The organism is Nonomuraea monospora, from assembly GCF_039531895.1.
GTDB classification, from domain to species: domain Bacteria; phylum Actinomycetota; class Actinomycetes; order Streptosporangiales; family Streptosporangiaceae; genus Nonomuraea; species Nonomuraea monospora.
Window position 1 is genome coordinate 1 of the sequence record NZ_BAAAQX010000051.1, and the last position, 98,382, is coordinate 98,382.

At 68.8% G+C, this 98,382-nt stretch carries 89 protein-coding genes, 4 tRNA genes, 1 rRNA gene, 2 pseudogenes and 1 riboswitch; of the genes and pseudogenes, 50 read left to right on the forward strand and 46 right to left on the reverse strand.

Annotated elements, in window-relative coordinates; genetic code table 11:
• Window positions 1-118 (reverse strand): 16S ribosomal RNA (locus ABD331_RS54170); the annotation flags it as partial.
• A gap of 500 nt (window positions 119-618) precedes the next feature.
• Here ABD331_RS54170 and ABD331_RS54175 point away from each other — a divergent pair.
• Together ABD331_RS54175 and mgrA are read left to right on the forward strand one after the other, a co-directional pair.
• The gene (locus tag ABD331_RS54175; RefSeq protein ID WP_344494252.1) at window positions 619-2,712 is read left to right on the forward strand and encodes a S9 family peptidase; all 2,094 of its coding nucleotides are present in this window, start codon (window positions 619-621) and stop codon (window positions 2,710-2,712) included.
• A complete protein-coding gene (mgrA, locus tag ABD331_RS54180; RefSeq protein WP_344494254.1) occupies window positions 2,709-3,707 on the forward strand; it encodes an L-glyceraldehyde 3-phosphate reductase in 999 nt (332 codons plus the stop codon). The genes ABD331_RS54175 and mgrA overlap by 4 nt, the downstream gene beginning before the upstream one ends.
• Here the strand turns inward: mgrA and ABD331_RS54185 are convergent.
• Complete coding sequence (locus ABD331_RS54185) at window positions 3,676-6,090, reverse strand: flippase-like domain-containing protein (RefSeq protein WP_344494256.1); 2,415 nt, start codon at window positions 6,088-6,090, stop codon at window positions 3,676-3,678. The two genes, mgrA and ABD331_RS54185, sit on opposite strands and share 32 nt — an antisense overlap.
• Window positions 6,091-6,303: 213 nt before the next feature.
• Here ABD331_RS54185 and ABD331_RS54190 point away from each other — a divergent pair, with 213 nt between their 5' ends.
• Window positions 6,304-8,310 carry a molybdopterin-containing oxidoreductase family protein gene (locus tag ABD331_RS54190; RefSeq protein ID WP_344494258.1) on the forward strand — a complete coding sequence of 669 codons (2,007 nt, stop codon included), beginning with the start codon at window positions 6,304-6,306 and terminating at the stop codon, window positions 8,308-8,310.
• On the opposite strand, the gene ABD331_RS54195 is transcribed toward ABD331_RS54190, so the two are convergent.
• A complete protein-coding gene (locus ABD331_RS54195; protein ID WP_262380308.1) occupies window positions 8,297-8,767 on the reverse strand; it encodes a GNAT family N-acetyltransferase in 471 nt (156 codons plus the stop codon). The genes ABD331_RS54190 and ABD331_RS54195 overlap by 14 nt on opposite strands.
• 42 nt (window positions 8,768-8,809) lie before the next feature.
• Window positions 8,810-9,298, reverse strand: a pseudogene (locus ABD331_RS54200) (GNAT family N-acetyltransferase); the annotation flags it as partial.
• Window positions 9,299-9,304: 6 nt separating this feature from the next.
• Between ABD331_RS54200 and ABD331_RS54205 the strand changes: the two are divergent.
• Window positions 9,305-9,754 carry a hypothetical protein gene (locus ABD331_RS54205; protein WP_344494260.1) on the forward strand — a complete coding sequence of 150 codons (450 nt, stop codon included), beginning with the start codon at window positions 9,305-9,307 and terminating at the stop codon, window positions 9,752-9,754.
• A 17-nt stretch (window positions 9,755-9,771) separates the two neighbouring features.
• Here the strand turns inward: ABD331_RS54205 and ABD331_RS54210 are convergent, their stop codons facing one another.
• The 3 genes from ABD331_RS54210 to ABD331_RS54220 form a co-directional block, all read right to left on the reverse strand.
• Window positions 9,772-10,152 carry a VOC family protein gene (locus ABD331_RS54210; RefSeq protein WP_344494262.1) on the reverse strand — a complete coding sequence of 127 codons (381 nt, stop codon included), beginning with the start codon at window positions 10,150-10,152 and terminating at the stop codon, window positions 9,772-9,774.
• Window positions 10,153-10,170: 18 nt separating this feature from the next.
• The gene (locus tag ABD331_RS54215) at window positions 10,171-10,485 is read right to left on the reverse strand and encodes a DMT family transporter (protein WP_344494264.1); all 315 of its coding nucleotides are present in this window, start codon (window positions 10,483-10,485) and stop codon (window positions 10,171-10,173) included.
• A gap of 33 nt (window positions 10,486-10,518) precedes the next feature.
• Window positions 10,519-10,581: riboswitch (guanidine-III (ykkC-III) riboswitch) on the reverse strand.
• 25 nt (window positions 10,582-10,606) lie between these two features.
• Window positions 10,607-11,404, reverse strand: a complete 798-nt coding sequence (locus tag ABD331_RS54220) for a class I SAM-dependent methyltransferase (RefSeq protein ID WP_344494266.1) — start codon at window positions 11,402-11,404, stop codon at window positions 10,607-10,609.
• Window positions 11,405-11,506: 102 nt separating this feature from the next.
• Between ABD331_RS54220 and ABD331_RS54225 the strand changes: the two genes are divergently transcribed.
• From ABD331_RS54225 to ABD331_RS54235, 3 genes are all read left to right on the forward strand, one after another.
• Window positions 11,507-13,312 carry an acyl-CoA dehydrogenase gene (locus ABD331_RS54225; protein WP_344494268.1) on the forward strand — a complete coding sequence of 602 codons (1,806 nt, stop codon included), beginning with the start codon at window positions 11,507-11,509 and terminating at the stop codon, window positions 13,310-13,312.
• 90 nt (window positions 13,313-13,402) lie between these two features.
• Window positions 13,403-14,341, forward strand: coding sequence for an MBL fold metallo-hydrolase (locus tag ABD331_RS54230; RefSeq protein ID WP_344494270.1), 939 nt, complete (start codon window positions 13,403-13,405; stop codon window positions 14,339-14,341).
• A gap of 59 nt (window positions 14,342-14,400) precedes the next feature.
• The gene (locus ABD331_RS54235; RefSeq protein ID WP_148441311.1) at window positions 14,401-14,625 is read left to right on the forward strand and encodes a hypothetical protein; all 225 of its coding nucleotides are present in this window, start codon (window positions 14,401-14,403) and stop codon (window positions 14,623-14,625) included.
• A 16-nt stretch (window positions 14,626-14,641) separates the two neighbouring features.
• On the opposite strand, the gene ABD331_RS54240 is transcribed toward ABD331_RS54235, so the two are convergent.
• The 4 genes from ABD331_RS54240 to pdhA form a co-directional block, all read right to left on the reverse strand.
• The gene (locus ABD331_RS54240; RefSeq protein WP_344494273.1) at window positions 14,642-14,935 is read right to left on the reverse strand and encodes a Dabb family protein; all 294 of its coding nucleotides are present in this window, start codon (window positions 14,933-14,935) and stop codon (window positions 14,642-14,644) included.
• Between the two features lie 120 nt (window positions 14,936-15,055).
• Complete coding sequence (locus ABD331_RS54245) at window positions 15,056-16,450, reverse strand: dihydrolipoamide acetyltransferase family protein (protein ID WP_344494274.1); 1,395 nt, start codon at window positions 16,448-16,450, stop codon at window positions 15,056-15,058.
• A 12-nt stretch (window positions 16,451-16,462) separates the two neighbouring features.
• On the reverse strand, window positions 16,463-17,443 hold the full coding sequence (locus tag ABD331_RS54250) for an alpha-ketoacid dehydrogenase subunit beta (RefSeq protein WP_344494276.1): 981 nt from the start codon (window positions 17,441-17,443) through the stop codon (window positions 16,463-16,465).
• On the reverse strand, window positions 17,440-18,525 hold the full coding sequence (pdhA, locus tag ABD331_RS54255; protein ID WP_344494278.1) for a pyruvate dehydrogenase (acetyl-transferring) E1 component subunit alpha: 1,086 nt from the start codon (window positions 18,523-18,525) through the stop codon (window positions 17,440-17,442). The genes ABD331_RS54250 and pdhA overlap by 4 nt, the downstream gene beginning before the upstream one ends.
• A gap of 231 nt (window positions 18,526-18,756) precedes the next feature.
• Between pdhA and purS the strand changes: the two genes are divergently transcribed.
• The 4 genes from purS to purL all read left to right on the forward strand — a co-directional run bounded on the left by purS (window position 18,757) and on the right by purL (window position 22,722).
• Entirely contained in the window at window positions 18,757-19,002 is a 246-nt protein-coding gene (gene purS, locus ABD331_RS54260; RefSeq protein ID WP_148441306.1) for a phosphoribosylformylglycinamidine synthase subunit PurS, read from the forward strand.
• A 219-nt stretch (window positions 19,003-19,221) separates the two neighbouring features.
• Window positions 19,222-19,608 carry an ATP-binding protein gene (locus tag ABD331_RS54265; protein ID WP_344494281.1) on the forward strand — a complete coding sequence of 129 codons (387 nt, stop codon included), beginning with the start codon at window positions 19,222-19,224 and terminating at the stop codon, window positions 19,606-19,608.
• Between the two features lie 187 nt (window positions 19,609-19,795).
• Complete coding sequence (gene purQ / locus ABD331_RS54270) at window positions 19,796-20,476, forward strand: phosphoribosylformylglycinamidine synthase subunit PurQ (RefSeq protein ID WP_148441304.1); 681 nt, start codon at window positions 19,796-19,798, stop codon at window positions 20,474-20,476.
• A complete protein-coding gene (gene purL / locus ABD331_RS54275) occupies window positions 20,473-22,722 on the forward strand; it encodes a phosphoribosylformylglycinamidine synthase subunit PurL (protein WP_344494283.1) in 2,250 nt (749 codons plus the stop codon). Before purQ ends, purL begins: the two co-directional genes overlap by 4 nt.
• Before the next feature lie 54 nt (window positions 22,723-22,776).
• Here the strand turns inward: purL and ABD331_RS54280 are convergent, their stop codons facing one another.
• Window positions 22,777-23,727: a collagen-like domain-containing protein gene (locus tag ABD331_RS54280; protein WP_344494285.1), complete on the reverse strand. Its 951-nt coding sequence runs from the start codon at window positions 23,725-23,727 to the stop codon at window positions 22,777-22,779.
• Between the two features lie 198 nt (window positions 23,728-23,925).
• Here ABD331_RS54280 and ABD331_RS54285 point away from each other — a divergent pair, with 198 nt between their 5' ends.
• The 4 genes from ABD331_RS54285 (at window position 23,926) to ABD331_RS54300 (ending at window position 28,602) form a co-directional block, all read left to right on the forward strand.
• Complete coding sequence (locus ABD331_RS54285; RefSeq protein WP_344494287.1) at window positions 23,926-25,947, forward strand: adenylate/guanylate cyclase domain-containing protein; 2,022 nt, start codon at window positions 23,926-23,928, stop codon at window positions 25,945-25,947.
• Between the two features lie 33 nt (window positions 25,948-25,980).
• A complete protein-coding gene (locus tag ABD331_RS54290) occupies window positions 25,981-26,643 on the forward strand; it encodes a Crp/Fnr family transcriptional regulator (protein ID WP_344494288.1) in 663 nt (220 codons plus the stop codon).
• A 45-nt stretch (window positions 26,644-26,688) separates the two neighbouring features.
• Entirely contained in the window at window positions 26,689-28,131 is a 1,443-nt protein-coding gene (locus tag ABD331_RS54295) for an MFS transporter (RefSeq protein WP_344494290.1), read from the forward strand.
• 150 nt (window positions 28,132-28,281) lie between these two features.
• Window positions 28,282-28,602 (forward strand): type II toxin-antitoxin system PemK/MazF family toxin, encoded by a 321-nt coding sequence (locus tag ABD331_RS54300; RefSeq protein ID WP_344494292.1) that lies wholly within the window; start codon window positions 28,282-28,284, stop codon window positions 28,600-28,602.
• Here the strand turns inward: ABD331_RS54300 and ABD331_RS54305 are convergent.
• Entirely contained in the window at window positions 28,595-29,344 is a 750-nt protein-coding gene (locus tag ABD331_RS54305; protein WP_344494294.1) for a methylenetetrahydrofolate reductase, read from the reverse strand. The two genes, ABD331_RS54300 and ABD331_RS54305, sit on opposite strands and share 8 nt — an antisense overlap.
• Before the next feature lie 10 nt (window positions 29,345-29,354).
• Window positions 29,355-29,999, reverse strand: coding sequence for a TetR/AcrR family transcriptional regulator (locus ABD331_RS54310; protein ID WP_344494409.1), 645 nt, complete (start codon window positions 29,997-29,999; stop codon window positions 29,355-29,357).
• 96 nt (window positions 30,000-30,095) lie between these two features.
• Between ABD331_RS54310 and ABD331_RS54315 the strand changes: the two genes are divergently transcribed.
• The gene (locus ABD331_RS54315) at window positions 30,096-31,487 is read left to right on the forward strand and encodes an MFS transporter (protein ID WP_344494296.1); all 1,392 of its coding nucleotides are present in this window, start codon (window positions 30,096-30,098) and stop codon (window positions 31,485-31,487) included.
• On the opposite strand, the gene ABD331_RS54320 is transcribed toward ABD331_RS54315, so the two are convergent.
• Together ABD331_RS54320 and ABD331_RS54325 are read right to left on the reverse strand one after the other, a co-directional pair.
• Window positions 31,445-33,328 carry an ABC transporter ATP-binding protein gene (locus ABD331_RS54320; protein ID WP_344494298.1) on the reverse strand — a complete coding sequence of 628 codons (1,884 nt, stop codon included), beginning with the start codon at window positions 33,326-33,328 and terminating at the stop codon, window positions 31,445-31,447. The genes ABD331_RS54315 and ABD331_RS54320 overlap by 43 nt on opposite strands.
• Window positions 33,329-33,362: 34 nt before the next feature.
• Window positions 33,363-35,393: a PhoX family protein gene (locus ABD331_RS54325; protein ID WP_425566267.1), complete on the reverse strand. Its 2,031-nt coding sequence runs from the start codon at window positions 35,391-35,393 to the stop codon at window positions 33,363-33,365.
• Window positions 35,394-35,594: 201 nt separating this feature from the next.
• On the opposite strand from ABD331_RS54325, the gene ABD331_RS54330 reads away from it, so the two are divergent.
• Window positions 35,595-36,017: a sterol carrier family protein gene (locus ABD331_RS54330; RefSeq protein WP_344494302.1), complete on the forward strand. Its 423-nt coding sequence runs from the start codon at window positions 35,595-35,597 to the stop codon at window positions 36,015-36,017.
• On the opposite strand, the gene ABD331_RS54335 is transcribed toward ABD331_RS54330, so the two are convergent.
• Entirely contained in the window at window positions 36,014-37,426 is a 1,413-nt protein-coding gene (locus tag ABD331_RS54335) for a hypothetical protein (RefSeq protein WP_344494304.1), read from the reverse strand. The two genes, ABD331_RS54330 and ABD331_RS54335, sit on opposite strands and share 4 nt — an antisense overlap.
• A gap of 141 nt (window positions 37,427-37,567) precedes the next feature.
• On the opposite strand from ABD331_RS54335, the gene ABD331_RS54340 reads away from it, so the two are divergent.
• The 4 genes from ABD331_RS54340 (at window position 37,568) to purM (ending at window position 41,382) form a co-directional block, all read left to right on the forward strand.
• Window positions 37,568-37,990, forward strand: coding sequence for a MarR family winged helix-turn-helix transcriptional regulator (locus tag ABD331_RS54340; protein ID WP_344494307.1), 423 nt, complete (start codon window positions 37,568-37,570; stop codon window positions 37,988-37,990).
• A gap of 82 nt (window positions 37,991-38,072) precedes the next feature.
• The gene (locus ABD331_RS54345) at window positions 38,073-38,816 is read left to right on the forward strand and encodes an SDR family NAD(P)-dependent oxidoreductase (RefSeq protein ID WP_344494309.1); all 744 of its coding nucleotides are present in this window, start codon (window positions 38,073-38,075) and stop codon (window positions 38,814-38,816) included.
• A 51-nt stretch (window positions 38,817-38,867) separates the two neighbouring features.
• A complete protein-coding gene (gene purF / locus ABD331_RS54350; protein WP_344494311.1) occupies window positions 38,868-40,304 on the forward strand; it encodes an amidophosphoribosyltransferase in 1,437 nt (478 codons plus the stop codon).
• 52 nt (window positions 40,305-40,356) lie between these two features.
• Entirely contained in the window at window positions 40,357-41,382 is a 1,026-nt protein-coding gene (gene purM / locus ABD331_RS54355) for a phosphoribosylformylglycinamidine cyclo-ligase (RefSeq protein ID WP_344494313.1), read from the forward strand.
• Between the two features lie 214 nt (window positions 41,383-41,596).
• Here purM and ABD331_RS54360 read toward each other — a convergent pair whose 3' ends face one another.
• The 8 genes from ABD331_RS54360 to ABD331_RS54395 all read right to left on the reverse strand — a co-directional run bounded on the left by ABD331_RS54360 (window position 41,597) and on the right by ABD331_RS54395 (window position 46,095).
• Complete coding sequence (locus tag ABD331_RS54360) at window positions 41,597-42,751, reverse strand: methyltransferase domain-containing protein (RefSeq protein WP_344494315.1); 1,155 nt, start codon at window positions 42,749-42,751, stop codon at window positions 41,597-41,599.
• A complete protein-coding gene (locus ABD331_RS54365) occupies window positions 42,751-42,885 on the reverse strand; it encodes a hypothetical protein (protein ID WP_344494317.1) in 135 nt (44 codons plus the stop codon). The genes ABD331_RS54360 and ABD331_RS54365 overlap by 1 nt, the downstream gene beginning before the upstream one ends.
• Window positions 42,886-43,184: 299 nt before the next feature.
• Window positions 43,185-43,409 carry a DUF397 domain-containing protein gene (locus ABD331_RS54370; RefSeq protein ID WP_344494319.1) on the reverse strand — a complete coding sequence of 75 codons (225 nt, stop codon included), beginning with the start codon at window positions 43,407-43,409 and terminating at the stop codon, window positions 43,185-43,187.
• Between the two features lie 190 nt (window positions 43,410-43,599).
• The gene (locus ABD331_RS54375) at window positions 43,600-43,803 is read right to left on the reverse strand and encodes a DUF397 domain-containing protein (RefSeq protein ID WP_344494321.1); all 204 of its coding nucleotides are present in this window, start codon (window positions 43,801-43,803) and stop codon (window positions 43,600-43,602) included.
• A 22-nt stretch (window positions 43,804-43,825) separates the two neighbouring features.
• Entirely contained in the window at window positions 43,826-44,158 is a 333-nt protein-coding gene (locus tag ABD331_RS54380; RefSeq protein ID WP_344494411.1) for a Scr1 family TA system antitoxin-like transcriptional regulator, read from the reverse strand.
• A gap of 117 nt (window positions 44,159-44,275) precedes the next feature.
• Window positions 44,276-45,436, reverse strand: a complete 1,161-nt coding sequence (locus ABD331_RS54385; RefSeq protein WP_344494323.1) for a methyltransferase domain-containing protein — start codon at window positions 45,434-45,436, stop codon at window positions 44,276-44,278.
• Window positions 45,433-45,558, reverse strand: coding sequence for a hypothetical protein (locus ABD331_RS54390; RefSeq protein ID WP_344494325.1), 126 nt, complete (start codon window positions 45,556-45,558; stop codon window positions 45,433-45,435). The genes ABD331_RS54385 and ABD331_RS54390 overlap by 4 nt, the downstream gene beginning before the upstream one ends.
• 57 nt (window positions 45,559-45,615) lie before the next feature.
• Window positions 45,616-46,095, reverse strand: a complete 480-nt coding sequence (locus ABD331_RS54395; RefSeq protein WP_344494327.1) for a hypothetical protein — start codon at window positions 46,093-46,095, stop codon at window positions 45,616-45,618.
• A gap of 330 nt (window positions 46,096-46,425) precedes the next feature.
• On the opposite strand from ABD331_RS54395, the gene ABD331_RS54400 reads away from it, so the two are divergent.
• The 4 genes and pseudogenes from ABD331_RS54400 (at window position 46,426) to ABD331_RS54415 (ending at window position 48,035) form a co-directional block, all read left to right on the forward strand.
• A complete protein-coding gene (locus tag ABD331_RS54400; protein WP_344494329.1) occupies window positions 46,426-46,638 on the forward strand; it encodes a hypothetical protein in 213 nt (70 codons plus the stop codon).
• Complete coding sequence (locus tag ABD331_RS54405) at window positions 46,635-47,153, forward strand: DUF6879 family protein (RefSeq protein WP_344494331.1); 519 nt, start codon at window positions 46,635-46,637, stop codon at window positions 47,151-47,153. Before ABD331_RS54400 ends, ABD331_RS54405 begins: the two co-directional genes overlap by 4 nt.
• Window positions 47,154-47,204: 51 nt before the next feature.
• Window positions 47,205-47,366: pseudogene (locus tag ABD331_RS54410) on the forward strand (helix-turn-helix domain-containing protein); the annotation flags it as partial.
• A gap of 21 nt (window positions 47,367-47,387) precedes the next feature.
• A complete protein-coding gene (locus tag ABD331_RS54415) occupies window positions 47,388-48,035 on the forward strand; it encodes a DUF5753 domain-containing protein (RefSeq protein WP_344494413.1) in 648 nt (215 codons plus the stop codon).
• 606 nt (window positions 48,036-48,641) lie between these two features.
• On the opposite strand, the gene ABD331_RS54420 is transcribed toward ABD331_RS54415, so the two are convergent.
• Window positions 48,642-48,872 (reverse strand): DUF3073 domain-containing protein, encoded by a 231-nt coding sequence (locus tag ABD331_RS54420; protein WP_080047438.1) that lies wholly within the window; start codon window positions 48,870-48,872, stop codon window positions 48,642-48,644.
• Between the two features lie 151 nt (window positions 48,873-49,023).
• Complete coding sequence (locus ABD331_RS54425; protein ID WP_344494333.1) at window positions 49,024-50,103, reverse strand: Glu/Leu/Phe/Val family dehydrogenase; 1,080 nt, start codon at window positions 50,101-50,103, stop codon at window positions 49,024-49,026.
• A 107-nt stretch (window positions 50,104-50,210) separates the two neighbouring features.
• On the opposite strand from ABD331_RS54425, the gene ABD331_RS54430 reads away from it, so the two are divergent.
• Entirely contained in the window at window positions 50,211-51,074 is an 864-nt protein-coding gene (locus tag ABD331_RS54430; protein WP_344494335.1) for a DUF8083 family protein, read from the forward strand.
• Between the two features lie 322 nt (window positions 51,075-51,396).
• Window positions 51,397-51,600: a developmental transcriptional regulator BldC gene (gene bldC, locus ABD331_RS54435; protein WP_013133571.1), complete on the forward strand. Its 204-nt coding sequence runs from the start codon at window positions 51,397-51,399 to the stop codon at window positions 51,598-51,600.
• A gap of 144 nt (window positions 51,601-51,744) precedes the next feature.
• Here the strand turns inward: bldC and ABD331_RS54440 are convergent, their stop codons facing one another.
• A complete protein-coding gene (locus ABD331_RS54440) occupies window positions 51,745-52,395 on the reverse strand; it encodes a TetR/AcrR family transcriptional regulator (RefSeq protein ID WP_262380296.1) in 651 nt (216 codons plus the stop codon).
• A gap of 167 nt (window positions 52,396-52,562) precedes the next feature.
• Here ABD331_RS54440 and ABD331_RS54445 point away from each other — a divergent pair, with 167 nt between their 5' ends.
• The 4 genes from ABD331_RS54445 to ABD331_RS54460 all read left to right on the forward strand — a co-directional run bounded on the left by ABD331_RS54445 (window position 52,563) and on the right by ABD331_RS54460 (window position 56,508).
• Complete coding sequence (locus tag ABD331_RS54445) at window positions 52,563-53,612, forward strand: LacI family DNA-binding transcriptional regulator (protein ID WP_411268432.1); 1,050 nt, start codon at window positions 52,563-52,565, stop codon at window positions 53,610-53,612.
• 120 nt (window positions 53,613-53,732) lie between these two features.
• Window positions 53,733-53,981 carry a hypothetical protein gene (locus tag ABD331_RS54450; RefSeq protein ID WP_106241771.1) on the forward strand — a complete coding sequence of 83 codons (249 nt, stop codon included), beginning with the start codon at window positions 53,733-53,735 and terminating at the stop codon, window positions 53,979-53,981.
• Between the two features lie 110 nt (window positions 53,982-54,091).
• A complete protein-coding gene (locus tag ABD331_RS54455; protein ID WP_344494340.1) occupies window positions 54,092-54,919 on the forward strand; it encodes an N-acetylmuramoyl-L-alanine amidase in 828 nt (275 codons plus the stop codon).
• Entirely contained in the window at window positions 54,916-56,508 is a 1,593-nt protein-coding gene (locus ABD331_RS54460) for a beta-N-acetylhexosaminidase (RefSeq protein WP_344494342.1), read from the forward strand. The genes ABD331_RS54455 and ABD331_RS54460 overlap by 4 nt, the downstream gene beginning before the upstream one ends.
• Window positions 56,509-56,543: 35 nt before the next feature.
• On the opposite strand, the gene ABD331_RS54465 is transcribed toward ABD331_RS54460, so the two are convergent.
• From ABD331_RS54465 to ABD331_RS54475, 3 genes are read right to left on the reverse strand one after another with little or no spacing between them, the layout of a single operon-like run.
• Window positions 56,544-57,098 carry a GNAT family N-acetyltransferase gene (locus ABD331_RS54465; protein WP_344494344.1) on the reverse strand — a complete coding sequence of 185 codons (555 nt, stop codon included), beginning with the start codon at window positions 57,096-57,098 and terminating at the stop codon, window positions 56,544-56,546.
• A gap of 19 nt (window positions 57,099-57,117) precedes the next feature.
• A complete protein-coding gene (locus ABD331_RS54470) occupies window positions 57,118-58,170 on the reverse strand; it encodes a quinone-dependent dihydroorotate dehydrogenase (RefSeq protein ID WP_344494346.1) in 1,053 nt (350 codons plus the stop codon).
• Window positions 58,171-58,176: 6 nt separating this feature from the next.
• Window positions 58,177-58,827, reverse strand: a complete 651-nt coding sequence (locus ABD331_RS54475; protein ID WP_344494348.1) for a response regulator — start codon at window positions 58,825-58,827, stop codon at window positions 58,177-58,179.
• 19 nt (window positions 58,828-58,846) lie between these two features.
• Between ABD331_RS54475 and ABD331_RS54480 the strand changes: the two genes are divergently transcribed.
• Window positions 58,847-59,221, forward strand: a complete 375-nt coding sequence (locus tag ABD331_RS54480; protein ID WP_344494350.1) for a tautomerase family protein — start codon at window positions 58,847-58,849, stop codon at window positions 59,219-59,221.
• Between the two features lie 39 nt (window positions 59,222-59,260).
• Complete coding sequence (gene lpdA / locus ABD331_RS54485; RefSeq protein ID WP_344494352.1) at window positions 59,261-60,640, forward strand: dihydrolipoyl dehydrogenase; 1,380 nt, start codon at window positions 59,261-59,263, stop codon at window positions 60,638-60,640.
• 40 nt (window positions 60,641-60,680) lie between these two features.
• On the opposite strand, the gene ABD331_RS54490 is transcribed toward lpdA, so the two are convergent.
• Window positions 60,681-61,517, reverse strand: a complete 837-nt coding sequence (locus ABD331_RS54490) for a hypothetical protein (RefSeq protein WP_344494354.1) — start codon at window positions 61,515-61,517, stop codon at window positions 60,681-60,683.
• Between the two features lie 110 nt (window positions 61,518-61,627).
• Between ABD331_RS54490 and ABD331_RS54495 the strand changes: the two genes are divergently transcribed.
• The 3 genes from ABD331_RS54495 (at window position 61,628) to ABD331_RS54505 (ending at window position 63,744) form a co-directional block, all read left to right on the forward strand.
• On the forward strand, window positions 61,628-62,182 hold the full coding sequence (locus ABD331_RS54495; RefSeq protein ID WP_344494356.1) for an exonuclease: 555 nt from the start codon (window positions 61,628-61,630) through the stop codon (window positions 62,180-62,182).
• A 104-nt stretch (window positions 62,183-62,286) separates the two neighbouring features.
• Window positions 62,287-62,775 carry a hypothetical protein gene (locus ABD331_RS54500; RefSeq protein ID WP_344494358.1) on the forward strand — a complete coding sequence of 163 codons (489 nt, stop codon included), beginning with the start codon at window positions 62,287-62,289 and terminating at the stop codon, window positions 62,773-62,775.
• 144 nt (window positions 62,776-62,919) lie between these two features.
• Entirely contained in the window at window positions 62,920-63,744 is an 825-nt protein-coding gene (locus tag ABD331_RS54505) for a hypothetical protein (RefSeq protein WP_344494360.1), read from the forward strand.
• Here the strand turns inward: ABD331_RS54505 and ABD331_RS54510 are convergent.
• Window positions 63,729-64,589, reverse strand: coding sequence for a fructosamine kinase family protein (locus tag ABD331_RS54510; protein ID WP_344494362.1), 861 nt, complete (start codon window positions 64,587-64,589; stop codon window positions 63,729-63,731). The genes ABD331_RS54505 and ABD331_RS54510 overlap by 16 nt on opposite strands.
• A gap of 165 nt (window positions 64,590-64,754) precedes the next feature.
• On the opposite strand from ABD331_RS54510, the gene ABD331_RS54515 reads away from it, so the two are divergent.
• Window positions 64,755-66,797, forward strand: coding sequence for a cellulose binding domain-containing protein (locus ABD331_RS54515; RefSeq protein ID WP_344494364.1), 2,043 nt, complete (start codon window positions 64,755-64,757; stop codon window positions 66,795-66,797).
• Window positions 66,798-66,820: 23 nt separating this feature from the next.
• Here ABD331_RS54515 and ABD331_RS54520 read toward each other — a convergent pair whose 3' ends face one another.
• The 10 genes from ABD331_RS54520 to ABD331_RS54565 all read right to left on the reverse strand — a co-directional run bounded on the left by ABD331_RS54520 (window position 66,821) and on the right by ABD331_RS54565 (window position 73,863).
• Window positions 66,821-67,498, reverse strand: a complete 678-nt coding sequence (locus tag ABD331_RS54520; protein WP_344494366.1) for a response regulator — start codon at window positions 67,496-67,498, stop codon at window positions 66,821-66,823.
• On the reverse strand, window positions 67,491-68,639 hold the full coding sequence (locus ABD331_RS54525; protein ID WP_344494368.1) for a sensor histidine kinase: 1,149 nt from the start codon (window positions 68,637-68,639) through the stop codon (window positions 67,491-67,493). Before ABD331_RS54525 ends, ABD331_RS54520 begins: the two co-directional genes overlap by 8 nt.
• A gap of 4 nt (window positions 68,640-68,643) precedes the next feature.
• Window positions 68,644-69,339 (reverse strand): ABC transporter permease, encoded by a 696-nt coding sequence (locus ABD331_RS54530; RefSeq protein ID WP_344494370.1) that lies wholly within the window; start codon window positions 69,337-69,339, stop codon window positions 68,644-68,646.
• Between the two features lie 15 nt (window positions 69,340-69,354).
• A complete protein-coding gene (locus ABD331_RS54535; protein WP_344494372.1) occupies window positions 69,355-70,245 on the reverse strand; it encodes an ABC transporter ATP-binding protein in 891 nt (296 codons plus the stop codon).
• Window positions 70,246-70,348: 103 nt separating this feature from the next.
• Complete coding sequence (locus ABD331_RS54540) at window positions 70,349-71,182, reverse strand: SDR family NAD(P)-dependent oxidoreductase (RefSeq protein ID WP_344494374.1); 834 nt, start codon at window positions 71,180-71,182, stop codon at window positions 70,349-70,351.
• Window positions 71,183-71,216: 34 nt separating this feature from the next.
• Entirely contained in the window at window positions 71,217-71,966 is a 750-nt protein-coding gene (locus ABD331_RS54545) for a barstar family protein (protein ID WP_344494376.1), read from the reverse strand.
• A gap of 67 nt (window positions 71,967-72,033) precedes the next feature.
• Window positions 72,034-72,110 (reverse strand) — tRNA-Phe (locus ABD331_RS54550).
• 5 nt (window positions 72,111-72,115) lie between these two features.
• Window positions 72,116-72,190, reverse strand: a tRNA-Asp gene (locus tag ABD331_RS54555).
• Between the two features lie 97 nt (window positions 72,191-72,287).
• Window positions 72,288-72,360, reverse strand: a tRNA-Glu gene (locus ABD331_RS54560).
• Entirely contained in the window at window positions 72,361-73,863 is a 1,503-nt protein-coding gene (locus ABD331_RS54565; protein WP_344494379.1) for a metallophosphoesterase family protein, read from the reverse strand.
• Between the two features lie 93 nt (window positions 73,864-73,956).
• On the opposite strand from ABD331_RS54565, the gene ABD331_RS54570 reads away from it, so the two are divergent.
• Window positions 73,957-74,307 carry a metallopeptidase family protein gene (locus tag ABD331_RS54570; protein ID WP_411268431.1) on the forward strand — a complete coding sequence of 117 codons (351 nt, stop codon included), beginning with the start codon at window positions 73,957-73,959 and terminating at the stop codon, window positions 74,305-74,307.
• 110 nt (window positions 74,308-74,417) lie between these two features.
• Entirely contained in the window at window positions 74,418-75,698 is a 1,281-nt protein-coding gene (locus ABD331_RS54575) for an MFS transporter (RefSeq protein ID WP_344494382.1), read from the forward strand.
• On the opposite strand, the gene ABD331_RS54580 is transcribed toward ABD331_RS54575, so the two are convergent.
• Window positions 75,699-75,986 (reverse strand): PspC domain-containing protein, encoded by a 288-nt coding sequence (locus ABD331_RS54580; protein WP_148441257.1) that lies wholly within the window; start codon window positions 75,984-75,986, stop codon window positions 75,699-75,701.
• A 90-nt stretch (window positions 75,987-76,076) separates the two neighbouring features.
• Here ABD331_RS54580 and ABD331_RS54585 point away from each other — a divergent pair, with 90 nt between their 5' ends.
• From ABD331_RS54585 to ABD331_RS54610, 6 genes are all read left to right on the forward strand, one after another.
• A complete protein-coding gene (locus ABD331_RS54585) occupies window positions 76,077-77,231 on the forward strand; it encodes an acyl-CoA dehydrogenase family protein (RefSeq protein WP_344494385.1) in 1,155 nt (384 codons plus the stop codon).
• Between the two features lie 49 nt (window positions 77,232-77,280).
• A tRNA-Lys gene (locus ABD331_RS54590) sits at window positions 77,281-77,356 on the forward strand.
• 192 nt (window positions 77,357-77,548) lie between these two features.
• Entirely contained in the window at window positions 77,549-78,961 is a 1,413-nt protein-coding gene (locus ABD331_RS54595; RefSeq protein WP_344494387.1) for a tyrosine-type recombinase/integrase, read from the forward strand.
• 505 nt (window positions 78,962-79,466) lie between these two features.
• On the forward strand, window positions 79,467-80,558 hold the full coding sequence (locus tag ABD331_RS54600; protein ID WP_344494389.1) for a Fic family protein: 1,092 nt from the start codon (window positions 79,467-79,469) through the stop codon (window positions 80,556-80,558).
• Window positions 80,559-80,673: 115 nt separating this feature from the next.
• The gene (locus tag ABD331_RS54605) at window positions 80,674-81,066 is read left to right on the forward strand and encodes a transposase (protein WP_344494391.1); all 393 of its coding nucleotides are present in this window, start codon (window positions 80,674-80,676) and stop codon (window positions 81,064-81,066) included.
• A gap of 455 nt (window positions 81,067-81,521) precedes the next feature.
• Complete coding sequence (locus ABD331_RS54610; protein ID WP_344494393.1) at window positions 81,522-84,173, forward strand: ATP-binding protein; 2,652 nt, start codon at window positions 81,522-81,524, stop codon at window positions 84,171-84,173.
• 177 nt (window positions 84,174-84,350) lie between these two features.
• On the opposite strand, the gene ABD331_RS54615 is transcribed toward ABD331_RS54610, so the two are convergent.
• Complete coding sequence (locus tag ABD331_RS54615) at window positions 84,351-85,664, reverse strand: serine/threonine-protein kinase (RefSeq protein WP_344494395.1); 1,314 nt, start codon at window positions 85,662-85,664, stop codon at window positions 84,351-84,353.
• 108 nt (window positions 85,665-85,772) lie between these two features.
• Here ABD331_RS54615 and ABD331_RS54620 point away from each other — a divergent pair, with 108 nt between their 5' ends.
• From ABD331_RS54620 to ABD331_RS54635, 4 genes are read left to right on the forward strand one after another with little or no spacing between them, the layout of a single operon-like run.
• A complete protein-coding gene (locus ABD331_RS54620; RefSeq protein WP_344494397.1) occupies window positions 85,773-87,500 on the forward strand; it encodes a PD-(D/E)XK nuclease family protein in 1,728 nt (575 codons plus the stop codon).
• Window positions 87,497-88,423, forward strand: coding sequence for a pPIWI_RE_Y domain-containing protein (locus ABD331_RS54625; protein ID WP_344494399.1), 927 nt, complete (start codon window positions 87,497-87,499; stop codon window positions 88,421-88,423). Before ABD331_RS54620 ends, ABD331_RS54625 begins: the two co-directional genes overlap by 4 nt.
• A gap of 9 nt (window positions 88,424-88,432) precedes the next feature.
• Window positions 88,433-92,158 carry a pPIWI_RE_Z domain-containing protein gene (locus ABD331_RS54630; protein WP_344494401.1) on the forward strand — a complete coding sequence of 1,242 codons (3,726 nt, stop codon included), beginning with the start codon at window positions 88,433-88,435 and terminating at the stop codon, window positions 92,156-92,158.
• Window positions 92,155-94,878 carry a pPIWI_RE module domain-containing protein gene (locus tag ABD331_RS54635; protein ID WP_344494403.1) on the forward strand — a complete coding sequence of 908 codons (2,724 nt, stop codon included), beginning with the start codon at window positions 92,155-92,157 and terminating at the stop codon, window positions 94,876-94,878. Before ABD331_RS54630 ends, ABD331_RS54635 begins: the two co-directional genes overlap by 4 nt.
• A gap of 643 nt (window positions 94,879-95,521) precedes the next feature.
• Here ABD331_RS54635 and ABD331_RS54640 read toward each other — a convergent pair.
• Window positions 95,522-97,243, reverse strand: a complete 1,722-nt coding sequence (locus tag ABD331_RS54640) for a hypothetical protein (RefSeq protein ID WP_344494405.1) — start codon at window positions 97,241-97,243, stop codon at window positions 95,522-95,524.
• Window positions 97,244-97,466: 223 nt separating this feature from the next.
• Between ABD331_RS54640 and ABD331_RS54645 the strand changes: the two genes are divergently transcribed.
• A partial coding sequence (locus ABD331_RS54645; RefSeq protein WP_425566272.1) for a TOTE conflict system archaeo-eukaryotic primase domain-containing protein occupies window positions 97,467-98,382 on the forward strand: 916 nt, incomplete at its 3' end.

The following is a 98,382-nucleotide window of genomic DNA, read 5'->3' on the forward strand; positions in this document are numbered from 1 at the left end:
CTCACGTGTTACTCACCCGTTCGCCGCTCGAGTACCCCGAAGGGCCTTTCCGCTCGACTTGCATGTGTTAAGCACGCCGCCAGCGTTCGTCCTGAGCCAGGATCAAACTCTCCAAACAATGTCTGGATTATTCATCCGAGCAAAATCCATCAAGAAACATGTCTTGACGAGGTGTTGCATGAAAAATCATGCACTGGCTTTTGACACACTGTTGAGTTCTCAAGAAACGGACGCGTACTTCCTCACCAGGCCCGCTCCCGCGGCCCCCGCTCGGAGGCGTTCATTTCGTCGTTGTGGTCTTAATTCTTTCAGCCGTTCAAGTTCCTGTCAAATTGACCGGACTTGCTCGACCTGCGGGAATTAATTCCTGCCCCCTTTCGGAGACAACCCCTCTAACTTACCAGCCCTTCGACCGATCTGCGAATCGATCTCTGAACCGGCGCGCCACGAGGGATTACCGACATGCGTGACACAACACACCAAAGTCACCGGAGTGAAGGAGGAGGGTTGCGCCGCACCGCGTCGGCTCCTAAAGATTAGCAGCGCTTCCCGATGCTCGGGCCGGTTCGCTCGCTTCTCCGGCAACAGAACGATCACGACCGAACATAGACTCCCCACGTGAGCAGCAACACGCCGCCAGTGGCGAAGAAGGTCCCCACGGAGCGCACCCATCACGGCGACACCGTCATCGACGAGTACGCCTGGCTGAGCAACAAGGAAGATCCAGACACGACCGCATATCTGGAGGCGGAGAACGACTTTCTCAAGCAGCAGACCGCTCATCTGGCCGACCTCCAGGAGCAGGTGTTCCAGGAGATCAAGGGCCGCACGCAGGAGACCGACCTGTCCGTGCCCAGCCGCAAGGGCCGGTGGTGGTACTTCACCCGCACCGAGGAGGGCAAGCAGTACGCCGTCTCCTGCCGCGTCCCCGCCGACAGCGACGCGCCCCCGGAGATCACCCCCGGCGCCAGGCTCGACCGCGAGCAGGTGATCCTCGACGGCAACGAGCTGGCCGGCGACAGCGCGTTCTTCTCGGTCGGCACCAGCTCCGTCACCCCCGACGGCACGATGCTGGCGTTCTCGACCGACTACAAGGGCGACGAGCGGTTCACGCTCCGGTTCAAGAACCTGGAGACGGGCGAGCTGCTCCCCGACGAGATCACCGACATCTTCTACGGCGGCGCCTGGGCGGCCGACGGGTCGGCGTTCTTCTACACGCGCGTGGACGACGCCTGGCGCCCCTACCAGGTCTACCGGCACACCCTGGGCACCCAGGAGGACGTGCTGGTCTACGAGGAGAACGACGAGCGTTACTGGGTTGGCATCGGGCTGACCCGCAGCGAGAAGTACCTCGTGCTGGGCGCGGGCAGCAAGATCACCAGTGAGGTCCGGATCCTCGACGCCGCCGACCCCTCCGGCGAGTTTCAGGTCGTCCGCCCCAGGAAGACCGGCGTCGAGTACGGCATCGAGCACGCGGGCGACTTCTTCTACGTGCTGCACAACGAGAACGCCGAGAACTTCGAGCTGGCCACCGCCCCCCTCGACGACCCGGGCACGTGGACCCCGCTGATCGCGCACCGCGACGACACCAGGCTCCTGGAGATCGACGCGTTCTCCGACCACGCCGTGGTGCACTTCCGCCGCGACGGCCTGACGGGGCTGCGCGTGCTGCCCTACAGCGGCGCGGGCGACACCTGGCGCGACCGGGTGGAGGCGTCCGAGCGGAACGCGTACGAGATCGACTTCCCCGAGCCCCTGTACGACGTCGGCCCCGCAGGCAACCCCGAGTTCACCACCACCCGGCTGCGGCTGGCGTACACGAGCATGGTCACCCCGCCCAGCGTGTACGACTACGAGCTGGACAGCCACGAGCTGATCCTGCTCAAGCAGCGCCCGGTGCTCGGCGGCTACGATCCCGCCGACTACGAGCAGTTCCGCGAGTGGGCGACGGCCGAGGACGGCACGAAGATCCCCGTGTCGATCGTCAAGCGCAAGGACTCCGCCAAGCCGGCGCCGACCGTGCTGTACGGGTACGGCAGCTACGAGACCTCCATCGACCCCGGCTTCTCCGTGCCGCGGCTGTCGCTGCTCGACCGCGGGTTCGTCTTCGCGGTCGCGCACGTGCGGGGCGGCGGCGAGATGGGCCGCCGCTGGTACGAGGACGGCAAGCTGACCAGGAAGCGCAACACGTTCACCGACTTCGTGGTCGTGGCCAGGCACCTGAAGGCGTCCGGCTGGAGCGACAGGATCGTGGCGCGGGGCGGCTCCGCGGGCGGCCTGCTGATGGGCGCGGTGACGAACCTGGCGCCTGACGTGTTCGCGGGCGTGGTGGCCGAGGTGCCGTTCGTGGACGCGCTGAACACCATCCTCGACCCGTCGCTGCCGCTGACCGTGATCGAGTGGGACGAGTGGGGCGACCCGCTGCACGACCCCGAGGTGTACGCCTACATGAAGGGGTACTCGCCCTACGAGAACGTGGACGGCAGGCCGTACCCGCCGATCCTGGCGATCACGAGCCTCAACGACACGCGCGTGCTCTACCACGAGCCGGCGAAGTGGATCGCGAGGCTGCGCGCCACGGCGCAGGGCGGGCCGTTCCTGCTGAAGACGGAGATGGGCGCGGGGCACGGCGGCCGCAGCGGGCGTTACGACGCGTGGCGGGAAGAGGCCTTCGCGCTGTCGTGGATCATCGAAAGGGGCACGTCATCATGACCTACCAGGCCGACGAGCGGCGTTACGAGCGCCAGCCGTACAACCGCAGCGGGCGCAGCGGGCTGAAGCTGCCGGCGGTCTCGCTGGGCCTGTGGCACAACTTCGGCGACAACCGGCCGATCGAGAACTCGCGGGCGATCCTGCGCCGGGCGTTCGACCTCGGGGTGACGCACTTCGACCTGGCCAACAACTACGGCGTGCCGTACGGCTCGGCGGAGCGCAACTTCGGCCGGATCCTGCGCGAGGACTTCCTCCCGTACCGGGACGAGCTGATCATCTCCACCAAGGCCGGGTACGACATGTGGCCAGGCCCGTACGGCGAGTGGGGTTCGCGCAAGTACGTGCTGGCCAGCCTCGACCAGTCGTTGCGGCGCATGGGCCTGGAGTACGTGGACGTCTTCTACAGCCACCGTCCCGACCCTGAGACGCCGCTGGAGGAGACGATGGGCGCGCTGGACCGGGCGGTGCGCTCGGGCAAGGCGCTGTACGCGGGCGTCTCCAACTACTCGCCGGAGCAGACCGCGCAGGCCGCGCGGATCATGCGGGAGCTGGGCACGCCGCTGCTCATCCAACAGCCGTCCTACTCGATGATCAACCGCTGGATCGAGGACGGGCTGCTGGACACCCTGGAGGAGGCGGGGATGGGCTGCATCGTGTTCTCGCCGCTGGCGCAGGGGCTGCTGACCGACCGGTACCTGGACGGGGTGCCGGACGACTCGCGGGCGGCGACCAGCCGGTTCCTGAGCGCCGACCGGATCGACCGGGATCTGGCGCGCGACCTCAACGAGATCGCGAAGACCAGGGGGCAGAGTCTGGCTCAGATGGCGCTGTCGTGGGCGATGCGGGACCCGAGGGTGACGAGCGTGCTGATCGGCGCCAGCAGCGTCGAGCAGCTTGAGGCCAACGTGGCGTGCGTGGACGGCCCGGCCTTCACGGAGGACGAGCTGGCCGCCATTGACAAGGTCACAGAGCCTCGTTCCGCTGCAGGTAGGTGAAGGCGGCCCAGCCCGGCAGTACCGGCAGCCAGAACGTGAGCAGCCGGTACAGCAGCACGGCCGAGGTGGCCAGCTCGGGCCGCACGCCCGCGACCGTCAGGCCGCCCACGAGTGCGACTTCGACCGCGCCCAGACCACCGGGTGTGGGCGCGGCGGAGCCGATCGCGTTGGCCGTGAGGAAGACGACCGCGACGGCGGTGAAGCTGAGCGTGCCGCCGAACGCGGCCACGCAGGCGTCGAGGCAGACGATGAAGGCCAGCGTGATCGAGAGCGTCCCCGCGCACGCCTCGACCATCTTGCGCGGCGACTGGAGCACGTCGAGCAGGCGCGGCAGCACGTTCGAGAAGAGCTTGCGCAGCCGTGAGGTGACCAGCCTGCGCAGCGGCGGCACGCCGAGCACGGCGACGACCAGCACCGCGACCCCGAGCAGCACGAGGACGAGCCCGCGCGACGGGGTGAACGAGGTGGCCGTGGTCGAGCCGGTGATGTAGGCGAACAGCGCCAGCAGCAGGATGTGGAAGACCAGCATGATGAGCTGGGAGGCGCCGACGCTGGCGACCGCGCTGGCCGGGTGGATCCCGCGTTTTTGCAGGTAGCGGGTGTTGATGGCGACGCCGCCCACGGCGGCGGGCGCGACGAGCTTGACGAACGAGCCCGCGAACTGCGCCAGCACGGTGCGCCAGAGCGGCAGGCGTTCGGGCACGAAGCCGCGCAGCATGAACGCCGCGGCCACGTAGCTGGCGAACGAGGCCAGCAGCGCCAGCCCCGACCAGGCCCAGTTGGCCGTGGTGATCACGTGGTAGACGTCCACCTGGCTGAGCTGGTAGAGCACGACGTAGGCGGCGAAGGCGCTGGCGATGATGGTGATCAGGGTGCGGGGGCGGAAGCGTTCGAGGCGTACCTCGTCGACCTTGCTCTGTGGCTTGAGTGCGACGATGTGCTCGCGGATGCCCGGCAGCACGTTCTTGGCCTTGGCCACCGCGGAGCGGGTCTCCCTGGTCAGCGCGATCTGCTGGAGCAGCGGCATGGCGGCGGCCAGCGCGTCGGGGCCCATGACGTCGGCGGCGGCGCGGACCGAGCGCTCGGGGCCGACGCGCAGCGCCAGGTAGGTGAGGAGCTGGGCGACGTCGAGCCGGAGCAGCAGGTCTCCGGCGGCGACCTCGCCGCTGCGCGCGTCGGTGAGCACGACGCGGCCCGCCCCGTCGAGGTGGATGCTGTCGCCGGTGAGCCGCCGGTGTGCCAGCCGCTGGATCTGCAGCAGCTCGACCTGCTCCCAGATCTGGGCGAGCAGCTCGTCGTCGATCTCGGCGTCGGGCACCTCGTCGAGGGGGCGGGTCTCGATGTGCTCGTAGGCGAGCAGCGCGGCCTCGGTGCCGATCTCGCTGGTGCCGAGCAGGCGCGGGGTGCTGGCGCCGGCGGCCTGGGCCGCGTACGCCATGAGGGCCTCGCGTTCGAGCTCGGCGCGCAGCGATCTGATGGCGCGGCGCCTGGTCTCGGAGTTGAGCCTGATGCGCCGCCACAGCCGGTACGGCAGGCCGGCCACCTGCCGGTCGCGGTCGAGCACGGTGACGTCGAGGCTGGAGCCGTCCTTGAGGCCGATGGCGTAGCGGCGGCTGCCCTGGTGGTCGTCCTCGACGCGGCGGGCGGAGACGGGCGCGAACGACAGCTTGCGCAGGGCCGCGACGACGGCGTTGCCCGGGGGGCGGGTGTTGGGGCTGCCGACGCCGTACAGGGTGGCGTAGCCGATGGCCATGCCGACCAGGACGGTGACGATGGCGCTGGGGATGGTGATCTGGCGGCCGGAGAAGAGGGCCAGGATGTAGAGCGCGATGGTGGTCCACATCAGCATCCGCCAGGTGGGGCGGCGGGAGATGCGGACTGCGGTGGAGTAGGCGATGACGGAGGTGAGCAGCGTGTTGAGCGGCTCGATGGTGCGGTCGCCGGTGAGCAGGACGCGCAGGTCGTCGACGTTGCCCGCGACGAGCCACTGCCCGAGCAGGAACGAGCCGGCCATGCCGACGATGGCGGCGATCAGCCCTTCTGCGACGCGCAGGCCGTCGCGGTGGAAGACGCGTTCGACGGCGAAGGCGGTCGGCACGATGAGTACGGCGGCGCCGCCGAGGAAGGCGGCGATCCTGCTCAGCAGGGGGACGAGCTCAGCGCCCTCCTTGACGTCGGCCTCCAGGCCGATGAGGGTCTGCTTGGCGACCAGGGCGAGCAGGATGACCGCGCCGAGCACGATGAGCGTGGCGAAGAAGCGCAGCAGGTCGGAGGGGCGGCGCAGGCGGTGGGGCAGCAGCGGCTCGACGACGTAGACGTCGTCGTTGCCTGTGCTGTTCCCCGTGCTCTGCTCCGCGCTGTCGCCTGCGCGCGACTCGGCCACGGCCGGCTCCCCTTCCGCGAGGCCCTCCGTGTCTTCTCGTTCCCTGATTTCGGCCACCGCCAGCGATTCCACACCTTCCTGCGCCGGACCGTAGGATCTCTGACTTCCAGTGTGCTCAATCGTCCCCGCAGTGTCGCACGGGGCAGGCTACACGGTGCACTTCCCACTGTTCACCTCTGAATTCCCGGTGGTGGGGGACGTAAGCTGTGTCGCATGTCGGGTGAATTGAGGGTTTTGGGGGCATGTCCGCTGGACTGCCCGGATACCTGCTCCTGGGTGGTGACCGTCGAGAACGGCCGGGCCGTCAAGATGCGCGGCAACCCCGACCAGCCCTACACCCGGGGCGCGCTCTGCGTGAAGGTCAACCGTTACCTGGAACACACCCAGGCCCAGGACCGCATCCTGTACCCGCTGCGCCGCACCGGCCCTAAGGGCTCCGGCCAGTTCGAGCGGATCACCTGGGAAGAGGCGCTCGACGAGATCTCCGTACGGCTGCGCGGCATCGTCGAGGAGCACGGCGGCGAGGCCATCTGGCCCTACCTGGGCACCGGCACCCTCGGCTACCTCCAGGGCTGCGAGGGCGTGGCGGGCCGCCGGTTCTGGAACCTGCTGGGCGCCTCCAGGCACTGGCTCAACATCTGCTCCGCCGCCGGCAACGCCGGGCTGCGCCGCACGCTCGGCACCGCCGCCGGCATGGACCCGGAGAACTTCGCGCTGTCCAAGCTGATCCTGCTCTGGGGCACGAACACGCTGACCAGCGGCCACCACCTGTGGAAGTTCATCCAGGACGCGCGGGCGGACGGCGCGCACGTCGTCGCCATCGACCCCATCCGCACCAGGACGGCCGACCAGGCGGACGAGCACCTGGCGATCAGGCCGGGCACCGACGGGGCGCTCGCGCTGGGCCTGCTCAACGTGGTGCTGTCCGAGAACGCCCAGGACGAGGAGTTCCTCGCCGAGCACACCGAGGGCTGGGACGACTTCCGCGAGGAGATCCTGCGCCACCCGGTCGAGCGAGTGGCGGAGATCACCGGGATTCCCGCCGAGGCCGTCCACAGGCTGGGGATGCGGCTCGCGCACACCCGCCCGACCGCGCTGCGCGCCACGCACGGCCTGCAGCGGCACGCGGGCGGCGGCGCCGCGCTGCGGGTGATCTCGGCCATCCCCGGCGTCACCGGCGACTGGCGCCACCCCGGCGGCGGCATCGCCTTCTCCACCAGCGACCACGTGCACCTGAACGTGGACCGCCGCGACGACCTGCTGGCCGCGCCCGTGCGCACGCTGACCATGACGAAGGCGGCCTCGCAGCTGGAGTCGGTGAAGTGCTTCTGGGTGTACGCGGCCAACCCGGTCGGCTCCTCCCCCGATTCCAACGCCATCAGGCGGCAGCTCGAGCGCGAGGACCTGTTCACGGTCGTCATGGAGCACTTCCCGACCGACACCGTCGACTACGCCGACATCGTGCTGCCCGCGACCATGCAGACCGAGCACCACGACCTGCACGCCGGCTACGGGCACCTGTACCTGCTGTGGAACGAGCAGGCCGTGCGGCCGCCCGGCGAGTGCCTGTCCACGACGGAGACGTTCCGCCGGCTGGCCGCCCACATGGGGATGACCGAGCCGTCGCTGTACGACTCGGACCTGGAACTGGCCGAGCAGCTCCTGACCAGCGGCCACCCCTCCCTGGAGGGCATCACCCTGGACAGGCTGCGCAAGGAGGGCTGGGTGCGGATGAACTACCCGCGGCCCTTCACGCCGTTCGCCGAGGGCTTCCCGACGCCGTCCGGGCGGCTGCGTTTCCCGCCCGCGGGGAAGGCGTTCGTGCCGTCGTACACGGCGGCCTCGGCGGGCGGCTCGCCGTACCCGCTGACGCTGGTCACGCCCGCCTCGCACACGTTCCTCAACACCACGTTCGGCAACAACCCCGAGCTGCTGCGGCGCGCCAAGGAGCCGACGGTGCTGGTCAACCCGGCCGACGCGGCGGCGCGCGGGCTGGAGGACGGCCGGCGGGTGCGCGTGCACAACGACGGCGGCGAGTTCCTGGCGGACGTGGAGATCAGCGACCGGGTGGCGGCCGGGGTGGTGGCCACGCCGAAGGGCCGCTGGCCCAAGCTCAGCCCCGGCGGCGCCAACCCGAACGCGGTCGTGGCCGAGCGGGACGCCGACATGGGCAGGGGGCCCGGCTTCCACGACAACTTCGTGGAGATCAGTCCAGTTTGAGCTTGTAGCCGACGTGGGAGTCGGTGAAGCCGAGGCCGTCGTAGAAGCGGTGCGCGTCCGTACGTGACTTGTCGGAGGTGAGCTGCACCATCGCGCAGCCGCGCGCCCGCGCCCTGTCGATCGCCCACGCGATCATCTTGCGGCCCAGGCCCTGTCCCCTGGTCGAGGCGGCGACCCTGACGGCCTCGATCTGGCACCGCTCCGCTCCCAGCCGCGACAGCCCCGCCAGGTAGGTGAGCTGCATCGTGCCCACCACCTTGCCGTCGCGCTCGGCGACGATCAGCTCGTCGTACGGGTCGGCGTCGATCCGCTCGAACGCCGCCAGGTAACGCGCGTCGTTCGGGTCGCCCTCGCGCTGGGCGCCGAGCGGGTCGTCGGCCAGCATCGCCACGATGGCCGGCACGTCCCCGGCGCGCGCCTGCCTGAAGACCAGGGACAGCACGTAGTGGGACTCCATGAGGTCCGGGTTGGACGGCAGAGCCATCACCTTGCCGCTGCGCGTGAAGCCCTTGCGCGTGTACAGGGCGCGGGCGGCGTGGTTGCGGTCCACCGCCCACAGGCCGATCTCCTCGGCCCCGGTCGTCCTGGCCCACTCGACGGCCGCGTCCACCAGCCGCGAGCCGACCCGCTCCTTCCTGGCCTCGGGCGCCACCCACATGGACAGCAGGTGGGCCGCGCCCTCCTCCAGGAGCACGCACACCAGCCCCAGGTCGGCGCCGTCGCGGGTGGCGACCCACCAGCGCCCCTCGGGGTTCGCCAGCCGTTCCGCCCACTTCTCCGGGGGGAACTCGACCTCGCGGCCGTAGGAGGAGCCGAACGCGTCCGGATCCTCCCGCAGGGCGCGCAGCCGCACGTCCCGCAGTCGCTCGCCGTCACCCGCACCAAGCCGCACGATCTCGATTTCCCGCATGGGGCGAATCATGCCAGTTTCCCAGGGACAGCTCAGGGTCGGACCCCGATGCCCGCGGGGGAGGCCGGAAGGCAGCATGAAGGCATGAACGAAATCAGTAGACGCGACGAGGTATCGCTGTCCGGCGCCGCTCTGCGCGGCGCCCCTTGGAAGACCGCCGCCGTCAGCGGCGGCGTCGCGACCGCCGTCAGCTACGGGGTGGGCCTGCTCACGGGCGGCGCCGGCCTGGTGTGGTCGCTCGGCCTGGGCATCAGCCTGTTCGCCCTGGTGGCCGCCATCGGCGCGGTGTCCAAGCCGAACGAGGGCGACCGGGTGACCCGGCAGGCGCGCCTGTGGGCGCTCAAGCATCCGTTCAAGTTCGCGCTGCTGCCCGCCGGCATCGTGGCGCTGCTGGACTATCCGGTGCAGCTCGTGCTCGACAGCGAGGGGGTGTTCGGGTCGGCCTGGGACGCCCTGTGGCACGGCGCGCTCGTCTACCTGATCGCCGGCGTGCTGACGCTGACGCAGCAGGGACGAGCGCGCTCCGCCCGGTGACCCTACTGACCCTCCCGTTACTGGCCCTCCCGTTCCGCCTGGCTCCTGCACACGCAGAACTCGTTGCCCTCCGGGTCGCGCAGGGTGACCCAGCCGGTGCCGTCGGGCCGGCGATGATCCTCGAAGACGGTCGCGCCGAGCCCGACGAGCCGCTCGACCTCCTCGTCACGGGTGCGGCCCTCGGTGCCGTTGACGTCGAGGTGCACCCGGTTCTTGCCGGACTTGCCCTCCGGGACGCGGATGAACAGCAGGAACGGGTCCTGGTGGGTGCGCAGCATCACCTCGTCGTCGCCCGGCTTGTCCCCCTCTCCGAGAGGAAGCCCGGTGGCCTCGCTCCACCAGCTCGCGATGGCGTACGGGTCTGCGGCGTCGATGGTGACGGCGTGGATTTCGATCATCTGTCCCACAATAGACACTCAGGCCAGGGTCTTGAGCCCGATGACCCCGGCCAGGATCAGCGCGATGGAGATGAGCCGCGCCGGTGACACCTGGTCGCCCATGGCGATCATGCCGAGCAGCGCGGTGCCCGCCGCGCCGACGCCGGTCCAGACGGCGTAGGCGGTGCCGACCTCCAGCGACTTGAGCGCGTACGCGAGCAGGCCGAAGCTGAGCACGGCCGTGGCCAGGAACGACAGCGTCCACCCCAAATGGGTGAAGCCGTTGCTGAGCTTGAGCGACAGTGCCATGGTGACCTCGAAGAGGCCGGCCAGCACGAGGACGATCCACGCCATGTGAAGCACTCCCTGAAAGACGAGACTGACTGGAGTGCGTCGTCTTGGCGTTCCGGGTACGGCGCGTCTCGTCCGGGAGCTGCTCATGCGCTCATCTGGGTGAACGTGCGGAATGCAGCGGTCATTCCCACCAGATGGTGACCCACCGGTCGCGTGGCACCGGCCACATGCCGAGCTCCGCCGCCGTCGCCGCCACCTCGTCCGCGCGCGAGGGGTCGAGGCACACCCTGCGCACCGCGCTGGCGGCCAGCTCCTCGAGTGACATGAAACGTTCCAGCGGGGCTTCCCTCTCCTCCACCTGGACGTTGAAGCCGAGCGCCGCCGCGAGGGCCACGCAGTCCTCGGCGATGGGGCGCACCGGCCGGTCGACGCCGTGGAAGTGCTGCCACAGCGGCGTCATCCAGCTCATCGGGTGGCGGTGCGGCAGCTCCAGCACCACCCGCCCCTGCGTGCGGGAGTCGAGCGCGAGCAGGAAGTCGGCCAGGTCGGGCACGTTGTAGACGACGTGCGCCGCCACCGCCGCGTCGGCCATCGGCACCTGGTCGCTGACGTCGGGCCAGCGGCCCTCCACCGTCGTGACGGGCACGCCCAGCTTCTCCGCCCTGGCCGTCAGCCCTTCGAGCATGGAGGTGGAGGTGTCGACCGCGTAGAGGTGGCCGATGCGCTCGTGCAGCGGCAGGGAGGCGGCTCCGGGGCCCGAGCCGACGTCGAGCAGCGTGCCCTTCTCTGGCAGCGCCTCGGACAGCCGGGTCATGGTGGGGCCGTCGTCCGGCTCGGCCAGCGCCCTGTCCGTACGGGTGCCGAACCTCTCCGGCGAGTGGCTCCACGGATCCAGGGGTGCCTTGGCCAGGATCTCGTCCGGAATCGCCCAGGATTCCAGGCGTTCCCGCCACCGGGCGGCGAGTTCTGCGGCGTCCATGGAGATGAGCATGCCACGCATATGACGGGTTACCCGCGGGTAGCATTTCAGAGTAAGGTTACTCACCAGTAGAAATGCCTCGGTTCAAGGAGATCGACGCCCATGGGCCACTACAAGAGCAACGTGCGTGACCTGGAATTCAACCTCTTCGAGGTCTTCGGCAGAGGCGAGATCCTCGGCACCGGGCCCTTCGCGGAAGTGGACGAGGACGTCGCACGCAGCGTGCTGGACGAGGTGAACCGCCTCTCGACCGGCGTGCTCGCGGACTCTTTCGAAGAGGGTGACAGGCACCCGCCCGTGTTCGACGCGGCCACCTCGACCGTGAAGGTGCCCGAGGGCTTCAAGAAGTCGTACCAGGCGCTGGTGGACGGCGGCTGGGCGCACCTCGACCTGCCCGCCGACCTGGGCGGCCCCGGCATCCCGCGCAGCCTGGCCTGGGCCACGGCCGAGATGGTGCTGGGCGCCAACCCCGCCCTGTACATGTACGCGGCCGGCCCCAACTTCGCCTACACGCTGTGGAAGGTCGGCACGCCCGAGCAGAAGCGCTTCGCCGAGCTGGCCATCGAGCGCAACTGGGGCGCCACCATGGTGCTCACCGAGCCCGACGCGGGCTCCGACGTCGGCGCCGGCCGGACGAAGGCGGTGCGCCAGCCCGACGGGACCTGGCACATCGAGGGCGTCAAGCGCTTCATCACCAGCGCCGAGCACGACATGACCGAGAACATCTTCCACCTCGTGCTGGCCCGCCCCGAGGGCCACGGCCCCGGCACCAAGGGCCTGTCGATGTTCCTCGTGCCGAAGTACCACGTGGACCTGGAGACCGGCGAGCTCGGCGAGCGCAACGGCGCCTACGTCACCAACGTCGAGAAGAAGATGGGCCTGAAGGTCTCCACGACCTGCGAGCTGACCTTCGGCGACCAGCACCCCGCGATCGGCTGGCTGGTCGGCGAGGTGCACGAGGGCATCAAGCAGATGTTCATGGTGATCGAGCACGCCCGCATGATGGTCGGCACCAAGGCCATCGCCACGCTCTCCACCGGCTACCTCAACGCCCTGGAGTTCGCCAAGTCCCGCGTCCAGGGCGCCGACCTGGCCAGGATGGCCGACAAGGCCGCGCCCCGCGTCACCGTCACCCACCACCCCGACGTGCGGCGCGAGCTGATGCTGCAGAAGTCGTACGCCGAGGGCATGCGGGCGCTGGTGCTCTACACGGCCACCTTCCAGGACACCCTGCTCGCCGACCCGGACGACCGGCACGCCGCCGCCATGAACGACCTGCTGCTGCCCGTCGTCAAGGGCGTCGGGTCCGAGCGGTCGTACGAGCTGCTCTCCCGCTCCCTGCAGACCCTCGGCGGCTCCGGCTACCTCCAGGACTACCCGATCGAGCAGTACATCCGCGACGCCAAGATCGACTCCCTGTACGAGGGCACCACCGCGATCCAGGGCCAGGACCTGTTCTTCAGGAAGATCCTGCGCAACCAGGGCGCCGCGATCGGCGCGCTGCTGGCCGAGATCAACGAGTTCGCCGCGTCCGAGGCGGGCAACGGGCGGCTCAAGGAGGAGCGCAAACTGCTCGCCGAGGCCGCCGCCGAGGTCAAGGCCATGGGCGACACCATGGCGGGCTGGGCGCTCGGCTCGCTGGAGGCGCCGAAGGAGGTCTACAAGGTCGGGCTGAACACCACCCGGTTCCTGCTCTCCCTCGGCGACCTGATCATCGGCTGGCTGCTGCTGCGCCAGGCCGAGGTGGCGCTGGGCAAGCTCGCCTCCGGCGAGGACCCGTTCTACCTGGGCAAGGTGGGGGCGGCCTCGTTCTTCGCCAAGACCGTGCTGCCCCGGCTGGCCGCCGAGCGGCGCGTGCTCACCGCCACCGACCTGGAGCTGATGGAGCTGCCGGAAGAGGCCTTCTGAGCCACACCTCACTGCCACCCGCGGCAGTCACCACCGGCAGGGCGCCCGACCGCGAGCGGGCGCCCTGCCGCCTTGTGTAGCGTCCTGGGCATGAGCTCCTCCCCCCACGACCACCCCCTGCCGCCGCCGCGCGTCGAGGAGGTGTCCGACGGTGTGTACGCCTACGTACAGCCCGACGGGAGCTGGTGGATCAACAACACCGGGTTCCTGGCCGGCCGGCGCGGCGTCATCGTCATCGACGCCTGCTCCACCGAGCGCCGCACGCGCGCCTTCCGCCAGGCCATCGGCAAGGTCACCGACCGGCCGATCACCACGCTGCTCAACACCCACCACCACGGCGACCACACGTTCGGCAACTGGCTGTTCCCCGAGGCCACGATCGTCGGCCACGAGGGCGTCCGCGAGCAGATCATCGCCGACGGCGTCCCCGCCTACCGCGCCGCGTGGTCGGCCGAGGTCGAGTGGGGCAAGATGGAGCCGACCCCGCCGTTCCTGACCTTCACCGACCGCGTCACGCTGCACTCCGACGAGCTGCGCTGCGAGGTGCGGCACGTCGGGCACGCCGCCCACACCACCAACGACTCCTACGTGTGGATCCCGGAGCGGCGGGTGCTGTTCGCCGGCGACCTCATCTTCAACGGCGGCACGCCGTTCGTGCTGATGGGCTCGGTGGCCGGGGCGCTGCGGGCTATCGAGCAGCTCAGGGGGCTCGGGGCCGAGACCGTGGTGCCAGGGCACGGTGAAGTGTGCGGGCCGGAGGCGTACGAGCCGGTGGAGGGCTACCTGCGCTTCGTGCAGGACGTCGCCAGACGCGGCAAGGAGGCGGGCCTGACGCCGCTGGAGGCCGCCACGCGGACGGACCTCGGCGAGTGGGCGGGCCTGCTCGACCCGGAACGCATCGTGGGCAACCTGCACCGCGCCTACGCCGAGCTCGACGGGCGACCTCTGGGCGCGCCGATCGACCTGGTCACCGCCGTGCTCGACATGATCACCTACAACGGAGGCCAGCCATTGTCGTGCCTCGCGTGAGACCCGGGGGATACCCGGGTATGACCGTCGCTGTACTCGCCGTTTGCGTGGAGGTTGTCATGGGGGTCGGGGTAAGCATCTTCTTCCTCACGCTTGGCGCCATCCTGAGGTTCGCGATCGAGCCCGACGTGTTCGGGCAGAGCGTGCACATGGACGTCATCGGGCTCATTTTCATGATCGTCGGTGGCGTGGGAGTGGTGCTCAGCATCGTGCTGGCCCCCAGGAGGGGCCAGACCTCCGACAACAGGCTGATGCACCGCGAGAACAACCCGCCCGAGGTCTAGCGGCGTCCAGAGGCGTCTAGAGGCTCAGCTGCACGGCGGCGCGACTGGCGAGGATCGGCCTGATGGTGTCGGCGATCACCTTCTGGTGGTCGGGGTGGTCGCGGTAGACCAGGTAGTCGTCGACGCTGTCGAAGTCCGCCACCACGGCGTACTCGTGGTTGCCCTGGTTGATGCCCGCGTCCTCGCCCACCGTGTACGCCCGGAGCTCCGGGATCAGGCCGGGGAGTTTTCCCAGCTCAGCGGTGACGGCGGCCTTCTGCTCGGCCGTGGCGGCCTCGGTCCAGGTGAACAGCACGATGTGGCGAATCATGTTCGCCACCCTATCGAGGTATTTCCTGAGCCCCTGGCCGCTCTGTATCGGTGGGTGCGGGCGTCCCCGCCGTACGGCGATCGCCGGGAGAGGGGTCCTCCCGGCGGTCGCCGTACCACTTCAGCTCCAGGCGAGCATGCGCAGCGGGTCCTCCAGCATCGCGCCCACGTCCGCCAGGAAGCGCGAGCCCAGCTCGCCGTCCACCATGCGGTGATCGAACGAGAGCGACAGGGTCGCCACCTTGCGGACCGCCAGCTCGCCGTCCACCACCCACGGCATGTCCCTGACCTGGCCGACCGCCAGGATCGCGGCCTCACCCGGGTTGATGATCGGGGTGCCGCCGTCCACGCCGAAGACCCCGACGTTGGTGATCGTGAACGTGCCGCCGGACATCTCGGCGGGCTGGGTGCGGCCCGCCCTGGCCGTCTCGGTGAGCGCGGCCAGCTCCTTCGCCAGAGCGGGGAGCGAGAGGTCCTGGGCGTCCTTGATGTTGGGGACCAGGAGGCCTCTGGGGGTGGCGGCCGCTATCCCCAGGTTGACGTAGTGCTTGATGACGATGTCCTGGTCGTCCCAGGTGGCGTTGATCGCCGGGTGGCGCTTGACGGCGGTCAGGACGGCCCTCGCGACGAGGAGCAGGGGGCCCACCTTGACGTCGGCGAAGTCCTGGAGGGTGCGCAGGCGGTGCACTGCCTCCATGGTTCGCGTCATGTCCACCTGGAGGAACTCGGTGACGTGGGGGGCCGTGAAGGCGCTGGTGACCATGGCCTGGGCGGTCGCCTTGCGGACGCCCTTGATGGGGATGCGCTCCTCCCGCTGGGCGGTCACCGCCGGGGCCGGTTGCTGTACGGGTTCTTGGGCCGCCGCGTGGACGTCGTCTCGGGTGATCGAGCCCTGGGGGCCCGTGCCGGTGATCGTGACCAGGTCCACGCCCAGGTCCTTGGCGAGCTTGCGCACGGGCGGCTTGGCCAGGACCGCCACCCGGCCGGGCGGCGAGACGGCTGGGGCTGGAGCTGGGGCGGGCGGGGTGTCCACCTCCACCCGGGACGGGTTGGCCACCGGGTTGGCGGGGATGCCGGACTGCTTGCGGGCCCGCCGCTTGGTCGCGCCGACCTTCACCCCGTAGCCGACCAGGACCGCCTGCCGCTCCTCCTTGGGCGCAGGGCTGCCGTGAGCGCCGGGCTCCACCGCGCCCTCCGCGGGCGGCTTCGGCACCATGTCGTCGGCCAGGGCGGCCCGATCATCCGACCCTGACACCGGAGAAGGCGCCTCGCCCTCCTCCACCGTGTCGACGGCGATGATCGCGACACCCACGTCGACCGTGTCGCCCTCACCGGCCATCAGCCCCGCCACCACCCCGTCCCACGGGATGGGCAGCTCGACGATCGACTTGGCCGTCTCGATCTCCACCACGATCTGGTTGACCTTGACCGCGTCACCCGCCTTGACGTGCCAGCGGACGATCTCGGCCTCCGTCAGCCCCTCGCCGACGTCGGGAAGCTTGAACTCGCGTCGCATCGCGCAACCCCCTCAGTACCCGAAGGTCCGGTCGACGGCGTCGAGCACGCGGTCCAGGTCGGGCAGGTAGTGCTCCTCCAGCTTGGACGGGGGGTAGGGGGTGGAGAAGCCGCCGGCCCGCAACACGGGCGCTTCCAGGTGGTAGAAGCACTGCTCGGTGATCCTGGCGGCCAGCTCGGCGCCGAAGCCGCTGTTGACGGGCGCCTCGTGGACGACCACGACCCGCCCGGTGCGGCGCGCGGACTCCATCACGAGCGGCTCGTCCAGCGGGTTGAGCGAGCGCAGGTCGATGACCTCCAGTGAGCGCCCGTCGTCCTCGGCCGCCGTCGCGGCCTCCAGGCAGGTCTTGACCATGGGGCCGTAGGCCAGGAGCGTGACGTCGGCGCCGGGCCGGACGACCTTGGCCGAGTGCAGCGGGGCCCACCAGTCGGTGGAGGAGGTGTCGACGTCGGCCTTCTCCCAGTAGCGGCGCTTGGGCTCGAAGAAGAGCACCGGGTCGTCGCTGCGGATGGCCTGCTGGATCATGGTGTAGGCGTCGGCCGGGTTGGAGCAGGCGACGACGCGCAGGCCGGCCGTGTGGGTGAAGTACGCCTCGGGTGACTCGCTGTGGTGCTCGACCGCGCCGATGCCGCCGCCGCAGGGGATGCGTACGACGACCGGCAGCTTGATCGCGCCCAGCGAGCGCATCGGCATCTTGGCGAGCTGCGTGATGATCTGGTCGGCGGCCGGGAAGACGAAACCGTCGAACTGGATCTCGCACACCGGCCGGTAGCCGCGCAGCGCCAGCCCGATCGCGGTGCCGATGATGCCCGACTCGGCGAGCGGCGTGTCGATCACGCGGTCCTCGCCGAAGTCCTTCTGCAGCCCGTCGGTGACGCGGAACACGCCGCCCAGCTTGCCGACGTCCTCGCCCATGATGAGGACCTTGGGATCGTCCTCCATGGCCTTGCGCATGCCCTCGTTCAGGGCCTTGGACAAACTCAGGACCGTCATCGCTCGAACCCCTCCAAGTACGCGGCGAACTGGGCGCGCTCCTGGTCGATCAGGGCGTGGGGCTCGCGGTAGACGTGGTCGAAGATGTCGAGCGGCTCGGGGTCGGGCATGGCCAGGCAGCGCCTGCGCAGGTCGGCGCCGAGCTGGTCGGCCTCGCCGTCCACGGAGTCGAAGAAGGCCTGGTCGGCCTGCTCGTTCTTGAACAGGTACGCCTTGACCCGCTCGATCGGGTCCTTGAGCTTCCACGCCTCCAGCTCGCTGGCCACGCGGTAGCGCGTGGGGTCGTCGGTGGTGGTGTGCGCGCCCATCCGGTACGTGTACGCCTCGATGAGCGTCGGCCCCTGCCCGGTACGGGCGGCTTCGAGCGCCTTACGGGTGACGGCGAGGCAGGCGAACACGTCGTTGCCGTCGACCCTGATGCCCGGGAAGCCGAAGCCGGAGGCCCGCCGGTAGAGCGGGATGCGGGTCTGCTTCTCCAGCGGCTCGGAGATGGCCCACTGGTTGTTCTGGCAGAAGAACACGATCGGCGCGTTGAACACGCTGGCCCAGATGAACGACTCGTTGACGTCGCCCTGGGAGGTGGCGCCGTCGCCGAAGTAGACGATGGTCGCCGCGCTGGCGTCGTCGCGCTGGATGCCCATGGCGTAGCCGACCGCGTGGAGGGTCTGGCTGCCGATCACGATCGTGTAGAGGTGGAAGTTGTGCTCCTTGGGGTCCCATCCCCCGTGGTTGACACCCCTGAACAGGCCCAGCAGCTTGACCGGGTCGACGTCGCGGCACCACGCCACGCCGTGCTCGCGGTAGGTGGGGAAGGCCATGTCGGTGTCGGTGAGCGCGCGGCCCGAGCCGATCTGGGCGGCCTCCTGGCCGAGCAGCGAGGCCCAGATGCCCAGCTCTCCCTGGCGCTGCAGGGCCACGGCCTCCAGGTCGATGCGCCGGACGAGCACGAGGTCGCGGTAGAGCGACCGGATCTCCTCCGGGGTCAGGTCGATGTCGTAGTCGGGATGCTCGACCCGCTCGCCCTCGGGGGTGAGCAGCTGGACGAGCTCAGGAGACGATGCTCCCGAGGCGTCTATGGTCATGCGCCACTCCTGCTGGTCAGGGGCCGGACTATGTGATGGGGTTGCCACCTTAGGCCAGCCTTACCTAACGACGAACCGAGAGGTGGTGGTTCGTACGCTTTTGGGGCCATCGTGGCAGACGTCACAGCCCTGTGCGCAAGCCCCATGTCCTCCCCGTTCCCGTTGTGGTCGCAGCCACACGCGCCGGTAGGCTGTGCTTCCCATCCACCCACCGCTCCCAGGAGGAACGCAGTGGCCCGCGTCATCGTGGACGTCATGTTGAAGCCCGAGATCCTCGATCCGCAGGGCCAGGCCATCGCCAGGGCGCTGCCCAGGCTCGGCTTCTCCGGCGTCGCAGCCGTCCGGCAGGGCAAGCGCTTCGAGGTCGAGCTCGACGGGCCCGCCGACGACGCCGCGCTCGAAGAGGTGCGCAAGATGGCGGAAACGCTGCTGGCCAACACCGTCATCGAGGACTACAGCGTCCGGGTCGAGGGCTAAGGCACATTTGCCGCCCCGATTTCCCCTGGGGCGGTTAAAGCCCGGTTGCGACGTGCCACAATGCCACGGGCGTGCCAACACTAAATAACAACAACGTGATTTTGCGGTTAGCCCCGTTTTCTCAGGGAAACCTACTCCAGGTGAGATTCCGGCGCCCGGAGGAGTCCGGTGGATATTGAGTTCTCGTTGGCACTGCCTCGGGATGCGATCGGCATACCGATGGTCAGGCGAGTGCTAGGTGACGCCATGCGTTCACTCAACGTGAGCGAGACATGCATCGCCGACATGCTGCTCGCCGTCTCCGAGGCATGCTCCAACGCGGTCCGGCACGGAGGGCCGGCCAACCGCTACGAGGTGACGGCGGCCATCGGCGCCGGCCAGGTCGACGTGCGCGTGGCCGACAACGGTGTCGGCGTTCCGTCGATGCCGCACCACTTTCCGCCACCCGACACCGAGAACGGCCGCGGCCTGCTGATCATGCGCTCCGTCGTCGACGAGATCTCCTTCGGCGTCACGCCCGGCCGGGGCACCACGGTCCACCTGCGCAAGCACCTCGCCTGGGACGACGGCGCGAAGGCCCGTCCCCGCGAGCTCGCCGCCGTCTGACCCCGCATCCCCACCGCCGTCAGGCCGCGCGTGTCCGCTGCCGTCCCCTTGTCGTCTGACCTGCGTGTCCGCTGGATCGCCGAGTCGATGCCGACCACCGGGGAGCACCCGATAACCTGATGTCACCGCCGTCCGCCCCGAAGGGACGGTGGTGCGCGCGCGCATTCCTCCGGAGGGGACGACAGTCATGAGCGCTGCCCGTGTGGGCGTAGTCACGTTTCCAGGAACTCTCGACGACCAGGACGCCGCCAGAGCCGTTCGCCTGGTGGGCGCGGAGGCGGTCCCGCTGTGGCACGCCGACCACGACCTGAAGGGGGTCGACGCCGTCTTCCTGCCCGGCGGCTTCTCCTACGGCGACTACCTGCGCTGCGGAGCCATCTCGCGCTTCGCGCCGCTCATGGAGGAGCTCGTCCCCGCCGCCAGGGCGGGGCTGCCCGTGATCGGCACCTGCAACGGGTTCCAGATCCTGTGCGAGGCGCACCTGCTGCCCGGCGCGCTGACCCGTAACGCCTCGCTGCACTACGTCTGCCGCGACCAGCGGCTCAAGGTCGAGCAGCCCGCCACCGCCTGGACGAACTCGTTCACCCCCGGCCAGGAGATCGTGCTGCCGATCAAGCACGGCGAGGGCCGCTACGTGGCCTCCGACGACACGCTGGCCGCGCTGGAGGCGGGCGGTCACGTGGTGTTCCGCTACGTCGGCAACCCCAACGGCTCGCTCAACGACATCGCCGGCATCCGCAACGAGGCGGGCAACGTCGTCGGCCTCATGCCGCACCCCGAGCACGCCGTCGAGGAGCTGGTCGGCGCGCCCAGCACCGACGGCCTGGGCATCTTCACCTCCATCCTGAAGAACCTGGTGAACGCATGACAGACAGTGTGAAGCGGGCGGCGGAGACTCCCGACGAGCCGATGCCCTTCGCCGAGCTGGGGATGAAGCAGGACGAGTACGACCGGGTCAAGGAGATCCTGGGTCGCCGTCCCACCGGCTCCGAGCTGGCCATCTACAGCGTCATGTGGTCCGAGCACTGCTCGTACAAGTCGTCCAAGGTGCACCTGAAGCAGTTCGCCACCAAGGCGCCCAAGTCCGAGGCGCTGCTCGTGGGCATGGGCGAGAACGCCGGCGTGGTGGACATCGGCGACGGCTGGGCGGCCACGTTCAAGATCGAGAGCCACAACCACCCGTCCTACGTCGAGCCGCACCAGGGCGCGGCCACCGGCGTCGGCGGGATCGTGCGCGACATCATGTCGATGGGCGCGCGCCCCATCGCCGTCATGGACGCGCTGCGCTTCGGCGCCGCCGACGCCGTGGACACCCGCCGGGTGCTGCCCGGCGTGGTGGAGGGCATCAGCAGCTACGGCAACTGCCTGGGCCTGCCCAACATCGGCGGCGAGGTCGTCTTCGACCCCTGCTACATCGGCAACCCGCTGGTCAACGCCCTGTGCGTGGGCCTGCTGCGCAAGGACCAGATCAAGCTGGCCACCGCGCCCGGCCCCGGCAACAAGGTGGTCCTGTTCGGCGCGTCCACCGGCCCCGACGGCATCGGCGGCGCGTCCGTGCTGGCCAGCGCCACGTTCGAGGACGAGTCGCAGGCCAAGCGGCCCGCCGTGCAGGTCGGCGACCCGTTCATGGAGAAGCTGCTCATCGAGTGCTGCCTGGAGCTGTACGCGGCCGACGTGGTCGTCGGCATCCAGGACCTCGGCGCGGCCGGCGTCTCCTGCGCCACCACCGAGCTGGCCGCCAAGGGCACCGGCGGCATGACCGTCGACCTCAACCTGGTCCCGCTGCGCGACCCCTCGCTCAGGCCCGAGGAAATCCTCATGAGCGAGTCGCAGGAGCGCATGATGGCCGTCGTCCGCCCGGACGACATCGCCGCGTTCATGGCGATCTGCGAGCGGTGGGACGTGCCCGCCACCGTCATCGGCGAGGTCACCGACACCGGCCGCCTCGTCATGACGTGGGACGGCGAGATCATCGTCGACATCCCGCCGGGCACCGCCGCCGACGACGGCCCCGTCTACGAGCGGCCCTTCCACGAGCCCGCCGGGCAGGCCGCCCTCAACGGCGACACGCCCGACCGGCTGGAGCGCCCCGCCGACCTGCGGGCCACCCTGCTCAAGCTGCTCGGCTCGCCCAACCTCGCCTCCAAGTCGTGGGTGACCGACCAGTACGACCGGTACGTGCGCTCCAACACCGTGCTGGCCCAGCCTGCCGACGCGGGCATGCTGCGCATTTCGGAGGCCATCGAGGGCGCGGAGCCGACGACGCGCGGCATCGCGCTGTCCACCGACGGCAACGGCCGCTACGCCAAGCTCGACCCGTACGCGGGGGCGCAGCTCGCGCTCGCCGAGGCGTACCGGAACGTGGCCGTGACCGGCGCCAAGCCGCTGGCCGTCACCAACTGCCTCAACTTCGGCTCCCCCGAGGACCCCGAGGTCATGTGGCAGTTCGCCGAGGCCACCCGCGGGCTGGCCGACGCCTGCAGGGCGCTCGGCGTGCCCGTCACCGGCGGCAACGTCTCCTTCTACAACCAGACCGGCTCCACCGCCATCCACCCGACGCCCGTCGTCGGCGTGCTCGGCGTCATCGACGACGTGGCCAAGCGGGTGCCGTCCGGGTTCACCGCCGAGGGGCTGCGCGTCGTGCTGCTCGGCGACACCGGCGCGGAGTTCGGCGGCTCCGAGTGGGCCCACGTCGAGCACCACCACCTGGGCGGGCTGCCGCCGCACGCCGACCTGGAGGCCGAGCAGGCGCTGGGCACCGTGCTGGTGGAGGCCGCCAAGCGGGGGCTGCTGGAGGGGTCGCACGACCTGTCGGACGGCGGGCTGGCCATCGCGCTGGCCGAGGCGTGCCTGGCCCGGGGGGTGGGGGCCGAGGTCGAGTTGACCGGTGACGCGTTCACCGACCTGTTCAGCGAGTCCGCGGCTCGGGCGCTCGTCGTGGTGCGGGCCGAGGCTTACGAGGAGTTCGCGTCGTTGTGCGGGCGGCATGATGTGCCGTGTTACGGGCTCGGGGTGACCGGCGGGGAGTCGCTGGTCGTCAAGGGCGCGTTCGAGATCTCCGTCGAGGAGTTGCGGGGGGCGCACACGGCTGCGCTTCCTGCGCTGTTCGGCTGACGGGTTGTTCAGGAGGGCCGGTACGGGGTTCCGTGCCGGCCCTTCCGCGTGTCGTTACGCCTTCTTCAGGCAGACGACGTAGACGGTGCCGCTGACGCTGGTGCCGTTGTTGCCGCCACCGTGGGTGTAGGTCTCGGCCTGGGCGGAGGGCGAGGCCGACGGGGCGGCCTGCCGGTTGTAGTCGTTGCCGCCGCCGTTGTCGTCCTTGGCCACGGTGACGGTCCAGCTGTTGCCGGAGGAGGGCGCGCTGCCGGTGACGACCGCGTTCTTGAGCGTGCCGAACGAGAAGCCGCCGCCGGTCACCAGGCCGCCGCTGCCGCAGCTCGCCGTCTCGGAGCCGGTGCTCCTGATGGATTCCTGCTTGACGTAGGTGGTGTAGTTGGCGCCGCTGCCGGGCTCGCCCTTGGGACCCTCGGGGCCGCGCGGGCCGGTGTCGCCCTTCGGCCCCTGCGGGCCGGTGGCGCCGGTCTTGCCGTCCTTACCGTCCTGGCCGGGCTTGCCGGGAAGGCCGTCCTTGCCGTCCTTACCGTCCTTGCCGGGCAGTCCGTTCTTGCCGTCCTGGCCAGGCTTGCCGGGAAGGCCGTCCTTGCCGTCCTTGCCCGGCAGGCCGTCCTTGCCGTCCGCGCCCTTCGGACCCTGCGGGCCCGCGACGCCCTGCTTGCCCTGCGGCCCGACCGGCCCGGTCTCGCCCTTGGGGCCCTGGACGCCCTGCTTGCCCTGCGGCCCCGCCGGGCCGCGCTCGCCCTGGCGGCCCTGCTCGCCCGTCTGGACGGTGGTGGTCGAGGTGCCGGAGCCGCCGATCAGGATCCGCTCCTCCGTCTTCCTGCACTTCGTCGTGGGGTTGACGATGCGCGCGTACCGCGTCTTCTTGTGCACGCAGGCGTGCACCTCGGCGGCGGAGGCGGACGAGGCGGTGGCGACGCCGCCCACGGTGAGAAGCGAGGCGGCCAGCGCTCCGACGGCGGCGAGCGTGATCGTGCGCCCGCCTCGAACCTTGATAGCCACGGTTTTCCTTCCAGAGGAACGAGTGATGCTCAGGTGATGCATGAGATTCACGCTTCGAACGTTCCAAGGGATGACAGAAACTACATAACGTATCTGTCACGAAACGGAGGGTTACTGACCGGTTTGACGGATTGTCGTGGACCCGGGTGAGTAAAACGACGCATTGGAGACAGCGATCTCGCGTGGATAATCGGGTCTGTGCCAACGCCCGGTCCCACGCCGTACCTTCCCCCGGCCACCCAGCCCGTGCGCGGCGTGGTCTGGGCCATCCACCTGATCCTGCCGCTGCTCGGCCTCTGGCTGCTGCTGGCCCAGCCGCACATCAACGTCTTCTGGCAGCACAACGCCAGCCACTTCTGGCTGATCGTGCTGGTCGCGGGCGTCAACGTGGTGCTCGGCGTGCTCATCAGCGAGGCCTCCAGACGCCGGCGGGACGCCCGGCTCTTCCTGGTCTCCATGGTCTTCCTCACCAGCGCCGGGTTCTTCTTCCTGCACGGCCTGGCCACGCCGAAGGTCATCCTGCCCACCGGGTCCGTCGGGTTCGACCTCGGGCAGCAGGTGGGGCTCTCGATCGCCTCGGTGTTCGCGCTCGCCTCGGCGCTGCCGCTGCGGGAGCGGGCCGCCAACGCGGTGCTGGGGTCGCAGCACTTCATCCGCGGGGCGCTGCTCGGGTTCCTGCTGCTCTGGGGGCTCGTGTCGCTGATCCCCGGCCTGACGCCGCTGAGCGAGCCGCCGATGGTCTCGCCGATCGACTGGCTGGTGTGGGCGTCGGTGCCCGGCCTGCTGGCGTACGGGGCGGCCAGCGTGATGATGTTCCTGCTGCACCGCAAGCGGCCGGCGGCCATGCTGATCAGCCTGATCACCGCGTACGCGCTGCTGGCCGAGTCGATGATCGCGGGCATGTCGCAGCTCAACTGGCACCTGTCCTGGTGGGAGTGGCACATCCTGCTCACGCTGGCCTTCGTGTTCGTCGCCTACAGCGCGTACCTGCAGTTCAGGCGGGAGGGGTCGAGCGCGGGCCTGTTCGACTCGGTGGCGCTGACGGCGACCGTCCGGCGCATCCAGCGCGACTACGACGAGGCGCTGGAGGAGCTGGTCGAGCACGTGCGCAGGGGCGAGCCGCTGGCCGCGACCCGGCTGTCGGGCAAGTTCCGGCTCAACGAGGGCCAGGCGGCGGTGCTCGACCGGGCGGGCGAGGCGCTCGCCAACGAGCGGGAGCTGTCGGAGCGGCTGGCCGCGCTGGTGTCGGTGAGCGCGCAGACCAAGGTCGGGCTGCCGGAGAACGAGCTGCTGACGGTGTCGCTGGAGCGGGTGCGGCAGGCGTACGGTGACGTGAAGATCGCCCTGGTCTCGGAGGGGAGGACGCAGATCGGCTCGCGCGACTACGCGTTCACCGACGGCAACCCGATCAGGCGCGACCAGCTCCTGGCCTTCCCGCTGACCGTCAAGGGCAACCTGGCGGGCGTGCTGGAGGTGCCGGTCGGGCGCACCAGCCAGGACGAGGCGCTGGCCGCCACGCTGGCCGGGCAACTGTCGATCTCGCTGGAGAACGCCCGCCTCTACCAGGAGCTGCACACGCTCTTCCACCAGTACATGTCGCCGGACGTGGCCAACGCGCTGCTCGCCGACCCCGCGCAGGCGGCGCTGGGCGGCCAGCTCAAGGAGCTCACCGCGCTGTTCGCCGACCTCAAGGGCTTCACCACGTTCTCGGAGAAGGTGACGCCCGGCGAGATCGTCGAGATGCTGAACCGCTACCACACGGCCGCCGTCCCCTGCATCCTGAACAACGGCGGCACGATCGTGCAGTTCGTCGGCGACGCGCTGCTCGCCCTGTTCAACGCGCCCGCCACGCAGGACGGGCACGCCCGGCAGGCCTGCAAGGCGGCGCTGCAGATGCAGCGGGCCGCCGCCGAGATCGCCGAGGAGATGGCCTGGAAGGTCGACACGGTCGAGTGGCCGACGTTCCGGGTGGGCGTCAACACCGGGCCCGCGCTGGTCGGCAACATCGGCAGCCCCGAGCTGCGCGGCTTCAACGCCATGGGCGACGCCGTGAACGTGGCCGCCAGGCTCCAGACGCTGGCCGAGCCGGGCACGGTGGTGATCGGGGATACCACTTACCGGCAACTGGGCGACGGGGCGAAGGTGAATCCGCTGGGACCGCTCAACCTCAAGGGCAAGGAGGAGCTCGTCACGGCGTACGTTCTGACCGAAATGACATAGTGGGACGGTGCGCGTACCGACATAATCGGGCGCATGGATTCAGAGCCCGGCGAGTTCCTGACCATGCTCACGCCCGAGGAGGTCGAGGCGCTGCGCTCGGCCGGCCGGGTGCGGCGCTGGGACCGGGGCACGACCATCATGACCGAGGGCGACACGTCCGACTGGGTGCTCGTGCTGACGGAGGGCAGGGTCAAGTGCTCCTCCCACACGAGCGGCGGCACCGAGGTGGTGCTGGCCGTGCGCGGGCCCGGCGCGCTGCTCGGCGAGCTGTCGGCGATCGACGGCTCACCCCGTTCGACCACCGTGACGGCGCTGGAGCCGATCTCCGGCATCGTGGTGCGTGACTTCACGAGCTTCCTGGAGACCCACGGGCGCATCGCCGTCCTGCTCATGCAGCTCATCAGCAACAAGCTGCGCGACTCCGACCGCAAGCGCATCGAGTACGGCGCGTTCGACACCACGGGCCGGGTGGCGACGCGGCTGCTGGAGCTGGCCGACCGGTACGGCGAGAAGACCAACAGCGGCGTGCGCGTGGCGCTGCCCCTGTCGCAGGACGAGCTGGCCGGCTGGACCGGCGCCTCCCGCGAGGCCGTCAGCAAGGCGCTGCGCACGCTGCGCGACCGTGGCCTGATCGAGACGGGCAGGCGGCGCGTGGTCATCCACGACCTCGAAGGGTTGCGCAAGCGAGCAAGGTGACCCCTGGGGCGAAACCGGACGTACGCCGTACGTCATAGTGGAGGCATGGTCGCGGTCACCCCCCAAGACGACACCCGAATGCGCTACGCCTGGCGGGTGTGCGCGGTCACCAGCCTGGGCCTCGTCCTCATCGGCATCGCCGGCAGCACCCTGAACGTGGCGCTGCCCACCGTGGTGCGGCACTTCCACGCGGACGCGCTGGAGTCGAACTGGATCCTCCTGTCGTTCCTGCTGGTCAACACGGCGAGCCTGGTGTTCTTCGGCCGCGTGGCCGACCTGCTCGGCAGGCGGGAGGTGTACCTGACGGGGTTCGCGCTGTTCACCGTGGCCTCGTTGCTGGCCGGGCTGTCGCCGGACGTGTGGTTCCTGATCGCGATGCGCGTCTTACAGGCGATCGGCGCCGCCATGATCCTCGCGAACGGCACCGTGATCATCACCGACGCGTTCCCGCCCGAGCGGCTCAGCCAGGGCATGGGCGTCTACATCGGCACGCTGTCGGTGGCCCAGCTCGCCGGGCCGACGCTCGGCGGCCTGATCGCCGAGGCGGCCGGCTGGCAGTGGATCTTCTGGGTGAACGTGCCCGCCGGGCTCCTGGCCCTGGGTGTGGGCGCGGCGATCTTACGCAAGGTGCCCAGGCAGCCGAAGGAGCCGGTGGACGCACTGGGCAACGTGCTGGTGTTCGCGGCGCTGTCGGCGCTGCTGCTGGCGCTGTCCACGGCGGGGTCGAGCGGGCCGTTCAGCCCCGTGGTGCTGGCCGGCGCCGGCCTTTTCGTCGTGCTGGTGCCGCTGATCGTGCTGGCCGAGCGGCGCGCCCCCAACCCCGTGCTGGACCTGCGGCTCTTCGGCGGGCGGCTGCTGACCTACGCGAACCTGGCCTCGTTCTGCAACGCGCTGGCCCGCTCCGCGCTGATCCTCGTGGTGGCGCTGTACTTCCAGGCCGCCAGGGGTGTGGACGCGTTCGCGGCGGGGCTGAGCGTGCTGCCCGTGCCGGTCGGGATCGGGCTGGCCTCGCCCATCGTGGGCGCGCTGGGGCGCAGGGTGTCGCCGTACGCGCTGTCGATCGGCGGCGCGGTGCTCAGCGCGGCCGGGCTCGGCACCCTGATGCTGACGGCCGACCCCGCGACGCCGTACTGGGTGATCGGGGTCAGCCTGTTCGTGGCGGGCTGCGGCAGCGGAACGTTCCTCACGGGCAACACCACGCAGGTCATGCGGGCGCTGCCGCCCGGCAGCCTGGGCGTGGTCAACGGCTTCCGCGTCATGGTGATGAACGTCGGCATCGTGATCAGCGTCGGCCTGTCACTGAGCCTGCTGACCGCCTCGGTGGGACCGGGCGTGCGGGCCCAGGTGTACGCAGGGACCCTGTCCACGCTGTCACCGGTGGCGGTGGGCCAGCTCATGGACGGGTTCCAGCGGGCGTACGCGGTGCTGTTCTGCGTCGCGCTGCTCGGGGCGGTTCTGGCGGCACTGGCTCGCTCCCGGCGCTCATAGTGTCCGCTCCGAGGCGGTTCGCTACGCCATCCTTCGCACCTACAAGGAATTGCTGCTCGAACAGGCCGCGGCGGACGCGGGCCGCCTGCGCAACGATCCCGACGATCAGGCCGAGATGCTGGCCATCCAGCGCTTCATGGGCGTCGCCGAGTGATATTCCGAGGCGCCGTCTACGAGATCAAGGCCCTGCCAGGCGCTCGCGAACATGAGCAGCAGGGGCGCCGCTGTGCGGTGATCGTTCAGTCGGACCGGTTCTCGACCAGCACCGTCACCGTGGCCATGACCTCCACCAGCGCCGGGCCCGCCATCTACCGGCCCGAGATCGAGCTCGATGGCACCAAGTCCCGAGTGCTCACGGATCAGATCTACTCTGTGGCTCCATCAAGACTCGGCGCTTTCAAGGGCGCGCTCGAGGCACATGAGAGCGCGGAGCTGGATCGCGCTCTCATGCTGAAGCTCGGCCTCATCTGAGAGCGGCGGCCAGGCGCGACTCCACGTCGCGGTAGCGGGCGACCGGGACGAGGTGCACGCCGGCGAAGGCGCCCGTGTCGCGCAGGGCCAGCACCTGCTCGCAGGCCGCCTCCACACCCGCCATCCGGTCGGCCGCCACCGCCTCGACGAGCTGCTCGGGCAGCGCGATGTCCGGGATGGCGGCGGCCAGGGTGCGGGCGTGCCGCTCGCTGGCCAGCACCATGACGCCGGCGTAGACGGGCACCTCGACCGGGTGCTCCTCGCGCCACCGGAGCTGCTCCTCCACCGAGAAGCTGACCTGGGAGAACAGGAAGTCGGCCGTGCGCTTCCAGGCGGGCAGCGGGCGCAGCCCGGCGGCGGCCCCCACGCGGAAGTCCGGCGAGAAGCTCCGCGCCTCCTCGATCATCGAGCGCACGGTCAGGTCGCTGGTCCTGTTGCCGCTGGTCGGCTTGTCGCCGTAGACGAACAGGAACTGGTCGACCCCGTACGCCGCCGCCGTCAGCAGGTCGCGGCGGAAGCCGAGCAGGTTGCGGTCGCGCGAGTTGAGACAGGCGATGCCGCGCCCGCCCATGGCCTCGACCTCGTGCGCCACGGCCACGCTGGAGACGGTGGCGCGGCCGATGTGGTTGTCGGGGATGAGGAACCCGTGGGCGATCTTGCTCATGGTGCCGATCTGGTGCCGTACGTGCTTCAGATCGGGCTTGGTCGGGGGTTCGATCTCGCAGATCAGCTCGAAGGGCATGATCACGACTCTAACGTCCGGCCGCGAGCGCTTCTATGCCGCCCAGCACGAGATCGACGCCGAAGGTGTCGTACAGCAGCGGGTCCGTGCCGCCCACCAGCGGCCCGGCCATCTCCACCAGGTGCGGGTACCTGTCCACGGGCAGCGTCTGCAGCCCGACCTGCTTGGCCCTGACGCGCTCGGCCCTGCCGGGCTCCGCCACCCCGTGGACCGGGGCGTCGGCGATGGCGATGGCGCTCTGCAGCAGGTACTTGGTGATCAGGCAGCTCTCGTCCACGCCGAACCCGGCGGTGCGGGCCAGGCCGAGCGCGAGGTCCCAGACGGCCAGGAAGTTGGGCACCGCGACGGGGTCGATCTGCTCCAGCACGTTCTTGGCGCAGGGGTGCGTGCGCAGCGCCCTGATCAGGCCCTCGGTCAGGTCGCGGAGCTGGGCCTGCCAGGGGCGCTCGTCGGCGGGCTCGGGCGCGAAGCCGCCGATGAGGTGGTCGGCCATGCCGACGAGCAGTTGCTCCTTGTTCTTGTAGTGCCAGTAGAGCGCCATCGGGGTCACGCCGAGGTCCGTGGCCAGGCGGCGGATGGTCACGGCGTCGAGGCCTTCGGTGTCGCCGATCTCCAGGGCCCGCTCGGCGATGGCCTGTGCGGTCAGTTTTCCCATCACGGTTGACAACTATACGGCGTACAAGGCTAACTATACGACGTACAAGTACGCTGTATAGGAGGTACTGCCGTGCGTTGGTGGGCATTGGTCGCTGTGACCTTGGGCACATTCATGACTTATCTGGATAACAACGTGGGGAATGTCGCATTGCCCACGATCCAACGGGAACTGGGCCTGACCATCTCCGGGCTGGAATGGATCGTGAGCTCGTACATCCTGGTCTTCGCCGGCCTCATGCTGGCCGGCGGGCGGCTCGCGGACGTGCTGGGCGCCCGCAGGGTGTTCCTCGGCGGGCTCGCCGTCTTCACGCTGGCCTCGCTGGCCGCCGGGCTGGCCACCTCGGGCGGGATGCTGATCGCCGCGCGGGCCGTGCAGGGCGTCGGCGCCGCGCTGCTGACCCCGACCACGCTGTCGTTGATCAGCCAGATCTTCCCCGACCCCGCCGAGCGCGGCAGGGCGGTGGGCATCTGGAGCGCCTCCGGCGCGCTGTCCATGGCGCTCGGCCCAACCCTGGGCGGCTTCATCAGCGAGAACCTGCACTGGGGCTGGATCTACCTGATCAACGTGCCGATCGGGGTGGTCACCGGCGGGCTGGCGCTGTGGGCCGTGCGGCCCGCCTTCACGCGGGTGCGCCGCAGCCTCGACCTGCCTGGCCTGGCCCTGTCGGCGCTGGCCCTGTTCGCGCTGACGTTCGCGCTCATCGAGGGCGAGAGCCTCGGCTGGGCCTCGGCGCCGATCCTGGCCGCGTTCTGCGTGTTCGCGGCGGCGGTCGCGGGCTTCCTGGCGGTCGAGACGCGGGCCGCCGAGCCGATGATCGCGGTCTCGCTGTTCAGGTCGCGCGTCTTCAGCGGCGGCGTGCTGACCAGCGGCATCTGGTCGTTCGGGGTGTTCGGCATCTACTTCTTCAGCGCCCTGTGGCTGCAGAACGTGCTCGGCTTCTCCCCCACCCAGGCCGGCGCCTTGTTCGTGCCGATGGCGCTCGTCATGGGCGTGATGGCGATCCTGTCGCAGCAGGTCAGCGCGCGGCTCGGGATCGGCCGCACGGTCGCGCTCGGGATGGCGCTGATGGGCTCCGCGATCCTCCTGCTCTCCCGCGTCGGCGGCGACGGCGACTACGCGGACGTGGCGCCCTGGTTCATCCTGTACGGCCTCGGCGGCGGCCTGCTCGTCCCCCTGACCTCCGCCGTGCTCAACGGCATGCCCAAGGAGCGCTCAGGCGTCGCCTCGGGCGTGCTCAACGTCTCCCGCGAGGTCTTCGGCCTGCTGGGCATCACCGTGCTGGGGGCGCTGCTGACCGCCAGGCAGAACGCGAGCGGCCTGCCGCCGCTGCCCGCCTTCCTCGACGGCTACCGGTTCACGCTGGTCGTCGCCGCCGTCGTGGTACTGGCGGCCATCCCGGTCGCGCTCTACTCGCTGCGCCCCCAGCCGGACCCCGAGGAGCCTCAGGCCGCCGCCACCCCGGAAGCCGTCGGGTCCTCGAACTGAGTGCGGTACAGCTCCTCGTAGCGGCCCCCGGCGGCGAGCAGCTCGGCGTGCGTGCCGCGCTCGGCGATCCGGCCGTCCTCGATCACCAGGATCAGGTCGGCGGCGCGGACGGTGGAGAGCCGGTGCGCGATCACCACGGCGGTCCTGCCTTCGAGCGCCTCGCCCAGCGCCGCCTGCACGGCCGCCTCGGAGGTGGAGTCGAGGGCCGCGGTGGCCTCGTCCAGGATCACCACCCGGGGCCTGGCCAGCAGCAGGCGGGCGATCGTCAGCCGCTGGCGCTCGCCGCCCGACAGCCGGTAGCCGCGCTCCCCCACCATCGTGTCGAGGCCGTCGGGCAGCGACCTGATGAGGGTGGCCAGCCGGGCGCGGGTGAGCGCGTCCCAGATCTCCTCCTCGCTCGCCTCCGGTCTGGCCAGCAGGAGGTTGGCGCGGATCGTGTCGTGGAAGAGGTGGCCGTCCTGGGTGACCATGCCGAGCGTGTCGCGGATCGAGTCGGCGCTCAGGTCGCGGACGTCCACGCCGCCCAGCCGTACGGCGCCGGAGTCGACGTCGTACAGGCGGGGCAGGAGCTGCGCGATCGTGGACTTGCCCGCGCCCGACGAGCCGACCAGCGCCACCATCTGCCCCGGTTCGGCCCGGAACGAGAGGCCGTGCAGCACCTCGACGCCGCCGCGCGTGTCGAGCGTGGCGACCTCCTCCAGCGAGGCCAGCGACACCTTGTCGGCCGCGGGGTAGGCGAAGCGCACGTCGTCGAACTCGACCGCCACCGGGCCCTCCGGCACCTCGCGGGCGTCCGGCTTGTCCTGGATGAGCGGCTTGAGGTCGAGCACCTCGAAGACCCGCTCGAAGCTGACGATCGCGCTCATCACGTCCACGCGGGCGCTGGCCAGCGCGGTCAGGGGCGCGTACAGGCGGGTCAGCAGCATGGCCATGGCCACGACCGCGCCGGGGGCGAGCTGCCCTGCCAGGGCGTAGAAGCCGCCGAGGCCGTAGACGAGGGCGAGCGCCAGCGCCGAGACCAGCGTGAGCGCGGTGACGAAGGCCGACTGGGTCATGGCCGAGCGCACCCCGATGTCGCGCACCCGGCGGGCCCTGGCGGCGAACTCGGCCGACTCGTGCGCGGGCCGGCCGAACAGCTTGACCAGCGTCGCGCCCGGCGCGGAGAACCGCTCGGTCATCTGGGTGCCCATGGCCGCGTTGTGGTCGGCCGCCTCGCGCCGCAGCCGGGCGATCCTGGTGCCCATCCGCCGCGCCGGCAGCACGAACACGGGCAGGAGCAGCAGCGCCAGCAGCGTGATCTGCCAGGAGATGCCGATCATCGCGACGAGCGTCAGCAGGAGCGTCACGACGTTGCCCGCCACGCCGGACAACGTGTCGGTGAAGGCCCGCTGCGCGCCGATCACGTCGTTGTTCAGCCGGCTGACCAGCGCGCCGGTGCGGGTGCGCATGAAGAACGCGACCGGCATGCGCTGCACGTGGTCGAAGACGGCCGTCCGCAGGTCGAGGATCAGGTCCTCGCCCAGGCCCGCCGACAGCCAGCGGTTCAGCAGGCCGAGCCCCGCCTCCGCGATCGCCAGGCCCGCGATCGCCAGCGCCACCGCCACGACCACGCCGATCGGCTCGCCGGCGAAGATGGCGTCCACCACCCGGCCCGCCAGCAGCGGCGCCCCCACCGCCAGGCCCGCCATCACCACGCTGAGCAGCAGGAACAGCGTCAGCTTGCGGCGGTGCGGGCGCGCGAAGGCGCCGATGCGGCGGAGCGTCGCCCTGGACACAGGACGACGCTCCGGCCGGTCGTTCATCGAATAAAGCTGGTGCCAGGCCGTCACTTCCATGCTCATGACATGGACGCTACGACCTCAAGTTAAGTCGAGGTCAACCCCCGACCTTCTTGCCGCCCGCGTGCCAGACCACGGCCACCGACGGGCGCGGCTGGCTGCCCTCGCCGTCGGGCCAGCGGCTGCTCGGGGCGTCAGGGCTGGCGCCGTCGGTCTCACCGGGGTGCTGCACCGCCACGAAGACGCTGCGCTGGTCGTCCGAGACGAGCGGGCCGCAGGTCTCGGCGCCCACCGGCACGGTGAGGAACTGGCGCACGTAGCCGCGCTCCCTGCCCCTGACCGGCATCACGAACAGGCCGTCGTTCGTGCCGAGCGCGTTGCCGTCGGTGGAGATCCAGAGGTTGCCGTCCTTGTCGAACGTCACGTTGTCCGGGCAGGAGATCGGCGAGACCTTGGTCTTGTCGAAGCCGGCGAAGTAGGTCGAGGCGTCGTTCGGGTCGCCGCAGACCAGCGGCAGCGACCAGGCGAACGTCGTCTCGCCCGCGTCGTCGCGCCGCTCCACGATCTCCAGGACGTGGCCGTGCTTGTTGGACGGGCGCGGGTTGGCCTCGTCCACCTGGGCCGCGGTGCGGTTGGTGTTGTTGGTCAGCGCCACGTAGACGCCTCCCGTGACCGGGTTGCGCTCGATGTCCTCGGGCCGGTCCATCTTCGTCGCGCCGCCTTCCACCTTGTCGGCGGCCGAACGGGTGTAGACCAGGACCTCCTGGGCGGTCATGCCGGCCACGAACGACCTGTCGCCCGAGACCAGCGGCTTCCACTCGCCGTAGCCGTCGAACTGGCCGTCGGAGGGCAGCTTGCCGGTGCCGTCCAGCTCGGCGGCCGGGCTGTCGCCGGTGAACTTGGCCACGTACAGGGTGCCCTCGTCCAGCAGGCCGCGGTTGTGCCGGTCGAAGCCGGGGATGTAGCGGTCCTTGGAGACGAACTTGTAGATGTACTCGAAACGGCCGTCGTCACCCATGTAGACGACCAGGCGGCCGTCGCGGGCCAGCGTCGTGGTGGCGGCCTCGTGCGCGAAGCGGCCGAGCGCCGTGTGCTTGATCGGCGTGGAGTCGGGGTCGAACGGGTCGATCTCCACGATCCACCCGAACCTGTTGACCTCGTTCGGGTGCTTGGCCAGGTCGAAGCGCTCCTCGACGCGGTCGAAGCGGCGGCTGGAGGACGGCGTGCCGGTGGTGATCGAGTAGCGCGTGATGTACGGCTTCTGCGCCTCGGGGACCTTGTCGGCGTTGACGAAGTACTGGTTGAAGTTCTCCTCGGTGGTGAGCACCGTGCCCCACGGGGTGGTGCCGCCCGAGCAGTTGTTCAGCATGCCGACGGGCGTGGTGCCCCTCGGGTCGGCGGCCGTCTTCAGCAGGTCGCTGCCCGCGGCGGGGCCGGTGAACTTCATCTTGGTCTGCGCGGTGATGCGCCGGTTGTAGCGGCGGCGGCCCTTGGTGACCAGCTTCCACTCGCCCGTCCGGCCGGCCCGCTCGATCTCCACGACCGAGCCGCCGTGCGCGGCCAGGCCGATCCTGATCTGCTCCTCGGTCGCCGTCGCGCCGCCGGTGTACCCGCGGAACATCAGGCTCTCGTCGGTGTACTCGTGGTTGACCCACATCAGCGCGCGGTCCCTGCCCATCGGGAAGACCGTCACGTAGTCGCAGTTGTAGCCGAACTGCTTGTTCTGGGCGTCGGCGCTCTGGTTGTCGAAGTCGAACTCCGGCGCGCCGGGCAGCACCGGGTCGCCCCAGCGCACGACCACGGAGGACTGGTAGCCGTCCGGGATGGTCAGCTTGTCATCCTTGTTCGGCTGCACGGCGGTGAAGCGGATGTCGCTGCCGCCGCCACTGCCGCCGCCACTGCCGCCGCCACTGCCGCCGTGCCTGGCGGCGTCCGCCTCGGGCTCGTCGGCCAGGGCCGGCACGGCGCCCGCCACGCCCGTGCCCACCACGATCGCGCCCAGCGCGCCCGCGCGCAGCACGCCACGGCGCGACAGCGCCTGCTTCACCACGTCGCCGAAGTAGGCGTTGTCAGTCGTGTTGGCCACGTCATGCGCGCACGCGTTGCCGCAGCGGAACTGACAGGTCAACGCGGATCGGCCACCTTTGTGCGGGGTCGAGAGCAGCGGCAGCAGCCGCCTCCCCGCGTTAGGGTTCGCCACAGGTCCTCCATATATGTGCGCGGTTCTACCGCCGGGAGGTTACGGTCGCCGTCGAAACCTCAGGTGAACGACGACCTCCGTCTCGATGAACGCTGCCCGGGAGAGAATGTCAGGGTGCCACCACGCAAGATGGATCAGGAAAAGCTGAGGGCCGCCCTCGACGGCCAGCTCGTCGCGCTCGACGAACCGCCTTACGACGGGCCCGCCTCCGCGCTGACGGCCGCGCTGGTGGCCGCCGTGCTAGCCGCCTACGAGCGGGGGCTGCGGCCCGAGCGCGACGCCGCCAGGATGGCGGTGCGTCACCTGCTGGACAGGCTGGCGAGCGCGGCGCCCGGCAGGACGGTCGAGGTGCGCGTGCCGCCGTACGCGGCCGTGCAGGCCATCGAGGGGCCCAGGCACACGCGGGGCACGCCGCCGAACGTGGTGGAGATGGATGGGCGGACCTGGATCGAGCTCGCGCTCGGGCGGTTGACCTGGGACGAGGCCATGGCCCGAGGCGCGATCTCGGCCAGCGGCTCCCGAGCCGACTTGTCAGAATATTTGCCGCTTTAGCGGGTGCCGCTCATCCAGGGGAACTTGCTCTCGAAGCACCGGTCCGCGAGCTGACCCGGCAGGTGGGCGCACTCCTGGACCACGTTCCAGAACCAGATGGCCACGATCGCGAACAGGATCAGCGACAGGACGCTGATCGCGATGCCGGCGATGGCGCGGCCCTTGCCCGCGTGCTTGGCCAGCGCCACCCAGCCGAAGACGATCGACAGGATCGCGGTGATCAGGCCGGTGAAGCAGACGAAGACCAGGAACGGGCTGGCTACGCCGAGGACCAGCGAGGCGGTGGCGAGGCCGCTGCCTGGCCTGTCCTGCTCGTACTGGCCGTACTGACCGTACTGACCGTAGGGGCCGCCTGGCTGGCCGTGGGTGCCCGGCTGGCCTGGCTCTCCGTACGGGCTGGGCTGGCCGTAGGGGCTGGGTTGGCCGTACTGGCCGGGCGGCGTGGCCTGACCGGGCTGGCCGGGCTGACTCTGCTGACCGGGCTGGCTGTGCTGGCCTGGTTGGCTGTGCTGGCCTGGTTGGCCGTATCCGCCTGCCGGGGAGCCGTAGGGGGCGCCTGGAGGCGGGGGTGGCGGGTAGCCGGGCGGGCCGCCGTACGGGCTGGAGGGCGTCGTGCCCGGCACCGTCGGGTCCTGCTCCGGCTGGTCACCCTGCTCGTAGCGGGACGGTTCCGGCCGGGAGGGCGGCTCCTCCTGCGGCGGGCCGCCCCAGCCCGGGTAGGACGGGGTGGCGCCGGGGATCGGGTACACCTGGGTGGCCTCCGCGTCGCCTCCCGTGGGCTGCGGGGTCTCGGGCGAGGTGGGCAGGTCGGGATGGGACGGCTCACCGGCGGGCCTGGGCTCGTGCGTCGGCGGCACGTCGGGACGCGGCACCACGGGCGGGACGGGCGCGATCGGCTCCTCCTCGCCAGGCTCCCGCCCAGGCTCTTGCCCAGGCACGTGCCCGGGCTCCCGCTCCGGAGCCGGAGGGTGGTCGGGCGTCACGCCCGGGGCCGGGCTGCCTCCTGGAGCGGCGCCGCCGGTGGGACCCGCGCCGGGCGGGCCGCCGGATGACCACTCCTCAGGCTCCTGGTCACCACCCGTAGGCCCGCTCTCGTACGGACGCGGCTCGTACGGGCTCGCCCCGGAGTCGCTCGCCCCGGACGGACGCGACTCGGCCGGGCCCGGCTCGGACGGGCGGGACTCGGGCGGCCATTCGTCCTCCGGCAGCGTGCCCTCGCTCCACCACTCAGGCTCATGCTGGGGCGGCGCACTCTCCGGCCGGCCCTCCTGCTGCCGGTCACCGTACGGCCGGTCACTGTGCGGCCGGTCACTGGGCGGCTGGTCCTCCTGCGGCCGATCACCGTGCGGCCGGTCACCGTGCGGTCGCTGCCCTTCGCGGGGCTCGTTCGGGTCCTCAGGTGTGGTCACGTCTGCGTCTCCCGAGGGTCTGCATGCCGGATACTTCACCCTTTCGCGGAAGCCGTCGGCTAAACCACGCGACACGGTAAGACGACGCTCATCCTTGGGTCACCATGCGCCAAAGCACCAGGCGGGAGGCAAGATGAGTGCATGCTGGACGAGACCCTGACGTACGCGCTCATCAAGCTCATGAAGGCCCACCGCAACCAGCTCGCCGCCGCGCTGGTCCCGCTGGGCCTGCACGTGGGCCAGGAGCTGCTGCTCAACCAGCTCTGGCGCGAGGACGGCCTGACGCAGGGCGAGCTGATCGCCAGGCTGGGCGTCGAGCCGCCGACCGTCACGAAGACCCTCCAGCGCCTGGAGCGCGCGGGCATCGTCTATCGCGCCCCCGACCCCGACCGCCCCCGGATCGGCCGTGTGTACCTCACCGACACGGGCAAGGCCCTGCGCGAGCCGGTGCAGCAGGTGTGGAACCAGCTCGACGAGGACCTGCAGCGCGGCTTCACGCCCGAGGAGCGCGAGCTGCTCGCCAAGCTGCTGCGTGTCACGCCCGACGGCCGCTTTCACTGCTAGCGAAACACCCTTGTTACGTCGGCATCCTCTGCAGTTAGCTGGCTAATTAGTCGGCTAACTCCAACCGAAGAGGGCTATATCCATGCACGTACTCGTCACCGGCGGCTCGTCCGGCATCGGCGCCGCCACCGCGCTCGCGTACGCCAGAACGGGCGCGGACGTCACGATCACCTACAACACGGGCGCCGACCGCGCCGCCGAGGTCGTCGAGCGCGTCCAGGCCACGGGCGTCCGTGGTGCGGCCGTCCACCTCGACCTGGAGGACCACGCCACCATCGCGCCCGCAGTGGCGCAGGCGGGCCCCGTGGACGCGCTCGTCGCGAACGCCGTCCGCTGGGGGAACGTCCAGCCGGGCAGCGTGGCGTTCGAGGACGTCCCGGCCGCCGAGTGGTCGGCCATGATGCACGCCAACGTGGTCGGCAACGCCCTGCTCGTCGGGGCGGTGCTGCCCGGGATGCGGCAGAAGAAGTGGGGCCGGATCGTGCTCGTCTCCTCCGGCATCGGGGAGGAGGGCGTGCCCGGCCCAGGCCCGTACGGCACCGCCAAGATGGCCCTGCACGGCATGGCCAGGGCGTTGGCCTGGGAGGCGGGCAGGGACGGCATCCTGGTGAACGTCGCCGTCGCGGGCCTCACCGTCACCGGCGTCCGTCCGTTCCAGAAAGAGGTCCTCGACCGGCTCGCGGCCCGCACGCCCACCCGCAGGCTCTCCACCGCCGACGACATGGCCGCACTGATCGTCTTCCTCGGTTCGGCGGCCAACCACAACCTCACGGGAGAGATCATCCGGGACGGTTCGAATGCGGGCAGGTCAGCCCACGCCCTCTGATCTCACACCCGGGTGTGCGAGCACGGAAGCGGCCAACCTAAACTGAGGCATGTGCTGAAGGGCGACGGCCGGCTCGGCCATGACCTGGACCCCCACGACCGCGCACCTAAAGACGCCTGCGGTGTCTTCGGCGTCTGGGCTCCGGGCGAGGAAGTTTCCAAACTCACCTACTACGGGCTGTACGCGTTGCAGCACCGCGGCCAGGAGTCCGCGGGCATCGCGGTCAGCGAAGGCAGCCGCATTCTCGTCTACAAGGACATGGGCCTGGTGGCCCAGGTCTTCGACGAGTCGGTGCTCAGCACCCTGCGCGGCCACCTGGCCATCGGGCACTGCCGCTACTCCACGACCGGATCCAGTGTGTGGGAGAACGCGCAGCCCACGCTGAGCTCCACCGAGGTGGGCGGCCTGGCGCTGGCCCACAACGGCAACCTGATCAACACCCCGGAGCTGGCCCAGCGCCTGGCGCCCGGCTCCATCCGCGCCACCACCGACACCGAGGTCCTGACCACGCTGCTCGCGCAGGACCGCAGCCGCTCGGTCGAGGACGCCGCCGCCGAGCTGCTCCCGCAGGTCAAGGGCGCCTACACGCTGGTCTTCATGGACGAGAAGACGCTCTACGCGGCCCGCGACCCGCAGGGCATCCGCCCGCTGGTCCTGGGCCGCCTGGAGCGCGGCTGGGTGGTGGCCTCGGAGACGGCCGCCCTCGACATCGTGGGCGCCACGTTCGTCCGCGAGGTCGAGCCCGGCGAGCTGCTCACGATCGACGAGCAGGGCGTCAGGTCCCGCCGCTTCGCGCTGGCCGAGCCGAAGGGCTGCCTGTTCGAGTACGTCTACCTCGCCCGCCCCGACACCACCATCGCCGGGCGCGGCGTCCAGGTCACCAGGGTCGAGGTCGGCCGCGTGCTGGCCCGCGAGCACCCGGTGGAGGCCGACCTGGTCATCCCCACGCCCGAGTCGGGCACGCCCGCCGCCGTGGGTTACGCCCAGGAGAGCGGCATCCCGTACGGCCAGGGCCTGGTGAAGAACTCCTACGTGGGCCGCACGTTCATCCAGCCCTCGCAGACCATCCGGCAGCTCGGCATCCGGCTCAAGCTCAACCCGCTGCGCGAGGTCGTGGAGGGCAAGCGCCTCGTCGTCGTGGACGACTCGATCGTGCGCGGCAACACCCAGCGGGCGATCGTGAAGATGCTGCGCGAGGCGGGGGCGAGCGAGGTGCACGTACGCATCTCCTCGCCGCCCGTCAAGTGGCCGTGCTTCTACGGCATCGACTTCGCCACCAGGGCGGAGCTGATCGCGGGCTCGCTGTCGGTCGAGGAGATCCGCGCCTCGCTCGGCGCCGACTCGCTCGGCTACATCTCCCTGGAGGGCCTGACCCAGGCCACCACGATCCCGGCCGACCGGCTCTGCAGGGCCTGCTTCACGGGCGAGTACCCGATCCCGATCGACCAGGACAACGTGGGCAAGTTCGTGTTGGAGAGCAAAGCGTGAGAGAGCGTAGCGAACGAACCATCAGACGCGGCAGCACTACCAAGGAGGCCTCGTGAGTACGTACGAGGCCGCCGGGGTCGACATCGAGGCGGGCGAGCGTGCCGTCGAGCTGATGAAGGACAAGGTCGCGCGCTCGCGCCGGCCCGAGGTGGTCGACGACGCCAGCGGCTTCGCCGGCCTGTTCGACGCCTCGGCCCTGCTGAAGTACCAGCGCCCGCTGCTGGCCAGCTCGACCGACGGCGTGGGCACCAAGGTCATGATCGCCCAGCGGTACGGCAAGCACGACACCATCGGCATCGACCTGGTCGGCATGGTCCTCGACGACCTGGTGGTGTGCGGGGCCGAGCCGCTGTTCATGACCGACTACATCGCCTGCGGCAAGGTGGTGCCCGAGCGCATCGCCGAGATCGTCGGCGGCGTGGCCGAGGGCTGCCGCCTGGCCGGGGCCGCGCTGGTGGGCGGCGAGACGGCCGAGCACCCGGGCGCGATGGGCGCCGACGAGTACGACCTGGCCGGGGCGGGCACCGGCGTCGTGGAGGCGTCCGCCATGCTCGGCCCCGACCGGGTGACCGCCGGTGACGTGGTGCTGGCGATGGCCTCCTCCGGCGTGCACTCCAACGGCTACTCGCTGGTCCGCCACGTGCTGCGGGAGAACGACCTGTCGCTCGACACCGTGCTGCCCGAGCTGGGGCGCCCGCTGGGCGAGGAACTGCTGGAGCCGACGCGCATCTACTCGCTGCACTGCCTGGAGCTGGCCAGGACGGTCGAGGTGCACGCCTACGCGCACATCACCGGGGGCGGGATCGAGAGCAACCTCTCGCGGTCGCTGCCGCCGGGGCTCGACGCGCTGCTGGACCGTTCGTCGTGGACGCCGCCCGCCGTCTTCGGGGTGCTCTCGACGTACGGGAAGGTGGCGCAGCGCGACATGGACCGGACGTTCAACCTCGGCGTCGGCATGGCAGCCGTGCTGCCCGCCGACGCGGCCGACGCGGCGGTCCGGCTGCTGGCCGGGCGGGGTGTGGACGCGTGGGTGATGGGTGAGGTCGTGCCGGGCAGCGGACAGGCCCGGTACCGCTGAACTGCATGGGCTTCCATGGGGGGCGCTGCGCGCAAGGGATTTCAGGCAGCGCCTCCCAAGGGGGGCGCTGCCCCCTTTCGAACCCCCGACAAGCCCGCTCGCTGACGCTCGCCTGCCCCTTGATCACCTCGCACAGAAGTCGCCCAGCCGACGGATCGTCTGCTGCTTCTTGCGGATGGCGCGGACGGCCAGGCGTAGGCGGGTGGCCGTCCGGTCATTGCCCGGGCAGGTCATACCTCAGCACCCGCTCCGGCGTGTCGAGCCAGATCAACTGCTCACCCCCGGAGGTGACGGTCATCCCGAACCGTTCGGGGCCGGGTTCGCCCCACGACACCCACCGGAAGTAGGCGTCCAGCAGCTCCTCCCACAGGGGCCGATCGCCCATCTGGTACACCTCGTGGTCGCGGCTGCCCCGCCGATGCGTGGCCGCCGCCCACCGGCCCGCATGGTCGGGGTCGCGCACGTACACCACGAACCGATCCTCTTCCCGGCTCACGTGGGCGTGCAGGCCCGTCAACGCCGACATGGCCAGATCGGCACCGGGCGGTGCGAGCCCGATCGTGCGGGGATGCACCGCTGTCGGAACATACCGGCCGGTGCCGTCGTCCGGGACGTGGCTGATCGGCCGCTGGCAGCGCATCCGCATGTAGTAGGCGAACCCGGGGAATCGGCCGAGCGCCGTCCCGTCCCGGCTGACACGCAGCCGTAGCACGAACTCCTCGCCCACGCCGGGAGAGAACGGCGCCACGATCACCCCGCCTGGCCGGCATTGCTCCACCCACGCGTACGGCACACGCCTGATGCCGCAGGTGACGTGCACTCTGTCGTAGGGGGCGGAGTGGGGGTAGCCGTCCGCGCCGTCACCGACGAGCAGGACCGGATGGAATCCCGCGTCGCCGAGGTTCTTCGCGGCCTGCTCGGCGACCGACGCGTCCACCTCGATGGACGTCACCCGCCCGTGCTCGCCGACGACATGGGACAGCAGCGCCGCCGTCCACCCCGTGCCGGTGCCGATCTCCAGCACACCGTCGCCCAGCTCCGGGTCGAGCACGCGCAGCAACTCGGCGACCGTGGCCGGCGCCGAAGAGGACGACGTGTAAGCGCCCACCGCGGTGCGGAGGTCGGTCGCGCCGTCGTCGAGCTGGGTGATGATCGGCTCTTTCGAGTAGACGGTGTCCCACCAGGTGCCCGGATCGGCGTCCCGATCGATGACCACCGGGACATCGTCCGGAGTGGCGAACGCCACATCGGGAACGAAGAGATGCCGGGGAGCGGCGCGGAAGGCGTTGACGACCCAGGCCGGGTTGCCGTCGAGCCCCTCCACGTACTGGGCGAGGCGTTCGACCCCCTCGGATGCAGGGTCACCCACTACTTCTTGCCGCCGTTCTTCTTGCCGTGCTCTCCGGTGGACTCCTTGTTGCCATCAGGAGTGATCGCGGCCGGATCGGGCTCGAACGGCTTGACCTTCGGGCTGTTCGGGTCTTCGTGCTTACCCTTACTCATACTGTCTTCCTTGTCGTGACGGCTGCGGGGGTGAGTCACGGGCTTCGGCGGCGAGCGATCAGAGGGCGGCCGCCACACATGCCTGTCGCCGACTATATGCTTCCGATCGGTTGCACAGTGTCATTCACATCCGGCCGAATAGGACACACTCCAGTAGCCGTGGCCACCAACCCGTTCTGGGATGACACAGGTCATGTGCTCAATGACTTACCGACATCGTCATGGCGGTGGCTAGAGCATGGCGTAGGTCAGGTGGTCGATGACGCCTCTGCACGTCCGGCCCTGGCCCGCTTCCTGAACTAGCTGTCGAACTCGCCGTCCTTGACACCACCGAGGAATGCTCTCCACTCACTCGAAGTGAAGACGAGTGCAGGACCAGTGCGGTCCTTGCTGTCGCGGACAGCGACGACCCCGGGAAGGTTCGTGGCCACCTCGACACAATTCCCGCCGTTGTTACCGCTGTGGGAACTCTTCTTCCACACTGCCCCGGAGAGGTCTGTCGGGGTCAGGTCTCTGGGCTCCATTGCTTTGCCGCGTCCTCGATCCGCTCGAGTGACTCACCTGCGCGGTAAGCCTCTGTTCGTAGTTTGTCATACCGCTCCAGAATCACCGATACGACCGTGAACACCTCAAGATCGGGAGGGTCTTAGACAGCCGTAAATACGGCACAAAAAAGGGCCCGCCACAGGCTCGGACGGGTCCCTCTTCAGGAATCTAGACCTCGAACTCCATGTTCTGCACTCCCTTGATGAATGCCCGCCACTCACTGTAGGAGTACATGTGGGGAGGCGCTGCGGGGTCCTTGGTGTCCTTGATCGCAACGTAGCCATTGCCAAGGTCCTTGAACGCCACGCAGTCTCCGTTGTCCCCGGAGAACGAGGACGTTCGATACCCGTCCTCGCTCACTGCTTTGTCCATTGCGCCGCCAGCCTCTCCATGATCATCTGCGGGGAGCGCCTCCTCGGCACTTCTGAAACCTGAGCCTGGGAGTCTCCACTTCTGCTCGGGTGTCCCACATTTTCCCATTCACGGGTCCGTCCACGAAGGCGGCGTCCGGCCGCTCGGGTGAGTGGGCGATGGTGAAGCCTCCGAGGAGCCCTGTGGTCAACATGGCGGCCAGCGGGAGGATCTGAATGAACACGTTCTCGGTGTCCCCCAGCCCCGCAAGGTGCGTGAGCTGGGCGCGGGCGACATCCTCGCTTCCTACGAGGCGATAGAGGATGGTCTCGTCCAGCACGGCCCACACCATGGGGGCGTCTGGGGAGGTCAGGATCTCCTGACGCCGCTACACGCTCCTCAACCTGTGCGGGATCCGGGCGCGGAGCACCCAGCCGCAGCCCCGGCGGCGGAACCCCCGTCGAGAGGAACCACAACCGGGCTTGTCCGGTGCTCAGGAGCTGGTCAGCATCCGTTCCGGGGTGTCCAGCCATACCGATTGCCCCTCCGGTCCGACGCTGATGCCGAAGCGCCGCCAGTGTGGCTCGCCCCAGCTCACCCACTGCGCGTACGCCCGCAGCACCTCATCCCACACCGGTCGCCGGCCCACCTGCTGCACACCGTACGTGACGCTGCCCGGCCGCCAGGTGGCCGCCGCCCACGAACGCGAGTCGCCGGGGTCGGCGACGAACACGCGCACGTACGCGCCGTCCTCGTCGGTGCCCTCGCTGGTGTGCGACCGCAGGCCGGTCAGCGCGCCGATGGCCAGATCAGCACCCGCACCGAGCTGGTCGAGTGCTCTCGGGTCGAGCGCGGTCCGGTAGTGCCGCCGCTCCTCCCCCGGGGCTTGGCCCAGGCACGGCCGGGGTCGCTGGGAGCGCAGCATCATGTACCCGGCGAACCCCATCACCCGGCCGACGGCGGTCCCGTCCTCGCGCACCTCCAGCCGTAGCGCGTGGCTGGTGCCGTAGCCCGGATGCCACGGCAGCACGATCACCCCGCCCGGCCGGGTCTGCGCGACCCACGCGTACGGCACCTCGCGCACGCCGCACGTCACATGGACGCGGTCGTACGGCGCCCCGTCCGCGCAGCCGAGCGCCCCGTCGCCGATGAGCAGCCGCGGTGTGAGCCCGGCCGCGGCGAGATTCTTGGCGGCCTGCTCGGCGACGGCCGGATCCACCTCGATGGAGGTCACCTCCCCTTGATCTCCGACGAGCCGGGACAGCAGCGCGGCAGTGTATCCGGTGCCCGTGCCAATCTCCAGCACCCGCATGCCGGGCTCGGCCCGCAGATGGTTGAGCAGGTCGGCGACCGTGCTGGGCGCGGACGCCGAGGACGTGGAGTCGCCGGCCAGGACGTCGAGGCTGGTCGCACCGTCGTCGAGCTGGGTGACGATGATGCTGCGCGAGTAGACGGTGTCCCACCAGGCGGCGGGGTCACTGTCGCGGTCGATCAGGTACGGCTCGCCCTCCTCGACGACCAGGCCGACGGCGGGGATGAACAGGTGCCGGGGCACGGCCCGCACGGCGTCGATGACGGCCTGGCTGATGTCTCCGGATCCCTCGGGGTCGAGGGCGGCGGTCAGCCGGTCGAGACGCTCTGGGGTGGCGGTCACTTCTTGCCCTTGGCGTGGTCGCCCTGGGGTTCCTGGTGCTGGTCGTTGGTGCTGCCGGTGCCGCCTTCTGTCCCGTCGACTTCCTTGTCCTCGGGGCTGTTGGGGTCTTCGTGTCGGGGCACTGGTGTCTCCTCTGGTGCGGTGGTGAGAGCCCGGCAGCATCGGCGCTGCCAGGGGGTTCAGCAGTACTCCAAGGTCAGCCAGGGCTGCTTGCCGAGCGCGAAGCGTCGCCAGTAGGCCGGGCCCGGCTTGTCACCGTGGCGGACACCACGCCGTACGCGGTTACCGCCGACCTGTACCGGCCGGGCGAGGGCTGGCCCGCGCCGCTTGTGAAGGTGCTCAATCAGGCGCGGGCATGTCGCCAGCGCTTCCGGGACGTAGTCAGGGCAGGTGGGCGGCGAGTTCTTGACGCGCGTGCGCGGCGTGTTGATGTCCTTCCGCCTGTGGGCCCCTGACCGGCCCTGGCCATGACGTAGCCACAACAGGCCATGCTCCCAGTCGTCCGGCTGCGGATCCTCGTATGTCAGGAAGAGGACCGCGGATTCGGGGTCGAACGACGAGACGAGTGGGTGGTGGTCCTCGACCTCGCCGGTCCACAGGTTCTGGTCTGGGATCCGCCGGCCGCCGCGCGTGCGGTTCGAGGCTTGGAAGGGGGGCACAACCCCCTGTCGCCATGCCGCCCGCGCCGCCGCGCCTGTCCCTGCGCGCGGCGACGCTACGGCGGCTGCCCGGGCGAGATCATCGCCGCCGCACAAGGATCCCCCAGCGGGCGGGGCTTCGCGGTCTTCGGGGGAGCGGAGGGCCATGGTGGAAAGTTATGCAGGTGGTTCGACCAGGCTCAATGCCATTGCCACGCCTTGCCCGCGCCCACACCAAGGGACGGCGGCGCCACTTCTTCTTGGCAATTTCTGGCAATCATGTTGAGGTCGAGGTGCGGCGGCGCGCAAGCTACGGCACGCGGGTACTCGATCTCTCAGGAGGACTTCTCGATGCTCCAGTTCCTCGGCAAGGATCCCGACAGCCCAAGTGGTGGGTCGCCCACTCTGTGGCAGGACCAGGACACCGGCGATCTCATCGTGCAGGGCTACACCCTCACAGACCCCGTAGCCGTGTCGGAGGTCGGAGACATCCCCTCGGGGGAGGCCGTCGTCCGGATTCCGTTGAGGATGCTTCGATTCCTGCCGCTCAAGGCTGAGCAGTGACCCCAGCCGAAGAGGTCGACGAGGCCTTGCGCCGATGCCGTAGCTCCGCGCTCCACCTGGAGATGCGCGACGGCTACATGCTCGACGACCCCGACTACCGCGCCTGGCGAGAAGGGCACCGGCTCGATCCGGAAGACCGATCATCTTGGTGGCGGCCGTGGCTCCAGAACATCGCCGACACCGTCGCCCGCGGTGCCGAGGTACGGCGGGCGCGCATCGTGTCCGAGCCCATCAGCAACTACATCCGCTACGAGTACGACGTCACCTTCCCGAACGTCCAAGCGGGTGAGGAGGTCCGGTGGTTGTCGCGCAGGCGAGCCACCGACCTCGCCCTCCCCGGCAACGACTTCTGGCTGTTCGACGGGGAAGAGCTCCTCGTCAACCACTTCAGCGGCGAGGGGGATTGGCTGGCCGTCGAGCACATCACCGATCTTGACGTGATCAAATTCGGCGCCGAGGCGTTCGAGGCCGTCTGGCGACGCGCCATCCCGCACGGCCAGTACCAGCCCTCCTGAGCGAACCCGTCCGTGCCCTACTCGTCCTCCAGCGCCCAGCACGCTGCGTACGTGCTCGCGGTCAGGCTCCGCAAGGTCCGGAACGACGCCGGCTTGACCGGCCGAGACCTCGCGGCGCTGGCCGGCTGGCACCCCTCCAAAGTCAGCCGCATCGAGAACGCCCGTCGCGCCCCCTCGGCCGCCGACGTCCGCGTGTGGTGCGGGCGGTGTGGCGTACCCGATCAGGCAGGCGACTTGGTTGCCTCTCTGGAGGCCATCGAGGGCATGTTCGTGCAGTGGAGGGAGATGGAGCGCACGGGGCTGAAGGCCGCGCAGGAGTCCGTCATCCCCACCTGGGAGCGGACCCGGCACTTCCGCATCTACTCCTCCCAGCTCATCCCTGGGCCGCTGCAGACCGCCGTCTACATCGAGGCATTGCTGACGTCCCTCATGCACCGCCGGGGGCTGCCCGACGACATCGAGGAGGCCGTCCAGATCCGCGTGGACAAGCAGCACATCATCCACGACGGCGGACGGCGCATCGCGGTGATCCTGGAGGAGAGCGTGCTCCGCCAACCCGTAGGCGGCGTCGACGTCATGGCCGCGCAACTCGGCCACCTCTTGAGTGTGAGCGTCTTGCCCTCGATCTCCTTGGGCATCATTCCCCTGGGAGTCGACCGGTCTGAGATCTGGCCGACCGAGGGCTTCTTCATGTTCGACGAGGCCGAGGTGACCGTGGAACTCGTCTCCGGCCACCTGACGATCACGCAGCCTCACGAGATCGGGATGTACGCCGACGCGTTCACCAAGCTGGCGGCTCTGGCGGTACACGGCAAGGCGGCCCGGGCCCTCATAACGGCCGCGGTGGCAGACCTCGACGACGCCCCGAACGAGCGGCGGTGAAGAGGCCGTGCGTTCCGGAACGAAGCGGTGAGAAGTGCTCTACGACTCCTCCAAGCGCTTCCATCGGGTTCTTCGGAATGCAGCCGTTCGCGCTGGTCTGCCCACCCTCGACGCTCGCCAGCGAGCTCGACCGCCTCGCCGGCGTTGTCGGCATGGACATGCATCTACGCGGCGCGGCGGGCGCTCACGGTGCGCTGAACGGATGGCACGGAGCAGGAAGACAGCCTATGAGACCAGCCATCTGGGTTCGCGCTATTGCAACCGCGTCATGAACTCTCGACACCGCCTTGAGACGCCAGGCAGGGCCGTCATGAACGACAACGGCCGATCCCCTCGGGTGTCATCCCGTCGTGTGACGAGGACCCGCGCGGGCTCGACGGCGAGCGCAGCGAGCGGGCTTGTCGGGGGGTTCGAAAGGGGGGCTTGCCCCCCTTGGGAGACGCTGTCTGGAATCCCTCGCGCGCAGCGCCCCCCGTGGAAGGCCATGCAGTTCCCCAGGCAGGCAAACGTGACGAAAGCCCCACGGTTGCCCGTGGGGCCCGACGAGCGTGAGCGAGGATCCGGCGCCTGCCGCCGGCCCCTCGGCCACATCACCCAGGAGAACGGCTATCGGCGGCCGGACGTACGGCCATCGTCGTCGTCTCCGGCGCCATAGTCATCGGCGTAATCGGCATAGCGATCCGCCAGCTCATCGTTGAGGTCGTCGGCGTCGTCATTGCGGCTGGAGTCTCCGACCCCGAGTTCGTCGCGAAGACGGTCAAGATCCGTGCCACCGCTGTTGTACTTCAGCTGGCGAGCAACCTTGACCTGCTTGGCCTTTGCTCGGCCGCGCCCCATTGGCTCGACCCCCTCGTGTGGGGTCGTCCCCGACCCCTCGTCGCTAACGCACCACACACTGACGCCGCCTGACTACGGGCGTCAGCCTATCGTTCGCCTATTACCGTACCTGTTTTGTGCCCAGCTCGGTACGTCGTATGGGCGTGGGGCGTCAGTGGCCTAGCCAAATGGCCCGAATACGCCCGACTTCCGACATTCTGCGCTCGGCAAGCCTATCTGCTGCGACCGCGGGGGGAACGCCCTCATCGGCCGCGATTTGGAAGATCTTCAGAGTCGTGTCGTAGATCTGGGTGGCCTTCGACCTGGCGCGTTCCATGTCGAAGCCGCCGATCTCGTCGGCGACCTGGATCACGCCGCCCGAGTTGACGACGTAGTCGGGCGCGTACAGGATGCCGCGCTCGGCGAGTTGCTTCTCCACCCCGGGATGGGCGAGCTGGTTGTTGGCCGCGCCGCAGACGATTTTCGCGCGCAGCGTAGCCACCGTGTCGTCGTCGAGCGCGCCGCCGAGCGCGCACGGGGCGAACACGTCGAGGTCGGCGGCCATCAGGGCGCGCGCGTCGGCCACCACGTCGACCTCCGGGTGCCGTACCCGCACCCGCTCGACCGCCTTGGGGTCGACGTCGCAGATCACCACCTCGGCGCCGTCCTCGCGCAGGAGCCCGACCAGGCGGTGCCCCACCTTGCCGACCCCCTCGACGCCGACCCGCCTGCCGTGCAGGGACGGCGTGCCGTAGACCCGCTCGGCCGAGGCCCGCATGCCCTGGAACACGCCGAACGCCGTCAGGATCGAGGAGTCGCCCGCCCCGCCGTGGGCGAGCGTGCGGCCGGTGACGTAGCGCGACTCGCGGGCGACGACGTCCATGTCCTCGCTGTAGGTGCCCACGTCGCAGGCGGTGATGTAGCGTCCGCCGAGCGACTCGACGAACCTGCCGTACGCGCGCAGCAGCGCCTCGCTCTTGTCGCGGGCCGGGTCGCCGATGATCACGGCCTTGCCCCCGCCCAGGTCGAGGCCGGCCAGGGCGTTCTTGTACGCCATGCCCTTGGCCAGGTTGAGCACGTCGGCCAGGGCCGCGGACTCGTTGTCGTAGGGATAGAACCTGGTGCCACCCAGGGCCGGGCCCAGCGCCGTGTTGTGGATGGCGATGATGGCACGCAGGCCGCTCTGCTCGTCGGCGCAGAAGACGACCTGCTCGTGAACGTCCTTGTGAGACGCTCCGAAGACGTCGGTCACGGTAGTGACTCCCTGTCCGGTCCGCCGCACCGTCGCGGCGGAGATCACCTCACAGAGTAGTAAGCCTCGACGGTGCACGCAGGTTCGCTTCGTGACACGATGCCTCCGTGCTGCCCTATGCCGCCTACCTCCGTGTCTATGAGCCACTGACCGCGTTCGCCGAGCCCGAGCGCAAGGTGTGGGCCGACTATGCCGACTCACGTGACCGCCCGCGGCGCGCGAACGCGCTCAATGCGGAGCACGGCGAGTCCGTCATGCGCCTGCTCGGCATGCCCCCTCAACCCGTTCCCGCCCAGGAGAGCCCCAACGCCTATCTACGGCGCGTTGAGGACCGGCTCTATGTCTGTCCTTGGCAAACCCGTTTGCGCTCGTGGCTGGCGTTCTCACGGCTGCGTGGCACCACCCCGGTGAAACTGATGGACCATCTCGTCCCCAAGGCGATCGCCGAGCGGACGGCCGACGACTTCGACCGTTACAAGCGGCAGGCCGGTTCGGACGCGTTGCGCACGCATATCCGCACCACGGCGTGGCATGTGCCGCCATCGTGGTTCGTGCCGTTTGATGGGAACGAGCGCTGGCTGGTGCTCGGCTCCGCCAACCCGGGACAGGACGTGACCACCACTACGGGGCGTAACCTGATCTACGTCACCTCCATGGCCCAGGCCAGGAGGCGGGCGGCGCGGGCGCTGAGCGTGCTGCGCAGGCATCTGGGCGACGTCGCGGCCAACTTCGACGTGGAGGACGTCGCCAGGTGGCTGGAGGAGTTCCACCCCCACTCGCTGGTGGAGCTCGACTACGGCGGCCTCGTCCACCTCATGGACGACGACGCGTTGCAGGCAGACCAGTCCGTGGCGGAGCTCTCGGCGGCTCTGACGGGCCTGGACACGGGTCAAGAAGAACTTGCCTACGCCATGTACCAGAGGGTCATCCTCCGGTGGAAGTCAATGCAACTGCTGGAATCTGCCAACTGAGCCCCAATACGGCCGTCTGACCTGCATGAGTAGGTCACGTCTCGCGGCTGCTCTCTTCTGCGAACTGAGTAGTTTGCCGTTTTCACTGCGATACCACGAACCGTGTCGCTAGAATCACCGAGCGTGACATGGCCACGGGGGCGGGCAGTTGGGTCAAAGAAGGGCTCGCCAATCGCTCTGCGTGGCGGTATGGTCACATCGGGTGATGCCGCATATGGCTCAGAAAAGCCGCACGCTCTGCGCCATAGGGGGACATCCGTGACACGCGCAAAGGCAGTCACAGGATCGCTACGCCGGTCCACACGGAGGAGAGGCCGCACAAATGTCAGCTCGTACACCCGAGGCCGAGCCACTGCTCACGCCCGCTGAGGTCGCGACCATGTTCAGGGTCGACCCCAAGACCGTTACGCGGTGGGCCAAGGCGGGCAAGTTGACGTCGATTCGTACCCTCGGCGGTCATCGGCGTTACCGGGAGACCGAGGTTCGCGCACTGCTCGCGGGGATTCCGCAGCAGCGCTCCGAGTAGCTGGACCTCAGGGGGGTTTGAATAGGGGTGGGCCAGGCCGCCGCTTGGCAGGGTCCACCGCTGTGAAGATGGGGAGGTTGGCGCCGTCCGCGCCGGCGCCACACTTCCCTGCCGCCCCGGTCCGGCGCCTGTCACACCAGCCGCTTACGCCAGCCGCTCCAGCAGCCTGGCGACCTCGCCGTCATGGGCGGCGGCCACCCCGAGCAGCGCGGCCATGTGCTCCACGAGCAGCTTCTCCAGCATCGGCCGTTCGAGGTCGCGGTGCTCCAGCCAGTCGAGGCCGGCCGTCTCCACGGAGGCGATCCACGACCGCAGCGTCGTGCGCAGCACAGGGCTCGGCTCCTCGACGCCCATCTGCTTCTGGATCAGGCGGAACAACCGCCTGCGCACCCCGTCGACGATCTCACCGACCTCGCCCGTCCTGTTGGCCGGGCCGCCCCGCAGCAGCGCCGCGAAGCCCGCCGCGTGCTCCTCGACGAAGTCGAAGTAGCGCTCGAGACCCGAGGCCAGCTCGTCGAGCGGCCTGCCGCCCCCCTGGGGCCGCAGCCGGGACTCCAGCTGCTCCGCCGCGCTTCTCAGCGCGGCCACGTAGAGCTCCTGCTTGCCGCCGAAGTAGTGGTAGACCAGGGCCCGCGAAGCCCCTGCCGCGGACGCGACGTCGTCGATCGAGACGTCCTCCGCGTCGCGGGTGCTGAACAGCTCCAGCGCCGCCGCCATGAGCTCTTCCCGGCGCCGGTCCACACTGAGCCTGCGCCGCGCCGGACGTGCCGTCTCGGCTGACTTCCCGGGTGTCACATCTGTACGGTATCCGACGCCCCGCCCAATAGCTGACGTGGAAGCTTCCAGTCAATATCCGGCTGTCGTCACTGAGGTTGAGCCAATCCGTAACGAAAGCCGTACCCTGCGGCGAACTCGATCGTTTGGTCAGACAGGTGCCCATATCCGCATCGCGGGGGAGACACATGTCAGGACCGCCCGTCAACACTTCAACCATCGCTGAGCTAAGAGAGGTAGACGCACTGCCTCGGCCCAGACCCACCATCCGTAACGTCGCCGAACGAGCCGGCGTGTCCAAATCGCTGGTCTCACTCGTGCTGCGCGGATCCCCGCACGTGAGCGAGCACCGGCGCCAGGCCGTGCTGCAGGCCGCCCGCGAGCTCGGCTACCGGCCGAACGCGGTCGCGCGGAGCCTGGTCGAAGGCCGTACCCACCTGGTCGGGGCACTCGTCGCCGACCTGCACAACCCGTTCTACGCGGAATTCCTCGACGGCCTGCAGGAGAGCCTGCACGGCGACGGGCTGCGCATGCTGATCGGGAACAGCCAGTGGGACCCGGCGTTCGAGGACGAGGCCGTGGAGGCCTTCCTCGAGCTGCGGGTCGACGGGCTGGTCCTGCTCGGCATCCCGCCGACCAGCGAGACGCTGATCGAGGCCACCGCGTACACGCCCACGGTCGTCGTGGGGGAACGTGACATCGAGCTCGACGGCGTCGACATCGTGGTCGACGACGACCAGCTCGGCGCCCGCCTGGCCATCGACCACCTGGTCGAGCTCGGCCACAAGAGAATCGCGCACATCGAGGGCCGGCGATCGTCGCGCTGCGAGGGTTATCTCGTGGCGATGCGCAGGCACTCGCTGGCGCCGTACATCATGGTCGAGGCAGCCGACTCGACGGAAGAGGGCGGCAGGGAGGCGGCGACGGCGCTGCTCACCCGCGACCCCAGGCCTACGGCGATCTTCGCCGCCAATGACGTGGTCGCGCTCGGCGTGCTCTCCGCCGCGAGCGAGCTGGGCCTGCGCGTGCCCGAGGACCTTTCCGTGGTGGGCTACGACAACACGCACCTGTCGGCCTCCACCCACATCTCGCTGACCTCTGTCGACCAGGCCCGCCGCAGCATGGGCAGGTCGGCGGCCGCGCTGCTGAGCGACCGGATCGGGGATCCCGCCAAGGTCGCGCGCATGCGGGAGGTCCGCCCCGAGCTGATCGTGCGACGGAGCACGGGACCTGCCTAAAGATGTGCCAAGGCTGGGTCAAGCCGTGTGGCGGCGCGGCCACACGGCGGTTAACTCGGCAGGGTCATGCTAAATGTGGCCGGATCCGATCCGGCCACGGTCTGATCCGGGGGAACAGTCATGCGTGATCCGGAACTGGTGTCCTGTGCCCAGCGCGCGGCGGCCGAGCTCGAACGCGCCTGGGGACAGTGGCGGGCGGGCAGGGGACGGGGCACCGACGGTGGCGCCGAGTCTGTCGCCAGCTACGTCGCCCACTCGCTCGACCATCCGTGGGGCCGCCCCCGCGTCGTCCTCGGGCTCGACGCCGAGGACGCGCGGGAGCTGGCCGCCCTGCTCGAACGGCAGGAGGTCGGCGAGCGCGTCTGGTGAGCACCACTGTTCAACGCCACTGTTGAACGCCTCCGTTGAGCGCGCGGCGAGGCTCGCCATGGTTGGCATAAGACGGGCTTGAGCTCCCACACTGCCGTAAGTTGGACGGCATGCGTGCTCTACCAGCCTCAGTCCTCGCCGTTTGCGGCCTGATCGCCTCCGCGTGTGGCGGCACCGGATCCGGTGGCGCCGCGGCAGGTCAGGCCGCCCCCGCCACAACGGCCGCGCAGGCCTCCCCCTCCTCGGCGACCGCCAAGCAGGCGCCGCCGGAGGCCAAGCCGCTGGACGGCAAGGTCATCGTCATCGACCCAGGGCACAACGGCGCGAACTACCGTCATCCCGCCGAGATCAACCGCAAGGTCAACGTGCTGACCCAGTGGAAGGCGTGCGACACCACCGGCACCTCCACCAACAGCGGCTACAGCGAAGCGGCCTTCACCTGGGACGTCTCCCAGCGGATGACCAAGATCCTGGAGCGGCGGGGGGCCGAGGTCAAGCTGACCCGCACCAGCAACGACGGCGTCGGCCCGTGCATCACCCAGCGGGCCGCCATCGGCAACAAGGCCAAGGCCGACGCGGCGATCTCCGTGCACGCCGACGGCGCCGCCCCATCCGGCCACGGCTTCCACGTCATCATGCCCAAGAAGATCAACGGCCCTGTGGACAAGGTCGTGGGCGCGTCCAGCAAGCTGGGGATCTCGGTGCGTGACGCGTTCAGGAAGGGCACGGGGCTGCCCTACTCCACCTACATCGGCAGGAACGCCCTCGACTACCGCAGCGACCTGGGCGGGCTCAACCTGTCCACGGTGCCGAAGATCTTCGTCGAGTGCGGCAACATGCGCAACGCCGGCGAGGCCGCCAAGTTCCAGGACCCGAAGTTCCGGCAGAAGATCGCCCTGGCGCTCGCGAACGGATTGCAGCACTATCTCGAAGCATGATTCCTCGCCCGCGACTGCTTCGTGATCTTTCCTCCTCCTATGTGCTGACCTCGGGCGCGACGGTGTCCGGCGATCTGGTGGACGCCGTGCGCACGGCCCTGGCCCGGCTCGACCCGCTGCCCGGCGACACCGGCGAGATCGACGTGCGGCGCGACCCCGGGCTCGGCGAGGAGGCCTACCGGCTGACGGTCGGCTCCCGCGGCGTGGAGATCGCGGCGGGCGGCCGGGCCGGCGCGTTCTACGCGGCGCAGTCGCTGCACCAGTTGCTGCCCGACGCCTCCTACCGCTTCTCCGGCGGCGGCTCGTGGCCCGTGCCCGGCGTGCGGATCGAGGACGAGCCGCGCTTCTCCTGGCGGGGCCTGCACCTCGACGTGGCGCGGCACTTCTTCCCCAAGCGGGAGGTCATGCGGCTGATCGACCTGATGGCCGCGCACAAGCTGAACCGGCTGCACCTGCACCTGGTGGACGACCAGGGCTGGCGGGTGGAGAGCCGGGCGTACCCGCTGCTGCACGAGGTCTCCTCGCACCGGCCGCGCACGGCGACCAACTACTACCGCGAGCCGGACACCTACGACGACCTGCCGCACGGCGGCTACTACACGCTCGACGACCTGGCCGAGCTGGGCGCCTACGCCCGCTCGCGGTGCGTCACCGTCGTGCCCGAGATCGACGTGCCCGGGCACGCCTCGGCGATCCTGGCGGCCTACCCCGAGTTCGGCGCCACCGGGGAGCGCTACGACGTGCTCGACCGCTGGGGCATCTCCCCCGCGATCCTGTCGCCGCTGCCGCCGACCGTGGAGTTCCTCACCACGATCTTCGACGAGCTGCTCGGGGCGCTGGGCGAGACCCCGTACGTGCACATCGGCGGCGACGAGGTCGTGCTCGACCACTGGACGGCCTCGGCGGAGATCAACGCCTACCGCGAGTCGCTGGGGCTGGAGAGCGTCAACGACCTCCAGGCGTGGTTCCTGCGGCGGCTGGCGGACGCGCTGGCCGAGCGGGGCGCGCGGGCCGTGGTGTGGGACGAGGCGTTCGTCAGCGGCGGGCTGCGCCAGGACACGATCGTGATGCCCTGGCGCGGCATGAACGTGGGCCGCCGGGCGGCAGCCGCGGGCCACGACGTGGTGGCGACGCCGGTGTTCCCGCTGTACTTCGACTACGCCGAATCCTCCTCCCCCGACGAGCCGATGGCCATCGGCGACGCGATCTCGGTGGCGGACGTGGCGGCGTTCTCGCCCGCGCCCGCCGGGTGGTCGCAGGAGGAGCGGGACCACGTCCTGGGGGTGCAGGCGCAGCTCTGGACCGAACGCGTGCCCGACGCCCGCACGGTGGACTACCGGCTGTGGCCGCGCGCCTGCGCGCTGGCCGAGGTGGCCTGGGCGGGCGAGCCCTCGGCCGGCTTCGACGGGCGGCTGGCCGAGCACCTGGGGCGGCTGGACGCGCTCGGCGTCGAGTACCGCCCGGCGAACGGGCCGCACCCGTGGCAGCGGCGCCGCCCGCACCGGCCCGCCGGCGTGCGCGTCACCGAGGTGATGGACCGCATCGACGCCATGACCCACCACGCGGAGTCGACCCGGCCCAGCATCTGATCCGCGGGTGAGGCCGTCGGCGGGCCGCGGGGAGGTCAGTAGGCCGGGCGGTCGTTGAGTATGCGCTGGTACTGCCGGTGGTCCTGCCACCGGCCGTCGATCTCCAGGTAGCGGGGCGCGGTGCCGAACAGCTCGAAGCCGCACTTGCGCAGCACGCTCTGCGACGCCTCGTTGTGCAGCAGCGTGGCCGCCGCGACCCGGTGCAGCCCGAGCTCCTCGTCGGCGATCCTGCACACCTCCCGCACGGCCTTCGTCGCCAGGCCGCGGCCGAGGTAGCCGAAGTCGATCCAGTAGCCGAGGTGCGCGTTGAGGAATGGGCCGCGGACGATGTCGGCCAGCGTCATGCGGCCCACGACGCTGTCGCCGTCGGCCAGCACCCACGCCACGGCCTGCCCCCTGGCCTGCTGGTCCAGCAGGCCCTTGAGGCGCGTGGCCTGGCCTTCCACGGTGAAGAACTCCTCCGGCCTGCGCGGCTCCCAGGGCGTCAGGTGTTCGCGGTTGCGGACGTAGGCCACCTGGAGGGCTTCTGGGTCCTGCTCGGTCGCGAGGCGGAGGACGACGTCGTCGGCGAGGGCAACTGGTTCGATCACCGTCCTACGATAGGGGGCTTCAGGCGGTGCGGCCGATGGCCTCGGTCACCGACTTGAGGCCGTGACGGCGCACGCGGCGCAGGAGCTGCCGGTGGATGCGCGCGGCCCACAGCGGGCCGCCGTAGATCCAGCCCGTGTAGCCCTGCACCAGGGTGGCGCCGGCCAGGATGCGCTCCCAGACGTCGTCCACGTCCTCGACGCCGCCCGCGGAGACCAGCGTGAGGCGGTCGCCGACCTTGGCGCGCAGGCGGCGCAGCACCTCAAGGGAGCGGGCCTTGAGCGGGCGGCCCGACAGCCCGCCGGTCTCGCCGTCGTGCTTGATGGTGGTGTTGGTCGCGATGATGCCGTCGAGGCCCAGCTCCAGGGCCAGCTCGGCGACCGCGTCGACGTCCTCGTCCGCCAGGTCGGGGGCGATCTTGACGAGCAGCGGCGTGCGGCGCGGCGTGGCGTCGGCGACCTGCTTGACAGCGGTGAGCAGGGGGCGCAGCAGCGAGACCGCCTGGAGGTTGCGCAGCCCGGGGGTGTTGGGCGAGCTGACGTTGACCACCAGGTAGTCGGCCAGCGGGGCGAGCACCTTCGCGCCCGCCACGTAGTCGGCCGTCGCCTCGGCCTCCGGCACCACCTTGGTCTTGCCGATGTTCACGCCGATCACGACCGGCACGCCCCGCGTGCGGCGCAGCCTGCGGGCGGCGGCCACGGCGCCGGCGTTGTTGAAGCCCATCCGGTTGATCACCGCGTGCTGCCGCACCAGCCTGAACAGGCGGGGGCGCGGGTTGCCCGGCTGGCCGTGGGCGGTGATGGTGCCGACCTCGACGTGGCCGAAGCCGAGCACGGCGACGGCCTCGGCGCAGGCGGCGTCCTTGTCGAAGCCGGCGGCCAGCCCGAGCGGCCCGGGGAAGTGCACGCCGAACGCGGTCACGCGCAGGGCCGGGTCGTGCGGGGCGAACAGCCGGTGCAGCAGCCGCTTGAGCAGCGGCAGCCGGGCGAGGAGCGCCAGGGCGCTCACGGTCGAATGGTGCACGGCCTCGGCGTCGAGACGCTGCAAGACCTGCGAGAACACGAGGCGATACATCACGGGTCAGGCTACCAAGCCGGCCTCGTGGGCGATGATCGCGGCCTGCACGCGGTTGCGCACGTCGAGCCGGGTGAGGATGGCGCTCACGTACGCCTTCACCGTGCCCTCCACGATGTGCAGCTCGCGGGCGATCTCGGCGTTGGACAGACCGGCCCCGACCAGCGCGAGCACCTCGCGCTCGCGGTCGGTGAGCGCGCCGATGCGGTCACGGGCCTGCGCGCCCCTGGACATCCTGCCGCCGGCGAGCTGCGCGATGACGCGCTGGGCGACCTTGGGCGACAGGTACGCGGCCCCGCCCGCGACGGCGTGGACACCGGCGATGAGCTCGCGCGGATCGCCCGACTTGAGCAGGAACCCGCTGGCGCCGATGTCGAGCGCCTTGGCGATGTAGTCGTCCTCGCCGAAGGTGGTCAGCATCACCACGGCCGTGCCGGGCGCGGCCCTGCGCAGCTCGGCGGCGGCGGCCAGCCCGTCGAGCCGGGGCATGCGGATGTCGAGCAGCGCCACGTCGGGGTGGTGGCTGATGGCCAGGTCGACCGCCTGCCTGCCGTCACCGGCCTCGGCCACGACGGCCAGCTCGGGGTCGGACTCGAGGATCGCCCTGACCCCCGCTCTGATCATGGCCTCGTCGTCGGCCAGGAGTATGCGGATCACGCCCTCTATATTGGCGTGCATGGCTCAGGTGAAGGTGTACGGACGCAGGGACGTGTGGGCGGGGCGGCAGCGGGAGCTCTCGGATCTCCTGCAGTCGTGTCTGGTGGAGGCGTGGGGGATGCCGGAGGAGAAGCGGTTCCACCGGTTCCTGCTGCTGGACGAGGACGACTTCATCTGCCCGCAGCGGAGTGAGCGGTATCTCATCATCGAGGTGCTCTGCTTCACGGGCCGCAGTGACGACGCCAAGCGGGCGCTGATTCGTGCGATCTACGACAAATCGGGATTCGATCCTGAGGATGTGGAGATCAACATTATCGAGACGCCCAAGGTCAACTGGGGAATTCGTGGTGTTCCCGCAGATGAGCTCACTCTGTCGTACAAGGTAGAGGTCTGAGGTCAGGGGCAGAGTCGGGCGAGCGGTATGGTCCGACTCATGAGCACTCACTATGACGTCGTCGTTCTCGGCGCGGGTCCTGGAGGTTATACGGCCGCGGTCCGCGCCGCCCAGCTCGGACTGCGCACCGCGGTCGTCGAGGAGAAGTACTGGGGTGGCGTCTGCCTGAACGTGGGCTGCATCCCGTCCAAGGCGCTGCTGCGCAACGCGGAGCTGGCCCACATCTTCCACAACGAGGCCAAGACCTTCGGCATCAGCGGCGAGGTCACCTTCGACTACGGCGCGGCCTTCCAGCGCAGCCGCAAGGTGGCCGACGGGCGGGTCAAGGGCGTTCACTACCTGATGAAGAAGAACGCCATCACGGAGTACGACGGGCGGGGCACGTTCCTCGACGCCAACACGCTCCAGGTGAACGGTGAGACGATCACCTTCGGCCACTGCATCATCGCGGCCGGCGCCACCACCAGGCTGATCCCCGGCACGCAGCTCTCCGAGCGCGTGGTGACGTACGAGGAGCAGATCCTCACCGAGGAGCTGCCGGGCAGCATCGTCATCGCGGGCGCCGGCGCCATCGGCGTGGAGTTCGCGTACGTGCTGCACAACTACGGCGTCAAGGTGACCATCGTCGAGTTCCTCGACCGGGTCGTGCCGCTGGAGGACGAGGAGGTGTCGGCGGAGCTGGCCAAGCGCTACAAGCGGCTCGGCATCGAGATCCTCACCTCCACCCGCGTCGACTCCATCGAGGACACCGGCTCCGGCGTCAAGGTCACGGTCACCCGCGGCGACCAGACGCAGGTGCTGGAGGCCGACAAGGTGCTGCAGGCCATCGGGTTCGCGCCGCGCGTGGACGGCTACGGCCTGGAGAAGACCGGCGTGGCGCTGACCGAGCGCGGCGCGATCGCGGTCGACGGGCGCGGGCGCACGAACGTGCCCAGCATCTACGCCATCGGCGACGTCACGGCCAAGCTCATGCTGGCGCACGCCGCCGAGTCGATGGGCATCATCGCCGCCGAGACGATCGCGGGCGCGGAGACCATGGAGCTCGACTTCGTGATGATCCCGCGGGCGACGTACTGCCAGCCGCAGGTGGCCAGCTTCGGCTACACCGAGGCGCAGGCCCGCGACCTGGGCTACGACGTGAAGGTGGCCAAGTTCCCGTTCACGGCCAACGGCAAGGCGCACGGCCTGGGCGACTCCGCCGGGTTCGTGAAGATCATCAGTGACAACACGCACGGCGAGCTGCTCGGCGCGCACCTGATCGGGCCCGAGGTGACCGAGCTGCTGCCCGAGCTGACGCTGGCGCAGCAGTGGGACCTGACGGTGCACGAGGTGGCCCGCAACGTGCACGCGCACCCGACGCTCGGTGAGGCCGTCAAGGAGGCCGTCCACGGGCTCGCGGGTCACATGATCAACATGTGAGGCGGTATCGACGCTGATCGGTACGGCCCGGCCGTACCGATCACAGGGTCTGCCCGGCGGCGACGGCCTCGCGCAGCGTGCGGGTCAGCGCGTCCGCCTCGGCGGTCAGCGCGCGCACGCTCTCCTCGTCGCCCGTCCTGGCCAGCAGCTCCAGGTACTTGCCGTTGCTCTCCTGCAGCTCGCTCGCCCGTAACGCGGAGTCGGCCGAGCGGACGCGGGACGCGTACGCCTCCAGCTCCCACACCCGCTCCGTGACCGCCGCCACCGAGCGGCGCAGCGCGTCCTGCTGGGGTTCCAGCACGGCGGTCAGCTCCGGGGTGATCACCTCGGTGAGCGCGAGCGCCTGTTCGGCCCGCAGGTCGGTGTGCACGCGGACGAGGTGCGCGATCTCCCACAGGCGCTCGGGCAGCACCACGTCGTTGGCGATCGCGTCGAGCAGGCCCAGGCGGTGCACGCGGGAGCCGGTCACGTCCTTGATCGCCCTCCTGGCCCTGGCCAGCAGGTCGAGGGCGGGGTCGTCCAGCTCGGCGGGGACGACGTAGCGGCCGGCGTGCTTGCGGGCCAGGCGCTCGACCGGGTTCGGCCAGGAGACGCCGACGAACAGCACCCCGGTGAGGAAGATCATCATGGCGGCCAGGCCCGTGCTCTCGCGGCCGGTGTCGAACGCCATCAGCCCGAGCAGGGCCCCTGACACGGCGGCGCAGAACCCGCCGAGGCCGAACATCCGCCGCACCCAGCGCGGCGGCTCGGACTCCGGCCGGCCGAGCAGGCGCGACGACACCCCGGAACGCCGCCCGTCCTGTGCGGACGTCATGCGCCGGCGGTCCCGCTCGGGAATGGCGGGGTCGGTGATCGGCTGGTCGATCCAGTTCTCCACCGGCGGCACCCCCTCTGGTCTCCCTCCGAGCACACCCCGGACGGCCCCGCCCACTCCACCAGGCCGGTGTGCGGATGTCGTGAAGATGTCGTGCAGTTATCCTTGCCGCCGTGCCTGAACTTCCCGAGTTGTACGTCGCGGTGGACGTGGAGGCCGACGGGCCGATCCCCGGCCCCTACAGCATGCTCTCGCTCGGCATGGCGGTGGCCGGGCGCCAGGACCTGTCGTTCTACACGGAGCTGCGCCCGATCTCCGATGACTTCGTGCCCGAGGCACTGGCCGTGTCGGGGCTCGACCGCGACCGGCTGCTGCGCGAGGCGCCGCCGCCCGAGGTGGCGATGGCGGCCGCGGCCCGCTGGGTGAACGGGCTGCGCAGGATCGGGCGGCCGGTGTTCCTGGCCGCGCCGGCGGTGTGGGACGGCATGTACGTGCACTGGTACTTCGTCCGGTTCACCGGCAAGAATCCGTTCGGCACGACCGGATCCGGCGTGGACCTGAGAAGTTACTGGATGGGCGTGACGGGCTCCGAGTGGTCCGGCTCGCACAAGAGCCAGATCAAGAAGCGCTTCGGCCTGGAGAAACTCCCGCACACGCACCACGCGGGCGAGGACGCGGCCGAGCTGGCGCAGGTGTTCGACGCCGTGTTGCGGCGCGAGCAGGCCTGACTTCTCACCAATTCTTCAGAATTCAACCAGATTCCTCTGAGGATGCCTGGAGACGTTGGAGGCGACTTCGCAAGAGACCCTCGCATCGGACGGTGGTCCCCCACATGACCTCAACTCCCCCTCGGACGACCGCGCGGCAGTCGCGCCGCCTGGCCTCCCCGGGCACCCCACTGCTCCGGCTCGGCCTGCTGGCGCTGGTCGCGATCGGCATCGTGGGCGCCGCGCTGGAGCTCGCCTTCGAACGGCACTGGGAAAGCCCGGTGCAGCTCATCCCCTGGGTGGCCCTGGCGCTCCAGGTGGTCGCGCTGGTGCTGCTGCTCCTGCGCGACTCGGGGCCGGTGGTCACCGTCGTCCGCGTGCTCGCCGCGGTCGTCCTGCTCTGCTCGCTGTACGGCGTCTACATGCACGTGTCGGTCAACCACGGCATGGGGGCGATGGACCCGCAGTGGGACTCCTACTCGCCGCTCACCCAGTGGTGGTACGCGCTGACGAAGTCGGTCGGGATGGCGCCGCCGCTCGCGCCCGGCATGCTCGCCCAGAGCGCGCTGCTCCTGCTGCTGGCCAGCGTGACGCCGAAGAAGCGCGCGGCCTGAACCTGAGGCATCCCGGTGCCGGCGTCCTCGATCGGGGGCACGCCGGCATCGGGCGGTTTCCTGAACAGCGGCTTAACGAATCTGAACCTTTGCCGCATTCCTCGCGTCTCACCCAGGCAAAGTCACTGTGACAGGGTGAGGCTGGTGAGGTTGCAAGTGGCATTACGTCGCACAGTCATCGCGGCGGCCGCGATGATGGCCACCGCGTTCAGCGCCGACGGGGCGGCGGCCACGGCCGCGCCGCCTCGCCCGGCGATCCAGCAGGTCCAGGCGCAGGCCACCGCCGCCGCGCCGGCGCCGACGGCCGAGCCGGCCGCCGCGTCCACCACCACCGCCACCGCCTTCGCCGCCGAGCCCGTCTGCGTGCGGGTCAAGGGGGCCGAGGCCTGCGTGGGCCCCGACGGGAGCGACCGCCCCGGCATCACGATCGAGGACACGGCCGACGACCACCGCCATCCCGCGGTCGAGTACTACCTGAACGGCTACCTCGGCACCGTGTACGTCATCCACAACATGGGCCGCAAGGGCGAGGTGCGCGGCAACCGGGAGATCGGCAAGGTCGTGACGTTCCGCGCCGCCCTGTACCAGGGCAACCGCCGGATCAAGTACGGCCGCTGGAAGACCGTCCAGAACGTCGCGAAATATCCGGTCAAGCGCGACACCCGCACCACCCCGGCCGAGGCCCGCGCCAAGTCCAGGACCTGCTCCTCCACCAAGGCCGCCGCCACCATCTGCTTCGCCGAGCGCAAGACGTTCGTCTACGCCTGCGACACCGCCGCCGACGAGTACCAGGCCCGCGCCGAGTACTTCGTGGGCGGCGACCCCACCACCCGCTACGAGATCCACCAGCTCGCCGGCGTCGGCACCTGCGGGAAGGCCGAGCACGGCGAGCTGTCCATCAGCATGTACCGGGCCTCGGCGTTCGACCACGGGCGGCGCAAGGCGACGAGGCTCTACAAGTACAACTGAACGGTCTCCCGTACGGCCTCGGCGCACGCTCTGGCGTCGTCGTCGTGGGCGATGCTGCTCAGCAGCTCCCGCAGGCGGTACAGCCGCATGCGCTCCTGCCAGCCGTCCGGCAGGGGCGCGGTGGCCGCGTACACCTCGAAGAAGCGCCGGGCGGCCGGCGGGCGCGGCGAGCACCACAACATGCTGAGGTCGGCCTCCGCCCAGCTGTAGGAGACGGCGGGGTCGATCAGCGCGGGGCCGCCCGCCGGCGTGGCCATGATGTTCTCGCGCCACAGGTCGCCGTGCGTGAGCACCGGCGGCGCGGGCGGCAGCAGGTCGGGCAGGGCGGCGCAGAGGCGTTCGAGCGCCCGGCGCTCCTCGCGGCTCAGCGCCGCCTCCACCAGCGGCTCCGGCAGCCAGCGCAGGATCCGGCGCTCGGCGAACCAGGCGTGCCCGTCGGCGTCCCAGGTGTTGTCCTGGCGCAGGCGGCCCAGCCAGCCGTCCCGATGCCAGCCGAACCGCTCCCCCGCCGTGGCGGTGTGCAGGCCCGCGACCGCGAGGCCCAGTTCCTCCCAGAACCGCTCGTCGTCGTCGCGGCGCGGCGGCAGCGGTTCGAGCACCAGCAGGTCCGGCGTCACCGCCAGCACCTCGGGGGTGGTGACGCCGCCCGCCTCACGCAGCGCGCGCAGCCCCGCCGCCTCGACCTCGAACAGGTCCGAAGCGGGCGTACGCAGCGTCTTGGCGAACACCTGGGACCCGTCGCGCAGCCTCGCCAGGCCCGCCAGCGCCACCACGCCGCCGGGCGCCGCCCGTACGGACTCCGCCTCGAACCCGGCCGCGCGCAGCCGGGACAGCAGCAGCTCCACCGTCACCCCTTCCGATAGGCGAGCAGAAGGTCATCCCGTCATCCTGCCGCGTGAAAGTTTCAGCGCCGATTGACGCCCGTGCGGACACCACCCATGATCATGATGCTTCCTGGTCAGGAGGAGGCGTCGAGCTGAATACCCGCAAATCCAGCACGAGGTGCGCCGATGCCGAAGATCCCCCTGCGAGCCGCGTTAGCGACCCTGCTGACGCTGACCGCCTTGAACGCCCCCGCCGCGCACGCGGCCGGAACCGCCGCCGCCGTCCAGGTGACGGTCAACGCCCGCGCCGCGCTCGCCACCGTCCCGGAGACGGGTCTGGGTACCAACCACGCGATCTGGGACAGCAACCTGGGCACGAACGAGACCGCGGACCTGCTCAAGGACGCGGGCATGAAGGTGCTGCGCTACCCCGGCGGCTCTTACTCCGACATCTACCACTGGGCCGACCACACCGCCCCCGGCGGTTACGTGGCGCCGGACACCGACTTCGACACGTTCATGCGGGGCGTACGCCGTACCGGGGCGCAGCCGATGGTCACCGCGAACTACGGCACCGGCACCGCCGAGGAGGCCGCCGCCTGGGTGCGGCACGCCAACATCACCAAGGGGTACGGCGTCAAGTACTGGGAGATCGGCAACGAGAACTACGGCAACGGTCACTACGGCTCGGCCTGGGAGGCGGACAACCACGCCGACAAGAGCCCGAACGAGTACGCCCGCCACGTCGTCGCCTACGCCGACGCGATGAAGGCCGTCGACCCCACCATCAAGATCGGCGCCGTCCTCACCACGCCCGCGAACTGGCCCGACGCCATCGTGGCCGCCGGTGACAGCGGCACCTGGAACAAGACCGTGCTGTCCACCGCCGGATCGAAGATCGACTTCGTCATCCTGCACTGGTATCCCGGCGCTCTCGACAAGTCCGGGCACGTGCCCGACATGATCCAGCTCACCCGCGAGCAGATCGCCAAGTACGCGGGGCCCGGCTCGGAGCGGATCGGCATCGCGATGACCGAGTTCAACACCGGCTCCAACAGCAACGGCACCAACACGCAGCCCGGCGCGCTGGCCGCCGCCGACGCGTACGCGACACTGCTGGCCAACGGCGTCTTCACCGTGGACTGGTGGAACGTGCACAACGGCATCGGCACCGTCAGCGAGGTCGAGGGGCACACCGACTACGGCGACTTCGGCCTGCTGTCGAGCGGCACCTGCACCTCCGACGGCAGCGTCTGCGAGCCCGCGCTGAACACGCCCTTCGCGCCCTACTACGCGCTGCAGATGACGAGCAAGTTCGCCCGGCCGGGTGACCGGTTCATCCGCGCCGCGACGGACCAGCCCGAGGTGACCGCGCACGCGGCCCGCCGTCCGAACGGCGACCTGGCCGTCATGCTGATCAACACCTCGTCCGGCACGTCGTACCCGGTCGAGCTCGGCTACTCCGGCTTCACCCCTGCCGCCGGCGCGCCCACCGTCCTGACCCACACGAACGGCGCGACCAGCATCACCACCTCCACCTCCGGCACCGCCACCACCCAGACGCTGCCGCCGCTCTCCCTGACCACCGTCATACTCAAGCCGTCCGCCGCGCAGCCCGGCCGCCCCGGCACCCCGGGCCAGCCCGCCGTCACCGGCGTCACGGACAAGACCGCCACCATCACCTGGCCCGCCGCCAAGCCCGGCGCCCGCCCCGTCGCCAAGTACGAGCTGCACCGCCAGAACGGCGCCATCACCGAGCAGCTCGGCGAGACCACCGGCACCACGTTCACGGTCCGCAACCTGAAGCCGGGCACCCGCTACACCGTCAACGTGATCGCCAGGGACACCGGCGGCGCCACCTCCGACCCCTCGCCCCCGCTCACCTTCACCACCGGCACCCCCGCCACCAGCTCCTGCTCCGTCCGCCTGACCAACCAGACCGACTGGGCCAGTGGGTACGTCGGCGCCATCGACATCACCAACAACGGCGCCCCGATCAACGGCTGGACCCTGTCGTTCTCGTGGCCCCGCTCGTGGCAGAGCCTGGGCAGCGGGTGGAGCGCCGTCTGGACGCAGACCGGCTCGGACGTCAAGGCCGTGAACGAGGCGGCCAACCCGTCGCTCGCCACCGGCGCCACCACCACGATCGGGTACGTCGGCAACTACAGCGGGCCGAACGTGCTGCCGTCCGTCTTCACCCTGAACGGCACGGTCTGCACGACCCAGTGAGCCTCACGGCCGCCTGCTCACCGTCAGCCGTCCTCCACGGTGAGCAGGCCGCGCCGGAAGGCCGTGGCGACGGCGGCCGCCCTGTCGTTGACCCCCAGCTTGGTGTAGATGTGCAGCACGTGGCTCTTCACCGTGGCCTCGCTGATGAACAGGCGCGCGGCGGCCTCGCGGTTGGTCGCGCCGTCGGCGATGAGCCGGAGGATCTCCAGCTCGCGGGCGCTCAGCGGGTCGGCCGGGGTGCGGACCTGGCCGAGGAGGCGGGTGGCCACGGACGGCGACAGCACGGCCTCGCCCCGCGCCGCCGTACGGACGGCGCGGACGAGCTCGTCGCGGCCGGTGTCCTTGAGCAGGTAGCCGGTGGCGCCCGCCTCGATGGCGGGCATGACGTCGCGGTCGGTGTCGTAGGTGGTCAGGACGAGCACGCGGGCCGGGCTGCCCAGCCTGGCCAGCTCCTTGATGGCCGCGACGCCGTCCATCCCGGGCATGCGCAGGTCCATGAGGATGACGTCCGGATGCAGGGCCTGGGCGAGGGCGACGGCCTGGGCGCCGTCGGCGGCCTCGCCAAGCACCTCGAAGCCGGGGTCGCCGGCGAACATGCCACGCAGGCCGTCGCGGACGATGGGGTGGTCGTCGGCGATCAGCAACCGGATCCGCTGCCCTGACGCGGGCACCTGCTCGGTCGCGGGCACCTGATCAGCCACGGGTAACCGCCGGGAGGCTGGCCGAGATCGCGGTGCCCGCGCCGGCCTCGGACTCGATCTCCAGGGTGCCCGCCAGCCGGTCCACCCGCTTGCGCATCGCCGTCAGCCCGAACGCCGTCAGCCTGGGGTCGAAGCCGATGCCGTCGTCGCGTACGTCCAGCGTCACCAGATCCTCCATGTACGACAGGGTCAGCCCCACCCTGGAGGCGTTCGCGTGCTTGGCGGCGTTGGCCAGGGCTTCCTGCGCGGTGCGCAGCAGCGTCTCTTCGACCTCTGGATGCATGGGACGGACCGTACCGGTGACGGTGAACTCGGCTCGCGTCCCGTGCAGCTCGCGCCACTGAGCGACGACCTCTTCGAGCGCCTCCGGCAGGGGCGCGGTGTCGAGCTGGCCGGGGCCGACCGCGTTCACGGAGCGCCGCGCCTCGGCCAGGCTCTCGCGCGCCAGCCGTACCGCGACGTCCACGTGGTGCCAGTCCTGGCCCTGCTTGGCGGCCTGGAGCTGGGTGATGATGCCGGTCAGCCCCTGGGCGAGGGTGTCGTGGATCTCGGCGGCCATGCGTTGCCGTTCGTCGAGCACGCCCGCCTCGCGGGCCTGGACCAGGAGCTGGGCCTGAAGGCCCGCGTTCTCCCGCATGGTCTGCTCCAGGCGCGTCACCATCTGTTTGCGTTCGTCGCTCCGCTCGGCCGTGACCTCGCCGACGAAGCTGAACAGGCCGACCCCTGCCACGATGGCGGCGGTGAAGAACAGGTAGGTGAGGATCGCGACCGGGGTGGGCTCCGGCAGGCCGCCGCTGTAGGTCACGACGCTGATCGCGGCCGTGGCGCTCACTCCGGCGAACCGCCACTTCCCCTTCAGGTACTGCCAGGAGTGGAGGTAGCCGGTGAAGCCGAAGAAGCTGGCGAACCACGCTCCCTGCGTACAGAGTGCCCCGATCAGCACCACCAGGCCCGCCACGTAGACCGCGCCCCGGGGCGCCAGCCACAGCCATGCGGCGGCGAGCGCGGCCAGGCCGGCCGTGATCCACGGCCGGCCGCCGGTGAGCAGCGTGAGGATGGTGGAGATCGTCAGCAGGACGTACGGTGCGGCGGCGAGCTGGCGCTCCAGCAGCCGTTCCCAGCGGTCGAGGCGACCGGCCATTCTTTCACTCCCAGCGGAAGAGCTTGGTTGCCGCGAGGCCGATGACCAGGGTGTACACGGCCATCACGCCCAGGGCGACGAGGCTGGGAGCACTCCCCGCCCAGACGTCCCGAAGGCTCTCCCTAAAAGCACCCAGAGGGGTAAATTTCCCGACGGTCGCCACGATATCCGGCATCTGGTCGACCGGCTGCATGAGCCCGGCGAGATAGGCCATCGGGAAGTACAGCAGCACACCGATCCCGTTCGCGGCCCTGCCGTTCGGCGCCAGGGCCGCCACCAGCGAGCCGATCGCGAACATGCTCGCCGTACCGAGCAGGAACGCCAGCGCACCGGACAGCACCAGGCCGGGCAGCCGCGCGCCCAGCACCGTGCCCGCGACGGTCACCAGCAGCCCGCAGGCGACCACCACCAGGACGAGTTGCAGCAGCAACTGCACCACCAGCAGGCTGCCAGGACGCACCGGCGTGATGGACAGCCTGCGCAGGATGCCCCGCTCGCGGTAGCCGGCCAGGGTGGTGGGGAGCAGGTACAGGCCCACCAGCCCCACGGCGATGGCCAGCGCCATCGGCAGCAGCACGGTGTCGCCCGGCTCGATCGAGCTGCCGAACACCACCAGGATGAACAGCGGGATGAGCAGCGAGAACAGCGTCCCGGGGTCCCGGGTGAGCAGCTTGGTCTCGACGACGGCGAGCTTCATCATGATCGTTCTCTCTCCTCAGAAGGACGGGCCGGTCAGAGCGGTGAACGCGTCCTCCAGCGTCCGCTTGTCGATGCGCAGGTCGCTGACCAGCACCTGCTGCCGCGCCAGATGCGCCGTGACCGCCGTCGCGAAGTCGCCCCTGCCGGTGACGGTCACCCGGTTGCCGTCCCTGGACACGGCGGTCACCCCCGGCACGCCCGCCAGGTCGAGGAGGTGCTCCCCCTTCAGCGTGAACCGCATCCGCTGCTCGCCTCCGGCCAGACCGGACGGCGTGTCCACCGCCACGACCCTGCCTCCGCTGAGCACGGCCACGCGGTCGCACAGCTCCTCCACCTCGTCCATGAAGTGGCTGACAAGCACCACCGTCACGCCGCTCGCCCTGATCCGCTTGATCAGCTCCCACGTCGTGCGGCGGGCCTGCGGGTCCAGCCCGGTGGTCAGCTCGTCCAGGAACGCCACCTGCGGGTTGCCCACCAGCGCCAGCGCGATGAACAGCCGCTGCTTCTGGCCTCCGGACAACTTCCCGAACCGGGCGTTCCGCTTGTCCGCCAGCCCCCACTCCTCCAGCAGCTCCCGCCAGTCACGCGGCCGGGCGTAGAACGAGGCGTACAGGTCGAGCGCCTCCCACACCTTCAGGTTCTCCGGCAACTGGGTCTGCTGGAGCTGCACCCCGATCCGCTCGTGCACCACGCGCGCGTCCTTGACCGGGTCGAGACCGAGCACCCTGATCGTTCCGCTGTCGGGACGCCGCAGCCCCTCCACGCACTCCACCATGGTGGTCTTGCCGGTGCCGTTCGGGCCGAGCACGCCGAAGATCTCGCCCTCCTCCACGGAGAACGACACCCCGTCCAGGACCGTCTGGCCCGCGTACGCCTTGCGCAGGTCCGTGACCTCGATGACTGCCATGGCTCAAGCTTCCTGCGCCCGCGTCCGAGGCGAATCGACCTGGCGGCCAGGATCGGGCGCGCATCATGCTGACCCGCGAATCCACCGAACGGTGGATGGACACCTACCTCGGGAAGCCGTACACCTCGGCCAGGTCCGCGACGGGCAGCGTCCGGCCCGCGAACCGCCCCACGTCCGGATCCTCCAGCAACGCCCGCACCGCCCGCCCTGGGACCTCCACCGGATCCCCCTCCGTCAGCTCCTGGCCGAGCTCCGCCAGGATCGCCTCCGTACGGGTGAACCCCGGCGAGACGGCCAGCGCCGTGACCCGGTGCGGGCGCAGGTCGTGGGCAAGCGAACTGGCCAGGCGGCTGACGCCCGTCATGGCGAGGTCGTAGAAGAGATGCCCGGCGATCACCTCGGCCGGCGGGTCGGTGTAGCCAGTGAGCACGATCAGACCGCCGCCCCGCCCGACCACGCCGCCGCCCCGCTCGACCACGCCGCCGCCCCGCTCGGCCAGGCCGCCGCCCCGCCCGATCAGCAGCGGCGCGGCGTACCAGGCCGAGACGAGGTGGCTGCGCAACCCGACGTCGATCATGTTGTGCCAGTGGTCGAGCGGAAGCGTCCAGAACGGGCCGCCGCGGAACGGCAGGGCGTTGCCCGCGAAGGCGTTCGCCACCAGCAGATCCAGCCCGCCCCGCTCCTCCCGCACCCGGGCGAACAGCGCCTCCACCGCCCGGTCGTCGGCATGATCGACCCGGACCGGCACCCCGGTGCCGCCGCGCTCGCTCACCTGCTCGGCGGTGTCCTCCACGGTGCCGGGCAGCTCGGAGTGGCGCCGGTCGCGGCTCTCGCGGTCGGTGACGTAGACGGTCGCTCCGGCCTCGCCCAGCACGAGAGCGATGCCGCGCCCGATGCCCCGTGCGGCTCCGGTGACGACGGCGACGGTACCGGCCATGTCGGCCTCCTCCACGTTGTCACGGGACCGGCAATCACCTCGATACGACCTCCACACGGTGCTCTTCGAGAATCGTCCAGATGACACCGGTCAGGGACCGCCGTGCCACGTGAGCGTCACTCCAGATCAGCGTGAACGGCTTCCCGGCCCCGCCCCTCAGGCAATCATTCAACGCGTCGAGATTCCAGCCGAAGTAGCCGCCAGGCCCGTTGATCGCCTCTCCCATCGCGAGATAGAAGGAGCACTCATCGGTGATGTGGCGGCCATCGAGGTGGTAGACGTGCCCTGGGAGCCGATCGACTCGTCTGCTTTCCTTGCCGAGGGCACGACCGACGATGCTCAGCCATTCCCGCCTGCCCTCCGCCCCGTACACCGCCCACTGGTTGACGCGGTCGGGCCGCCCCCTCCACCACCGCTCCCAGATGTGCCGCGCACCGGCCCGGGGGCTGTCGTATCCCCAGTCTGCGACGATGTCCACGCGTTCGGCGCCGAGCCGCGACGGCCTCCACTCGATGATCTCGCTCACCCAGAAGTCCACCAGAGGCTCCCCCGCGGCGTCGAGCATGCGCAGCCCTTCCAGCCAGAGCGGGTTCCGCAGGCGGTATCGCTTGGACCCCTCCAGGTAGTCGCGTAAGCGCCGGGTGGCCAGGCATCCCAGGATTTCCACCGTCACAGGCTCGTCGCTGTCGACCGGCTCAACGAAGAGACCGTCGGCATCGAGGCAGGCTCCCAGTACCCGTCCATCTCCGTCGATCAACAGGAACTTCGGCTCGCGGGAATCCACGGGACCGATTGTGACTCATGGGAACACCAAAAAGCCCCGAACGATGATCCGTTCGGGGCGTTGAAGCTGGTGGTCAGGGGCAGGGTCGAACTGCCGACCTTCCGCTTTTCAGGCGGACGCTCGTACCAACTGAGCTACCTGACCCAGAGCGGTCCTGACGGGACTTGAACCCGCGACCTCCACCTTGACAGGGTGGCGAGCACTCCAAACTGCTCTACAGGACCTTGCGTCTTGCGTTTCGTTCTGTTTGCGCTCGCTTAGCTTACCAGCTCTTCGGTGGTCTTCGACCGGCCGTTTTGCGGGTGCGCTAGGCGCTCGCGGTGCCCCCAACGGGATTCGAACCCGTGCCGCCGCCTTGAAAGGGCGGTGTCCTAGGCCGCTAGACGATGGGGGCTTAGGTTTCCCTGTCGCCTTCCGTCGGGGACCTCTGAAGCATAGGGGACGATTGCCCTTGATGCCAAAGTGGCGGACCGGCGACCGGCGACGCGGGGGTGCCAGTGACCGATCCCGTTGGCGACGGGGCGTTCGTTGGCTCCGGGGAAATCATACGTTGTGGGTCGGGCTCCACGTGACGCTGGATGTAGACCGACTGCTCTCCCAGGCCACCGAGGGTGATGTCGTCCCATGCCTGGAGGCGTCTGGTCTCCTTGTCGAAGTACAGGACGGAGGCCTGGACGGGCGTGGGCTGGGCGTGTTCGAGCGCGCGCAGGCCGGCGCCGCCGGTGGAGCCCTGGACGAGCATGCGGGTGCCCGAGGGGAGCATGGTGGTGCGGCGTTCGTGGGTGTGGCCGGCGAGGATCATGGGGGCCGCGCCGGAGAAGCCGCGGCCGACCTCGCCGTCGTGCACGGCGATCAGGTCGGCCTTGCCGACCTTGGACTGGTGGGCGCGGCCGTACTCGGCGAGCGCCGCCGGGTCGGAGTCGACGGTCACGGACTTGTCCGGGGTGAAGCGGGGGTCGCCGAGGCCGTAGATGGTCAGGCCGGCGACCCGCTTGGCCGTGTCGTCCAGGACGACGGCGTTCTTCTGCCTCTCGACGGCCTTCTGCGTGGTCATCGAGTCGTGGTTGCCGCGGACGAACACGTACGGGACCTTCAGGCCGGCGATCTCGTCGACGAACTTGTTCTCCGCCTTGGTGCCGTGGTCGGAGATGTCGCCGGTGTCGACGATGGCGTCCACGGCGAACTGGTCCTTGAGGGAGCGGATGACGTTCCAGGCGATCGGGTTGAGGTGGATGTCGGAGATGTGCAGGACGCGGATGGTCTTGGGGTCGGCGTCGTACAGGGGCAGGGTGGAGACCGTGTCGTACAGCTTCGAGACGTTCGTGACGAGTTTGGTGAGCTGGGAGCGGTACGACTCGAAGCGCGTGACGATCGACTCCGCGCTGCCGACGAGTGACGGCGCGGCGGCGACCAGGCCCGAGTAGCGCGGCTCGACGAGTGAGCCGGGCCGGAACGTGAGCGCCGCGAGGGCTCCGGTGGCGGCGAGGGCGACAGAAGCCGCCAGAAGGCCCACCAGAGCCGTTCTCGGACGCCGGAAGACCATGAGGACTGCGATGAGCGCTCCCGCGCCCGCACAGAGCAGTGAGCGGATCACGAGGGCGCGCACGCCGTCCATGAGGTCCTGCTCGATCACGTCCGGCAGGCGGTCGGCGATGCGCGGGTCCTCCAGGAAGGCCTTGGCGCGTTCCTGGTCGATGTTCTCGAGGGTGATGCGCAGCCGGAGCGGCGCGCTGTGGGTCTGGAAGGTGAGGGTGCCGAGCGGGCTGGCGTCCACGACCGTCTCGCCGTCCCAGGCCGGGCGCAGAGACATTCCGGTCTCCACCGGGCCCACCTGGGCGCGTACGGTGCCGCTGAGGAAGATGCCGAGCCAGGCGCCCACGGCGGCCACGAGGAGCACCGCCGCGATCCTCGCTCCGCGCGATCGAAGGACTGCCTTTGACCTGTGCACGAACTTCATACGGTTTCTTGCTTACCTGTCGGGCGGGGCAGAATGGCAAGGGTGATTGAGGTTTCGCGGGAGAAGTTCGAGGAGCTCGTGGCCGAGGCGTTGGACACGATTCCGCCGGATCTCACGCGCGCCATGAGTAATGTCGTCGTCACGGTCGTCGATGACCCGCCGGAGCCCCACCTGCTCGGCCTGTACACCGGTGTCCCCCTCACCGAACGCGGCGACTGGTACTCAGCAGTTCTGCCCGACCGGATCGAGATCTACCGCAATCCCATATGCGAAATTTGCGATACCGAGGAAGACGTGATCGACGAGGTCCGCATCACGGTCGTCCATGAAGTCGGGCATCACTTCGGCATCGACGACGCCCGCCTTCACGAATTGGGCTGGTAACCCTTTGCTTTTGGTTGGCTGCTTTCGGTTGCGGTCACCCCTTGACGTCGGGCACCTTAGGTCACATAGCGAGCACCCTGAGTCAGGCACAGCGGAGTCCAGTGGGGGCCATGCGGGCGCGACGGCCGCCGGGACGGCATCGCCGTGCCGGAGAAGCACGACAAGTCACATATCGGGAAGTCATCGCCGTCAAGGAGTTCCGGGCACTCTGGTACGGCCAGGGCCTGTCGCTCCTCGGCGACCAGCTCGCCCAGGTGGCGCTCGCCGTCCTCGTCTACGACCGCACCGGCTCGCCGCTGGCCACCGCCGCGGTCTACGCGCTGACGTACCTGCCCTCCATCGTCGGCGGGCCGCTGCTGGCCGGGCTGGCCGACCGGTTCGCGCGCAGAGGCGTCATGCTGGCCTGCGACCTGCTGCGCGCCGCGCTGGTGGGCGTGATGGCGGTGCCGGGCGTGCCGTTCTGGGCGCTGTGCGCGCTGGTGTTCCTGGTCGTGCTGCTCAGCGCGCCGTTCTCGGCCGCGCGCGCCGCACTGCTGCCCGAGGTGCTGGACGGCGACGCGTACGTCATCGGCTCGGCCCTCCAGAACATGACCAACCAGGCCGTCCAGATGATCGGCTTCGCCACCGGCGGAGCGCTCATCGCGGCCATGGGCCCGTACCGCGCGCTCGCCCTCGACGCCGCGACCTTCCTCGGATCGGCGCTGATCCTCGTCTCCGGCGTACGCCGCCGCCCCGCCAGCGTGGGGACGTCGAAGCCGTCCATGTGGTCGATGACCACGAGCGGCGCCCGGCTCGTGTTCGGCTCACGCAAGCTGCGCACGCTGGTGCTGTTCGCCTGGTTGTGCGGGTTCTACATCCTGCCCGAGGGCATCGCGGCGCCGTACGCGGCCAGGCTCGCCACCGGAGACCTGCCCGTACCGGTGATCACCGGGCTGCTGATGGCGGCCATGCCCGCCGGGACGGTCGTGGGCGCGTTCCTGTTCAGCAGGTTCGTCACGCCGCAGCGGCGGCTGCGGCTCATGGGCTGGATGGCCATGCTGAGCTGCGCGCCCCTGATCGTGACCGCGATCCGCCCGCCGCTGGCCGTCGTGCTGGCCGCGTGGGTGCTGTCAGGGATCGGCGGGGCCTACCAACTCGCGGCGAACGCCGCCTTCGTCCAGTACGTGCCCGCCGAACGTCGCGCGCAGGCGTTCGGCCTCGTGCAGTCGGGGCTGATGGCCGTGCAGGGCATCGGCATCCTGGTGGGCGGGTTCGCGGCGGAGAGACTCGGCCCTGAGCCGGTGGTCGCGCTGGCGGGGATCGCCGGGGTGATCAGCGCGGCCGTGCTGGCCATGATCTGGACCGAGTCCCGCGACAAGACCGCCCGGGTGCCCGCCGAGGCCGCCGCCTGATCACTGCTGCGGCTTCTGCTCGCCGCTCCAGTCGGTCGAGGTGGCCTTGTTCTGCTGCTTGTTGATGAGGTCCTGGACGATCGAGGTGTCGTGCTCCTCGTCCGGCATCAGGAGCCAGCCGATCGCGTACAGCGCGACGCCGGCGCCGCCGAACAGGGTGGCGATCGCGAGCGCGATCCGCACCAGGTTGGCGTCGATCCCCACGAACTCGCCGACGCCCGAGCAGACACCCGCGATGATCCGGCCCTTGTGCGTCCGACGCAGCTTCTTGACGTTGTATTCGCTCATGCCTCAAGACTGCCCGGCGGCCCGGTGTTCGCACATCAGGATTGCCCCTGGTAGAACCCTGGTAGTCCCCCTTGCACGAGAGGACCCGCCATGGACGACCTGCTGCGCCTGGACGACAAGCTCAACCCTGACCAGCGGCTCATCCGCGACACCGTCAGATCGTTCGTCGCCGACCGCGTCCTCCCCTACGTAGGGGACTGGTTCGACCAGGCCGTCTTCCCCGCCCGCGAGCTCGCGCCCGAGCTCGGCTCGCTCGGCCTGCTGGGGATGCACCTCCAGGGGTACGGCTGCGCGGGCACGGACGCGGTGTCGTACGGGGTGGCCTGCCGCGAACTTGAGGCCGGCGACTCAGGCCTGCGCTCCTTCGTGTCCGTGCAGGGCTCGCTGGCCATGTTTCCCATCTGGAAGTACGGCTCCGACGAGCAGAAAGAGGAATGGCTGCCCCGGATGGCCGCCGGCGAGGCCATCGGCTGCTTCGGCCTCACCGAGCCCGACCACGGCTCCGACCCCGCCGGCATGCGCACGTACGCCAAGAAGGACGGCACCGACTGGGTGCTCAACGGCTCCAAGATGTGGATCACCAACGGCTCCGTCGCGGACGTCGCCGTCGTGTGGGCGCAGACCGACGACGGCATCCGCGGCTTCGTCGTCCCCACCTCCACCCCCGGCTTCTCCGCCCCTGAGATCCACAAGAAGATGTCCCTGAGGGCCTCCGTGACGTCCTCCCTGTACTTCGACGACGTCCGCCTGCCCGCCTCCGCCGCCCTCCCCGGCGTCACCGGCCTGCGCGGCCCGCTCTCCTGCCTGTCCGAAGCCCGCTACGGCATCGTCTGGGGCGTCACCGGCGCCGCCCGCGCCTGCCTGGAAGCGGCCGTCGAGTACGCCAAGACCCGCGTCCAGTTCTCCAAGCCGATCGGCTCGTTCCAGCTCACCCAGGAGAAACTCGCCTGGATGTACGTCGGAACCGCCCAGGCCGGCCTCACCGCCCTGCACCTCGGCTCCCTGAAGGACGCGGGGCGACTGGAGCCACGGCAGATCAGCTTCGGCAAGCTCGCCAACGTACGGGCCGCCCTCGACATCGCCCGGCAGGCCCGCAGCATCCTGGGCGGGAACGGGATCACGCTGGAGTACCCTGTGATCAGGCACATGAACAACCTGGAGAGCGTTCTGACGTACGAGGGGACGCAAGAAATCCACACGCTGGTGCTGGGGGAGGCGCTGACGGGGATGGCGGCTTACCGGTGATGGAGGCGTCGCGGGCAGGGCGGTAATCTCTGTACCCTTGCTCTTGCGAGGGGCGTTAGCTCAATTGGCAGAGCTGCGGACTTTTAATCCGTAGGTTCCGGGTTCGAGCCCCGGGCGCCCTACCACTCATAAGTGCAGGTCGAAAGCTTTCTTCGAGGCGACGACACGACCCTGCGGGACCGTGCTGTAGATCATGTTCCCCCGGTGTTCCCGCATCTCACCACGCGATGGTGAATAGTCCGTTTGTTGATGCGAGTCGTGGCCGTCTGTCCCGGCCGCTTCCTTCACCATGCGTCCTTGGACCGTCAGGGGGAGTTGTGGCGCGGATCATCGAACGCACGGCCAAGAACGGCGCGAGATCGTGGCTGGTGAAGTGGCGTATAGGCGGAGGAAGAGGCGGAAAGGAAGACTTCGAGACCTGCTACGAGCGGCAGATCGCCGAAGATTTCGCGACCTTGGTCGAACTCAGCGGCGAGAATCGTCCGCACGGCTACCCCAAAGGCTGCCACGGCATCGAGGACCCGCACTTCGACGGCACCGTCGACGCCGACATGCCGACCTTCGAGCAGTACGCGCGCCACGACTACGCCACCCGGCTCGGGGCCGCCCCCACTCAGCGCTTCGTCTACCTGACCGAGGCCGAACGACATGTCTTCCCCTTCTTCGGCCGCCTGCCCCTGGATCGGGTCACCCGTCGAGTGCTGCGCGAATGGGCGGAATGGATGCTCGCAAAACCATCCGGACGCAACGAACACCAGCCCACCCCTCCCATGTCGGATGAGCAGGCGGCACGACGATGGGCACGAACCAACGACGTCGCGGTCAAGAAGACCGGACGCGTGCCGCCCGGTGTGCTGCGGCAGTGGCGGGACGCAGGCGCTCCCCGACCCGCACCACCGACCCCCGCGACGCTCTCCCCTGCCACAGCGGCGAAGGTTTATCGAGGAGCGATCAAGCCGGTCTTCAAGGCGGCCACGCAGCAGGGCGAGAACGGCGAGCCACCATTTCTCAGCTCATCTCCCTGTGACGGTTTCCGCCTGCCGACCGGCCCAGTGACCGCCCGCGCCATCCTGTACGGACCCGAAGTAGGCATCTACCTCCAAGCGGTCCACGACATAGACCCGGACACTGCCTTGTTCATCGTGACCGAGATGGCCACTGGCCTGCGGTGGGGTGAGATCGCCGGGCTCCACGTGTCCGGCCTGGATCCGATCGGCTGCGTGATCCATGTAGTTCAGACGTACGCCTACCTACTGGACGAAACGACCGGCCGCCGGCGATGGCAGCTCAGGCTCTACCCGAAGGGTAAGAAGCAGCGCGACGTCCCCATCTGCCGCGAGCCGGCAACGCTGCTGGCACGCCATGCGAACGGCAAGAATGCTGGTCAGCCTCTTTTTCACGGATGCGCAGGCGACTACATCGATTACGCCAACCAACGCAACAACGTGCTGCAGCCCGCCCTCGAACGCGCTCACCACCGCGGCTTGGCCAAGCACATCACCCCGCATGCCCTTCGACACACCATGATCACCATGCTCCGCGACGGCGGCGTCGCACCAGGAGTCATGCAACTCATCGCCGGACACGAGTCCTACCAGACAACCGCGGGATATTCCGGACAGCACACCCCCGCCCAACGAGCGCTCATCCTCAACTCCGTTCATCCCGTCATCAAGGCAGCAGCATTCCTGTTCAGCGATCCAGAACACGATGGGGAAACCTCGCCGTAGCGTCGTCTGTAGGCCCGTGGACTTGTGGGCCGAATGGAACGACCCTGTCGAGCTACGAATGCGTTGGACGCCGCCTTGGTCGAGATCGCACAACTACGTGAGGAGAATGACCGGCTCAAGCAGCTTCTCCGGCTGCGGACGGGCGCGGACTCCTCGATCCTGATCAGATCTCGGGTGCGTCCTGGCGGAGACTGAGATGGGCAGGGACCAACTGGAGGGTGCGATGCCTCTCGTGTCCATGACCGAAGCCGGCGACCGCTATCACTCGTCCCGAGACTGTATCGGGCTGCAGGCCGGGCAGGACGGCGGCGCTGTCCAGGGGTATGAGCTGCGGCCTGTTGTTAAGGTCGCAGCTGGCGGCGGCGTCGGGGAAGACCCGGTGCGGTTCCTGCAGCGGGTAGGCAAGAACCTTCCAGACCGGCTCGAGACACTAGGTTTGATTAGTTCAATTGAGTCCTAGGATGGCTAATCAAACTTTGCAACAGCCGGAACCATAGGGGATGTAGTGGCGGGAAGAGGTCGCCCAACCCGGGCAACCGTCTACGAGCGACTGGATCGCGCGCTCGAGGAGCTCAACCAGAGGCTAGGTGGGCTACCTAGTCCGACCGAAGCGCAAGAGATCTGGTCCGACATCTGGCATCTAGAGGCGCACCACTCCACCGCCCTGGAAGGCAATACGCTGGTCTTGCGCGAGGTGCAGACCCTGCTGGACAGAGGGATCGCAGTCGGCGCCAAGCCGCTCCGCGAGTACAACGAGGTCAAAGGGTACGCAGACGCCGCGAAATGGGTGTACGGCCAGGCACTGGAACCAGAGGTGTGGAACGAAGGCGAGCTCATCAGTCTCGGTGAACTCCGCCACATCCACCACACCGCGATGACACCGGTCTGGGATGTCGCGCCGCACCCGGACGCCACCGACCAGGAGGGGCCGGGTAGCTTCCGACAGCACGATCTGCACCCCTTCGCCGAAGGCATGACCCCGCCTGGCTGGCCCCTCGTTCCCGCTGAGATCCAGGCGTGGGTGGCTCAGGTCTGCGCTACGGGAAAGAAGATTGAGTCAGGTGAGGCTCTCGGGCATCCCCTGCCAGAAGAGCTTGCGCGGATCCACAACAGCTTTGAGCGAGTCCACCCCTTCATCGACGGCAACGGGCGTTCCGGACGACTCGCTCTGAACCTCATCCTGGTTCGGCTGGGCTACCCGCCCATCATCATCTTCAAGCAGCAGCGTGATGGGTATCTGGCGGCGATGCGCCGCGCCGACGCTGGCGACCACGGGGCTTTGGGCGAGCTGATCGCACGCGCCATGGAGGAGAACCTCAACCGCTTCATCGTGCCCAACGTGGCGGGCCCCGCACGGCTTGTCCCGCTCGCGGCTCTTGTCGATGACGAGTTCACGATTGCCGCCCTCCGACAGGCCGCCCAGCGAGGCCGCCTCAACGCCGTGCAGGGAGCCGATGGTGTGTGGAGGTCATCACGCAAGTCCGTCGAGTCGTACCGGGCCTCCAAGCACAAGCAGCCGAAGGGCAGGAGCGCGAAGAAGAAGCCTTCACCAGCAGGGCTGTTCGACGTCGGCACAGAAGCAGACAGCTCCGCGTAGTCGCTCACGTGGGCATACCCAGATCGTCACCGTCTCGGGCAAGGGTTCCGAACGCGTCAACCTGGCCGGGCTGATCTGTCTCAAGCCGGGGCACTGGACCTGGCTGATCTACCGCATGCGGATCTACCGGCGCCGCAAGCACGAACGCAAAGGGTTCGCCGAGACCGATTACGCCCTTCTCCTGGACGCCGTCCACCAGCAGCTCGGCGGGCCGATCGTGCTGATTTGGGCCAACGTCAACATGGACGTAGACGCCCTGATGCGCAGCCTGATCGACAAGCGCCCGTGGCTGACGGTGTTCTGCCTGCCGGCCTACGCGCCCGAACTCAAGCCGGTGGAGACGGTGTGGTCCCATCTCAAACACGGCCTGGGCAACCTGGCTCCCTGCACCCTGGACGATCTCGCCACGATCATCCGCAACCGGCTCAAGCAGTTGCAGTACCGCCCCGACCTCCTGGACGCCTTCCTGGCACACATCGGCCTTGTCACGAACCCGAGATCAACATGACACCCCGAATATTCAACCTCTGTACCGTCAGCGTTGATCAAAGCTCAGTCAGGACGCGGGCTCGTCCTCCCAGGTCTTAACAACAGGTTCCATCAGCAATGTCCTCGGCTGTTAACGCAGCAACGCCTGCCGTTCCCCCAGCCGTCGGCACTGGCATGCGACTGGCCGTCGTTGCGACGATCACCGAGCGCATGGGGGCGCGTCGAGGTGACAGGTTCCCCGGCAACATTGTCTTGGCGGTGAGAATCCCTGCCGCCCCAGGGGGAACGCCCCTGTCCAATGAAGGCGACGATCCGGCTGGGACCGATTGTGAGATGCTCCCATCAGCGGATCTGCGAGACGGTGAGGAGGCCATGGACGAGTCTCATCACCAGGCGGGGGCAAGATCATCAGCCGGTGGAGCGAGAGCTGCGCGCGGCCTCACCTTCCAGGCTCAGGTTTTCGCCTGGTGTGCTGTGCGCGCCATCGTGGAGATGCCGCTGACCGACCTCGGGCTCGGCACCGCCGTCCGGATTGAAACGGTGGGGTGTGAGACCGGGCTTCCCGTCGACGATGTGGGCGCCACCGTGTCCAGCGGCGGGTTCATCCTCATACAGGCGAAGGCCGGAATGAGACGGTTGGACGCGCAGACCGAAGATCTGGTGAAGGCCATTGACCAGATAGTGCGCGCCTTCGTCGAAGGTATCCACACGAGTTCGGACGTCCGCCCCGTTGACCTCTCACGAGACCGGCTCGTGATCGCCACGAACCATGACGGGAGTCGCGCCTTCGACCAGCTCGGCATCGTGCTCCGGCGCCTCCGTACATACCCGGCTGGCCTCCCTCTCTCGGCGGCAGCGCCGACGGATTCCCAGCGGAGGGCGCTCGAAACCTTCGTCAAGGTCGTCGTAACGCGTTGGACGGCCATCGTCGGACGCAAGCCCTCCGATTCCGACTTGCGAACGTTCCTTCAGTGCGCCGAGGTCATCCGGCTGGATCTCAAGCAGCCCGACGGGATCGACCTCTTCCGCAGCGAGCGGGCCCTGCACGCGGCTCTGGGTGATTCGCTCATCGACGACCCCTTCAACAAACTCGCCTGGCACGGCAGCGAAGCAACGGCGGCCCAGCAGTGGTGGCGGCGGGAGGAGTTGGCTCAGGCCGTACTCCGCAAGGAAGGGGCGATGCAGCCCATGGCCGTCCCGCGACGCAACCGCCTTCCTGCCCTCCCTCAGCCCTACGTGCGCCGAGGCGACCACGGCCTCCTCGGCCCCGGACCGACGGCGGAGCTTCTCTGCATCGCTGTCACAGGTGGCCCCGGCTTGGGAAAGACCACTCTCGCCATCGACATGGCCAACGAGGCTGCCCACGACTTCCCCGACGGGCAGTTGTTCGTCGACTTCCGAGGCTTCGGTCCGACCGCTCCCATGTCGTGTGCCGAGGCGGTCGAGGTGCTCCTGGAACAGATGGGCGAGGCTGACGCAGCCGCAGGCAAGAACCCGGAGGGCCGCCGGCTGCACTACCTGGACACGGTCGAGGCGAGGCGGTTCGTCATCGTCATGGACAACGTCCAGGAGAGCGAGAGCGTCCTCCATCTGCTCCCGCGTCACGGGTCCTCCGCCATCATCGCCACCAGCCGCACCATGTTGGGAACCCTCCTACGAAGAACCGATGTCACGCATTTCCACCTGACTCCACTACCAATCCACGAATCCCGGGATCTGCTGATCCGGCACATAGGTGCCGACCGAGCAGCCGCCGAGCCAACCGCGATTGCCACCGTTCTGGCCGCCTGCGGCGGCAATCCTCTAGCCCTGGCAATCGCCGGATCCCACATCCGGCACCTGCCTGAGCTGTCACTGAACCAAATCGTGTCCGTTTTGACCGACGCCGACAACCGACTGGACTTCCTCGACCTGCACGAGCCAAATTCCGCGCTCCGCACCGTCTTTTCCTGGACGTATATCGCGCTTCCTGCCGAGCTGCGAGATTTCTTCGTCCTGGTCGGCACGGCCCCGGGCCCTGACATCGACAGCACGGGAGCCGCCGCGCTCGCAAGTCTGGAGGACACCCGAACAGGGTTGGCCCTGCTACGCCGGTTACGCCATTTCCACCTGCTCCAAGAGAACGCACACGGCGACTTCCAGATGCACGAGCTCCTCCGTGACTACGCGCTCTCCCTCTGCCGTGGGGATCGGCGCCTCCAGGACATCCATGACCGTGCCTGTGAAAGGCTCATCAGGCACTACGCCGATAGAGCCGCTGCCACGGGCCCCGGTACCCGTCTCGCCAGCCAGGACTCACCGCGCTTCCTCGCCGCTGTGCGGTACGCCCAGGAACACGGCATGGAGAGCAAGGCCAGGACTATCGCGGACTCTCTCATCGAGAACATGTGGTACCACGGGCGATGGAACGACTGCGCGACGATGTTGCGCTCGATCACGGACGACCCATCGAAGCCCAAGGATCCGGAGATCCGGTCCTACTTCCTCCGGCAACTGGCCATCACCCTGCGCCGGCTGGGAGCACACGCCGAGAGTGTCGAGTACGGACGGCAAGCCTTAACCACACTGGGGCCGCGACGATCGGCACGCGCGGAAGCCGACTGCCGCTATGTCCTGGCGGTCAGTCTGGCCTATGCGGAGGAGCACGAGGCGGCCCTGGAGCAATACCACCTCGCCGCCGACGGATTCCGAGAGGCTGGAGCCGAAAGCGGGCTCGCGGACGCCCTGAACGGCATCGGCTGGAGCCTGGCCATGCGGGGAGAACACCAGGAGGCCCTGATGTACTGCACGCAAGCCGCCGACCTACACGGCGAGCTGAACGTCCCCAACAGCCGGGCAGCCGATCTTGACAGCGTCGCTTGCATCCACCAGTTGCTCGGCGATCACAAGGCCGCGCTCGGCTACTTCGAGCAGTGCCTTCGCCTGTACAGGGAGATCGGCTACCGCGCCAACGAGATCCGTACGCTGGACAGCATGGGCGACAGCGCGCTGGCGTCAGGCGACCCGAACGGCGCCGTCCAGCACTGGCTCCTCGCGATCGCTATTCTTGAGGACATCGGCCATGGAGACACCGACCAGGTCCGCGAGATACGCGCTAAGGAGGCGGCAGCATTATTCCAGAAATAGCCATCACCGGACAAGCGGCAGCGATATACTGGCCTAGTAGCTTAGTTGTCCGAATGCTCCGCGGCTCCCCGCGGAAACTCTCAAAACCGGGAGGCGCCATGGCGAAGAAAAAGCGGCCCACCAACCCGAAGCGGCCAAGGCGATAGTACGAAACGGGCGAGCAGACTTCCTCGCCCGTCATTCTTCATCCGATTCGTATCTCCTGAGCAGCTCACGCACTTCCACTGTCCGCCTGTCCCGTCTGCCCAGTTTAACGTCGAAGATCCGGAGCATGTCTCTGAGTTCGCCGACCGCCTCGCCCACACGCCCTGCGGCCCAGAGCCGCTCCGCGTAGAGCCGCCAGGCCCGCTCAACCCCTTTCCCCACATCACCCTGCTCTTGCCTGGCCTCCTCTATCACGTGCTTGATAAGACGGAGTGCTTCATCACGGTCGCCTGAGTCCCAGAGTTCGCGCGCACGTCCCAACTGCGGGTCTGCCGCCGACATGGCGACCCCCGCCACTGCGACCATCGCTGGCCGGAGACTGTCTTCCGGCCGCGCGAGCGAAGCGAACGGCGTCCTGAACGGCAGCGTGACGTCGAACTCCACGGGATGACCAATATTCGGACAACCCGCCGCGGGAATATGTCTCCTCATCAGGGCCGATACCTCGCGGGCGCCGACGAGGCGCTCCGCCGGATCCTTGATCAGCAACCGGTCGACCACCTCACCGAGGTCTCGCGGAACCGTCGACCTCCGGTCACACAAGGGCTGCGGGTCCTTGTACAGATGCGCGGCGTCGAGGTCCGTAGCGGTGAACGCGCGGAACACAGGTCCCCCCAGCAACTCGTATACGACGATTCCCAACGCGTAGAGATCGGCCGCCGCGCCTCCTGGGCTGGCTCCCTTAAGAACCTCCGGCGCCACGTATCCACTCGTTCCCGGGCTGGAGTACCTGCTCCTGGTGATCCTCGACTTCTCGGAATCGACGATGAACGCCACACCGAAGTCGATGATCTTGATCATTCCCGAAGGACCGACCATGAGGTTCGCCGGCTTGAGATCCCGGTGCACGATGTTCGCGTCATGCGCCACTGCGAGCGCCGAACACAATTGCACGGCCAGACACGCCGCTTCCTCCGGTTCAAGAAAGCCACCCCGCTCCTCCTGCAGGTCCTCGACTGTCTTGCCCTCGATGTACTGCATCACAAGGTACGGCATCTCCCCTCCCGAGGAGCCGCGCCAGACACCCCGGTGGTGAACGGCCGGGATAGCCGGATGATCGAGCGCAGCCGTCGCCAAGCCCTCGCGTTCGAATCGTCGGCGCAGGTCGTGGTAGTCCTCCGTCGAAATCGCATTAGTCTCACCGATGGCGGACCTCTCGATCATGAACTTAATCGCGACCTTCCGCTCGAAATCCTCATCCCACGCGAGCCAGACGTCGCCCATCCCTCCGCGCCCCAGCCTGCGCTTGAGTTCGAAACGATCCTGGATTTTGTCCCCGACGTCCACCACACCTCCTGCGCGGCTGCCCAAGCAGCAGAAAAGATTTTGAGCGGCAGCTTAATCGACTCCTATGTACAGCAAAAGCTATGCTAACCTGACGCCCCCGGAGGTCAGATGAGCCCGTCGAACCACGAGCACGACAATGCCGTCATCCGTGTCTACAGCAGCTCGGCCACGACTTCTCAGAAGAGTTGTCCGACCCATCTGGCGGCCAAAACCGACTACTCAGTGAAACGGCCGGCAAGAAAAAAATTTTCACGTCTCGCGAGCATGGCTTTCTCGCCCTTCACTGCCGTTCTCCAACTCGTCGAAAATTACAAGGTATCTCTGGACGAAGCCTTCTCGCGCCTTCCCCTCCGCGGCGACGCGGCGCGTGACATCGCTGGCGAGCTGATCCCCCCGCTACACGAGGGGCTGCTGACGTGGACACATAACGCGGTGCGCAACTACCTTCGCGCACTCGAGGAGGACCATCACCTCCAGACCGCGACCGGCCTCCGGCCAGCCGGGCCCTGGATACGGCAGTATCCATCCAGCGACGCCGTCGTCAACTCCCGTACCTGGGAGCTCTGCACGTGGGGACGCGGCTACGTCTATCGCCACGGAGGCGACACCGTTCGCGAGCTCCGCATCCCGGCCATGGGCAGGGCGGGCGCCAAACGACGCGCCGACGCGGAGCTGGCCACCGCCGCCCATGTGCTGGCGACTGGATCGTGCGTCGACCGGGATGTAGTGGATAAGGAACCCGGCCCTTACCGTGGTGGCAGGCCGTTTCCGCTCCTTTCCCTTACTTCTTCATCCTCTGCCGCCGCGCTCCCGAGCCGGGTCCGCCTCGTGGAGATCGGATGCATAGACGGGCTAGCGCGGGTGCTCTATGACGATACGGCCGAAGCCGCCGAAGCCTTCTTCGTCTCGGATGCCGCCGAAACCCTGAGTGCACTCCGCCGTCCGATCACGGAGATCGCGGGACGAGACTGCCTTGACTGCAAAATCCGGTCGGAGTGCCGTCGGCTGCACAGCGCTCCTGGGTTCTTGGACATCCGTGACTCGTCTCGCCCAAGACGGATCTGGTCGGTAACGACCGGGAGATACTTCAGCGACTGTCCCGCCAAGGCACATTTCCGCGCACTGGGTCTCCCACCCGATGAGGTGTCCGAGAAGACTGCGTTTGTACGCCGGGGCGATGCCGTCCACGCGTGGCTGAAGCTGCTCCATGGCAGGAAACCCAGAAGGCCGTGCGCTCCAGGCGACCTCCCAGAAAACCCTGATTTCTGGTCAGCGGGCGAGTGGACGTTGGAAGGAGAGCACGCGCGGCATGGAGCTGCAATGCTCGCAGCACACCTGGAGGTGTGCCCCTTTCTGGACACGGCACCCGACAGCGCTGCCTACCCCGAGCAGACGGTAGCCGCCGATGACCAGCACGCGGATGTTCTCATCGTGGCGGACGCAGACCTCCTCTACCGGCGCGACGGTTCGTGGGTGTACCGCGAGCTGAAAACCACGGTGGGCGATTTCGTGGCCGATGGTGCCGACCTACTGACCTGGTACCCGCAGCTCGCGCTGGCTGTACTCCTGTTCAAGGCCGGGGCGATTCCCCCGGGCCCGGGCTCCGCCGTCGAGCTGGAACTGCTCACACCGCTTGGACCCGACATCCGGGTGGTCGACCCCAACTCGACATCGATTCAGGAACGGGCCAAAGATATAATCCACGGCCTCACCCGGAGCTGGCATTCGGACGAGGAATATCTCCCGACGCCCAGCGAGAAGGCCTGCAGCCGTTGCTCTTACCAGCAATGGTGTCCAGTCTCGCCGAGGAATACACCGGACCGGAGCGCTCCATGACGGGCATTCCATTCCCCTCGTCCGCGCCCACCGCCTTCGACCATGCAAAAGGCGAGGCCTACAACGAGGCCGAGTCCCGGCGCATCATCGGCATGGTGGCCGCGACGGTGGCGCAGTTGGCGGACTGGCCGAAGGATAAGGCTTTCAGCGTTCCTTACCCGCCACTGGCCCAGTACGTGCTCGACCGTATCGCCCTCATCGGCGTGCTGAGGCATCCAGGTGGATATCACCTGACGCCCTATCGCGACCGCCTGAGCTGCCCCCGAACACTGGCCGATCTCATGGCCCTCTGCTGGAGCAGCCCCATAGACGCATGGCCGTTCCTCAGCCTCCCCGATGACGAAGATTTGACCGGGCTACTCGTCGAGCTCAATCCGATCCGGCCGTCGGAGCTCTGCCTCAGGCTCTCCCTAGAGTTCGCGCACCCGGACGCAGCCGACAGAAGCCTAGAACGGCTCGCTCTGCTGGACGCTCGTGCACTCTACGAAGAGGCTGGCCACGCGGATGGCTTCCCGAAGTTGCGCAAGTGGCTGATCGCCCATCCCGTCCTGTCCAGCCAGGAAATCGCGTTCCTGAAGCTAGAGCGAATCGGCGGCTTCCAGGTGACCGACGAGCTGATCGACATTCTCTACCTCCGTGTTCACGAGCGGTACTTCAGCTCCGCAGACGAGATAGCTGTCTGTGGCCGCTGCGGCCTGGTCCTGGTGCCCATCAAAGGCGGCTCCGGAGAGCGCTGGCAGTGCGAGACCACGAAGTGTCCCGGCCGACGCAACGTACTGATCGGCGACGTTCGTCACGTTGCCGAGAACCTCCACCACGCCGCCCGGCCGATCCGCGAGTTCGTCATCGCAGGTCCCCGGCTCCGTGCCTCGGAAGGCCCTAACCGCCAAGCCTCAAGCCCGCTCAGGGACATCGAATGTTGAAAGACTCGCATGCGTAACCTTCGCGACCACCTCCGTGAGGCGTTGTCGGCCATACCTGCTACGGAAGCCGCCGAATACAACGACATCAGCAAGAGGCTCGACTACACCGTCGAGCTCGGGCTCCGTGTCATCGAGCTGGTCAGCCCGCAACTCGCTCCCATCGACGGATGGCCCTTGTTCGGCGGGTATCCCTTCTCCCACGCCCGAGGTCTTGTCGCGAGCCGCCCGGACGATAGGCTTCGCCAAATCCTGCGCGCGGCCCGATATCACTTGGAGTCCATGCACCGGCGGGAGGTCTGGCGTTCCGCCCTGCTGCGGTACCGGCACCTACCCGAGCGGCACCGCGCGTACGATGTCGCGGAAAGCCTGGCCTGGCCGGCGGTAAAGAGACAACCCTCGCTCGCGGCGCATCGCCTGGAGCTGTACGACGCCCTTCTGAATTCTGCGCCGCCCTTCACCACGAGCCGGATCACCATCGCGGAACCGGGTCCGCATCTCTTCCATGGGCGCACCATTGGCGCTCAGCACATCGACATCCCTGAAAACCTGCCGCCTCCGGTGGATTCCCGGCTCGCTTTGGAGGCCCAGCAGCTCCGAGAGCCCTTCAACCAACCCGTGGAATCGCTGCGGCAGACCGCCAAGAAGATGGCGGACCTCGACCAGCCGAATCGGGGCCAGTCCAAGGCGCTCACCGACTGGGAATCACGCTATCTCGGGATGGAGCTCTCCACGTTGAACGAGGAGAGCGGGCGCTTCGCCAGAGCAGATCGCCTGATCGTCAACGGTCTGCTCAACCTCATCGGGATTCCAGGAGTGGGCAAGAGCACGCTGCGCGACATCCTCGCCACACACGCCGTGGCCGAACTAGGACAGCGTGTCGTCCTCGTCGTTGGCGACGTCGCCGAGGCGCTCCGTGTAGCACAGGGCTTCAACAAGTTGCGTGAGGCCGCCGACCGAAAGATCAAGGAAGGCGACAAGGCGTACGCCGGATGGGACAGGCTGCACGCGATCCCTCTCATTGGAGCATCCACCCGCGAGCAGCACACCAGACGGCTGCACCGGCGGCTCCGGCAGGTCTCTCCGCTGCCCCTCCTGCATCAGGATGCCGCGTTCGCCTACCTGAGCACCGCCTGCCCGCTCAGCGCGCTACGAGGCGCGGAGGCGGACGGGCCTCTGCCGTACCTGGAAGCTCCGTGCCAGAGGCTGATCCCGCTGGACCAAGCCTCCCTAGCGGGCGAAGTCGCCGCCGAGCTCGTGGAGGAAAAGCGGAGGTCTCGGCGAGGGTGCCCGATCTGGAGTCACTGTCCGAGGCATGATGCCGCACGAGGGCTCCGTGAGGCGACCATCTGGGTCGCCACTCCGGAGGCACTCACGGTCTCGTCGGTACCCGTTCAGCAGAACCCTGAACGCATCCGCTACCTGGAGCTGGCCTGCAGGACCGCAGATCTACTGATCGTCGATGAAGCCGACCAGGTCCAAATCAGATTGGATCACCTGTTCGCCCCGACCGCGACGTTGTACAAGCGGGGCGACGGCTCCTGGCTGGACGAGATCAACCGGCACAACGTCGCCGAGCTGGCGCGCGAGGGCCGCATCCAGCTTTCCAACGAGATAGTCCAGCAATGGACCGCCGCGCTGGACACCGTATCGACCGCGGCCAATCGCATCTACGCCATGATCGTGAGTGACGACGAACTTCGCGAGTGGCTGGGGTCGGATCTCTTCACCGTCTGGTCGCTCCAGCTCGAGCTCGTGGGCCAGTGGCCCGCGACCCGGCTGCCCAACCGGATCCCGTCAACAGCCGAGTGGGCGAACCCCAAGCACGAGACGAGGCAGGAGGCGAGCGCGAAGCTGCTGGCCTACCTGAGCCAGGACCCTGGCGTCGCTCAGGAGTCTCGTGACAAGCGACGCGAAGCAATCCTGAAGATACTCGACGGCTTCCGTGATGATCCCGTTGGCGACAACGACGAGGCCGAACTCTCCGACGACGCACCGGCCAGGGAGACGCTCCAGCTTGCGGAGCTCGCCCGACGTCTGGTCACCAGCAGGCCGGGCAGCCCGAGAGTGGCCGATGAGCTCAACGCCCTTCTTGCCCAGCTCGCAGGCTTGCGTGACCCTGATGAGCTCTCTGGCAAGGATCTGAACGCTGAGGTGAGGGAAAACGTCAAGGAGGAGCTCCGTCGGGAACGCCGCAGGTTCGAGTTCACGCTGCTCGTGGCGATCCTGCATGACCGGCTGAACCTACTAACGACGCTCTGGCCCAGAGTGGAGATCGCGCTCAATCTCGATCCCTCCGCCAACGCGCTCTACCACAGCTCCCCGACCGACTACGATCCGGTGATCCCGGAGTCCCCCATGGGCAACATCCTGGCGTTCCAGTTCGTCCCCGACGCCAGGGATGTCTATGCCAAGACGGGCGAGCTGAGGTTCATCCGGTGTACAGGGGTGGGCCGCGAACTTCTGTCCGTCCTTCCCACCCTGCACGACGTGGACGGCAGCCATGGACCCAACGTAGTGCTGATGTCCGGAACGAGCTGGGCAGGCGCATCCACCCGCTATCACCTCGCCGAGCCGGTGAAAGCGGTGCTGCATGCCAAGGCACGCGTAGAGAAATCGAAGAAGCCCTCCATCCCGAAGATCTCCATGTTCACGTCCTTCGTCTATGACACCGTCGAGAACGCCTCACCACGGGACCCCATGAGACCTCTGCAGCTCTCTGGCACGTCGTCCAATCGGAACGACGTGTTGTGGAAGATGCTTCGCGGCCTCGCCGACCCAGATCCGGCGGACCAAGGCGGGCGTTCCAGGTTCACGCAAGAACTGGGAAACCTGCCACCCAGCCGTCAGCATCTGCTCGTACTCACCGGCAGCTACAAAGACGCCAAAGAAGCCGGCCGGGCTCTTCAAAGCTGCAGAGAGTGGAGGGATAGGATCTGCGTCCTCATCTCAGATGACGAAGAAGTCTCCGACGTCCCGCGCCACGACCAGGACAGCAGCCGGGATGCTCCCACGCTCCGTCGCGGCGACCTTGCCACCTTCGGCGCGACCAAGTACACCATCCTTATCGCACCGCTCCAGTCGGTCGAACGCGGACACAACATTCTCAATGATCAGGAGAAGGCACTCTTCGGATCGGTCTACTTCCTGGCCCGTCCCCTCCCCACGCCTAGCGACGTCAGCGTGCTCATCCACGCGCTCAACGACCTGACCGTCCGCCGTACCCGTCCCGGCGGCACCTTCGACCAGATTGTCCAGAGCGCAACGTCGCTGGACGCCGCCGGTCTGGAATGGCGGAAGCAGGCGCGCAGGGAGCTGCACCGGCTTGCCAATCGGGAGATGATGTGGAAGCGACTGAGCGACGCCGACCGCGAGTACCTCACATGGGACCTTCTCGTGGTGATGTGGCAGGTGATCGGCCGGTTGACCCGGGGCGGCGTGGGTGCTCGCGTGCATTTCGTGGACGCGGCCTTCGCCCCCCAGCGCGCGGCCGGGCTTCGCAGGGATAACCCGCGCTCCAGTCTGCTGGTCAGCATGCGCGACGTCCTGGCCCCGTACTTCGGGGACGCGCCGGAGTGGCAACGCCGTCCCGCTCCTCCGCACCGGCTCCCCGCGACCGAGGCGAACATCTATCTCGCGGACGCCCTCTACCGGCCGCTTTACGATGGCCTGAAAGAACTTCTGCTGCGGTCTCCCGAGGCCGTCCCCCTCCATGGCGACGAGAGTAGACGGCGATGACGTACGAAGCGATCACCTTGACCGCCTACCAGCCCTCAGAGAACTCGCTGCTCAAGCCCTTCCAAGTCCTGCATGTCCCGAAAGAGCTGCGGGCCACGTTCGCGGAGGTCCACCGGTCGGGGCTCGGCGACACGCCTGAAGACCAGGTAAAGACCTTCCCCATCAGGTCACTCAATGCGATCCTTCCCCTGGCCGCACCGGATGTGATCTCGGTGGGCCGACGGGTCTCCATGGAGGACGACGTCCCTTGGCTCTACGCGCATCACCCCGTGAACGACCGGATCGTCCGAGGGCTGCTAGGAGTCTGGCTCCTTGGTATGCACGGCGAGGAGGACCTCCGTGAGCACGCCTACGACCTGCTCATGGGGACCGCCCTGCCGTGGCGGACCAAGTTCATCGATCTGGCCGGGCGCACTTTAAGTGATGGGGAGACCGCCCAGCCCGAACCACCCTTGTACCACCTGCTTCCCGACTACGTGGCCCGTCTCATCCAACGGCATGGCGAGTTCAGGGGAGTGAAAGGCCCCTGCTCGTTTCTCGAGACCCCGACCACCGACCAGCGAGCGGAACTCGTTTCATGGCCCCCGCGTGGTGATCTGTCGGAACCCTCAGGGGCGCTGTTCTCCTACGTCATTACCATCACGGTGCAGACCGTGCCGTTCACCTCGCAGTTCCGGCTCCACGTGCGAACGAGCGTCCGGCGCTGGGTGACCGAAGTGAACGCCCAGGGGACTGTCTACACAGCAGGCCGGTCGGCGTCCGTGCACGTGATCACCGACACGCAGTGGCCCGGAGTATCGGGAGACAGCACCCGGATCGCGATCCATCGGCTTCGCTACGACCGCAGGAGAGCCGAGCACACGTGGTGGGCCATCGACAGGCCCGACCTGCTCCCAGCAGCCAGTCTGGTGCGCTCCGCGGTGGACGCAGCGGATCTCGGGAAGAATCCCAGAAAATACCTGGAGGGACTCGCGGGGATCAGAGCAGGAATTCCGCACCATACGACCATGGGAACCCACGCAGTGGGCGCCGGGCTCATGTCCGCGGACAGAGTGCCGCTCATGACGTGGATCGACGAGGCAATCTTCCCCGAGTTCACCCGAATCCCCGCTTGCCGTCGCGCCCTTTGGCCCGCCAAGCCATCCAACGCGCCGAAGAAGCTCCTGGCACCGAGGAAGGCAGCCGAGGCCGATCGCGTGCGGATCCTGGAGCACAAGAAAGCGGAGCAGGCGGCCAGGGAGGCCGTCGAACGACGTCATTTGCTCCGGGAGGCACTCGAGAGTGCACCGCTGGTCGCCCGCGTCCATTGGCAGGAAGAAGCGACCCGCGACGCCCTGATCACGGCCCTAAGCAGATTGCTCGACCTGCCCGCTCCGGACAGCGCGGACGAGACCCTCACCTGGCGAACGCCTGAGCTCGACGTGATCCTGCAAGTTCGGCCCACTGGGGACGTCGGCGCCGCACTGGACGTCAGCGCCACCAAGACACCCAGCAACAAACAGTTGGGCGAGGCCATCGCCAAGCGGCGGAGCGAGATCGCGGACGCCGTGAATGACGAGAAGGGACTCAGGCCGCTGGTCGCGCTGGTAGAGATCGAGAAGGATTTCAAGATCAAGCGTTCCGACTCGAAGTTCGCCGTCCGGCTGGGCTACGCCGACGCCGGAGTGATCACGCAGTTCCTACAAACTGCCGTAGACAAGTCTCTGATAAAGAACCGTCCCCACCGCGCGAAGATGGCGTGGATCGACGCGTTCCGACAGCTCGGAGCCTCACGCGTTCCGCTGCACACTTTCGTGGACACATTCCCAGAGGACCTGCAGTACGTCGCGGTATGGATGGCGAAACGCAGGAAGGACGGCCCAACCCGCCAGGCCATCCGTCAACTGCTCGCCATCAGGGTGCGTCCGGCGGATGGCGTACGCGGAGTGTCGGGTTGGATCGCGGACGAACGCCGATGGGCGCCCTATCCCGAGTATCTGCTATGGCTGGCCAAAGGCGTCGGCTCCCACGCCTCTGCAGACGAGATCGCGGCCGACGACGAAGCTGCCGAAGACGGCACCCGCAGCTCCTTCTCTCAGTGGGACAAAGAGCAGAAGAACTTGCAGAGGAGAACGGCGGCCTTTCTCCGGCCGCTACTGGCGCAGCTGCGCGATCGGCCCACGCTCTTCATGGTGCATGCGCAGAATCTCCGTGGGGGTTGGCCATGGCTGAACAACGGCATGGTCATGCGGGACCACATCTGGGTCGACGACGGTGACCCCGTGCCCGTCGCCCTTTGGGGGAACCGGCTGCGTCTCCTGCGGGTGAGGGACAGCAGCCGCGACGAAACCCCTCAGTGGTACGCCACGGACGGCAACCACGGGATCCCGGCCGGCCTCTGGCCCCTTACCGAGGCGCAGGGCGAACGGATATTTTACAGCTCCACAGATAGACCCGGCACCGCGAAGAAGGCATCCGTCAAGGCACGGAAGGAGGGTGCGCGGACCGACCGGACGGGCAAGGAAGTCCGGGACACCGACAAGAACGCTTTCAACCCCAATCTGCTGGAGATCGCCGTCCTCGCCTGCCAACGCGGAGAAAAGCCCGGCGAGTGGGCCGCCTGCGTCCACCAATTGCGCCACGCACCCGATATCAACGCACCCCTGGCCCTTCCCTTCCCTCTTCACCTGGCGAAGAAGGCCGTGGAGTATGTGCTTCCCAACCCCAAGGACGATGCCTGACCGCAGCTCAGACCGAAAAGGGAATCGCGAGGAACGTTTGCTGTCGGCGTCGCGGTGCCCGTAGGGCTTCGTGTGACGACGGTTGGGGGCAAGTCTGGGTTCGTCCTCGAGCTTCACGCCCTCCATCTTCGGTGTGGACCGAGTACCAACTGCCGCGCGGAGATGGAGGAAGGGCAAAATGAGAACGATTAAGGAACCGCGCCGGCCCTGACGTTGCTCGTCGGATGCTCTTCAGCATGTAGTACGGCGCATCATTGGCCGTCATTCTCGGACATCTCAGATAATGGCGCCAATGACCAAAGCGGCACATCCGAGCATAGAATGACAGAGCCCGACACGAGGACTGTCGACTTCTAATCCGTAGGTTCCGAGTTCGAGCCCCGGGCGCCCTACCACTCCGACCTGGGGTTTCCCGCGATCGGCACAGCCACAACGCCGATACACCACGTGGCGATCTTGAACGCATGTCATCGTCACTCACTCCCTCACTTGGGTCACGTGAGATGACGGCAGCAACAGCATCTACGTCCAACGAAGATCAGGTAGATCTCCTAGGTCCAACGGTCAGTCCGCTGATGAGAAGCCCGCCATGACAACCTCGGCCGCGACCGTCGAGAGCCCGTTGCCGGTCGCAGTCTTCGGATCACTTATCGCCAAGCAGGCTGGCGACGCGGGCCAGGACGGTGAGCTGTTCCTTCGCGAGTGCTGTGGATTCGGGGGCGTTGAGGGCTCCGTCCGCATGAGGATGCAGCCCGAGTAGTGTGCCCTGGACTGGGACGGATAGTTGCGACAGATCCTGGATACGCCCCCGCAGATGATCCTCCGCCGCGGTCAGGATGTCCGTGCCCCACCGCGCGACCACCTGCTCGCTGGTGTCTACGGTCACGTATTCGTCCTCGCCGGTAAGCACACCGTCGTCGGCCAGGATGTCGAGCATGCCATCGAGCTGGGACTTGCCGTCCGCAAGTCGAAGCTGGCGGGTGATCGGATCGTAGAAGGCGATCAGGCAGTGGTCGCCGCGGCGCAGCAACGACTCCTCCAGCCCGCCCTCCCAGGTCGATCGCTCCAACTCCACCCAACCGGCGCCCAGCAGCTCCATCTCCAAGTAGTCCAAGACACTGTCCGGATCGTGATCAGTGCCGCCGGCTCCGTACAACCGCTGGTAGCTCTCCCCTGCCCGGCCACCGTCCTGGTCGGCCACCCCAGCGACATCACCGGTAGTGACGATCGCCGCAAGCAACTCGGCGGCTTCTGGAAAGTCAGCGACGGGACAACCGTCTCGGTGGCACCAGTCCTCTCCCGGACACGCCAGAATCACCCGATCCACCACGTCCACCACGTCCGTACCGTCGGCGCAACGGCTCACGCACAGCAGATAACTATGCAGCGGGCCAGGCTCAGCGATCAGGCCTTCGGTGCCATGCAGGGCCCCGCCGTACACGTAAACGATGAGTCCGCTCCTGCCTTCACCCGCCCAGCCGGCTACGGCCGCGCGGGCAGTGGCCAGTATGTGCGCATCCACGCCGGGGTCCCATCCGTCCAGTACCCATCGGACGCTGTGGCGCCAGTCCCCTGCGGCCCCGAGGGCGATGGCGAGCCTCTCATGATCTTGAGGCGTGGTGTCGGTGACCGGCAGCCCCCCAAGCGTGGTCGAAGTGGCCAGCAGTTCGCTCGCCACTCCCGGATCCTGTGCCGCCCGCAACGACTTCGCCGGTTCGACCGCCCACCAGCGCCTGCCCTCGGGAATCAACGCCTCGTTGGCCTCCGCGTCGATCGGAACAGTCGTGGCGGGCCCGCGCTTGCCAGTGACACCCAGGATCGCGCACAGAGCCACCTCCCATTCCCCGATCCCGCCAGGCATCATGACCAGCTCCGGCCTCTCCGGGTCAGAAGCAGGCAGGAGAACAGTCACGTCGCCGAGCTCGGCCAGGGCACCCACCACCAGAGGCCGCTCAGGGGGAGCTTCCGGATCAAACGAGTCAGCCCCAGGCTCCGATCGTGGCTTGCCGTGCCGATCCAGACGCGGAACCCATGCTGGACGCAGTTCCTGCCGCCACTGGATGCGGTCCAGCGTGGTCAACAGTTCCCGCTTGGTTGGATTCGAGTGAAGAAGGTCGGCCGCGGGTCGCACCAAAGCCTCCAGTTCGGCTTTGCAAAGTTCCTGAGGGTGCTCAGGCACGTCAATGAACACCTCTGGCACGACCAGCTGAGCGAAACGCGCTTGGACCGCAGCGGTGAACTTCGCTGCGAAGTCACCCCTGGTGGACTCGAACGCTTTTCTCATCGGCTCCAAATCAACGTGGTCCCCCACGAGGCTATCCATCATCGAAAGCAGCACTTCGTTCTGGTTGTATGCGCTGAGCATGACCACGACCATAACGGCCGACGCCTCCGCGGACAGGCCCTTCGCGCCAATACGCCACTGGTGACGGTCCTGAGGGATCACCGCCACTGTTTGGCGTCTCATCTCGGCGTGCCCCGTGCATGCGGACTGTCCAATGCGAGCCTTGCCCGAGTGTCGGCGTCCTTGGGACGGTCACCTGGGGTGGGCTCTTGGATACCTGGCGGTAAACACGCAGGATAGGTCCGTGGACTTGTGGAATGAATGGAACGACCCGGTTGAGCTACGGATGCGGCTGGATGCTGCATTGGTCGAGATCGCTAAGTTGCGTGAGGAGAATGGCCGGCTCAGGCAGCTTCTCCGGCAGCAAACCTCGGCCTCGATCGAGCGTGGCCCCATCGAACCTGATCGAAACTTCGCTATACCCGGAACTCTGTCGCAGAATGGCTTGCCGTACGCGGACGCGACTTCACCTCCGTCCGAAAAACTCGCCTTGTTCAAGGCGGTGTTCGTCGGCCGCCGCGATGTATATGCCACTCGCTTCTTCAGCCGCAAGACCGGCAGGCACGGGTGGAGCCCCGCGGAGAAGGAGTTCTGGCGTCAAAGGGACGACGCCGAGCGGGAGTTCCTGCCGCTGACGGATGAAGTTCTCATCGCGCACCTGAGCCGACCCACCGACGGGCGCGACTCCCATGTCGGCCTGTATCCGATGTTGCCCGACGACACCTGCCAGTTGCTGGCATGCGATTTCGACGGCGCGGGCTGGCAGGGCGACGCCGCCGCCTACGCGGATGCCTGTACGCGGGCGGGCATCCATACGGCGGCGGAGATTTCCCGGTCCGGAGCCGGTGCCCACGTGTGGATGTTCTTCACCGAGCCTGTCTTGGCCGCTTCGGCACGCGCCATCGGCATGGGACTGTTGCGGGAGGCGATCGATCGGCGGGGGACTATGTCGCTGGCCAGCTATGACCGGCTGTTCCCCGCGCAGGACTTACTGCCAGTCAAGGCAGCGGCTCGGTTCCGGTTCGGGAATCTGATGGGTGTAGCTCTTCCTCAGTGGCTGGAGCGATCAGGCCGTGAGGGAGTATCCGTCCTGGTAGCCGCTCTGGTGGACCCGTTCGTGTTGCCGGGCAAGATGAAAACGCCAGTATTCGTCGAGATCG

Bases quoted from the DNA above. Each gene is read 5' to 3' on its own strand.
- mgrA (WP_344494254.1), top strand. From the start codon at position 2,709: ATGACCTACCAGGCCGACGAGCGGCGTTACGAGCGCCAGCCGTACAAC.
- ABD331_RS54190 (WP_344494258.1), top strand. From the start codon at position 6,304: ATGTCGGGTGAATTGAGGGTTTTGGGGGCATGTCCGCTGGACTGCCCG.
- ABD331_RS54195 (WP_262380308.1), bottom strand. From the start codon at position 8,767: ATGGAGTCCCACTACGTGCTGTCCCTGGTCTTCAGGCAGGCGCGCGCC.
- ABD331_RS54205 (WP_344494260.1), top strand. From the start codon at position 9,305: ATGAACGAAATCAGTAGACGCGACGAGGTATCGCTGTCCGGCGCCGCT.
- ABD331_RS54210 (WP_344494262.1), bottom strand. From the start codon at position 10,152: ATGATCGAAATCCACGCCGTCACCATCGACGCCGCAGACCCGTACGCC.
- ABD331_RS54215 (WP_344494264.1), bottom strand. From the start codon at position 10,485: ATGGCGTGGATCGTCCTCGTGCTGGCCGGCCTCTTCGAGGTCACCATG.
- ABD331_RS54220 (WP_344494266.1), bottom strand. From the start codon at position 11,404: ATGGACGCCGCAGAACTCGCCGCCCGGTGGCGGGAACGCCTGGAATCC.
- ABD331_RS54225 (WP_344494268.1), top strand. From the start codon at position 11,507: ATGGGCCACTACAAGAGCAACGTGCGTGACCTGGAATTCAACCTCTTC.
- ABD331_RS54230 (WP_344494270.1), top strand. From the start codon at position 13,403: ATGAGCTCCTCCCCCCACGACCACCCCCTGCCGCCGCCGCGCGTCGAG.
- ABD331_RS54235 (WP_148441311.1), top strand. From the start codon at position 14,401: ATGGGGGTCGGGGTAAGCATCTTCTTCCTCACGCTTGGCGCCATCCTG.
- ABD331_RS54240 (WP_344494273.1), bottom strand. From the start codon at position 14,935: ATGATTCGCCACATCGTGCTGTTCACCTGGACCGAGGCCGCCACGGCC.
- ABD331_RS54245 (WP_344494274.1), bottom strand. From the start codon at position 16,450: ATGCGACGCGAGTTCAAGCTTCCCGACGTCGGCGAGGGGCTGACGGAG.
- ABD331_RS54250 (WP_344494276.1), bottom strand. From the start codon at position 17,443: ATGACGGTCCTGAGTTTGTCCAAGGCCCTGAACGAGGGCATGCGCAAG.
- pdhA (WP_344494278.1), bottom strand. From the start codon at position 18,525: ATGACCATAGACGCCTCGGGAGCATCGTCTCCTGAGCTCGTCCAGCTG.
- ABD331_RS54265 (WP_344494281.1), top strand. From the start codon at position 19,222: ATGGTCAGGCGAGTGCTAGGTGACGCCATGCGTTCACTCAACGTGAGC.
- purQ (WP_148441304.1), top strand. From the start codon at position 19,796: ATGAGCGCTGCCCGTGTGGGCGTAGTCACGTTTCCAGGAACTCTCGAC.
- purL (WP_344494283.1), top strand. From the start codon at position 20,473: ATGACAGACAGTGTGAAGCGGGCGGCGGAGACTCCCGACGAGCCGATG.
- ABD331_RS54290 (WP_344494288.1), top strand. From the start codon at position 25,981: ATGGATTCAGAGCCCGGCGAGTTCCTGACCATGCTCACGCCCGAGGAG.
- ABD331_RS54295 (WP_344494290.1), top strand. From the start codon at position 26,689: ATGGTCGCGGTCACCCCCCAAGACGACACCCGAATGCGCTACGCCTGG.
- ABD331_RS54305 (WP_344494294.1), bottom strand. From the start codon at position 29,344: ATGCCCTTCGAGCTGATCTGCGAGATCGAACCCCCGACCAAGCCCGAT.
- ABD331_RS54310 (WP_344494409.1), bottom strand. From the start codon at position 29,999: ATGGGAAAACTGACCGCACAGGCCATCGCCGAGCGGGCCCTGGAGATC.
- ABD331_RS54320 (WP_344494298.1), bottom strand. From the start codon at position 33,328: ATGAGCATGGAAGTGACGGCCTGGCACCAGCTTTATTCGATGAACGAC.
- ABD331_RS54330 (WP_344494302.1), top strand. From the start codon at position 35,595: ATGGATCAGGAAAAGCTGAGGGCCGCCCTCGACGGCCAGCTCGTCGCG.
- ABD331_RS54340 (WP_344494307.1), top strand. From the start codon at position 37,568: ATGCTGGACGAGACCCTGACGTACGCGCTCATCAAGCTCATGAAGGCC.
- ABD331_RS54345 (WP_344494309.1), top strand. From the start codon at position 38,073: ATGCACGTACTCGTCACCGGCGGCTCGTCCGGCATCGGCGCCGCCACC.
- ABD331_RS54365 (WP_344494317.1), bottom strand. From the start codon at position 42,885: ATGAGTAAGGGTAAGCACGAAGACCCGAACAGCCCGAAGGTCAAGCCG.
- ABD331_RS54370 (WP_344494319.1), bottom strand. From the start codon at position 43,409: ATGGAGCCCAGAGACCTGACCCCGACAGACCTCTCCGGGGCAGTGTGG.
- ABD331_RS54375 (WP_344494321.1), bottom strand. From the start codon at position 43,803: ATGGACAAAGCAGTGAGCGAGGACGGGTATCGAACGTCCTCGTTCTCC.
- ABD331_RS54400 (WP_344494329.1), top strand. From the start codon at position 46,426: ATGCTCCAGTTCCTCGGCAAGGATCCCGACAGCCCAAGTGGTGGGTCG.
- ABD331_RS54420 (WP_080047438.1), bottom strand. From the start codon at position 48,872: ATGGGGCGCGGCCGAGCAAAGGCCAAGCAGGTCAAGGTTGCTCGCCAG.
- bldC (WP_013133571.1), top strand. From the start codon at position 51,397: ATGTCAGCTCGTACACCCGAGGCCGAGCCACTGCTCACGCCCGCTGAG.
- ABD331_RS54445 (WP_411268432.1), top strand. From the start codon at position 52,563: ATGTCAGGACCGCCCGTCAACACTTCAACCATCGCTGAGCTAAGAGAG.
- ABD331_RS54450 (WP_106241771.1), top strand. From the start codon at position 53,733: ATGCGTGATCCGGAACTGGTGTCCTGTGCCCAGCGCGCGGCGGCCGAG.
- ABD331_RS54455 (WP_344494340.1), top strand. From the start codon at position 54,092: ATGCGTGCTCTACCAGCCTCAGTCCTCGCCGTTTGCGGCCTGATCGCC.
- ABD331_RS54460 (WP_344494342.1), top strand. From the start codon at position 54,916: ATGATTCCTCGCCCGCGACTGCTTCGTGATCTTTCCTCCTCCTATGTG.
- ABD331_RS54470 (WP_344494346.1), bottom strand. From the start codon at position 58,170: ATGTATCGCCTCGTGTTCTCGCAGGTCTTGCAGCGTCTCGACGCCGAG.
- ABD331_RS54480 (WP_344494350.1), top strand. From the start codon at position 58,847: ATGGCTCAGGTGAAGGTGTACGGACGCAGGGACGTGTGGGCGGGGCGG.
- lpdA (WP_344494352.1), top strand. From the start codon at position 59,261: ATGAGCACTCACTATGACGTCGTCGTTCTCGGCGCGGGTCCTGGAGGT.
- ABD331_RS54500 (WP_344494358.1), top strand. From the start codon at position 62,287: ATGACCTCAACTCCCCCTCGGACGACCGCGCGGCAGTCGCGCCGCCTG.
- ABD331_RS54515 (WP_344494364.1), top strand. From the start codon at position 64,755: ATGCCGAAGATCCCCCTGCGAGCCGCGTTAGCGACCCTGCTGACGCTG.
- ABD331_RS54525 (WP_344494368.1), bottom strand. From the start codon at position 68,639: ATGGCCGGTCGCCTCGACCGCTGGGAACGGCTGCTGGAGCGCCAGCTC.
- ABD331_RS54530 (WP_344494370.1), bottom strand. From the start codon at position 69,339: ATGATGAAGCTCGCCGTCGTCGAGACCAAGCTGCTCACCCGGGACCCC.
- ABD331_RS54535 (WP_344494372.1), bottom strand. From the start codon at position 70,245: ATGGCAGTCATCGAGGTCACGGACCTGCGCAAGGCGTACGCGGGCCAG.
- ABD331_RS54540 (WP_344494374.1), bottom strand. From the start codon at position 71,182: ATGGCCGGTACCGTCGCCGTCGTCACCGGAGCCGCACGGGGCATCGGG.
- ABD331_RS54570 (WP_411268431.1), top strand. From the start codon at position 73,957: ATGGCAAGGGTGATTGAGGTTTCGCGGGAGAAGTTCGAGGAGCTCGTG.
- ABD331_RS54575 (WP_344494382.1), top strand. From the start codon at position 74,418: ATGCGGGCGCGACGGCCGCCGGGACGGCATCGCCGTGCCGGAGAAGCA.
- ABD331_RS54580 (WP_148441257.1), bottom strand. From the start codon at position 75,986: ATGAGCGAATACAACGTCAAGAAGCTGCGTCGGACGCACAAGGGCCGG.
- ABD331_RS54585 (WP_344494385.1), top strand. From the start codon at position 76,077: ATGGACGACCTGCTGCGCCTGGACGACAAGCTCAACCCTGACCAGCGG.
- ABD331_RS54605 (WP_344494391.1), top strand. From the start codon at position 80,674: ATGCGGATCTACCGGCGCCGCAAGCACGAACGCAAAGGGTTCGCCGAG.
- ABD331_RS54620 (WP_344494397.1), top strand. From the start codon at position 85,773: ATGAGCCCGTCGAACCACGAGCACGACAATGCCGTCATCCGTGTCTAC.
- ABD331_RS54625 (WP_344494399.1), top strand. From the start codon at position 87,497: ATGACGGGCATTCCATTCCCCTCGTCCGCGCCCACCGCCTTCGACCAT.
- ABD331_RS54630 (WP_344494401.1), top strand. From the start codon at position 88,433: ATGCGTAACCTTCGCGACCACCTCCGTGAGGCGTTGTCGGCCATACCT.
- ABD331_RS54635 (WP_344494403.1), top strand. From the start codon at position 92,155: ATGACGTACGAAGCGATCACCTTGACCGCCTACCAGCCCTCAGAGAAC.
- ABD331_RS54640 (WP_344494405.1), bottom strand. From the start codon at position 97,243: ATGCTCAGCGCATACAACCAGAACGAAGTGCTGCTTTCGATGATGGAT.